General features: G+C 70.5%; 115 protein-coding genes, 1 tRNA gene and 3 pseudogenes (2 of these 119 cut by a window edge). 63 read left to right on the top strand and 56 right to left on the bottom strand.

Annotated elements, in window-relative coordinates; translation table 11 throughout:
* The 3 genes in view from FHR37_RS29720 to FHR37_RS29710 are tightly spaced (each overlapping or abutting the next) and all read left to right on the top strand, a layout consistent with a single transcriptional unit that may run on beyond the window.
* Window positions 1–62 carry the 3' portion of a 4Fe-4S dicluster domain-containing protein gene (locus FHR37_RS29720; protein WP_175542664.1) on the top strand. It extends 889 nt beyond the left edge of the window, so only the last 62 of its 951 coding nucleotides appear in the window; its start codon lies off the left edge, out of view; its stop codon occupies window positions 60–62.
* On the top strand, window positions 59–1,078 hold the full coding sequence (gene nrfD / locus FHR37_RS29715; RefSeq protein ID WP_092885986.1) for an NrfD/PsrC family molybdoenzyme membrane anchor subunit: 1,020 nt from the start codon (window positions 59–61) through the stop codon (window positions 1,076–1,078). Before FHR37_RS29720 ends, nrfD begins: the two co-directional genes overlap by 4 nt.
* Window positions 1,078–1,740, top strand: coding sequence for a nucleoside/nucleotide kinase family protein (locus tag FHR37_RS29710; RefSeq protein WP_092885984.1), 663 nt, complete (start codon window positions 1,078–1,080; stop codon window positions 1,738–1,740). The genes nrfD and FHR37_RS29710 overlap by 1 nt, the downstream gene beginning before the upstream one ends.
* Here the strand turns inward: FHR37_RS29710 and FHR37_RS29705 are convergent.
* The 3 genes from FHR37_RS29705 to FHR37_RS29695 all read right to left on the bottom strand — a co-directional run bounded on the left by FHR37_RS29705 (window position 1,735) and on the right by FHR37_RS29695 (window position 4,602).
* Entirely contained in the window at window positions 1,735–2,697 is a 963-nt protein-coding gene (locus FHR37_RS29705) for an MIP/aquaporin family protein (RefSeq protein ID WP_092885982.1), read from the bottom strand. The genes FHR37_RS29710 and FHR37_RS29705 overlap by 6 nt on opposite strands.
* Window positions 2,698–2,779: 82 nt before the next feature.
* On the bottom strand, window positions 2,780–3,913 hold the full coding sequence (locus tag FHR37_RS29700) for a cytochrome P450 (RefSeq protein ID WP_092885980.1): 1,134 nt from the start codon (window positions 3,911–3,913) through the stop codon (window positions 2,780–2,782).
* Entirely contained in the window at window positions 3,910–4,602 is a 693-nt protein-coding gene (locus FHR37_RS29695; RefSeq protein ID WP_092885978.1) for a class I SAM-dependent methyltransferase, read from the bottom strand. The genes FHR37_RS29700 and FHR37_RS29695 overlap by 4 nt, the downstream gene beginning before the upstream one ends.
* A 123-nt stretch (window positions 4,603–4,725) precedes the next feature.
* On the opposite strand from FHR37_RS29695, the gene FHR37_RS29690 reads away from it, so the two are divergent.
* The 6 genes from FHR37_RS29690 to FHR37_RS29665 all read left to right on the top strand — a co-directional run bounded on the left by FHR37_RS29690 (window position 4,726) and on the right by FHR37_RS29665 (window position 9,440).
* Window positions 4,726–6,324 carry a serine hydrolase domain-containing protein gene (locus tag FHR37_RS29690; RefSeq protein WP_092885976.1) on the top strand — a complete coding sequence of 533 codons (1,599 nt, stop codon included), beginning with the start codon at window positions 4,726–4,728 and terminating at the stop codon, window positions 6,322–6,324.
* Window positions 6,321–6,944 (top strand): GNAT family N-acetyltransferase, encoded by a 624-nt coding sequence (locus FHR37_RS29685; RefSeq protein ID WP_092885974.1) that lies wholly within the window; start codon window positions 6,321–6,323, stop codon window positions 6,942–6,944. The genes FHR37_RS29690 and FHR37_RS29685 overlap by 4 nt, the downstream gene beginning before the upstream one ends.
* Window position 6,945: 1 nt before the next feature.
* Window positions 6,946–7,839, top strand: a complete 894-nt coding sequence (gene sigJ, locus FHR37_RS29680; protein ID WP_237768958.1) for an RNA polymerase sigma factor SigJ — start codon at window positions 6,946–6,948, stop codon at window positions 7,837–7,839.
* The gene (locus FHR37_RS29675; RefSeq protein ID WP_092885970.1) at window positions 7,836–8,303 is read left to right on the top strand and encodes a carboxymuconolactone decarboxylase family protein; all 468 of its coding nucleotides are present in this window, start codon (window positions 7,836–7,838) and stop codon (window positions 8,301–8,303) included. Before sigJ ends, FHR37_RS29675 begins: the two co-directional genes overlap by 4 nt.
* A 147-nt stretch (window positions 8,304–8,450) precedes the next feature.
* Window positions 8,451–8,648 carry a hypothetical protein gene (locus tag FHR37_RS29670; RefSeq protein WP_092885968.1) on the top strand — a complete coding sequence of 66 codons (198 nt, stop codon included), beginning with the start codon at window positions 8,451–8,453 and terminating at the stop codon, window positions 8,646–8,648.
* Window positions 8,649–8,702: 54 nt separating this feature from the next.
* Window positions 8,703–9,440 carry a GntR family transcriptional regulator gene (locus tag FHR37_RS29665; protein WP_092885966.1) on the top strand — a complete coding sequence of 246 codons (738 nt, stop codon included), beginning with the start codon at window positions 8,703–8,705 and terminating at the stop codon, window positions 9,438–9,440.
* A 3-nt stretch (window positions 9,441–9,443) separates the two neighbouring features.
* On the opposite strand, the gene FHR37_RS29660 is transcribed toward FHR37_RS29665, so the two are convergent.
* The 3 genes from FHR37_RS29660 to FHR37_RS29650 form a co-directional block, all read right to left on the bottom strand.
* Complete coding sequence (locus tag FHR37_RS29660; protein WP_175542663.1) at window positions 9,444–10,436, bottom strand: N-acetylglucosamine kinase; 993 nt, start codon at window positions 10,434–10,436, stop codon at window positions 9,444–9,446.
* Window positions 10,437–10,455: 19 nt separating this feature from the next.
* Window positions 10,456–11,973 (bottom strand): DUF4127 family protein, encoded by a 1,518-nt coding sequence (locus tag FHR37_RS29655; RefSeq protein ID WP_092885962.1) that lies wholly within the window; start codon window positions 11,971–11,973, stop codon window positions 10,456–10,458.
* A gap of 119 nt (window positions 11,974–12,092) precedes the next feature.
* On the bottom strand, window positions 12,093–12,818 hold the full coding sequence (locus FHR37_RS29650) for an N-acetylmannosamine-6-phosphate 2-epimerase (protein ID WP_092886291.1): 726 nt from the start codon (window positions 12,816–12,818) through the stop codon (window positions 12,093–12,095).
* 452 nt (window positions 12,819–13,270) lie between these two features.
* Here FHR37_RS29650 and FHR37_RS29645 point away from each other — a divergent pair, with 452 nt between their 5' ends.
* Entirely contained in the window at window positions 13,271–14,302 is a 1,032-nt protein-coding gene (locus FHR37_RS29645; RefSeq protein WP_092885960.1) for a sigma-70 family RNA polymerase sigma factor, read from the top strand.
* Here FHR37_RS29645 and FHR37_RS33570 read toward each other — a convergent pair.
* Window positions 14,213–14,623: an STAS domain-containing protein gene (locus tag FHR37_RS33570; protein ID WP_378079810.1), complete on the bottom strand. Its 411-nt coding sequence runs from the start codon at window positions 14,621–14,623 to the stop codon at window positions 14,213–14,215. The genes FHR37_RS29645 and FHR37_RS33570 overlap by 90 nt on opposite strands.
* Window positions 14,624–14,861: 238 nt before the next feature.
* Between FHR37_RS33570 and FHR37_RS29635 the strand changes: the two genes are divergently transcribed.
* On the top strand, window positions 14,862–15,347 hold the full coding sequence (locus FHR37_RS29635; RefSeq protein WP_092885956.1) for a DoxX family protein: 486 nt from the start codon (window positions 14,862–14,864) through the stop codon (window positions 15,345–15,347).
* Here the strand turns inward: FHR37_RS29635 and FHR37_RS29630 are convergent.
* The 9 genes from FHR37_RS29630 to FHR37_RS29590 form a co-directional block, all read right to left on the bottom strand.
* A complete protein-coding gene (locus tag FHR37_RS29630) occupies window positions 15,283–16,290 on the bottom strand; it encodes a sigma-70 family RNA polymerase sigma factor (protein WP_092885954.1) in 1,008 nt (335 codons plus the stop codon). The two genes, FHR37_RS29635 and FHR37_RS29630, sit on opposite strands and share 65 nt — an antisense overlap.
* A gap of 67 nt (window positions 16,291–16,357) precedes the next feature.
* Window positions 16,358–16,606: an acyl carrier protein gene (locus FHR37_RS29625; RefSeq protein WP_092885952.1), complete on the bottom strand. Its 249-nt coding sequence runs from the start codon at window positions 16,604–16,606 to the stop codon at window positions 16,358–16,360.
* Window positions 16,603–18,204 (bottom strand): 2-oxo acid dehydrogenase subunit E2, encoded by a 1,602-nt coding sequence (locus FHR37_RS29620; protein ID WP_202818252.1) that lies wholly within the window; start codon window positions 18,202–18,204, stop codon window positions 16,603–16,605. Before FHR37_RS29620 ends, FHR37_RS29625 begins: the two co-directional genes overlap by 4 nt.
* Window positions 18,205–18,238: 34 nt before the next feature.
* Window positions 18,239–19,228, bottom strand: a complete 990-nt coding sequence (locus FHR37_RS29615) for an alpha-ketoacid dehydrogenase subunit beta (RefSeq protein ID WP_092885950.1) — start codon at window positions 19,226–19,228, stop codon at window positions 18,239–18,241.
* A 7-nt stretch (window positions 19,229–19,235) separates the two neighbouring features.
* Window positions 19,236–20,333, bottom strand: a complete 1,098-nt coding sequence (gene pdhA, locus FHR37_RS29610) for a pyruvate dehydrogenase (acetyl-transferring) E1 component subunit alpha (RefSeq protein ID WP_202818251.1) — start codon at window positions 20,331–20,333, stop codon at window positions 19,236–19,238.
* Window positions 20,330–22,162 carry an acetate--CoA ligase gene (gene acsA, locus FHR37_RS29605; protein WP_092885948.1) on the bottom strand — a complete coding sequence of 611 codons (1,833 nt, stop codon included), beginning with the start codon at window positions 22,160–22,162 and terminating at the stop codon, window positions 20,330–20,332. Before acsA ends, pdhA begins: the two co-directional genes overlap by 4 nt.
* Before the next feature lie 35 nt (window positions 22,163–22,197).
* Window positions 22,198–23,751 carry a bifunctional aminoglycoside phosphotransferase/ATP-binding protein gene (locus FHR37_RS32795; RefSeq protein WP_202818250.1) on the bottom strand — a complete coding sequence of 518 codons (1,554 nt, stop codon included), beginning with the start codon at window positions 23,749–23,751 and terminating at the stop codon, window positions 22,198–22,200.
* 8 nt (window positions 23,752–23,759) lie between these two features.
* Window positions 23,760–24,182, bottom strand: coding sequence for a CBS domain-containing protein (locus tag FHR37_RS29595; RefSeq protein WP_092885944.1), 423 nt, complete (start codon window positions 24,180–24,182; stop codon window positions 23,760–23,762).
* Window positions 24,183–24,240: 58 nt separating this feature from the next.
* Entirely contained in the window at window positions 24,241–25,014 is a 774-nt protein-coding gene (locus tag FHR37_RS29590) for a sigma 54 modulation/S30EA ribosomal C-terminal domain-containing protein (protein ID WP_092885942.1), read from the bottom strand.
* 278 nt (window positions 25,015–25,292) lie between these two features.
* Between FHR37_RS29590 and FHR37_RS29585 the strand changes: the two genes are divergently transcribed.
* Window positions 25,293–26,666, top strand: a complete 1,374-nt coding sequence (locus FHR37_RS29585) for a phosphoribosyltransferase family protein (protein ID WP_237768957.1) — start codon at window positions 25,293–25,295, stop codon at window positions 26,664–26,666.
* Window position 26,667: 1 nt separating this feature from the next.
* Here the strand turns inward: FHR37_RS29585 and FHR37_RS29580 are convergent, their stop codons facing one another.
* Together FHR37_RS29580 and FHR37_RS29575 are read right to left on the bottom strand one after the other, a co-directional pair.
* The gene (locus FHR37_RS29580) at window positions 26,668–27,987 is read right to left on the bottom strand and encodes a HAMP domain-containing sensor histidine kinase (protein ID WP_092885940.1); all 1,320 of its coding nucleotides are present in this window, start codon (window positions 27,985–27,987) and stop codon (window positions 26,668–26,670) included.
* Complete coding sequence (locus FHR37_RS29575; protein ID WP_092885938.1) at window positions 27,984–28,775, bottom strand: response regulator transcription factor; 792 nt, start codon at window positions 28,773–28,775, stop codon at window positions 27,984–27,986. The genes FHR37_RS29580 and FHR37_RS29575 overlap by 4 nt, the downstream gene beginning before the upstream one ends.
* 144 nt (window positions 28,776–28,919) lie before the next feature.
* On the opposite strand from FHR37_RS29575, the gene FHR37_RS29570 reads away from it, so the two are divergent.
* Window positions 28,920–29,789 carry a hypothetical protein gene (locus tag FHR37_RS29570; protein ID WP_092885936.1) on the top strand — a complete coding sequence of 290 codons (870 nt, stop codon included), beginning with the start codon at window positions 28,920–28,922 and terminating at the stop codon, window positions 29,787–29,789.
* A gap of 12 nt (window positions 29,790–29,801) precedes the next feature.
* Here FHR37_RS29570 and FHR37_RS29565 read toward each other — a convergent pair whose 3' ends face one another.
* Window positions 29,802–29,951 carry a hypothetical protein gene (locus FHR37_RS29565; RefSeq protein WP_175542661.1) on the bottom strand — a complete coding sequence of 50 codons (150 nt, stop codon included), beginning with the start codon at window positions 29,949–29,951 and terminating at the stop codon, window positions 29,802–29,804.
* A 99-nt stretch (window positions 29,952–30,050) separates the two neighbouring features.
* A complete protein-coding gene (locus FHR37_RS29560; RefSeq protein WP_092885934.1) occupies window positions 30,051–31,448 on the bottom strand; it encodes a ferredoxin reductase family protein in 1,398 nt (465 codons plus the stop codon).
* 845 nt (window positions 31,449–32,293) lie between these two features.
* Between FHR37_RS29560 and FHR37_RS31075 the strand changes: the two genes are divergently transcribed.
* On the top strand, window positions 32,294–34,261 hold the full coding sequence (locus FHR37_RS31075) for an HNH endonuclease signature motif containing protein (protein ID WP_202884577.1): 1,968 nt from the start codon (window positions 32,294–32,296) through the stop codon (window positions 34,259–34,261).
* A 37-nt stretch (window positions 34,262–34,298) separates the two neighbouring features.
* Here the strand turns inward: FHR37_RS31075 and FHR37_RS29540 are convergent, their stop codons facing one another.
* The 6 genes from FHR37_RS29540 to FHR37_RS29515 form a co-directional block, all read right to left on the bottom strand.
* Entirely contained in the window at window positions 34,299–35,096 is a 798-nt protein-coding gene (locus tag FHR37_RS29540) for a galactose-binding domain-containing protein (RefSeq protein WP_092883334.1), read from the bottom strand.
* 302 nt (window positions 35,097–35,398) lie between these two features.
* The gene (locus tag FHR37_RS29535) at window positions 35,399–37,087 is read right to left on the bottom strand and encodes an alkaline phosphatase D family protein (RefSeq protein ID WP_237768763.1); all 1,689 of its coding nucleotides are present in this window, start codon (window positions 37,085–37,087) and stop codon (window positions 35,399–35,401) included.
* 269 nt (window positions 37,088–37,356) lie between these two features.
* Window positions 37,357–38,340 (bottom strand): galactose-binding domain-containing protein, encoded by a 984-nt coding sequence (locus FHR37_RS29530; protein WP_092883335.1) that lies wholly within the window; start codon window positions 38,338–38,340, stop codon window positions 37,357–37,359.
* A 13-nt stretch (window positions 38,341–38,353) separates the two neighbouring features.
* The gene (locus tag FHR37_RS29525; RefSeq protein ID WP_092883336.1) at window positions 38,354–40,021 is read right to left on the bottom strand and encodes an alkaline phosphatase D family protein; all 1,668 of its coding nucleotides are present in this window, start codon (window positions 40,019–40,021) and stop codon (window positions 38,354–38,356) included.
* A 238-nt stretch (window positions 40,022–40,259) separates the two neighbouring features.
* Window positions 40,260–41,252 carry a nucleoside hydrolase gene (locus FHR37_RS29520; RefSeq protein WP_092883337.1) on the bottom strand — a complete coding sequence of 331 codons (993 nt, stop codon included), beginning with the start codon at window positions 41,250–41,252 and terminating at the stop codon, window positions 40,260–40,262.
* Between the two features lie 88 nt (window positions 41,253–41,340).
* Window positions 41,341–41,949, bottom strand: a complete 609-nt coding sequence (locus FHR37_RS29515; RefSeq protein ID WP_092883338.1) for a ParA family protein — start codon at window positions 41,947–41,949, stop codon at window positions 41,341–41,343.
* Window positions 41,950–42,113: 164 nt separating this feature from the next.
* Between FHR37_RS29515 and FHR37_RS29510 the strand changes: the two genes are divergently transcribed.
* From FHR37_RS29510 to FHR37_RS29500, 3 genes are all read left to right on the top strand, one after another.
* Window positions 42,114–43,790, top strand: coding sequence for an FAD-dependent oxidoreductase (locus FHR37_RS29510; RefSeq protein ID WP_237768764.1), 1,677 nt, complete (start codon window positions 42,114–42,116; stop codon window positions 43,788–43,790).
* A gap of 95 nt (window positions 43,791–43,885) precedes the next feature.
* Window positions 43,886–44,278, top strand: coding sequence for an MmcQ/YjbR family DNA-binding protein (locus tag FHR37_RS29505; RefSeq protein ID WP_092883340.1), 393 nt, complete (start codon window positions 43,886–43,888; stop codon window positions 44,276–44,278).
* 129 nt (window positions 44,279–44,407) lie between these two features.
* On the top strand, window positions 44,408–45,436 hold the full coding sequence (locus FHR37_RS29500; RefSeq protein WP_139238931.1) for a carboxymuconolactone decarboxylase family protein: 1,029 nt from the start codon (window positions 44,408–44,410) through the stop codon (window positions 45,434–45,436).
* Between the two features lie 102 nt (window positions 45,437–45,538).
* Here FHR37_RS29500 and FHR37_RS29495 read toward each other — a convergent pair whose 3' ends face one another.
* Together FHR37_RS29495 and FHR37_RS29490 are read right to left on the bottom strand one after the other, a co-directional pair.
* Window positions 45,539–46,777 (bottom strand): RNA polymerase sigma factor, encoded by a 1,239-nt coding sequence (locus FHR37_RS29495; protein WP_092883341.1) that lies wholly within the window; start codon window positions 46,775–46,777, stop codon window positions 45,539–45,541.
* A 35-nt stretch (window positions 46,778–46,812) separates the two neighbouring features.
* A complete protein-coding gene (locus tag FHR37_RS29490) occupies window positions 46,813–47,175 on the bottom strand; it encodes a YciI family protein (protein WP_237768765.1) in 363 nt (120 codons plus the stop codon).
* A gap of 149 nt (window positions 47,176–47,324) precedes the next feature.
* Here FHR37_RS29490 and FHR37_RS29485 point away from each other — a divergent pair, with 149 nt between their 5' ends.
* The 7 genes from FHR37_RS29485 (at window position 47,325) to FHR37_RS29455 (ending at window position 52,178) form a co-directional block, all read left to right on the top strand.
* Window positions 47,325–48,602: an apiosidase-like domain-containing protein gene (locus FHR37_RS29485; protein WP_092883342.1), complete on the top strand. Its 1,278-nt coding sequence runs from the start codon at window positions 47,325–47,327 to the stop codon at window positions 48,600–48,602.
* Window position 48,603: 1 nt separating this feature from the next.
* Entirely contained in the window at window positions 48,604–49,314 is a 711-nt protein-coding gene (locus tag FHR37_RS29480; protein ID WP_202818075.1) for a DUF402 domain-containing protein, read from the top strand.
* Between the two features lie 13 nt (window positions 49,315–49,327).
* Window positions 49,328–49,852, top strand: coding sequence for a GNAT family N-acetyltransferase (locus FHR37_RS29475; RefSeq protein ID WP_092883343.1), 525 nt, complete (start codon window positions 49,328–49,330; stop codon window positions 49,850–49,852).
* A 122-nt stretch (window positions 49,853–49,974) separates the two neighbouring features.
* On the top strand, window positions 49,975–50,385 hold the full coding sequence (locus FHR37_RS29470; RefSeq protein ID WP_092883344.1) for a PPOX class F420-dependent oxidoreductase: 411 nt from the start codon (window positions 49,975–49,977) through the stop codon (window positions 50,383–50,385).
* A gap of 174 nt (window positions 50,386–50,559) precedes the next feature.
* Window positions 50,560–50,901, top strand: coding sequence for an excalibur calcium-binding domain-containing protein (locus FHR37_RS29465; RefSeq protein WP_092883345.1), 342 nt, complete (start codon window positions 50,560–50,562; stop codon window positions 50,899–50,901).
* 181 nt (window positions 50,902–51,082) lie between these two features.
* Window positions 51,083–51,637 (top strand): class F sortase, encoded by a 555-nt coding sequence (locus FHR37_RS32790; protein WP_175542500.1) that lies wholly within the window; start codon window positions 51,083–51,085, stop codon window positions 51,635–51,637.
* A gap of 64 nt (window positions 51,638–51,701) precedes the next feature.
* The gene (locus tag FHR37_RS29455; protein WP_237768783.1) at window positions 51,702–52,178 is read left to right on the top strand and encodes an NUDIX hydrolase; all 477 of its coding nucleotides are present in this window, start codon (window positions 51,702–51,704) and stop codon (window positions 52,176–52,178) included.
* A 15-nt stretch (window positions 52,179–52,193) separates the two neighbouring features.
* On the opposite strand, the gene FHR37_RS29450 is transcribed toward FHR37_RS29455, so the two are convergent.
* Both FHR37_RS29450 and FHR37_RS29445 read right to left on the bottom strand, forming a co-directional pair.
* Window positions 52,194–53,003: a nucleotidyltransferase domain-containing protein gene (locus tag FHR37_RS29450; RefSeq protein ID WP_092883348.1), complete on the bottom strand. Its 810-nt coding sequence runs from the start codon at window positions 53,001–53,003 to the stop codon at window positions 52,194–52,196.
* A gap of 64 nt (window positions 53,004–53,067) precedes the next feature.
* Window positions 53,068–53,619 carry a dihydrofolate reductase family protein gene (locus FHR37_RS29445; RefSeq protein ID WP_092883349.1) on the bottom strand — a complete coding sequence of 184 codons (552 nt, stop codon included), beginning with the start codon at window positions 53,617–53,619 and terminating at the stop codon, window positions 53,068–53,070.
* A 237-nt stretch (window positions 53,620–53,856) separates the two neighbouring features.
* Between FHR37_RS29445 and FHR37_RS29440 the strand changes: the two genes are divergently transcribed.
* From FHR37_RS29440 to FHR37_RS29420, 5 genes are all read left to right on the top strand, one after another.
* Window positions 53,857–54,321 carry a GNAT family N-acetyltransferase gene (locus FHR37_RS29440; protein ID WP_202818076.1) on the top strand — a complete coding sequence of 155 codons (465 nt, stop codon included), beginning with the start codon at window positions 53,857–53,859 and terminating at the stop codon, window positions 54,319–54,321.
* An 82-nt stretch (window positions 54,322–54,403) separates the two neighbouring features.
* Window positions 54,404–54,622 (top strand): GNAT family N-acetyltransferase, encoded by a 219-nt coding sequence (locus tag FHR37_RS29435; protein WP_092883351.1) that lies wholly within the window; start codon window positions 54,404–54,406, stop codon window positions 54,620–54,622.
* Between the two features lie 51 nt (window positions 54,623–54,673).
* Entirely contained in the window at window positions 54,674–55,195 is a 522-nt protein-coding gene (locus tag FHR37_RS29430; RefSeq protein ID WP_092883352.1) for a GNAT family N-acetyltransferase, read from the top strand.
* An 87-nt stretch (window positions 55,196–55,282) separates the two neighbouring features.
* Window positions 55,283–56,086 carry an arsenate reductase/protein-tyrosine-phosphatase family protein gene (locus FHR37_RS29425; RefSeq protein WP_092883353.1) on the top strand — a complete coding sequence of 268 codons (804 nt, stop codon included), beginning with the start codon at window positions 55,283–55,285 and terminating at the stop codon, window positions 56,084–56,086.
* A 7-nt stretch (window positions 56,087–56,093) separates the two neighbouring features.
* Window positions 56,094–56,483 (top strand): VOC family protein, encoded by a 390-nt coding sequence (locus tag FHR37_RS29420; protein ID WP_092883354.1) that lies wholly within the window; start codon window positions 56,094–56,096, stop codon window positions 56,481–56,483.
* A 10-nt stretch (window positions 56,484–56,493) separates the two neighbouring features.
* Here FHR37_RS29420 and FHR37_RS29415 read toward each other — a convergent pair whose 3' ends face one another.
* Window positions 56,494–57,276: an HAD family hydrolase gene (locus FHR37_RS29415; protein ID WP_202884576.1), complete on the bottom strand. Its 783-nt coding sequence runs from the start codon at window positions 57,274–57,276 to the stop codon at window positions 56,494–56,496.
* A 35-nt stretch (window positions 57,277–57,311) separates the two neighbouring features.
* Window positions 57,312–57,485 (bottom strand): hypothetical protein, encoded by a 174-nt coding sequence (locus tag FHR37_RS29410; protein ID WP_175542501.1) that lies wholly within the window; start codon window positions 57,483–57,485, stop codon window positions 57,312–57,314.
* Between the two features lie 186 nt (window positions 57,486–57,671).
* On the opposite strand from FHR37_RS29410, the gene FHR37_RS29405 reads away from it, so the two are divergent.
* Window positions 57,672–58,526, top strand: a complete 855-nt coding sequence (locus FHR37_RS29405; protein WP_092883515.1) for a 5'-3' exonuclease — start codon at window positions 57,672–57,674, stop codon at window positions 58,524–58,526.
* Between the two features lie 29 nt (window positions 58,527–58,555).
* Here FHR37_RS29405 and FHR37_RS29400 read toward each other — a convergent pair whose 3' ends face one another.
* A complete protein-coding gene (locus FHR37_RS29400) occupies window positions 58,556–58,927 on the bottom strand; it encodes an iron chaperone (RefSeq protein ID WP_092883356.1) in 372 nt (123 codons plus the stop codon).
* Between the two features lie 91 nt (window positions 58,928–59,018).
* Between FHR37_RS29400 and FHR37_RS32195 the strand changes: the two genes are divergently transcribed.
* Complete coding sequence (locus tag FHR37_RS32195; RefSeq protein ID WP_237768766.1) at window positions 59,019–59,465, top strand: PPOX class F420-dependent oxidoreductase; 447 nt, start codon at window positions 59,019–59,021, stop codon at window positions 59,463–59,465.
* 21 nt (window positions 59,466–59,486) lie between these two features.
* Here FHR37_RS32195 and FHR37_RS29390 read toward each other — a convergent pair whose 3' ends face one another.
* Entirely contained in the window at window positions 59,487–60,530 is a 1,044-nt protein-coding gene (locus FHR37_RS29390) for an XRE family transcriptional regulator (RefSeq protein ID WP_202818079.1), read from the bottom strand.
* Window positions 60,527–60,886, bottom strand: coding sequence for a VOC family protein (locus tag FHR37_RS29385; protein WP_092883357.1), 360 nt, complete (start codon window positions 60,884–60,886; stop codon window positions 60,527–60,529). Before FHR37_RS29385 ends, FHR37_RS29390 begins: the two co-directional genes overlap by 4 nt.
* A gap of 267 nt (window positions 60,887–61,153) precedes the next feature.
* On the opposite strand from FHR37_RS29385, the gene FHR37_RS29380 reads away from it, so the two are divergent.
* Together FHR37_RS29380 and FHR37_RS29375 are read left to right on the top strand one after the other, a co-directional pair.
* Entirely contained in the window at window positions 61,154–62,242 is a 1,089-nt protein-coding gene (locus tag FHR37_RS29380) for a phosphotransferase enzyme family protein (RefSeq protein ID WP_092883358.1), read from the top strand.
* Window positions 62,239–62,766 carry a DinB family protein gene (locus tag FHR37_RS29375; RefSeq protein ID WP_092883359.1) on the top strand — a complete coding sequence of 176 codons (528 nt, stop codon included), beginning with the start codon at window positions 62,239–62,241 and terminating at the stop codon, window positions 62,764–62,766. Before FHR37_RS29380 ends, FHR37_RS29375 begins: the two co-directional genes overlap by 4 nt.
* Window positions 62,767–62,842: 76 nt before the next feature.
* Here FHR37_RS29375 and FHR37_RS29370 read toward each other — a convergent pair whose 3' ends face one another.
* Window positions 62,843–63,682 carry an alpha/beta fold hydrolase gene (locus tag FHR37_RS29370; RefSeq protein WP_092883360.1) on the bottom strand — a complete coding sequence of 280 codons (840 nt, stop codon included), beginning with the start codon at window positions 63,680–63,682 and terminating at the stop codon, window positions 62,843–62,845.
* Between the two features lie 40 nt (window positions 63,683–63,722).
* Window positions 63,723–64,718: an RNA polymerase subunit sigma-70 gene (locus FHR37_RS29365; RefSeq protein WP_092883361.1), complete on the bottom strand. Its 996-nt coding sequence runs from the start codon at window positions 64,716–64,718 to the stop codon at window positions 63,723–63,725.
* 132 nt (window positions 64,719–64,850) lie between these two features.
* On the opposite strand from FHR37_RS29365, the gene FHR37_RS29360 reads away from it, so the two are divergent.
* Window positions 64,851–65,987, top strand: a complete 1,137-nt coding sequence (locus FHR37_RS29360; RefSeq protein WP_237768767.1) for an endonuclease/exonuclease/phosphatase family protein — start codon at window positions 64,851–64,853, stop codon at window positions 65,985–65,987.
* A 22-nt stretch (window positions 65,988–66,009) separates the two neighbouring features.
* On the opposite strand, the gene FHR37_RS29355 is transcribed toward FHR37_RS29360, so the two are convergent.
* Window positions 66,010–66,810 carry a DUF899 family protein gene (locus tag FHR37_RS29355; protein ID WP_092883362.1) on the bottom strand — a complete coding sequence of 267 codons (801 nt, stop codon included), beginning with the start codon at window positions 66,808–66,810 and terminating at the stop codon, window positions 66,010–66,012.
* A 133-nt stretch (window positions 66,811–66,943) separates the two neighbouring features.
* Here FHR37_RS29355 and FHR37_RS29350 point away from each other — a divergent pair, with 133 nt between their 5' ends.
* Complete coding sequence (locus FHR37_RS29350) at window positions 66,944–67,276, top strand: YciI family protein (RefSeq protein ID WP_092883519.1); 333 nt, start codon at window positions 66,944–66,946, stop codon at window positions 67,274–67,276.
* Window positions 67,273–68,532 carry an RNA polymerase sigma factor gene (locus tag FHR37_RS29345; protein WP_092883363.1) on the top strand — a complete coding sequence of 420 codons (1,260 nt, stop codon included), beginning with the start codon at window positions 67,273–67,275 and terminating at the stop codon, window positions 68,530–68,532. Before FHR37_RS29350 ends, FHR37_RS29345 begins: the two co-directional genes overlap by 4 nt.
* Before the next feature lie 12 nt (window positions 68,533–68,544).
* Here the strand turns inward: FHR37_RS29345 and FHR37_RS29340 are convergent, their stop codons facing one another.
* Window positions 68,545–69,060: a putative immunity protein gene (locus tag FHR37_RS29340; protein WP_092883364.1), complete on the bottom strand. Its 516-nt coding sequence runs from the start codon at window positions 69,058–69,060 to the stop codon at window positions 68,545–68,547.
* Window positions 69,061–69,194: 134 nt separating this feature from the next.
* On the opposite strand from FHR37_RS29340, the gene FHR37_RS29335 reads away from it, so the two are divergent.
* The 4 genes from FHR37_RS29335 to FHR37_RS29320 all read left to right on the top strand — a co-directional run bounded on the left by FHR37_RS29335 (window position 69,195) and on the right by FHR37_RS29320 (window position 72,997).
* Window positions 69,195–70,070: an MEDS domain-containing protein gene (locus FHR37_RS29335; RefSeq protein WP_139238932.1), complete on the top strand. Its 876-nt coding sequence runs from the start codon at window positions 69,195–69,197 to the stop codon at window positions 70,068–70,070.
* The gene (locus FHR37_RS29330; RefSeq protein ID WP_092883366.1) at window positions 70,067–71,032 is read left to right on the top strand and encodes a sensor histidine kinase; all 966 of its coding nucleotides are present in this window, start codon (window positions 70,067–70,069) and stop codon (window positions 71,030–71,032) included. Before FHR37_RS29335 ends, FHR37_RS29330 begins: the two co-directional genes overlap by 4 nt.
* 89 nt (window positions 71,033–71,121) lie before the next feature.
* On the top strand, window positions 71,122–72,510 hold the full coding sequence (locus FHR37_RS29325) for a serine hydrolase (protein WP_092883367.1): 1,389 nt from the start codon (window positions 71,122–71,124) through the stop codon (window positions 72,508–72,510).
* A gap of 37 nt (window positions 72,511–72,547) precedes the next feature.
* Window positions 72,548–72,997 (top strand): VOC family protein, encoded by a 450-nt coding sequence (locus tag FHR37_RS29320; RefSeq protein WP_092883368.1) that lies wholly within the window; start codon window positions 72,548–72,550, stop codon window positions 72,995–72,997.
* 226 nt (window positions 72,998–73,223) lie between these two features.
* Here the strand turns inward: FHR37_RS29320 and FHR37_RS29315 are convergent, their stop codons facing one another.
* From FHR37_RS29315 to FHR37_RS29300, 4 genes are all read right to left on the bottom strand, one after another.
* Window positions 73,224–73,802, bottom strand: coding sequence for a dihydrofolate reductase family protein (locus tag FHR37_RS29315; RefSeq protein WP_092883369.1), 579 nt, complete (start codon window positions 73,800–73,802; stop codon window positions 73,224–73,226).
* A 131-nt stretch (window positions 73,803–73,933) separates the two neighbouring features.
* Window positions 73,934–75,130 carry an MFS transporter gene (locus FHR37_RS29310; protein ID WP_092883370.1) on the bottom strand — a complete coding sequence of 399 codons (1,197 nt, stop codon included), beginning with the start codon at window positions 75,128–75,130 and terminating at the stop codon, window positions 73,934–73,936.
* A gap of 192 nt (window positions 75,131–75,322) precedes the next feature.
* Window positions 75,323–75,889, bottom strand: a complete 567-nt coding sequence (locus FHR37_RS29305; RefSeq protein ID WP_092883371.1) for a hypothetical protein — start codon at window positions 75,887–75,889, stop codon at window positions 75,323–75,325.
* Between the two features lie 105 nt (window positions 75,890–75,994).
* Entirely contained in the window at window positions 75,995–76,546 is a 552-nt protein-coding gene (locus FHR37_RS29300; protein WP_139238933.1) for a hypothetical protein, read from the bottom strand.
* A 131-nt stretch (window positions 76,547–76,677) separates the two neighbouring features.
* Between FHR37_RS29300 and FHR37_RS29295 the strand changes: the two genes are divergently transcribed.
* Complete coding sequence (locus FHR37_RS29295; protein WP_092883373.1) at window positions 76,678–77,214, top strand: RBBP9/YdeN family alpha/beta hydrolase; 537 nt, start codon at window positions 76,678–76,680, stop codon at window positions 77,212–77,214.
* Window positions 77,215–77,828: 614 nt separating this feature from the next.
* On the top strand, window positions 77,829–78,305 hold the full coding sequence (locus FHR37_RS29290) for a response regulator (protein WP_092883374.1): 477 nt from the start codon (window positions 77,829–77,831) through the stop codon (window positions 78,303–78,305).
* A gap of 521 nt (window positions 78,306–78,826) precedes the next feature.
* Here the strand turns inward: FHR37_RS29290 and FHR37_RS29285 are convergent.
* Window positions 78,827–79,255 (bottom strand): YtxH domain-containing protein, encoded by a 429-nt coding sequence (locus FHR37_RS29285; RefSeq protein ID WP_139238934.1) that lies wholly within the window; start codon window positions 79,253–79,255, stop codon window positions 78,827–78,829.
* A 630-nt stretch (window positions 79,256–79,885) separates the two neighbouring features.
* Here FHR37_RS29285 and FHR37_RS29280 point away from each other — a divergent pair.
* Entirely contained in the window at window positions 79,886–80,725 is an 840-nt protein-coding gene (locus tag FHR37_RS29280) for an AI-2E family transporter (protein ID WP_092883376.1), read from the top strand.
* A gap of 18 nt (window positions 80,726–80,743) precedes the next feature.
* Here the strand turns inward: FHR37_RS29280 and FHR37_RS33565 are convergent, their stop codons facing one another.
* Complete coding sequence (locus tag FHR37_RS33565) at window positions 80,744–80,944, bottom strand: HAD family hydrolase (protein WP_378079809.1); 201 nt, start codon at window positions 80,942–80,944, stop codon at window positions 80,744–80,746.
* On the opposite strand from FHR37_RS33565, the gene FHR37_RS29270 reads away from it, so the two are divergent.
* From FHR37_RS29270 to FHR37_RS29260, 3 genes are all read left to right on the top strand, one after another.
* Entirely contained in the window at window positions 80,894–81,184 is a 291-nt protein-coding gene (locus FHR37_RS29270; protein ID WP_175542494.1) for a hypothetical protein, read from the top strand. The two genes, FHR37_RS33565 and FHR37_RS29270, sit on opposite strands and share 51 nt — an antisense overlap.
* 134 nt (window positions 81,185–81,318) lie before the next feature.
* Window positions 81,319–81,834 (top strand): helix-turn-helix domain-containing protein, encoded by a 516-nt coding sequence (locus FHR37_RS33560; protein WP_179771037.1) that lies wholly within the window; start codon window positions 81,319–81,321, stop codon window positions 81,832–81,834.
* Between the two features lie 102 nt (window positions 81,835–81,936).
* A complete protein-coding gene (locus FHR37_RS29260) occupies window positions 81,937–83,400 on the top strand; it encodes an IS110 family RNA-guided transposase (RefSeq protein ID WP_330831739.1) in 1,464 nt (487 codons plus the stop codon).
* Window positions 83,401–83,697: 297 nt separating this feature from the next.
* On the opposite strand, the gene FHR37_RS29255 is transcribed toward FHR37_RS29260, so the two are convergent.
* The gene (locus FHR37_RS29255) at window positions 83,698–84,240 is read right to left on the bottom strand and encodes a zinc-binding dehydrogenase (RefSeq protein ID WP_092886349.1); all 543 of its coding nucleotides are present in this window, start codon (window positions 84,238–84,240) and stop codon (window positions 83,698–83,700) included.
* A gap of 911 nt (window positions 84,241–85,151) precedes the next feature.
* Between FHR37_RS29255 and FHR37_RS29250 the strand changes: the two genes are divergently transcribed.
* The 4 genes and pseudogenes from FHR37_RS29250 to FHR37_RS29240 form a co-directional block, all read left to right on the top strand.
* Window positions 85,152–86,006 carry a hypothetical protein gene (locus FHR37_RS29250; protein ID WP_175542685.1) on the top strand — a complete coding sequence of 285 codons (855 nt, stop codon included), beginning with the start codon at window positions 85,152–85,154 and terminating at the stop codon, window positions 86,004–86,006.
* A gap of 83 nt (window positions 86,007–86,089) precedes the next feature.
* Window positions 86,090–86,881: a class F sortase gene (locus tag FHR37_RS29245; protein ID WP_139239098.1), complete on the top strand. Its 792-nt coding sequence runs from the start codon at window positions 86,090–86,092 to the stop codon at window positions 86,879–86,881.
* 526 nt (window positions 86,882–87,407) lie between these two features.
* Entirely contained in the window at window positions 87,408–87,665 is a 258-nt protein-coding gene (locus tag FHR37_RS33555; protein WP_378079808.1) for a replication initiator, read from the top strand.
* Window positions 87,599–88,078: pseudogene (locus FHR37_RS29240) on the top strand (replication initiator); the annotation flags it as partial. The gene FHR37_RS33555 and the pseudogene FHR37_RS29240, both read left to right, overlap by 67 nt.
* On the opposite strand, the gene FHR37_RS29235 reads toward FHR37_RS29240, so the two are convergent.
* Window positions 88,075–88,224, bottom strand: a complete 150-nt coding sequence (locus FHR37_RS29235; protein ID WP_175542687.1) for a hypothetical protein — start codon at window positions 88,222–88,224, stop codon at window positions 88,075–88,077. The pseudogene FHR37_RS29240 and the gene FHR37_RS29235 sit on opposite strands and share 4 nt — an antisense overlap.
* 62 nt (window positions 88,225–88,286) lie before the next feature.
* On the opposite strand from FHR37_RS29235, the pseudogene FHR37_RS33550 reads away from it, so the two are divergent.
* The 3 genes and pseudogenes from FHR37_RS33550 to FHR37_RS32780 all read left to right on the top strand — a co-directional run.
* Window positions 88,287–88,574: pseudogene (locus FHR37_RS33550) on the top strand (replication initiator); the annotation flags it as partial.
* Between the two features lie 103 nt (window positions 88,575–88,677).
* The gene (locus FHR37_RS32785) at window positions 88,678–88,944 is read left to right on the top strand and encodes a tyrosine-type recombinase/integrase (protein ID WP_175542688.1); all 267 of its coding nucleotides are present in this window, start codon (window positions 88,678–88,680) and stop codon (window positions 88,942–88,944) included.
* Between the two features lie 17 nt (window positions 88,945–88,961).
* Complete coding sequence (locus tag FHR37_RS32780; RefSeq protein WP_269086098.1) at window positions 88,962–89,264, top strand: tyrosine-type recombinase/integrase; 303 nt, start codon at window positions 88,962–88,964, stop codon at window positions 89,262–89,264.
* A gap of 13 nt (window positions 89,265–89,277) precedes the next feature.
* Here FHR37_RS32780 and FHR37_RS29220 read toward each other — a convergent pair.
* Window positions 89,278–89,353 (bottom strand) — tRNA-Arg (locus FHR37_RS29220).
* Between the two features lie 225 nt (window positions 89,354–89,578).
* Between FHR37_RS29220 and FHR37_RS29215 the strand changes: the two genes are divergently transcribed.
* Window positions 89,579–90,940: an FAD-dependent oxidoreductase gene (locus FHR37_RS29215; protein ID WP_202818273.1), complete on the top strand. Its 1,362-nt coding sequence runs from the start codon at window positions 89,579–89,581 to the stop codon at window positions 90,938–90,940.
* Here the strand turns inward: FHR37_RS29215 and FHR37_RS29210 are convergent.
* Window positions 90,883–91,683 carry a DUF1722 domain-containing protein gene (locus tag FHR37_RS29210; protein WP_139239099.1) on the bottom strand — a complete coding sequence of 267 codons (801 nt, stop codon included), beginning with the start codon at window positions 91,681–91,683 and terminating at the stop codon, window positions 90,883–90,885. The genes FHR37_RS29215 and FHR37_RS29210 overlap by 58 nt on opposite strands.
* 282 nt (window positions 91,684–91,965) lie before the next feature.
* Here FHR37_RS29210 and FHR37_RS29205 point away from each other — a divergent pair, with 282 nt between their 5' ends.
* From FHR37_RS29205 to FHR37_RS29190, 4 genes and pseudogenes are all read left to right on the top strand, one after another.
* Window positions 91,966–93,132, top strand: coding sequence for a polyprenyl synthetase family protein (locus tag FHR37_RS29205; protein WP_175542690.1), 1,167 nt, complete (start codon window positions 91,966–91,968; stop codon window positions 93,130–93,132).
* Window positions 93,117–94,700, top strand: coding sequence for an SDR family oxidoreductase (locus tag FHR37_RS29200; protein ID WP_237768976.1), 1,584 nt, complete (start codon window positions 93,117–93,119; stop codon window positions 94,698–94,700). The genes FHR37_RS29205 and FHR37_RS29200 overlap by 16 nt, the downstream gene beginning before the upstream one ends.
* Window positions 94,697–96,259, top strand: a complete 1,563-nt coding sequence (crtI, locus tag FHR37_RS29195; RefSeq protein ID WP_092886369.1) for a phytoene desaturase family protein — start codon at window positions 94,697–94,699, stop codon at window positions 96,257–96,259. The genes FHR37_RS29200 and crtI overlap by 4 nt, the downstream gene beginning before the upstream one ends.
* A gap of 128 nt (window positions 96,260–96,387) precedes the next feature.
* Window positions 96,388–97,065, top strand: a pseudogene (locus FHR37_RS29190) (phytoene/squalene synthase family protein); the annotation flags it as partial.
* A 28-nt stretch (window positions 97,066–97,093) separates the two neighbouring features.
* Here the strand turns inward: FHR37_RS29190 and FHR37_RS32185 are convergent.
* Window positions 97,094–97,489 carry a lycopene cyclase domain-containing protein gene (locus tag FHR37_RS32185; protein WP_092886371.1) on the bottom strand — a complete coding sequence of 132 codons (396 nt, stop codon included), beginning with the start codon at window positions 97,487–97,489 and terminating at the stop codon, window positions 97,094–97,096.
* Window positions 97,482–97,889 (bottom strand): lycopene cyclase domain-containing protein, encoded by a 408-nt coding sequence (locus tag FHR37_RS29180; RefSeq protein WP_237768977.1) that lies wholly within the window; start codon window positions 97,887–97,889, stop codon window positions 97,482–97,484. Before FHR37_RS29180 ends, FHR37_RS32185 begins: the two co-directional genes overlap by 8 nt.
* A 95-nt stretch (window positions 97,890–97,984) precedes the next feature.
* Here FHR37_RS29180 and FHR37_RS29175 point away from each other — a divergent pair, with 95 nt between their 5' ends.
* Genes FHR37_RS29175 through FHR37_RS29165 form a run of 3 tightly spaced genes read left to right on the top strand, consistent with a single transcriptional unit; the run spans window position 97,985 to window position 102,806 of the window.
* Window positions 97,985–98,884: a cobalamin-dependent protein gene (locus FHR37_RS29175; protein ID WP_092886373.1), complete on the top strand. Its 900-nt coding sequence runs from the start codon at window positions 97,985–97,987 to the stop codon at window positions 98,882–98,884.
* Window positions 98,881–100,284, top strand: coding sequence for a cryptochrome/photolyase family protein (locus tag FHR37_RS29170; protein WP_092886375.1), 1,404 nt, complete (start codon window positions 98,881–98,883; stop codon window positions 100,282–100,284). The genes FHR37_RS29175 and FHR37_RS29170 overlap by 4 nt, the downstream gene beginning before the upstream one ends.
* Window positions 100,281–102,806, top strand: coding sequence for an FAD-dependent oxidoreductase (locus tag FHR37_RS29165; RefSeq protein WP_092886377.1), 2,526 nt, complete (start codon window positions 100,281–100,283; stop codon window positions 102,804–102,806). The genes FHR37_RS29170 and FHR37_RS29165 overlap by 4 nt, the downstream gene beginning before the upstream one ends.
* Here the strand turns inward: FHR37_RS29165 and FHR37_RS29160 are convergent.
* The 5 genes from FHR37_RS29160 to FHR37_RS29140 all read right to left on the bottom strand — a co-directional run bounded on the left by FHR37_RS29160 (window position 102,793) and on the right by FHR37_RS29140 (window position 108,436).
* Window positions 102,793–102,936 carry a hypothetical protein gene (locus tag FHR37_RS29160; RefSeq protein ID WP_175542691.1) on the bottom strand — a complete coding sequence of 48 codons (144 nt, stop codon included), beginning with the start codon at window positions 102,934–102,936 and terminating at the stop codon, window positions 102,793–102,795. The two genes, FHR37_RS29165 and FHR37_RS29160, sit on opposite strands and share 14 nt — an antisense overlap.
* 238 nt (window positions 102,937–103,174) lie before the next feature.
* A complete protein-coding gene (locus tag FHR37_RS33370) occupies window positions 103,175–103,939 on the bottom strand; it encodes a phosphotransferase (RefSeq protein WP_092886379.1) in 765 nt (254 codons plus the stop codon).
* A gap of 272 nt (window positions 103,940–104,211) precedes the next feature.
* Window positions 104,212–105,225, bottom strand: a complete 1,014-nt coding sequence (locus FHR37_RS29150) for a DUF5914 domain-containing protein (protein WP_202818274.1) — start codon at window positions 105,223–105,225, stop codon at window positions 104,212–104,214.
* A gap of 92 nt (window positions 105,226–105,317) precedes the next feature.
* Window positions 105,318–106,352, bottom strand: a complete 1,035-nt coding sequence (locus FHR37_RS29145) for a TAXI family TRAP transporter solute-binding subunit (protein WP_092886381.1) — start codon at window positions 106,350–106,352, stop codon at window positions 105,318–105,320.
* Entirely contained in the window at window positions 106,349–108,436 is a 2,088-nt protein-coding gene (locus FHR37_RS29140; protein ID WP_237768978.1) for a TRAP transporter permease, read from the bottom strand. Before FHR37_RS29140 ends, FHR37_RS29145 begins: the two co-directional genes overlap by 4 nt.
* Window positions 108,437–108,494: 58 nt before the next feature.
* On the opposite strand from FHR37_RS29140, the gene FHR37_RS29135 reads away from it, so the two are divergent.
* Both FHR37_RS29135 and FHR37_RS29130 read left to right on the top strand, forming a co-directional pair.
* Window positions 108,495–110,201 (top strand): FAD-binding oxidoreductase, encoded by a 1,707-nt coding sequence (locus FHR37_RS29135; RefSeq protein ID WP_175542692.1) that lies wholly within the window; start codon window positions 108,495–108,497, stop codon window positions 110,199–110,201.
* A 200-nt stretch (window positions 110,202–110,401) separates the two neighbouring features.
* Window positions 110,402–111,240, top strand: the 5' portion of a protein-coding gene (locus FHR37_RS29130; protein WP_092886385.1) for a TIGR03621 family F420-dependent LLM class oxidoreductase. The gene runs 55 nt beyond the window's last position; only the first 839 of its 894 coding nucleotides appear in the window; the start codon lies at window positions 110,402–110,404; its stop codon lies off the right edge, out of view.

Raw genomic sequence — 111,240 nt, 5'->3', positions numbered from 1 at the left:
GCCTCGCGGCGGCCACCGTCGCGGTCGCGGTCGCGGCGTCGTTCCTCGGCAGGCGCCGATGAGCACCCGTGAGGAACTCCAGGTCCCGAAGGCGGACTTCCAGTCGTACTACGGACGGCCGATCCTCAAGGAGCCGACCTGGAAGGTGCCCGACGTACCCCTCTATCTGTTCCTCGGCGGCATGGCCGGCACGTCGGCGACGATGGCCGCGCTCGCCGACCTGACCGGGCGGGAGGGACTTGCCCGCACCGGCCGGTACGCCGCGGCGCTCGGCTCGACCGCCAGCGTGGTCGCACTGGTGCACGACCTGCACCGGCCGACCCGGTTCCTGAACATGCTGCGGGTGTTCAAGCCGACCTCGCCGCTGTCGGTGGGGTCGTGGATCCTGGCGCCGTTCTCCGGTGCGGCCGGCGCCGCGGCGGTGTCCACCCTGACCGGCGTGCTGCCGGCCTGGGGACGCGCGGCCGGCGTCGCCTCCGGCGTCCTCGGCCCGGCGCTGTCCACCTACACCGCGGTGCTGCTGGCCGACACCGCGATCCCGGCCTGGCACGAATACCACCGCGAGCTGCCGTTCGTGTTCGGCGGAAGCGCGCTGGCCAGCGGGGCCGGCGCCGCGCTGCTGGCGGCACCGCCGGCCGAGCTGGCGCCGGCCCGCCGGATGGCGGTGCTCGGCGCCGGGATCGAGCTCGCCGCCGCCACCCGGATCGAACGCGGCGACGGCATCGTCGGCGAGCCCTACCGCACCGGCCGCCCGCGCAGGCTGATGGCCGCCGGCCGGATCCTCACCGGTGTGGGTGCGGGGCTGGCGCTGGCCGGCCGCCGCAGCCGGCTGGTGTCGGACCGGAACGCCCGGCTGCTGTCCGCGGCGGCCGGCGCCTCGCTGCTCGCCGGCGGGTTGTGCACGCGGTTCGGCGTGTTCTACGCCGGCCGGGTGTCCGCCGCCGACCCGAAGTACGTCGTGGTCCCCCAACGCGAACGCGCCGAGGCCGCTGCCGCGGGGAAGGCCGGCGGCACTACCGGGCCCGGCTCCCCGCCGAGTCCTGGCTCCCCGCCGAGCCCCGGCTCTCCGCCGCGGTGATGCGGGTCCGCGCCGTCAGCCCCGACCTGCTGGTCACCGAACTCGCCGACACGATCGCGAACCTGCCCGACCCCGGCACCAGCACCAGCACCGGCGCCGACACCGACGGCTGGATCCGGGTGGCCGTCGACGGCGCGCCCGCGACCCACCCGGACCGGTGGGCCGACGCGCTGACCGAACCGCTGCGCGAACGCGGCCGGGCCGTGGTGCGGGTCCGGGCGGAGGACTACCTGCGCCCGGCGTCGCTGCGGCTGGAACGCGGCCGGGAGGACCCGGACGTGCTGTACGAGGACTGGCTGAACGACGCCGGCCTGATCCGCGAGGTGCTCGAACCCCTCGACCCCGGCGGCACCGGCCGGGTGCTGCCCGCGTTGTGGAACCCGCGCACCGACCGGGCGCACCGCGTCGGCTACGTGACCGTCCCGCCCGGCGGGGTGCTCGTGCTCAGCGGCTCGCTGCTGCTCGGGCGCTGGCTGCCGTTGGACTTCGTGGTGCACCTGGACCTGTCGCCGGCCGCGCTGGCCCGGCAGACCCCGGACGACCAGCGGTGGACGCTGCCGGCGTACGACCGGTACGCCGCGGAGGCCGAGCCGGCCCGGGTGGCACAGGTCGTGGTCCGGCTGGACAAGCCCGAACGCCCGGCCGTGGTGGAGGGTTCATGAACCCTCGTCGAGCCCACCTTCGGCCGCACCCTCACCGGCCCGCCCGGCCGGCGGCCCCTCGGCCTGTGCCCGCCGCGCCGCGAGCACGTCGCCGATGAAGTAGTCGTACACGAACACGCCGATCACGCCGCCGATGATCGGCCCGATGATGGGTATCCAGAAGTACCAGCTGAACGCCCCCGGTATCGAGCCCGGTAAGGCGACGTCACCCCAGCCGGCGATCCAGGCGAAGAAGCGCGGCCCGAAGTCGCGGGCGGGGTTGATGGCGTACCCCGCGTTCGCACCGAACGACAGCCCGATCGCGCCCACCACCAGGCCGGTGACCAGCGGGCCCATGTTGCCCGCGGGTGCCAGGTTGCGCTTGTCGATGACGGCCACGATCAGCAGCAGGAGCAGCGCGGTGCCCACGATCTGGTCGACCAGCGGCCCGACCCAGCTGCCGTGGAAGTACGGCGCGGGGAAGGTGGCGAAGGCCGAGAACGTCACCAGCGCCTTGCCCGAACCTCGCGGCGTGTGCTCCGCCGCGTCGGTGGCGTTGAGCGCGGAGTTGTAGACCGCGAAGATCACCGCGGCCCCGACGAACGCCCCGGCCACCTGCGCACCGATGTAGGGGCCGACCTTGTTCCACGGGAACTGCCGGCGCACGGCGAACGCCAGCGTCACCGCGGGGTTGATGTGCGCGCCGCTGATCCCGCCCGCGACGTACACCGCGAACATCACCGCGAACGCCCAGCCGAAGACGATCAGCAGCCAGTCACCCGCACCGACGAAGAACGTCGTGGACGTGGCCGTACGCCCCGATCCGGGCAGGCCGGCGACCGCCATCGCGACCGCGCCGTCACCGAACAGGATCAGGATGAAGGTGCCCAGGAACTCCGCGAGGATCTCTCCCCACGTACCGCCGACGCGTTTCAGCCCGTGTGGGCCCCGCCGCAACGCGGGGATCTCTTCGCTCACCCCTCGCCCCTTTCCCCGGTGGACCTCTCCCCCTGTCTTGCCTCACGCAGAGGTACTTAACCTCCCATTTGGGTCACCGGTGTCACCAGCGCACCGGAAGCTCGGCCCAGCCGCCGGTGAGCAGGTGGCTGCGCGGGCGCAACCGGTCCGGCGGGACGGCCAGCCGCAGGTCCGGGAACCGCGTGAACAGGGTCCCGAACAACGCGGTCAGCTCGATCCGGGCCAGCGGCGCGCCCACGCAGAACCGCGGTCCGTGGCCGAACGTCACGTGCGGGTTGTCGGTCCGCCGTACGTCGAAGTCCGCCGGCTCGGGGAACCGCACGGTGTCCTGGTTGGCGTCGCGCAGGTCCAGCACCACCAGGTCGCCGGCCGCGATGGTGACGTCGCCCACCTCGATGTCGGCGTTGGCGTACCTCGGCAGGCCGGCCGCGCCCTCCTGCTCCGCGCCGGGATTGGGCAGCCCGAACCGCAGGATCTCCTCCACCACCCGGGACACCGCCTCCGGACCGCGGTCCAGTTCGGCGATCTGCTCGGGGTGGGTGAGCAGCAGGACGACGCCGGAGTCGATCGCGGTCACCGTCGTCTCGTGGCCGGCGAACAGCAGCCCGGCGCCGAGCTGGGCCGCGCTGTCGGTGTCGTACGCCGGACGGCCGTCCACCTGCGCGGTCAACAGGTCGCTGAGGACGTCCTCGGCCGGCTCGGCGCGGCGGCGTTCGACCAGCTCGCGCATGTACGCGTGCAGGGCGGCCATCCCGGCGGCGGAGCGCTGCCCGTCGGTCATGTCGCCCACGTCGTCGGACCAGCGGCGGAAGTCCTCCCGGTCCTCGTACGGAACGCCGAGCAGCTCACAGATCACCAGCGCCGGAAGGGGAAACGAGATCGCGTCGTGGAAGTCGGCCGGCTGCGGGCGGGCGGCGAGGTCGTCGAGGAGCTCGGCCACCACGGCGTCCACCCGTGGGCGCAGCAACGCCAGCCGGCGGGCCGAGAACGACTTCGCCAGCAGCCGGCGCATCTGCCGGTGCTCGGCCACCTCGGTGGGCCGGGCCTCCTCGGGGCCGAGGACCTGCGCGTCGGAGAAGCGGGCCGCTCGGTCGGGCTCGGGGTGCGACCGGCCGAGGCGCGGGTCGGCGAGCAGCCGCTTCACGGTGTCGTAGCCGGTGACCAGCCAGGCCGGGTCGCCGGCGGGGCTGGTCACCTTCTTCACATCGGCAGTCATCGGGGTCCTCCGGTTCGGGTGGCGGTGCCGAGGATGTGCGGGCTGGAGGGCGAGGGCAGCGGCCCGTCGGGGAACCGGAACCGTTCCACCCGGTTCACGGCGAACCCGGCCGCCTCGATGCCGGCGAGGGTGTCGCGGGACAGGTGGCAGCCGCCGGCCAGCGCCGGCCACACCGTCGCGTCGAGAACACGTTGCAGTCCACGCAGGCCACGCAGGTCGCGGCCGTCGGCGCGGACGTGTTCGAGGAAGCGGAGCTGGCCGCCCGGCCGGATCACCCGGTGCAGCTCGGCCAGCGCCGCCCGCTGGTCGGGTACGGAGCAGAGCACCAGGCAGACCACCGCGGCGTCGAACGCCCCGTCCGCGCCGGGGACGTGCTCGGCGGTGCCGTCCACCAGCGCCACCGGCACCGGCGCGTGGGCGGCGTTGCGGACGGCGTACCGGAGCAGGCTCGGCTCCGGCTCGACCGCGAGCACCCCGGCGACGTCGGCGGGGTAGTGGGCGAAGTTCAGGCCGCTGCCGGACCCGATCTCCACCACCCGGCCGGTCAGCCCGGCGAGCAGTTGCCGGCGGCGGCCGGCCAGCCCGGCGCGGTCCATCGCCGGCGCGAGTCGCGCGTACACCCGGGCGAACAGCGGATGCCGGACCAGTCGCCCGGTCCGCCGCTGCCACCTCTTCGGTCGCGCCCCCATCGCTGTCCACTATGACGCAGCCACGCTCCGTCGTAACCCCCGCGAGCGATCACGACTCACCCCTGGGAGGGAACGTCCGGAAATATCGGGCTGGTGCTGGGACGCGGTGCATAGGATCCCCTCGTGATCCGGCGTACGGCAGGCACCCGCGCGGTGTTCGTGTTCGCGGCCCTCGCGATCCTCGCCGCGCTGCTCACCCTCGCCGCCCTGGCCGTCGTCGCCGGGGCCACGTCCCGCCCCGCGTCGGCCTCGCCGTCCGCGGCGCCCGCGGGCTCACCCGACTTCCCCGCGATCGACCGGTTCGTGCGCAACCAGCTCTCCGCGCAGGCCATTCCCGGTGCCGCGCTGGTCGTCACCCACGGACCGGACGTGGTGCACGTACGCGGCTTCGGCCACACCTCGGCCGGTACGCCGGTCACCCCGCGCACGCAGTTCCGGCTCGGGTCGGTGAGCAAGTCGTTCACCGCGACGGCCGTCCTGCAACTGGTGGACGCGGGCCGGATCCGGCTGGACGACCCGGTGCGCACGTACCTCCCGAAGTTCGCCGTCGACGACCCGCGCGGCGCCCGGATCACGGTGCGCCACCTCCTCAACCACACCAGCGGCCTGAGCGACCAGGGCTTCCCCGAGCAGACGCTGCCGGCGCCGCACGACCTGGCCGAACGGATCATCAGCCTGCGCACGGCCAAGCTGACCAGTGCGCCGGGGACCGAGTTCCACTACTTCAATCCCAACTACGACGTGGCGGCGCGCATCGTCGAGGTGGCGAGCGGGCAGCCGTTCGCGACCTACCTGCGCGAGCACGTGTTCACACCGCTGCGGATGAACGACACCCTGCTCGCGTACACGAAACTGATCCCGTCGAACGCACCGCGCCTGTACCGCGGCTACGCACTCGCCTTCACCCGCCCGGTCGTACGGCCGGAACCCGACGGCTTCCTCGGCGGCAACGGCGCGGTGGTGTCCACCGCCGCCGACCTCGGCCACTGGCTGGCGATGCAGAACTCCCGTGGCCGGTACGCCGGACGTCAGGTCGTCTCCGCGGCGAGCCTCGAGACCGAGCACACCCCGCCGACCGGGCCGACCGGGCCGGCTGGGCCGCCTGGGCCGACCGCACCGACCGGCCCGGGTGGCGCGGCCACGACGTACGCGATGGGCTGGACGGCCGAGCGGCCCGAGGGCGGACAGCCCCGGCTGACCCACAACGGCGTCCTGTCGACCTACTACGCCGAGCAGGCGCTGGTCCCCGGCACCGGCTACGGCGTGGCGCTGATGTTCAACACCTCCAACGGGCTCGTGCCCTACCACGCGATCACCGAGGGCGTGCTGGCCCAGCTCGAGGGGCGCGAGCCGGCGTCGGTGCAACCGCCTATGCGGCTGGTCGAGTACGCCCTGGCGGCGCTCACCGTGCTCACCCTGCTGGTCCGCTGCTGGGAGATCCTGCGCGCCGGGGCCTGGGCGCGGCGCCGCCGGACGCGCCCGCTGTGGCGGGTCGTTCCCGGCATGGTCTGGCTGGCCGTCCCGGCGGTGCTGCTGGCCGGGCTGCCCTGGCTGGTGGGCAGGTTCGCCGGCCGGGTGTTCACCCGGGAGATGCTGTTCTGGTCGATGGTGACGGTGCACCTGTGGCTCGGGGTGGCCGCGGTCACCGGCCTGGTCCTGATCACGATCCGCGTCGCGGCCCTTGTCCGTACGAAGTCCGCACCCACGCCGGAGGCACCATGAACGACGTCGCATGGCAGGCTGGCGCGGTGCAGCACGACCCCACTCGCCTCACCGTCCGCCCGGCGCGCGCGGAGGACGACGCCGCCCTGCTCGCCATCGACGGCGCGTCCTGGACCCCGACGTCCGGGTTCCCCTCGCTGCAGGGCGAGACCCGGACGTCGTTCTTCGACGACCGCAACACCCCCGACCTGCACCTGGTGGCGGTGTCGAACGGCTCGCTGGCCGGATACGTCCGGATCACCCCGATGGTCCCGTTTCCCGAAGGCGCACACGTGCTGGGGATCTACGGCTTCGCGGTCACCCCGGCCGCCCGTGGGCAGGGGGTCGGGTCCGCGCTCCTGCTCGCGGCGCAGGGCTACGCCCGCGGTCGCGGTGCGCGCAAGCTCAGTCTGCGGGTGTTCGGCACCAACACGACCGCGCGCCGGCTGTACGAACGGCACGGGTTCGTGGTCGAGGGCACCCTGCGCGCGGCGTTCCTGATCGACGGCGAGTACGTCGACGACGTGTGGATGTCGAAGTTCCTCGACCCCGAGGATGACCCCGGTGACGCCGATGGTCCCGGTGACCCCACCGGCACCGCGTCCGCTGTCACACCGGCGGAGGCCCGACCGTCCTCCTGACGTGGAGTACGACACCTCTGCTCGCGCATCCCGGACCGACGAGCTCGCGGCCGAGTTCACCGCCCTGCGACCGCGCCTGCTCGGCGTCGCGTACAGCCTGCTCGGCAGTCTGGACGAGGCCGAGGACGTGGTGCAGGACGCCTGGCTGCGGCTGACCCGTACCGACCCCGAGAAGGTCGACGCGATCCGGGACCTCACCGGCTGGCTCGTGGTCACCGTGTCCCGGCTGGGTGTGGACGCGCTGCGTTCGGCCCGCAGACGGCGCGAGGAGTACGTCGGGCCGTGGCTTCCGGAGCCGCTGGTGACCGGGGACCCGGCCGACCGGGTGACCCTGGACGAGTCGATGAGCCTGGCCATGCTGGTCGTCCTGGAGTCGCTGAGCCCGGCCGAACGCACGTCGTTCGTGCTGCACGACGTGTTCGGCTGTGAGTTCACCGAGGTGGCCCAGGCCGTCGGGCGTACGCCGGCCGCCTGCCGGCAACTCGCCGCCCGGGCCAGGAAGCACGTGGCGGCCCGCGCGCCGAGGTTCGAGGTGGACACGGAGGCACACCGCGACGTGGTGGCCGCGTTCGCCCGCGCCTGCGAGGGCATGGACCTGGCGGCCCTGGTCGAACTGCTCGACCCCGACGTCGTCCTGCGTACCGACGGCGGGGGCCGGGTGCTCGCGGCCCGGCGGCCGGTCGTCGGCGCCGAGAAGGTGGCCCGCTTCCTGGTCCGTACGGCACGCAGTCTCGGTCCGCCGCGGCAACGGCACGTGCTGGTCAACGGCCGGCCCGGGCTGCTGCGCTACCGCGCCGGGCGACTGGACAGCGTCGTCGGGCTGACGATCGCCGATGGCCGGATCACCGAACTCGACGTCGTCCGCAATCCCGAGAAGCTGAGGAGCATCCCATGAAGCGCCGCATCGACATCATGGAGCACGCCGGGGAAGGCGTCCGCGCCATGCGCCAGGTGGAGAGGTTCGTACGGGAGAGCGGGCTGCCGCCCGCCATCTTCGAGCTGGTCAAGATCCGGTCCAGCCAGATCAACGGCTGCGGCTTCTGCCTGGACATGCACATGCGCCAGGCGAAGGCGGCCGGCGAGACCGACGAACGGCTGTGGTCGGTGGGCGCCTGGCGGCACACGCCGTTCTTCTCCGACGCCGAACGCGCCGCGCTCGCCCTGACCGAGGAGGCCACCCGGCTCGCCGACCGCGGGGAGACGGTGCCCGACTCCGTGTGGGACGAGGCGACCCGCCACTTCGGCGAGCCCGAACTCGCCGGGCTGATCTTCGCGATCTCCCACAGCAACGCCTGGAACCGGATCATGGCGATCACCCGGACCCCACCGGGGGGACTGCGCACCGCCACCGCGAGCTGACCACCGGCAACCGCCGATCCGCGGCTCCGAAACCTCCCGTTCCGGCCTTCGGCCGGCTGTTCAGCGGTAGTGCCCGCGGCGTGGGATCATCGACCACTCGTCGGCACCGCGGGCCCCCTGCCCGCCCCGGGAACAGGAGCTCACCACATGAGGATCGTCGGGGTCATCGTGGCCATCTGGCTGCTCATCGGCGTCGTCGCCGTCGCCCAGCGGGGCTACTTCAGCGGCTCGGAGCAGAACTGCGCCAAGGCCGGCACCATCGCGTTGACCGTGGTCGCCGGGCCACTCAACTACGTGGGCGCCAACCCCAAGGTGAAGTGCGAGCTGCCGCAGCCTTCCTCCTAGGCCGCCCCTAAGGTTTCCCTGCAGGCGAACCAACGCGGCAGGGAGGCGATCGGCGTGGCGGATGCTGAGCGTACTGAGCCCGGCGGCGGCACGGTCGCCAAGTACGCCACGGTCCGCGCACATCTGCTCGACCTGATCCGCGACCGGCTCGAGCCGCACGAGCGGCTGCCCACCGAGCGCCAACTGTGCGCCGACCTCGGCGTGAGCCGGTTGACCGTACGCCGGGCCGTCGAGCAACTCGTCGGCGAGGGCGTCGTCTACCGCATCCAGGGTTCGGGCACCTACGTCGCCGAACCCTCCATCCGCAAGCGCGAGTTGCTGTCCTCGTTCAGCGACGACATGCGCACCCGGGGCCTCGCGCCCGGGGCGAAGCTGTTGCGCGCCGAGCAGGTCGTCGCCGGCGCCCGGGAGGGCTGGCGGCTCGGCGTCAGCCCGGGCGAGCCGCTCGTCCACCTGGTCCGGCTCCGGCTGGCCAACGCGGTGCCGATGTGCCTGGAGGACGTCTGGCTGGTGGCCGGTCTCGTGCCGGACCTGCTGGACTCGCCGGTGGAGGGTTCGCTGTACGAGACGCTGCTCGCCCGCTACCGGATCACCCTCGACCGGGCCGAGCAGGAGGTACGCGCCACCGTCGTCGACCGCGAGCAGGCCGCGTTGCTGGAGGTGCCCGCGCTCACCCCCGCGCTGCTGGTGGAGCGGGTGACCTACGACGTACGCGGGCGTGCGGTCGAGCTGGCCCGGTCGCTGTACCGCGGCGACCGGTACAGCCTGGAACAGACCCTTCGCCGCCAGTAGTACCTACCCGTGGGTGCGGCCGTGGCCGTTGCCGGTGGCGAGCAGGACGGCGCCGTCCAGGCCGTCTCCGACGGGATCGACCACGCGAGTCTGCGGGATCTCGGCCGCGACCCGCCGGCGCCACGGGTCCCGCACCAGGTCGGCCACCCCCATCAGCCCGCCCGCCCACGACACCGCCACCGTGCCCGGCTCAGCCGCCGGCTGCTGGTCAGCGGTCAGCTCCAGGTAGCGGCTCACCGCGGCGCGGGTCGTACCCACCAACGCGGCCACACCGTCGCGCCAGATCCCCACCGCCACCGGGTCACCGGCCCGGGCCGCCTCGGCCACCTGCCGGCTGAACCCCGCCACGTCGGCCACCGTCGCGCCGGTCCCGTAGAGCCGGCGCGGCAGCCCGTCCAGGGGCCCGAACCGGTCCACCGCGGCGGCGGCGAGCGCGGTCCGCGGCCCCCGTCCGTCGTACGCCGCGAGTGCGGCCCGCAGTCCATGCCGGCCGACCGCGAACCCGCCGCCCTCGTCCCCGAGCAGATGACCCCAGCCGTCGACCCGCGCGGTCACCCCCGCACCCGCACCCGCACCCGCACCCGCACCCGAGCCGTCACGATCGCCGGTCCTCGCCAGCGCCACCACGCCGGTACCCGCGACCACGACCACGCCGGGCGCCCCGCCCAGCGCGCCGAGGTGCGCGGTCACCGCGTCGTGGGCAATGCGTACCTCCACCTGCCCCGCTCCCAGCAGGTCCGCCACTCCGGCCTCGATCCGGCGTACCTCCTCGGGCCGGTGGTCACCGGTCAGGCCCATGCCGACCCGGTCGACCGGCTCGCGCCCGGCCGCGGGCAGCCGGTCCCAGGCCTGCTTCACCAGCGCGAGTACGGTCGCCGCCGGGTCACCCGCGTCGTAGTCGAACCCGCCGGCCGTCGCCGTCGCCGTACTCCCGTCCGGCCCGACCACCCGCAGCCGCAGGCCGGTCTGCCCGCCGTCGACCGCCGCGATCCTCACGCCACCCACCTTCGCGTCCTCACGTGCGCGGCACCAGGTCGAAGTCGATCTCGAACGTCCGCCCCCACGGCAGCCGCGGCGACGTGACCAGCCACCGGCGCGCGTCGGCCCCGCCCAGCTGCTCGGCCACCTCCGGCAGCCGCTTCGCGCAGCGCTCCAGGTAGCTCTCGACGTCGGCCTGGTCGGCGAAGGGCACGGACATGTGGTCACCGTACGGCTGTTCCTGCGCCAGCTCGCCGCGGACAACCGCCTGGTACGCGTAGTCCTCCACGATCCGGTGCCACCGCAGCCGGCTCTGCGCGATCTCGTCGACGCCGCCACGACGGTGCCCGACGACGTGCGCGACCAGCGCGGCCACCACCGAGCCGACCGTGTTGCCCGCGGTGTTCCAGCCGCCGTACGCCGTGATCCGGTCCAGCACGCCGCGTTCGGCGAGCGCACGGACCAGGGCGGGATCGGCCCCGTTGACGTACCGCACGTCGGCCACGCCGACACTGCTGCCCGCCTCGACCAGTTCGGCCACCCGATCCACGACCGCGTCCACGACCGCCTGGTCGGTGGCCTCGCCGCGGCGGGTCTGATCGCCGCGACGCGGATCCGGCGCGTGCACCACGATCACCGCGTCCGCGTCATCATGCTCTCCCCCGAAAGGCACGACCTCGGCACCGGCGGCGGCGATCTGCCGGGCGACCCCCGCGGCGATCGGGACGTTCTCGTACGGCGCGATCCGGTCCGCACCGCCCTCCTCGCGGAACTCGACCGCGATCCGCACCTCCTCCTCTACCTGCTCACCGTCGGCCAGGGCGCGGGCCACGAGCACCGACCCCACCTCGTCCGCGCCCGGATACATCAGCACCCGGGTGCCCAGCCCGGTCGCCGACACCCAGTGCCGCAGCCAGACCTGCTCCAGCGAACCCGCCGCCCGCGGCGCGGTGTCGTCGGCGGTCACCAGCAGCGTGTCCAGCGTTCCCCGCCCGGCCAGGCCGAGGGTGAACAGGTCGACGGTGTGGTTGCGCAGCCGCCGCAACCAGAAGTCGGCCTGTACGTCGGCCGGCACCGCCGCGGTCAGCCGCTCACGTTCGTGCGGCTCGCCGAGGAACTCCCGGTGCAGCGCACCACCCAGGTCGTGCAGTTCGACACCGTGCCGGGACCAGTACTCCGGTTCCTCCGCCGGGCTGTACGAACGCGACGCGCGCATCACCGTCGTCACCGCGGTGATCGGCAGCCGGGGATGACGGGGCCGGATGCGCTCCAGCACCGCCAGCCGCTCCACCACCGCCGAAGCCGCGTCCTGGGTCGTCCGCGAACCGATCAGCCCGCCGTACCCCAGCGTGTCCAGCGACACCACGAGCGCGTCGACCTCACCGGCCACCTCCGCCAGCCAGCCGGCCAGCTCGTCGGCGCGTCCGGGCGTCCGCATCCGCGGCAGCAGCTCCGCCGGCGGGGTGAGCACCTCCGCGCCCGCGATCGCCGCGATGTGCGCGGGCAAGGTCGCGTTGACGGGTCGCTCGTCCAGGGGCAACAACGCGATGCGCATGGGAATCCCTTCCAGGGTTCAGGAAATCAAGCTTCTCCGACCGACCGCGGGGCGCACCGGCCACGGAGCACGGAGCACGGAGCACGGAGCACGGAGCACACCCTTCACGAGCACACCCCTCACACGCCGCGGGGCGCACCGGCCGCGTACCGGCGGGTCAGCGAGATCGGGTCGGTGATCGCCGTACCCACCACCACCGTCCACGCGCCCGCCTCGAAGGCCGCCCGGACCTGCTCGGGCCGGTCCACCCGCCCCTCCAGGACAGCGCGCACCCCGTGCCGGGCGAGGTCGGCCACCAGGGCGAGGTCGGGGCCGACCCGGGAAGCCGAGGCACGGGTGTAGCCGGACAGGGTGGTACCCACCAGGTCCGCTCCGGCCGCCCACGCCGCCAGGCCCTCCTCCAGGGTGGCGACGTCGGCCATCACCGGGCGGCCGAGTTGCTCGCGAACGGCCCGGATCAGGCCGGCCGCCTCGTCGGCGCTCGCGCGGTTGTCGGGTACCGCCTCCAGCGCGATGATGTCGGCGCCCGCCTCGGCGAGCGCGGCGCAGTCGGCCAGCGCCGGGGTGATGAACGGACGGTGCGCACCCACGTCGACCTTGCGGATGCCGATGACGGGCAGCTTGATCCGTGCCCGCACCGCGCGCACGTCCGCAGCCGACTCGACGCGTACGCCGACCGCGCCGCCTGCCTCCGCGCATGCCGCGAGCCGTGCGATGACATCCGGGTCGGCCAGCGGATGGCCGGCACCTGCCTGACAGGACACCACCAGTCCGCCCTCGAGCGCCCGCACCGCCGGGCTCACCGCTGCACTTATCTCGGGGGTCACCTCGGGGCCGGTCGCCATCCGCACTCCGTCCACTCGTCGTCCACGCCCGGACGAAAAGGCCAAGACAAAGGACAGTACCAATGCCTGATCGGCCGACCAGGTGGGCAGCGCAATCACGCGCCAATTGATCCGGACCTTTATGCAGCTCTCCGAACCTCCCGGGTGGACTGGGTCCCCATGGACCGGGGTCACCGGCGCGGCGCATGCGATGTCCCCCTCCCCGCGGCGCCGATCCCCGCGGCCCCGATCCCCGCGGCCCCGATCTCTGCTGACCGCGCGTCACTTCGTCGCCGGGATCGCGACCGGCGACCTCAGGTAGTGCGCTTTGTCGGACCCGGCCGTTACGATGCCCAGACGTTCGTGTCCGGGGCCTGGATCCGGTGTCGGCGCGGATCGAGGCTGCTGCTCAATGCTGCTCACCACTGCTCGACGCGGCCGGGGATCGACGCTGATCGACAGGAGTACATCCGATGACCGAAGCCGCGACCGGCGTGACAGCGACTGGCGTGACAGCGACCGCCGTCCGCGAGGTGCCACGCAACGCCGCCGAACTCGAGGCGAGCCTCGAACGGCATCGGACCGAGCTGACCGGCTACTGCTACCGCATGCTCGGCTCGGGGTTCGAGGCCGAGGACGCCGTGCAGGAGACGCTGGTCCGGGCGTGGCGGGCCTTCGACCGCTTCGAGGGGCGGGCCGCGTTCCGCTCCTGGCTCTACCGCATCGCCACCAACGTCTGCCTCGACCTGCTGAACGGCCGCAACCGCCGGGCCCGGCCGATGGATCTCCAGGCCGCCTCCACCGCGTCCGCACCACTCCCGGGCGCGCTGCCGGAGGTGACCTGGCTGGAGCCGATCCCCGACGGCCGGGTGGTGGCCGAGGACGCCGACCCCGCCGAGGTGGCCGCCCGCCGGGAGACCGTACGCCTCGCGTTCGTGTCCGCGTTGCAGCACCTTCCTCCCCGCCAGCGGGCCGTGCTGATCCTGCGTGAGGTGCTGGAATGGCACGCCAACGAGGTCGCCGAACTCCTCGGCACCACGGTCGCGTCGGTCAACAGCGCCCTCCAGCGCGCCCGCGCCACACTGGCGTCCGCCAACGTCACCGAGTCCGACGTGTACGCGCCGCTGAACGACGAGCAGCGCGACCTGCTCAAGCGGTACGTCGACGCGTTCGAGCGCTACGACCTGGAGTCCCTCACCTCGTTGCTGCGCGAGGACGCCACGCTGTCGATGCCGCCGTTCGACCTGTGGCTGCGGGGACACGCGGAGATCCAGGCGTGGATGGTCGGCACCGGCAGCGGCTGCCGCGGGTCGCGGCTCCTGCCGACCGTCGCCAACGGCTCGCCCGCCTTCGGTCAGTACCGCCCGGCCGCCGACGGTGGCTACGAGCCGTGGGCCCTGCAGGTCATCGAGATCTCAGGGGGCCGGATCGTCGGGCTGAACAACTTCCTCGACACCGACCGGTGGTTCCCGTTGTTCGGGCTGCCGCCGCGACTCGACCCCTGAAGCACCTTCGATCCCTGAACCACCGTCGGCTGGCTCCATCCGCATGCCTGCCGGCAACGACGGCACCACGTCGGCCAGTCCGACCAGCGCGATCAGCCGGCGTAATCCGCACGGGGCATGCCGCAGCCACAGGCGGCGGCCGAGCCGGCCCGCGGTCAGCTGCAACCGGGCCAACGCCTCCACCGCGACCGCATCCGACTCGGTGAGCCCGGCCACGTCGCAGATGACGCTCCGGCCGGGTCGTTCGCCCAGCAGTGCCGCGAACCGCGCGCACAGATCCGGGATCTCCGACCGCTCGATCGGTCCCTCCAGGAAGACCACCACCGCCCCACCCGCAGCAGCGTCCGGCGAAGACCGTTCGTCATCGTCGGTTCGCCCTCGTGTTCCCCACCCGTCGTCCACGATCTCTTCGACCCGCCGACCGTCCGCAACTCATCGGTCACCCAGCTTGGATCACACCGATGAGTTCCGTGGATCGCCGTCGTCAAAGCTCACGAAGACCCAGGAGCGGCCGGAGCTACCGGCACCACGGGCGCAGACGGCGGAGCCGGAGGAAGCCATGAGCACGACAGCGAACGCCCCCACCCCCTCGGCGGAGCGAGCCGGTCACCGACCGGGCCGCCGGATGAACGTCACGCTGTGGGTGGTGCAGGCGCTCACCGCCGCCTTCTTCCTGGCGAGTGGGGTACCGAAGCTCATCGCCCACCCCTCCGCGACGGTCATCTTCGACAAGATCGGCTTCGGCGACTGGTTCATATACCTCACCGGCAGCCTCGAGCTCGCCGGTGCGATCGCGCTCCTCGTCCCGTTACTTGCCGGCCTGGCCGCCCTCGCGTACATCGGCCTGATGGTGGGCGCGTTCATCACCCAGGTCACCGTCATGGACGGCAAGAACGCCGCCACCCCGGTGATCGTCGCGGTGGTCGTCGGCTTCATCGCCTGGGGGCGCCGCGGCAGCACCGGGGAACTCTTCCGCCGTGTCAGTCCCGGCGCAGCGGGAGGCCGGCGAACGGGAACATCTTCTCCGTATCCAGGAACGCGTTGATCGCCGTCACCGCACCGTCGGCGACCTCGATCACCTGCAGAGCGAACGCGACGTAACCACCGGCCGGGTCCCGTCGGTACTGACCGAACGCCGGTGAGCCGTTCACCGCGACCGGGACCAGCAGGGAACCCGCGCACCCGATCCCGGGACCGCTCATCCAGGTGGTGATCTCCGCCGGACCGTGCACCCACAGGGCGTACGGCGGCATGGACAGGGTGGCGTCCTCGTGCAGCAGGGCCACCAGAGCGTCCATGTCGTAGCGTTCGAACGCGTCGACGTAACGCGCCAGCAGCTTCTTCTGGCCCTCGTCGTCCATGCGTACCGGCTCGGCGGAGGTCACGTCGATCGCCTCCAGCGTCGCCCGAGCACGCTGCAGGGCGCTGTTGACCGACGCCACGGTGGTGTCGAGGAGTTCGGCGACCTCGGCGGCCCGCCAGCGCAGCACCTCCCGCAGGATCAGCACGGCGCGCTGGCGAGGCGGCAGATGCTGCAGCGCGGCCACGAACGCCAGCCGGATCGACTCGCGCGCCAGGGCCACCTCGGCCGGGTCGCCCGACGCCGGCACCACCTGCCCGTCAACCACGGGTTGCACCCACACGGCGTCCGGGAGCGGCTCACCGAGAGCGAAGTTGTCCGCCGTCTGCGCCGGCCCGAGATCCATCGGCCGGGCTCGGCGCTTTCGCCCCTCGAGCGCGTCGAGGCACACGTTGGTGGCGATGCGGTAGAGCCACGAGCGCAGCGAGGCCCGCCCGTCGTACCGGTCGTGGTAACGCCAGGCCCGCAGCATGGTGTCCTGCACGGCGTCCTCGGCCTCGAACGCCGAGCCGAGCATGCGGTAGCAGTAGCCGGTCAGCTCGACCCGGTGCCGGTCGAGCACACCGCCCAGCTCCCCCTGCTGGTCGCGCGCCACCCGCTGATCACCTGTAGCCACGGAACTGGTCATGTCACGTCCTCGCCGATACCTTCGTCGTGGTCGGTGGGAACACCGTAGGCGGGCCCACCGACATGCGTCACCGGTCGCCGCCGTCCGCGAGAAACCGCACACACTCGGTCATGGTGGCGAGACGCGGATAGTCGTCCTCCTCGATCCGGCGGCCGGCGCCTTCGCTGAGCTGAACCACGAAGTTCTCGAAGTCCAGCGAGTCGAGTTCCACCGTCTCCCGTAGGGGCGCGTCCGGGTCGAGTTTGCCCACATCCACCTCCGGCGCCGTCTGCCGCAGCGCCGCCAGCACCACACCCCGCGCTTCCTCCGGCGTCATCCCACGACCCCCCGTTCCCCCGGCACTTCGGGGCGTGCGACCAGGCGGGCGATCTCGGCCAGGAACCGCCCACCGATGCTCCCGTCGCTGGCCCGGTGGTCCGCCGAAAGCGTGGCGGTCACCGTGGGCCGGACCCCGAGCATTCCCCCTTCCGCCCAGGGACGTTCGACGACCCGCCCGAACCCGACCAGTGCCACCTGGGGCGGGTAGATGACGCCGTACACGCTGTCCACACCGAGGTCCCCAAGGTTGGTGACCGTGAGCGTGCCGGCGGCGAGTTCCGCGCCGCGCAGACGGCCCGAGCGTGCCCTGCCCACGAGGTCGCGCAGGCGGGCCATCAGCGTTTCGAGCGGTACTCCGGCCACGTCGAGCAGAGCGGGGGTTATGAGCCCACCGCCGCGGACCGAGACAGCGACACCGAGGTTCACCTCCGGCGCGGGCTCGAACCGGTCGTTCCGCCAGAAGCCGTTCATCTCGGGTACGCGATCGGCGGCCAGCGCCGTCGCCTTCAACAGCACGGCCGCGGGAACGATCCGCTCCTCGACCGGCAACTCCAGGTTGCGGCCGCGAAGCCAGCCGAGCGCCTCGGCCAGGTCGATGGTCGTACTGAGGTAGTAGTGCGGGATCTCCCGCTTCGAACGCGCCATCAACCTGGCGGTCGTCGCCCGCATCGCGGCGATCCGGTCGCGGGCCCCGGCCTGCAGGTCTCGGGCGCCGGCAGGCCGCCGCGGTGCGGGGAGGGCGGGCGCCTCGACGGGGCGCTCACGCATCGGCTCGAGGACCGCCTCGCGGATTGCCTCGCTGGGCGGCGCTTCCACTTCGCGCGCGTGTGCGGTCCGCACGTCCACCGCCCGGATCGCCCCGCCCGGCCCCGTTCCATGGATCGTGGCTGGGGCGACGCCTAGTTCGGCGGCCAGCCGGGCCGCGTACGGGGATATCCGGATCCCGCGCGCCCGCTCACCAGGTCGCGGTACGGGTTCGGGGCGCGGCGATACCGGCTCCAGTGGCACCGGCTCCAGTGGCACCGGCTCCAGTGGCACCGGCACCTGTGGCACCGGCACCTGTGGCACCCGCTCCTGTTGCACCGGCTCCGGTGGCGCCGGCTCGCGGCGTCGCGACACCTCGGCGCCGGCGGCCCGCTGTACATCCGCCCGAGTGATGGCGCCGCCCCTGCCCGTACCGGTCACCTGCGCGAGGTCGACACCCAGCTCCTGGGCGAGCCGACGCACCAACGGACCGGTAGGCGCTCCGCGGGGCGCCTTACCGGTACGGCCCCGCTCCCGCCGAGCAGGTCTGCCACCTCCTTCGCCGGCCCGCTCGCGGAGCTCCGCCGGCAGCGGTCGCAGCGTCGCCAACGGCGTACCCACCGGGACAGACCGGCCCGTTGGAACCAGGATCTCCTCGACCACGCCCGAGTGCAGACACTCCGCGTCGATGTCGGCCTTCGCGGTGTCGATGACCGCGACGACGTCCCCCTTGTGCACCGTGTCGCCGGGGCCGACGAGCCACTCCGTCACCGTGCCGCTTTCCATGTCCGCCCCGAGCACCGGCATCGTGAACGACGTCGTGCCGACTCCACTACCGGCGCCGGTGCCCACGCCGCCGGCTCCATCGCGGACGCCGCACCCGCCACTACCGGCCATCGCCGACCGTCCTCCGCGCCGCCGCCGCGATCGCCACCGGCCCCGGCAGGGCTGCCTCCTCGAGGTGCCGGGCGTACGGCAGCGGAACCTCCGCCGTGCACACCCGTTCGATCGGGGCGTCGAGGTCGTAGAAGGCCTGCTCGACGACCCGGGTGCTGATCTCCGCCGACACGCTGCCTGAGCGCCACCCCTCGTCGACGACGACCAGGCGGTGCGTATGCCGGACGGAGTCCAGGATCATGGCGTCGTCGAGTGGGCGGAGAGTACGCAGGTCGATCACCTCGGCGTCCACACCGTCGCGGGCCAGGTCCTCCGCCGCCTCCAGGCAACGCGGCAGCATTCCGCCGTACGTCGCCACGGTCACGTCCCGGCCGGGCCGGCGGACCAGCGCTCGGTCGATGTCGACCGGGCCGGCGTTCTCGTCGATCTGTGCCGCGGCGTTGTAGAGCGAGCCGTGCTCGAACACCAGCACCGGATCCGGATCGCACAGCGCGGTCCACAGCATGCCGCGCGCGTCCTCCACGGTCGCGGGAGTGAGGATCCGCAACCCCGGAATGTGCGCGTACCAGCCTTCCAGGCTGTGCGAATGCTGCGCCGCGAGCTGACGTCCCGCCCCGGTGGTCATCCGGATCACCACCGGGACGTTGAACTGTCCACCCGACATGTGCAGCAGCGTCGCCGCGTTGTTCACGATCTGGTCGAGCGCGAGCAAGCTGAAGTTGACGGTCATGATCTCCACGATCGGTCGCATGCCATTCATCGCAGCGCCGATGCCCGCTCCGACGAACGCACCCTCCGACAGCGGCGCGTCCCGGATCCGTTCGGGTCCGAACTCCTCCAGCAACCCCAGGCTGACCGCGAAACAGCCGCCGTACCGGCCGACGTCCTCGCCCATCAGGAACACCCGGTCGTCACGCCGCAGCGCGTCGCGGATCGCGGCCCGCATCGCCTCGCGGTAGGTGAGTTTCACCAGTCCCATGGTCGCCTCAGCTCTGCGCCGGTTCGGATTCCGGGGCCCGCCGCTGTCCCGATTCCGACGGCTGTCCCGATTCCGACGGCCGTACGGATTCCGGTACGGGCCGCTGCTCCGGGTCCGGAGTGGACCGCCGCTCGGAGTGGACGAACCTGGTCAGGTTCTCGACCGGTTCCAGCGGTGCCGACCCTGCCACCGCCACCGCCCGGTCGACCTCCTGGTCGACCTCGCGTTCGAGCGCCTCGAGATCACCCGCGGCGAGGTCGCCGGTCGCCCGCATCCGGTCGGCGAGCGCCTCGATCGGGTCACGTTCCTTCCACCGCTTGATCTCACCCTTGTCGCGGTACAGGTCCGGGTCGTACATCGAGTGCGCGCGGTACCTGTAGGTACGCAGCTCCAGGAAGCAGGGCCCGCCGCCGGCTCGGACCACCTCGACGGCGCGCGCGGCGGCGTCGCGTACGGCGAACACGTCCATGCCGTCCACCGGCCACGCCGGCATGCCGTACGAACTGGCACGCAGGGCCAGGTCGGTGTTGGAGTGCGAACGCGCGAGTGCGGTTCCCATGGCGTACAGGTTGTTCTCGCAGGCGAACAGCACAGGCAGCCGCCACAGCGTCGCGAGGTTTGCGCACTCGTGGAACACTCCCTCCGCGAACGCGCCGTCGCCGAAGAAGCACGCCGTCACCTGCCGGCGGCCCCGCATCGCGTCCGCGAGCGCGAGACCGACCGCGACGGGCAGGCCGCCACCCACGATGGCGTTGCCGCCGTAGAACCTGCGTTCGCCGTCGAACAGGTGCATCGAGCCGCCCCGGCCGCCGCTGCAGCCGGTCCGCCGGCCGAACATCTCGGCCATCACCGCGTCCATCGGAACACCGCGCACCAGAGCGTGGCCGTGCTCGCGGTATGTCGACACCACGGCGTCCTCCGGGCGCAGCATCGGGATCACGCCGGCCGCGACCGCCTCCTCGCCGACGTACAGGTGGAGGAAGCCACGGATGTCGCCGGTGGTGTACAACTCGAAACAGCGGTCCTCGAACCGCCGGACCCGCACCATGTCGCGCAGTAGCACCCGGCGCTCCTCGCTGTTCAACCCGCTCTTCGCTTCGATCACAGTCGCTCCAACGTCGAGGTGTCGCCCTCGGGCAGGCCCAGCTCGCGGGCACGCAGCAGGCGCCGCATGACCTTTCCGCTACGGGTGTGCGGGAGGCTCGCCGCGAACTCCACCTCGCGGGGAGCGACGGCACCGAGCTTCCGCCGGCCGTACGCCAACAGGTCCAGCCGCAGGTCGTCGTCCACCTGCACTCCCGGACGAGGCGTCACGAACGCCTTGACGATCTCGCCCGCGACCGGGTCGGGTCTGCCGATCACACCGACCTCGGCGACGGCGGGGTGGCCGAGCAGGACACTCTCCACCTCGAACGGCCCGACCAGGTGACCGGCCGACTTGATCACGTCGTCCGCCCGGCCCACGAACCAGTAGTAGCCGTCGGCGTCCCGCCGGGCGAGGTCGCCGCTGAGGTACCACCCGCCGGCAAAGCAGGCCGCGTAGCGCGCGTCGTCGTGGACGTACCCGCGAAACATCGAGGGCCAGCCCGGCCGTAGTGCGATCTCTCCGACGACGTCGATTTCGGTGACCTCGCCGACCTCACCGTCCACGACCCTCGCCCGGCCGTCCTCTCCCCGAACGAGCAAGGTCGCGTTGACACCGGGAATCGGCCGTCCCATGGATCCGGGGCGCACCGCCAGGTTCGCGAAGTTGCCGATCATGATGGCGCCGGTCTCGGTCTGCCACCAGTTGTCGTGTACGGGCTGACCGAACGCCTCCTCACCCCACCGGACGACCTCCGGGTTGAGCGGTTCGCCCACACTTGCCACGAACCGCAGCGCGGACAGGTCGTGGGCGCGGGCGCGTTCGGCGCCGTACCGCATCAACATCCGCAACGCGGTGGGCGCGGTGTACCAGACGGTCACGCGTTCGTTCTCCAGCAGGGAGTACCACCCGCGCAGGTCGAACTCGGCCTCGTCCACGACCATCGTCACGCCGTGGGTGAGGGGTGCGACGATGCCGTACGAGGTGCCGGTCACCCAGCCCGGGTCGGCCGTACACCAGTAGACGTCGTTCTCGTGCAGGTCCAGGGCGAACACCGCGGTGGCGTGGTGGGCCACCACCGCCTCGTGAACGTGTACGGCACCCTTCGGGCGACCCGTCGTACCGCTGGTGAAGTGCAGGAGCGCGACGTCCTCGGGGTCGGTCGGCGGGATCTCGAAGTCGTCGGGTTCGTCGAGGAGTGCCGTCCGCAGGTCGATCCGTCCGGGACCACCCGCGCCGGCGTCGCCCGCGCCGCTCCCGGAAGTGTCGACCGCGGCGCCCACCAGCAGTACGTACTCCAGGTGGGGCATCTCGCCGACGACCGGCGCCACCTTGCGCTCGTACAACCGCGGCGTGGTGACCAGTACTCGCGCCTCCCCGATTCGCATCCGCTCCCGCACCGGCTCCGGTCCGAACGCCGAGAACAGCGGCGCGAACACACTGGTGTTCTTCCACGTGCCGAGCGCGGCTACATAAAGCTCGGGAACCCTGCCCAGCAAGGAGAAGACGCGGTCACCCCGTCCCACTCCGACTCGGCAGAGCAGGTTCGCGAACCGGTTGCTGCCGGTCGCCAGGTCGGCGTAGGTGTGGTCGGTGACGTTCCCGTGCAGGTCCCGGCACCGCATGGCGACCTTTCCGGCCAGCGGTCCCTCGGCGTGCAGATCGACCGCCTCGTACGCAATGTTGAGGCCCCGACCGCCAGGAAGCCCGGACATCCGGTCCCGGGCGACCTGCCAGGAGAAGCCCCGGCGGAGCCGGTCGTAGTCGTCCGCGCGGGAACGAGGCGCGGGCACAGGCGGCACAGTGGGCACCCGAACGGTTCCGGCCGCACGTTCCGCCTTCGAGGTCATCGACCTCCCCCTTCCGCCTTCCGGCCCTGAGCAGGTCACCGGCCAACCCCCGTCCCTGACCGAGCACCGCCCCGGCCAGCACCTCGAGCACCATCCCGGGCAGCACCCCGGACGGCGGTCCAGACGGCCTCCACCGCGTCCTCGGGGCGGCCGGCGCAGTCGATCTCCACGGCCTCCTGCCACGGCGCGTACGTACGTTCCATCCGCCGCGCCACCTCCACCGTCGCCTCGGACAGGTCGCCCACCCGCTCACGGATCCGCCGCTCACCGACGTCCGCCGGGGCCACACACCGGACCTCCGTCAGCGTGCTGGACGTGTCCCGGGCGAGCCGTCTCGCCGCGTCGCGTTCGGCGGCGTCGTTCCAGGTGGCGTCGAGAACGACCGAATCGCCACGAGCGAGGAGCCGACGTGCGCGAGTGAGCAGTTCCCGGTACGCGGCGTGCGCCCGCGCCGGCGTGTACCGGCCACGTTGGTACCCCGACTCCCCACGTGGAGCGTCCGCCTCCCCACGGGGAGCGGGCAGCCGCGGCCCCCGTTGCTCGCGGCGGATCTGGTCGGTACGCAGCACGACCGCGCCGAGCCGGTCCGCGAGCGCACCGGCCACGGTCGACTTGCCGGTACCCGGCAGCCCGCCCACCAGCACCAGCCGTACCTCCCCCGCCCGCAGGTGGTCCAGCGTCAGGGCGGCCAACTGCCGTGCCGTCGCCCGGGCCGGCGCCATCCCCTGCGCGTAGCGCAGGCAGGCCACCTTCGCCCGGACGAACGCCCGGTACGCCACGTAGTGGTGGACCAGGGACGCCACCGGCAGCCCGCCGGTGAACTCGCCGTACCAGCCGAGGAAGCTCTCGGCCAGGTCGGGCGCGCCCAGGCGTTCCAGGTCCATCGCCAGGAACGCGGCGTCGTCGACCCCGTCCACGTACCTCAGCGCGTCGTCGAACTCCAGGCAGTCCAGCACCCGCGGCCCGTCCGGCAGGCAGAAGACGTCGTCGGCCAGCAGGTCGCCGTGCCCGTCGACGACGAGCCCCGCACGTGCCCGCGCGTCCAGCAGGGCACCCCGCCCGCCGACGTACCGCTCCACGAGCCGGCCGATCTCGCCCACCGTCCCCGGATCCAGGACCTCGCCCACGAACGGTTCGGTCCCGGCCAGGTTGTCGCGCCACCGGCGCAGCAGCGCGGCGGGCCGGCCGCCGGCCGCCACCTTCGCGTCGTGCGGAGCGCGGGCGTGGAAGGCGGCCAGCAGCCGGGCGAGTTCCCGCAGGTCGTGGCGTACGTCCACACCGGCCTCGACCAGCGTCGACAGCCGGCGCGCGGACGGCATCCGGCGCATGACGAGCACCCAGTCCCGGGTGTTGCCCGCGTCGTCGACGAGGTGGTGAACGCCGAGGTAGACGTCCGGAGCGAGCCGCCGGTTGAGCTCCATCTCCCGGCGGCACGCCTCCTCCCGGGCTCGCACCGTGGTGAAGTCGAGGAATCCGAGGTCGACCGCCTTCTTCACCTTGTACGCCCGGTCGCCGACGAACACCACCACCGCGGAATGGCTCTCGGCCAGCGCAGCGGAGGAGAAGTCGGCCGTACCTTCTCCGCCCAAGGTTTCGCTCAGGTCTTCGCGGCCGAGACGACCTCGACGAAGTGACTCACCTGGTCTTCGCTCAGATGGCGGCCGAGGTCCACCTCACTGATCATGCCGACCAGCCGGTGGTCCTCGATCACCGGCAACCGGCGGATGTGGTGTTCCTCCATCAGCCGGAGGACGTTCTCGATGTCGTCGTCGGCGCTCACCGTGAACGTCGATCCCTGCGCCAGCTCGCCCGCCGTCATCACCGCGGGGTCACCGCCGGCGGCCACGCACTTCACCACGATGTCCCGGTCGGTGATGATTCCGTGCAGCCGGTCGTCGTCGCCGCAGATCGGCAGTGCGCCGATGTTCAGCTGGCGCATCCGGCGGGCGGCATTCTGCAGGTTCTCGTGTTCGCCGACACACTCCACTCCGGCGTGCATGATCTCCCGTGCGGTCGTCATCTCGAACCTCCTTGTTCGTAACGGCTTCTCCGTCATTCCGCTGCGGCGTTCCGCTCCGTCACTCCGCGCTGATCAGGCCGTAGTGGCCGTCGTAACGCCAGTACATGACCCGTCCCCGCCCACTCGCCGGGTCCAGGTAGAAGACGAACGGTTCACCGCCCGCGTCCAGCCGTTCCCGCGCGGCCGCCTCGCTCAGGGTCGGCGGCTCCATGTCCCGTGGCCCCAGGTCCACCCCGCCCTGCATCCCGCTCCGGACGATCACGGCGTCCTGTCCGGTCTCCCGGTCCGTGTACAGATAGAAGTCGTGGTCGAGGACGTCCATCTCGTACGCCGCCTCCTCCGCCGTCAGCGGCACCAGCGCGAACGTCTTACGGCGTACGACGGTCCGTTCCTCGACCTGGCGCGGGAAGTGCGACTCCGGGCGGCGGGGCTGGTCACCGTGCCGCCACTCGTGCTCGGCCGCCTCGCCGGTCCAACGGTGGCGGGTACGTTCCCGGTCCCGCAGGCGTACCAGCCGGCGACGCAACCGGTCCTTCATCAGGTCGGCAGCCTCGAATGCGTCGTGTCCGCTGACCACCGCCCGTACGGGTACGCCGTCGACGTCCAGGCCCACCTCGACCCGAACCGGCTGGTCCTGGGCAGGGTTCTGGGAGACGACAACCACGACATGCGCGTACAAGGCACGTGCACGGGTGGCCTCCAGGACACTCTCGACCTTGCGGACGGCGTACGCGGCGGCCTCCTCGGGCACCTCGCCCCGGACGGTCAGCTCGACCGGCGTACGCTCCACGGCTCCCGGTGCCGCCGTCGACCTGTGTGCTGATCTGGCCATCGGTCCCCCTCGGCTCGCGTCCGATCCGACCTGCCCCCGGCCTGCCCCCGTCTTCGGGCCCTCACCAGCACGCTCGCCGGTCCGCACGTCACAGGCCAGGGACGAAGGTCACCCAGGATCAACCGCGACCGCTTGTCAGCGGCTCGCCGACGGACTTTCGCCACTGTGATTTCCCGCCGTACGGGCATTGGATCGAATTCGATCCCCGATCATGACCCGCACCGCGGGGCGGTTTGACCCGCTGACTCAGAGGTCGTCCCCCGAGGTTGAGGAGGCTGATGATGCTCTTCCGTAACCGGCAGGAAGCCGGCCGACGGCTCGCCGAACGGCTGATGCCCCACAAAGGACCCGACGTGGTGGTTCTCGGGCTCCCCCGGGGCGGCGTACCGGTCGCGTTCGAGGTCGCGCGGGCACTCGATGCGCCGCTCGACGTCCTCGTCGTCCGCAAGCTCGGTGTGCCGTTCCAGCCGGAGCTCGCGATGGGCGCGATCGGGGAGGGCGGCGTGCGGTTCGTGGACGAGTCGCTGGTACGGACGGCCGGCGTTCGACCGGAGGAGGTCGAGGCCGTCGAGAAGCGCGAACGCGCCGAACTCACCCGACGAGCGCGAGCTTTCCGCGGCGACCGTCCGCCCACGCCGCTGGCAGGTCGTACGGTCATCGTCGTCGACGACGGGATCGCCACCGGCTCGACCGCCTGGGTCGCGTGCCAGGTGGCCCGCCAGCACGGTGCGGCCCGCACGATCCTGGCCGTACCGGTGGCCTCGCCCCGCGCGGTCGAACATCTCGCGAAGGTCGCCGACGAGGTGATCTGCCTGGACACCCCGGAGTCGTTCTTCGCCATCGGGGAGTTTTACGCCGACTTCCGGCAGACGCCCGACAGCGAAGTCATCGCACTGCTGCACGAGGCACAGGACGCGTCCGACGCGGCTCACGCGGCTCACGCGGCAAAGTCAGGCGCAAGGTCAGGCGCGAAGTCGGGGACACGCCGCGACGAGGACCCGCCGGTCGTGGACGAGGAGGTCACCATCCCGGCGGGTACGCAGCGCCTCGCCGGTCATCTCACGCTGCCGGAGAACGCCACCGGGCTCGTCGTGTTCGCCCACGGCAGCGGCAGCAGCCGGCACAGTCCGCGTAACCGGTACGTCGCGTCCGCCCTGAACGACGCCGGCCTCGGCACCCTGTTGTTCGACCTGCTTTCTTCCGCGGAAGAAAGCGATCGCGTCAACGTCTTCGACATTCCCCTGCTGGCCACCCGGCTGGTGGAGGTCACCGGCTGGCTGCGCGAACAGCCCGCGACCCGCGACCTGCCGATCGGCTACTTCGGTGCCAGCACCGGCGCGGCGGCAGCCCTGTCCGCGGCCGCCGAACCCGAGACAGACATCGCCGCGGTGGTCTCCCGTGGTGGCCGACCTGACCTGGCCGCGTCCGACCTCGAACTCGTTCAGGCACCGACACTGCTGATCGTGGGCGGCCACGACCCGATCGTCGTCGACCTCAACCTCGATGCGGCCCGGTGGCTGCGCTGCGAGAAGTCCGTACACGTCGTACCCGGCGCCACGCATCTGTTCGAGGAACCCGGCACCCTCGAGGCCGTAGCGGCCGAGGCCACCCGCTGGTTCACGAGCCACCTGCGAGCCAAGGCGTCCCGCTGACTCAGGCGGGCGGGAGTTCCAGCACCACCCGCGCACCGCCGGCCGGTGACCGCCCGACCAGCAGCCGCCCGCCGGCCTCCTCGGCGTCGCGGCGGACGACGTGGAGGCCCAGCCCGGTGGAGCCGACCCCACTGCGCCCGCGCCGGGTCATGGCCAGGTCGGCGATTCCGCTGCCGGCGTCCTCGACGGCGACGACGAACGGGCCGCCGCGCCGCCTGGTCACCGACAACACGAACGCGGACCCGTCCGGGGTGTGGGCGAACACGTTGTCGATCAGGGCGTCCAGGGAGGCGCCGAGCCGGGCCGCCTCCAGCCGGACGACGCACGGGAAGTTCGGCAGGTCGACCCGCAGCGGACGGTGCTGGTCCTCGGCCAGCACCGACCAGAACCGTGCCCGGTCGGCCACCACACGGACGGCATCGCATCGGCCCTGTTCGGCTCGGCGAGCAGGTTGCCCGCCCGCCGGCCCGTTCGCCGGGCCACCCAGGTGCCCACCGGGCTGCCGGGCGGCCCGGATCAGGGCGTCGACCGACGCTTCGAGTTCGGCGATGTGCCGGCCCATCTGCCGGCGTTCCTCGGGGTCGGAGAGACCTTCGGCGTCCAGTCGCAGCGCGGTGATGGGCGTACGCAACCGGTGGGACAGGTCGGCGACGAACTCCCGTTCACTCGCCAGCAGCTCGTTGATCCGGTCGCCGAGCCGGTTCAGCACCCGGCCGACCGACGCGACCTCGGGTGGGCCGTCAGGTACGACATGGGCGGCGAGGTCGCCCTCGCCGAGCCGGTTCGCGACGCTGGCGAGGTCACGTACCGAACGCGCCATCCGGGTGGCGATGCGTTCGGCCGCGAAGATGGCCATCGCCAGCAGCACGGCACCCACCGCGGCCAGGGTGAACAGCGCGGGCCGCCAACCCTCCCGGAGAAGCTCGGTGGGCACCAGCGTCCGCACGACCGCGACGCCCTTCGGCCCACCGACCGGTATGAGCACCTCCCGCCCGGCGGGCACGTCCGCGGTGAACGCCCGCCCGCGGGCCGCCAGTTCCACGCTCGCCGAACGCTTCGCCGGTACGCCGATACTGGTGCCGTCGGGCAGGAAGACCGTGGTCTGCCGCTGGGTGGACGCGTTCACCGAACGTACGACCGCGGTGAGCCGGTCCCCGCTGGCGACCGCCGCCACCACGGCAACTCCCTGCGCCTCCTGGTGGGCGAGGCCGATCGCGTGTTCCTCGGCCATCGACCGCACCAGCATCGCCAGCGGCCCGAGCAGCGCGACGATGACGATCGAGGTGATCGCGGCGCCGTACAGGACCAGCAGGCGTCTCATCCCTGAGGCTCCAACGGCACCTCGGGTTCCAACGGCATCTCGGGTTCCGACGGCACCTCAGGTTCCGACGGCACCTCAGGTTCCGACGGCACCTCAGGTTGCAACGGCACCTCGGGCGGGACCAGCTTGACTCCCACGCCGCGCACGCTGTGGAGGTACCGCGGTGCGTCGGCACTCTCGCCGAGCTTGCGCCGCAGCCACGACAGGTGCACGTCGATGGTCTTGTCCGCCCCTCCGTACGGCTGCCGCCACACCTGGGTGAGCAGCTCCTGGCGGGACACCACCTCCCCCGCACGCCCCGCCAGGTGGTGGAGCAGATCGAACTCCTTGCGGCTCAGGTCGAGTTCCCGGCCGTCGAGAACGGCGGTACGCCTGGCCGGGTCGATGACGAGACCTCCCACCTCGACCGGCCCGGCCGTACCGCTCACCTCCGCCCGGCGCAGAACCGCCCGCACCCGAGCGTCGAGGTGGTCCGCGCCGAACGGCTTGGTCACGTAGTCGTCGGCGCCCGCGTCCAGCAGGCGCACGATCTCGGCCTCGTCGTCACGCGCGGTGATGATGATCGTGGGCACCTGCTTCACGGCGCGGATCATCGGCAGCAGGGTGGTCCCGTCGAGGTCGGGGAGCCCGAGGTCGAGGAGCAGAACGTCCGGTGACTCCTCCAGCACCGCCTGCAACCCGTCCATCGCGTTCGCGGCCGTCCGGACTGTGTGGCCACGCTCGCGCAGCGCCCGCACCAGTGAGGTGCGGATGCCGGCGTCGTCCTCCACCAGGAGCAGGTACGACACGGGCAGGACGGTAACCCGTCGGAGGGCCGCCGGGGAGAGCGGTAGGCGGTTCGGGCCCGATCCAGCCGCCCCGGGAGCGTGTCTTGAGCCGCTCTTAACCCAGGCTTATCGAACCGGGCCCTTCGACGGCGCGAGGATGCGGGGATGGGTGCCCGACGACGTGCCGGCTCCGCGCCCTCGGCCGGCAAGGCCGTCGTGCTCGGGGCCGCCTGGTGTGGAGCGACGGCGATCGCCATGACGATCACCTGGCAGGGTGTCTGCTTCGTCGGCGCGAAGGTCGGCGACGGCAGCATGCCGGTCCTGTCACCGCACGCGATCGACCAGGCACTGCGGACGACCAGTCCGTCCCGCAGCCTCGAACGAGGCCCGACTCCCGGCCGTCCCGAGGGGATCATCGGCGCCCCGGCGGCGGCCCCCGGCCCGGCCGGTCCTGATCGGCGTCACCCCTCCGCCATCCCGGGCCACCGGCTGGCCGGGGCCGACGGCACGGCTGGTGAACCCGGCCGCCCGAACCCCGCCGACCCGGCGAACCCCGCAAGCCCCGCCGATCCCGCGAATTCTGCGAACCGGGCCGATCCGGGCGGTTCCGGTCCGGTCCCCGCCGACCCCACCTCCCGAGCCGGTCGTACGAGCAAGGACGGAACGGCGCCGGGTCCCGCCGGCGCTCCGGCACCCCGGCCCGCGCCCTCCTCGCCACCAGAGGTCACCGAGACGTGGCAGCTGCGGGGCGGCCAGGTCAGCGCGAGCTGCCGGGGTACGACCATCGAACTTCTCTACGCAACGCCCACCGACGGCTGGTCGATGCAGATCGGCCAGAGCGGGCCGACCCGGATCAACGTGCAGTTCCGCTCCCCGTCGGGTGAATCCGAACTCGATGCCCGATGCGTGAGCGGCCGGCCGTCCGCGCAGGTCGAGGACGGTTCGCCCCACACCGAGACCAGCGAGTCGGGCGAACGCGGCACTTCCGACTCCGTCGCCCCCTCGGGTAGCGACGACAGCACCCGCCACCACTGAGTCGCTACGACCTCAGGTCCACAGCCAGCAGCGCATCTCGGCCATGCCCACCATGGCGGCGATCGTCGGCGTACCGGTCAGGAGATAGAAGCGCCACGCGTTGCGGCGGACGTTGCGGCGCACCTTGCGGCCAACTCGGCGCGGGACGTTTCGGCTGGACAAGAGTCGGATCCCTTCGGACAACGGTCAGGCTCAGGTCAATTCAGGAGTCAGGTCAGTTCAGGAGTCAGATCAGGCAGGTCAGGTCAGGTCGCGTACGGCTCAGACCATGTCGAACATCTCGGTGTGCACTCGGTGCGCGGGTACCTCCAGGTCGTACAGCGCGTCGAGCACCGCGGACAACATCGGCGGCGGTCCGCACAGGAAGTAATCCGTACGGGTGCGCAGCCGGCCGCGGGGCAGGTAGTTGTCGAGCAGGTACTTGTCGATGTAGCCCTCCTCACCCCACCACCCCTCCGGTGGGTCGCCGACGACCTCGATGACCACGAGGTCGAGCCTGCGTTGCAGGTCGGCGAGTTCGGCGCGGTGCAGGAAGTCCTCGACGGACCGCGCTCCCACGAGCAACAGGTGGGGGCGGCGATCGCGGCGTTCGGCGAGCGTACGCAGGATGCTCAGCATCGGCGTGATGCCGACGCCACCGGCCACGAGAACGAATCCGGCGGAGCGGAGTCCGTCCGTGGTGAAACGCCCGTGCGGCCCGTCCAGGTAGACCCGGCGGCCCGGCCGGAGCCCGGACAGCAGCTCGGTGAAGTCGCCGAGCGCCTTGATCGTGAACTCCTTGCGCGCGGGCTCGGTCGCCGCGGAGGCGATCGTGAACGGGTGCTCCTCGAACGTGAACGGCGAGCCGCCGAACTTCAGCCAGGCGAACTGCCCCGGCCGGAACTTCACCCCGACGTGGCCACGCGCACGCAGCACCAGCGTGACCGAGCTCGACGACTCGGGGCGCACCTCTTCCACCACGTACGGACGGCGGAGCATCCGCAGCGGTCGCCAGGCCCAGCGGTACACGGCGAGCAGCACCATCAGTGCCGTCAGGCCGGCGAACCACCAACGGGTGAGCGTCCGGTCGACCAGGATGTGCAGCCACAGGACATGCAGCGCCGTACCCACCATGGCGACCGTGGCCAGCACGACGTGCACGATGCGCCACCCCTCGTACCTCGGGTTACGCCGGCGCCTGGTGATCGCCAGGACCACCAGCGCGCCGATCGCCACCGTTGCCGCACTCGCGGCCCACACTCGCGGCGGGGCGCTGCGAAGGTCGAGGATCCGCAGCCCCTTCGGGTTGGCGGCCACCACCAGAACGACGTGAACGGCGACGAAGAGTACGGCCAGGATGGCCACCGCCCGGTGGGCCCGGAGCACCGTCTCGATTCCCAGTTGCGCGGTCAGGAACTTGATCCGCGAGGGCAGCACCATCGCCGCCACCATCAGGGAAAGCGCGACCAGGCCGCCCGCCACCGCCAGCTCCGCCGTCATGCTGTCCGGCCCGAGCCGTCCCACACCCACGCACAGCGCGAGCGGGGTGATCACGAGGGCGAGCAGGAGAAGGGTCCATCGCCGCGCATGGACACGGTCGGTGGTGCGGTACCCACCTTCGGCCAGCCGGGGCGCCGCACGATGGTGGGGCGTGGGCGTGACCCGCAGATAGGCGGACATCAGTGGTGCGACCTCCGAAGGGGCTGGTCGATCAGGGGCGACCCGAGAGGATCAAGGACGTCGCCTATGCCAGCAGGACCACTCGCTCGGCACGCTAAGCCTTCGTTAAGGCGCCCCTATCATCACTTCGAAGTACGGCCTGCCGGCCCGGTCCGCACCTCCAAGTGCGCCCACGGGTCCGGACCGTCACCGAAGCGTCGCCTGCTGCTCCGATCCCTCCCGAACGGGAGACTGGACGCGGCCGGATTCTTCCGCGGAAGAATCCGAGCCCGGTCTCCTCCGAATCCGGCCTCCTCCGGAACCGATCTCTTCCGGAACCGATCTCCTCCGGATCCGAGTCCGGTCCCAGAAAGGCGCCGGCCCTGTTTCTCAGCGGCCACCTTCCCGCCCGCAGTCGGCACTCGCCCGCAGTCGGCACTCGCCCGCAGTCGGCACTCGCCCGCAGTGGCCGCTCTCGACACGGGCAGTCGCGGATTCTTCCGCGGAAGAATCCGCGAGCGCCGGTCCCCGCCGCCTCTCGACGGTGGTGCCGACGACGGACGAGGCTCGCCGAACCGAGCCGATTCGGCGAACCAACCGACTTGTCGGTGGCCAGGTCTACCATCGAACACATGAGCGATTGCAACGCCTCCACCTCGACCTTCACCCCTGTGCCGACGGACGCGCCCGCGGCGACCCCCACGCCTGTGGCCCGGATCCCTCGTCCCACACCACCTGACCCCGCGCACACCGGAGGACAGTCCCCACCTGCTCCGCCCACTCCACCTGCTCCACCGCCCTCTACCTGCGTGCCACCCGATGCGGACGCCACAGATGCGCCCGCCTCGGGAGTGCCCGCCTCAGGAGTGCCCGCCGCAGGAGTTGCCGAGGACAGCACGCCCGGCCCCGGCACGCGTACGACCGGCACAGGTACGCCCAGGTCGCTGGAGGGTCTGGAGGCCGAGATCTGCGACCTCGCTTCCAGGATCGCCATCGCCACGCACGAGTGGCTGCGGCTGATCGTCGCCTTCGACCGCCGCGAGGGCTGGCGCACCTCCGGGTGCAGGTCCACGGCACAGTGGCTGTCCTGGCGTTGCGGGACGAGTCTGTCCGCCGCGTACGAACACCTCCGGGTCGGACGCGCCCTGGAAAACCTCCCGAAGGTCGCCGCGGAGTTCGCCGCCGGCCGGTTGTCGTACTCCAAGGTGCGCGCGCTCACAAGGATCGCCGACGCCGACCAACGTTCGTCCCCTCCAGACCGAGGTTCGACCGGCGACAAGACCGCGGACAACACCGCGGACAACACCGGCACGAAAGCGCAGTCGTCCAACCAAGCACGCGAACGGACCGACGACGAGACCGCCGACCAGGACCAAGGCCAGGGCCAGGGCCAGGGCCAAGGCCGGGATCGAGTCGACGCTCGTCCGGGTGATGACGCCCATGGTCGCGCACAGAAGGCCGAGCCCGAGGTGGACGAGGAGCCCGGCACCGACCCCAACGCCGACACCGAAGCTGACGCTGAGGACGAGTTGCTGAACCTCGCCTGGAGCGCCACCGCTTCCCAACTCGACCGGATCGCTCGCGGCTGTTCGGCGGCACGCTCCCAGGAGCAGAACCACCGGCGAGCGATGCGGCGCGGGATCAGGTGGTTCTACGACGAGGACGGCTCACTGGTCATCCGCGGAAGGCTGGCCCCGGACGAAGGCGCGACCGTCGTCGCGGCGCTCGAAGCCGCACTCGACACACTGCTGGCCGGAAAGTCCGCACCTTCGCCGGCACCCAACCCACCGGCCTCACCCGCTCCAGGCAACCCGACTGTTCCACCCGCCTCACCCACCACACCTGGCCCAACCGCCTCAACCACCACGCCTGGCCCAACCGTCGGCACCACCGGCACCACCGGCTCGACCGACACCATGGGCACCCCCAGCTCCACGAAGCCCGGCGACACCGCCGATCCGTCTGAGGACGGCCGCCAGTCCGCCCCGGATGACACCGGCCCGGATTCTTCCGCGGAAGAATCCGACCACCCACCACACCAGACTCCGCCGAACACCGCACCACCACGCGACACACCACGCGCTGTCCCCCACCGCCACCGCGCCGCACTGGCCGCAGACGCACTCGTCCTGATGGCCGAAACCCTGCTGACCCACACCCCAGCATTCCTCAACTCCGCCGACAAATACCGCGTCATCATCCACCTACATCCCACAACGGTGCGCTCAGCCGCCCACCAGGCAGCAACTCTCGACGACGGCGTTCCACTCGCCCCCGACACCGCGGACCGCCTCGCCTGCGAATCGACCGTGACCGCCGTCCACCTCGGCCCCGACGGCCAGATCCGAGGCCTGAGCGACCCCACCAGATACCCCCGCGCCGCAACCGCCCGAGCAGTCAGAATCCGCGCACACCACACCTGCCAAGCACCCGGATGCACCACCAGACACGGACTCCAGATCCACCACGCACGCCACTGGTCCCACGGCGGCCCCACCACCCTGGCCAACCTCGTCCTCATCTGCCGCTACCACCACTGGCTCGCCCACGAAGGCGGCCACACCTTCACCGCCCGCCCCGGCGGACACTTCAGCTTCCACCGGCCCGACGGCACCGAGATCCCCGCAACACCCCCACTGCCAGGCCTCACCGACACACCCACCCGCGAAGCCACCACCAACAACAACCTCGCCCGAGCCGTACTCGACCACTGGGCCAACCTCCACCCCACACTCGGCGAAGACGTGCTCACCCCGCCCTGGTGGTCCGGCGACCCCCTCGACCTCCACTACGCCGTCAGCGTCATCCTCGACGCCCAAGCCACACTGAACTGACGCGGACAACAACCTCGTCGCGGGGTACCCGCACCGATCACTCGTAGACCCCGAGCTCGACGATGCGGGAGTACGTCGAGTCGTTCGATGCGATGACGAAGATGCGCACTGCGGTCGTGGACACCGGATCGAACGTCGAGTTGACCACGCCGGCGGTGTTTCCGCGCACGCTGGCGACCGTACGCCAGTCACCGCTGCCACCGTTGGCGCCGGCGTCCCACACCTGCACGTCCCAGTCCCGCAGTCCGTACCGCGCAGCCGTATAACGGGTGGAGTTCAGCGTGTTCATCTCCACCCGGCTCACCTGGTGCGCCTGGGCGAACGTCACCGCCAGCCAGTCCGGGAAGACCCGGGAGGTGCCGTCGTTCCAGCCGGTGGCGGTCTGCCAGTCGTCGGAGTTGCTGTTGCCGTCGATCGCACCGCAGGCCTTGAAGTTCGCGTGGGACGACGAGGCACTCACCGACGCCGCCAGTGCGAGGTTGGCCCCGGGACCGCTCGGTGGAGCCTTCACCACCACCGGCACGGAGATCTGGGGACCGCGGCCGGTCCGGCCCGCCTTGATGGTGACCTTCGCGTCGGAGTCGGCACTGCCCAACGGCGCGGACACCTGGACAGGCGTGTGCAGCGTGTATCCCGCCGGAAGGTAGCTGGAGATGACGTCGGGCGTCGTGCGGACCGGCGCGTCGGCGGTGAGCAGGACGTCCGCGTACGTCGGCTGCGAGGAGTCGTTGCGTACGGCGACGTCGACCATCCGTGCTCCACAGGGTGCGGCCAGCACGTTCAGCGTCTGCGGCGTCGCTGTCAAGGTGAGGTTGTCACCGGCCTGTGTGGACACAGAGGTCGAAGCGGATACAGGCGTCGGTGCGGATGCAGACGCCGGTGCGGATGCAGACGCCGGTGAGGTCATCGCCGCCGCTACCGTCATCACCGCGACGGCCGCGGTCGCGACGACGGCCGCGGGGTGGCGGGGACGCCACCGCCGAACGCCGGGTAGCGCCGCCACCGACCGCACCCCGGATCGCTGCCCCTCGGTCACGTCGACCACCCCTCTCTGCTTGTCCGGCCGGCTGTCCGGCTACTTGTCCGGCCGGTTGTCCGGCTGCTTGTCCGGCCAGTTGTCGGGCCAACTCGTCCGGGCTACTTGTCCGGTGGGTACTGCAGCGGCTCCGGCGGCTGGATGTTCTCCGAGTAGGCAACGCCCAGCGTCGGGTTGTCGGCGACCGGCTGCAGGCCCGGGTGCCCGTCCTCGGTCACGAAGCTCGCCCGGGTCTGCACGGGCGCGCCGGGCTGCCGGATGTAGGGCACCACCCGGTAGTCCGAGCGCAGTTCCTGCTGGTTCAGGTCGAACCGCACATACCCGCGCAGGGCGCTGTAGAACTTCACGTGCTGATTGGCCAGGAAGGGCTCGGCGAACTCGTCGCGGTCCGCGCCGTCCATGCCGGAGCTGATCGACGTACCCACGAACTCCGTCGCCACCGTGGCCGAGGCCGGGTCGTCGAAGTTCGTCTTCACCTCCGCGGCCATGCTGCGGTGGAAGTCACCGGACAGGACCACGGGATTGGTGACGTGCCGTTCGGTCAGCCCGTCGACCACCCGGTCCCGCTGGGGCTTGTAGCCGTCCCACAGGTCCATGCTGAACTGCCCGCCGGGATCGGTGGTGAAGTCCAGTTGCGACATCATGATCTGCTGCGCGATCACGTTCCACCGCGCGCGGGAGGCGCCGAGGCCGTCCAGCAGCCACCGTTCCTGTTCGGCGCCGAGCAGCGTCCGCGACGGGTCGAGCCGTCCGGGGCAGTCGGTCCTCAGGCCGTCGCCGCAGGCCTGGTCGGAGCGGTACTGCCGGGTGTCGAGCACGCTGAACTCCGCCAGCTGCCCGTACGTGAACCGCCGGTACAACTCGGCGTCCGGCCCGACCGGCTCCTGCGGCAACCGCAACGGCATGTGCTCCCAGTACGCCCGGTAGGCGTTCGCCCGGCGTACCAGAAAGTCGGCCGGCGGCATGCTCGGGTGGTACTCGTCCGCGTAGTTGTTGACCACCTCGTGGTCGTCCCAGGTCGCGATCCAGGGGAACGCTGCGTGCGCGGCCTGCAGGTCGGGGTCCAGCTTGTAGAGCGCGTACCGGTCCCGGTAGTCGCTGAGCAGCGTGGTGATCCGGTTGAACTTCTCCGGCAGCACCGGATAGCCGGGGCGCCCGCCGTTGGTCTGGATGCTGTACTCGTAGATGTAGTCGCCCAGGTGGAAGACGACGTCGAGATCCTCCTCGGCGAGATGCTTGTACGCGGTGTAGTAGCCGTCGAACCACGCCGCACACGAGACCGCGGCGAACCGAAGCCGGTCGAGGTTCGCGGTCGGGGCCGGCGCCGTGCGAGTCCTGCCGACCGGGGAGATCTGCGGGCCGGTGCGGAAGCGGTAGAAGTACGCCCGGTCAGGCTGCAGCCCGCCCACGTCGACATGCACCGAGTGGACGTACTCGGGCTGGGCGATGGCCGTGCCCTCCCGGACGATCTTCCGGAACGCCTCGTCCTCGGCCACCTGCCAGTCCACCGCGTACCTCGTCGGCCGCATGCCGCCGAAGGAGTCCATCGGATCCGGGGCCAGCCGGGTCCAGATCACCACCGCGTTCGGCAGTGGGTCACCGGAGGCGACGCCCAGGGTGAACGGGTCGGTGCGAAACGACGGCGCCGCGCTCGCGTGCGTCGCCGTACGGTCGACCATGGCGAACGCCAGGCCGAACGCGCCGATCCCACTCAGCCGGACGAACTCGCGGCGGTTCCAGAGCGAGCGTTCCTCGCGTTCCCAGAGACGTCGTAGATTAACCAATGCCAACCCCCCGCGATGACCAAGAAAAGACCAACCAAGACCAACTACGACCAACAGAGAAAGCCGCGAGCCACCGGCAGTTCACCGGCAGGGAATTCACCGAGCCGGGACCATCATCCGATCGTCGTGGAAAGCGCTGTACCCATCGCCGGACAATAGAAAACGAACATCGAGCGACGAGTACAGCTCGAAAGGTATAGAAGGCGTCGGGCCGCAACCAGTTCCGCCGTCCTGCTCCGGCCAGCGCGGGCTCGGCCGCGCCACCCGGAGCCTGCCTACGCATAGATCTCGACTTCGATGATGCGGGAGTACTTGTGGTCGTTCGAGTCGCGGACGGCTATGCGGATCGCCGTCGTCCTGACCTGGGTGAACCGCGAGGTGACCACGCCCGCGGTGTTGCCGCGCACGCTGGCCACCGTTCGCCACGTGGTGCCCGAAGGCACCTGGACGTCCCAGTCGCGCAGGCCGTACCGCGACGCCGGGTAGCGGGTGGAGTTCAGCGTACGTACGACCACGCGGCTCACCAGGTACGACTGGCTGAACGTGGCGTTGAACCAGTCCGGGAAGACTCCGGACGTAGCGTCGTTCCAGCCGGTGGCGACCTGCCAGTCGTCGGAGTTCGTGTTGCCGTCGAGCGCACCACATGGCGTGAAGCCGGAATGGGTGGAGGACGCGCTCGCACGTGCCCGCGGGGCGATGTTCGCTCCCGCACCAGTCGGCGGAGTCGTGAGCGTGACCGGCACGGTCACGGTGGGGCCGGTGCCGGCGGTCCGGCCGGACCGGACCACGACGGAGAGGTTCCCGGCCGCCGACCCCAGCGGCGCGCCCACCCGGACCGGCGCGTGCAGCGTGTATCCCGCCGGCAGATAACTGGAGACCACGTTGGGTACGACGGTCAGCGGTGCCGCGGGGAGGAACAGCACGTCGGCGTACACATCCACGCTCGCGGAGTTGTGGATGCCGACGTCGAGCGTCTTCCCGCCACACGGAGAGGCCATCACCCGTAGAGACGTCGGCCGCACTGTCAACGTCACGTTGTCAACGGTCGCGCCCGCCGGACCGGTGATGTCTGTGCTGATGATGCCCGTACTGGCGGCGTCCGTACTGGCGATGTCCGTACTGGCGGCGTCCGTACTGGCGGCGTCCGTACTGGCGATGTCCGTACTGATGATGTCCGCGCCGGAGACGCCCGCGCCGGTGGTGTCCGTGCTGATGACGTCCGCGCCGGCATTCTCGGCGGACTGGCTTCCTGCACCCATGATGGCTCCCCCGTCACGAGGTTGCTGGTGTTGCTGGTGTTGCTGGTGTTGCTGGCGGTGCTGGCGGTGCTGGCGGTGCTGAGCGAGGCTCGCCGCCCGGCCGGAACCGGAGCGGGCCCGGCGGGAGGACGTCCTCCGAGTAGGGCACTCCCACCGGCGGGTTGTTCGCGACCTGGTGCAGGCCGGGGTGGCCGTCCTCGGTGACGAAGGTCGCCCTCGTCTGCACGGGCGCGCCCTGGCTCCGTACGTACGGCACGATCCGGAAGTCGGTCGTCAACTGCGCAGCCGTCAGGGTGCATCTGAGATAGCCGCGCTGGGAGTTGTAGAACTTCACGTGCCGGTTGGCGGCGAGGAACGGCGCCGCGTACTGGTCGCGATCGGCGCCGTCCATGCCGGAGCTGATCGACGTTCCGACGTACTCCGTCGCCACCGTGGCGGAGGCGGAGTCGTTGAAGTTGGCCTTGACCTCCGCCGCCATGTTGCGGTGGATGTCACCGGAGAAGATCAACGGGTTGGACACGTGCCGGCTGGTGAAGGCGGCGATGATGCGGTCGCGTGCCGGCTTGTAGCCGTCCCACAGGTCCATGCTGAACTGCTGGCCCGCGTCGGTGCTGAAGTCCAGTTGGGAGAACATGACCTGCTGGGCGAGTACGTTCCAGCGTGCCTGCGAGGCGCTGAGCCCGTTGAAGAGCCAGGACTCCTGCTGTGAGCCGAGCATCGTCCGCGCGGGGTCCAGGCGCTCGGCACAGTTGGTCTTCAGGCCGTCGCCGCAGGCCTGGTCGGAGCGGTACTGCCGGGTGTCGAGCACGTTGAACTCCGCCAGCCTGCCGAACGTGAACCGACGGTAGAGCTGCAGGTTCGGCCCGACCGGTTGCAGAAGCCGGACCGGCATGTGTTCCCAGTAGGCGCGGTAAGCGTTTGCCCTGCGTACGCGGAAATCCGCCGGTGGGGCGATGGGGTGGTTCAGGTTCGCGTAGTTGTTGATCACCTCGTGGTCGTCCCAGGTGACGATCCACGGGAACGCCGCGTGCGCTGCCTGCAGGTCGGGGTCCAGTTTGTACAGCGCGAACCAGTCCCGGCAGTCGCTGAGGAAGGTGCGGACCCGGTCGTACTTCTCCGGCAGCGCCGGATAGCCGGGCCGGCCGCCGTTGGTCTTCACGCTGTACTCGTAGACATAGTCGCCCAGGCAGAAGACGACATCCAGGTCTTCCTCGGCCAGGTGCCGGTAGGCCGTGTAGTAGCCGTCGAACCACGCCGCGTCCGACACCTTCCCGAACCGCAGTCGGCTCGGGTTCGCCGCCGGGTCGGGTGCGGTCTTGGTACGCCCGACCGGAGAGAGCGTCGTGCCCGTACGGAAGCGGTAGAAGTACTGGCGGCCGGGCAGGAGTCCGCGCACGTCCACGTGCACCGCGTGGACGTACTCCGGCCGGGCGGTCGCGGTGCCCGAGCGGACGATGGTGGTGAAGGAGGCGTCCTCGGCGACCTGCCAGTCCACCGGGACGTCCGTCGCCGGCATTCCGCCGAAGGAGTCCAGCGGGTTCTGGGCCAGCCGGGTCCAGATCACCACGCCGTCCGGTATCGGGTCACCGGATGCGACGCCGAGAGTGAACGGCGCGGCGGCCAGTACGTCCTGCTGAGGTGCGTCTCGCTGGGGTGTGTCTCGACTGCTCGGATTCGGCACGTCGTCCCTCCGGGTTCGTCGAGTCGCCGACGCGTCCAGACGTCAACGTGGGAAGGCGAATGACGGCACGCTTCCGCGACTGGAGTGGCGACGACCGCTTGCGTTACCGCGCCGGACGAAGGGACACGACGCGACCCTTTGACGACACTCCGAACGCGACCCGCTGGCAATCACCGGGGGCGAGTTGTTATCGACCCGAAACAGTCCGCGGCAGTCCGCGGCAGAAGATGGATCGCTGTCAGGCTTGGTGGTCTGTCCGGCCGTCCACCTGCGGGATCTGGCTGTCTGCCCGGCCGTCTGCTCGCGGGGACCGAAGGTCGGTCCGGGCGAACTGGCGGAGCTTGGCGAAGAAGTCCTCGAAGAGGAAGCGGGAGTCGATCGTCTCGTAGACCCGGATCGGGCGGTGGGTCCGGTCCAGGTCGTAGCTGCCGTCGGCGCGGAACGTCGGCGCGGGGCGCTCGACGATGCGGCCGCAGTTCTCGTTCAGCAGAACGCCGATCGCCGGGGAGTCGCCCAGGGAGCGGTACTCCATCGGGCCGCGTGCGTGGGCGGCGTTCCACTCGACGAGCTGGCGTACGAGGTATTCGCCGAGCTCGCCGCACGGGGCCACCTTCTCATCCAGTTCGGCGTAGCTCACCGCGGTCATGACGTACGTCGACCGCGGGATCTGCCACACCGGAAGGTCGGACGCGAAGACGACGTTGGCGGCCACGATGTCGTTGGCCAGGTTGAACTCCGGCCGGCCCGCGGCGACCGGCTCCGGCCCGTAGGAAGGGCCGCCGATCCAGACCACGGTGACGTCGCGTTCGGCGATCCGCGGCTCGGCCAGCAGCGCGGCGGCCATGTTGGTCAGCGGCCCGAAGAACGCCACGTACAGCGGCCCCTCGTCCTCGCGCATCGCCTCCTCGACGATCAGGTCCGCGCCGGGCGAGAGGATCGGCGTCAGCTCGTCGGGCAGTGCGTAGGGTGCGCCGTTCTCGACCCTGACCTTGCCGGTCAGGCCCATCAGGTCGAGCAGCAGTTCGATCTCCTCGCGGCTGTCCAGCATGCTGCGTTCGCTGCGCCCGGGACGCATGCCGAAGTGCGCGGCGACGATGCCGCGCACGTCGAGGCTGGGCGAGAGGAGCCCGTGCACGATCGCGAACTGGTCGTCTGCCTCGTTCTTCGCGTCGGTGTCGATGATGACCCGGCGCTGGGACGGGAGGGTACGCGTGTGCACGGGAAGCGGCATGCAGGCGAGCCTAGGCGCGGCTCCGGACATCCCTCCAGGGCAGCGACCGGCTCCGGCTACCGGCGACCGGAGCGACGGGCGGTTTCGGCTACCGGCGACCGGAGGAACGGGCGGCGGACTGGGCGCGGCGCCAGACCTCGCGGTAGGCCTCCAGACCGTCGGGGCACAGCGGGCCGTCGGGACCGGCGGTGATGGCGACCCGCTCGGGCACCGTCCCCCAGACCGTGATGTCGGACTCCGCCCACGACCCGAGCGCCTCCTGGTAGCTGCGGGTGTAGGTGCGCGCCGAACAGACCACCAGGCCGGTGGGGGTGCCGGGGGGCACGACCTCGAGCACCGCCTCCACCCGGGACGTCTCGATGCCGCCCACCCGGGTCGGGATCACCACGACGTGCGCCTTCCCGAGCGCCTTGTTGAGCAGGCGCTCGTGGGCCGGGGGCGTGTCGACCACCACGACGTCGTCGGCGCCGGAGCGGTCCAGGGCCCTGCCGAGCAGGCGCTCGGTGGGCGCCTCCACGACGGAGACCTTCAGCAGCCGCTCGTCGGCGGCGTACTCGATCCACTCGGCCGCGCTGGCCTGGGGGTCGGCGTCCACGAGGGTGACCGAACGCCGGCCGGAGGCCGCGAGCGCGGCGAGGTAGACGGACGTGGTCGTCTTGCCGACCCCGCCCTTCAGTGCGGCTGATACCACGATCACCTGACCGACGCTACCCCGCCGAGGGCCCGCGACACGAGACCCGCGCCCAAGGACGTGTCTCGAAGTGGCCGCCGATCCGGCGCCGCCCGCCCGGGACCGGCCGGTAGCGTCGGCGATCGGGCCGACGGGTTGCCGGGCGACGGGAGCGAGGGACGATGCGGGAGATGCGGACCGAGGTGCTGGTGGTGGGCGGCGGCCTGGGTGGGGTCGCGGCCGCGCTGACCGCGCTGCGGCTGGGCCGGCGGGTGGTTCTCACCGAGGAGAGTGGCTGGCTGGGCGGGCAGCTGACCAGCCAGGCGGTGCCGCCGGACGAGCACCCGTGGATCGAGAGCCGGTACGCCTCACCCAGCTATCGCGACCTGCGTCGGCGGATCCGCGACTTCTACCGCCGCAACCTGCCGTTGACGAAGGACGCGGCCGACGACCCGTTGCTCAACCCGGGCAAGGGGTCGGTGAGTCCCCTGTGCGCCGAACCCGCGGCGGCCGTCACCGCGATCCACGAGGTGCTGGCGCCGTACCTCACCGCCGGTCGGCTGACCGTCCTGCCGCACCACGCGCCGGTGACGGTGCACGGGCGCGGCGACTCGGTCGAGGCAGTGACCCTGCGTGGCCGCGAGGGCGGCGAGAGCGGGCATGGTAGCGAGGGCGGCGAGGTGACGGTGACCGCCGCGTACGTCGTGGACGCCACCGAGCTCGGTGACCTGCTCGCGCTCGGCGACGTCGAGCACGTCGTGGGGGCGGAGGGGCAGGACCAGACCGGTGAGCCGCACGCGCCGGCCGCCGCGAACCCGCTCGACCAGCAGGCGATCACCTGGTGCTTCGCCGTCGAGCACCGGCCCGGCGAGGACCACACCGTGGATCCGCCGGCGAGCTACGAGCACTGGCGTACGCACGTCGCGCCGTTCTGGCCGGGCCCGCAGCTGTCCTGGACCGACGTCGCGCCGGAGACGCTCGAACCCCGCCACCGCCCGATCTTCGTCGGCGACTCCGACGCCGACCGTTCCCGCGACTTCTGGCACTACCGCCGGATCGTTGCCCGTACGAACTACCGCCGGGACTTCGGGCAGGACTTCGGGCGGGGCTCCGGTCGGGCGCTGGTGGAGTCCGACGTGACACTGGTGAACTGGCCGCAGAACGACTACTGGGAGACGCCGCTGCTCGGCGTCACCGAGGCCGAGCGGGAACGCGCCCTGCGGGAGAGCCGGGAGCTGTCCCTGTCGTTGCTGCACTGGATGCAGACGAGTGCACCGCGCGAGGACGGCGGCGAGGGGTACCCGGGGCTGCGGCTGCGCCCGGACATCACGGGTACGGCCGACGGGCTGGCGATGCGGCCCTACGTCCGGGAGTCCCGCCGGATCCGGGCGGAGTTCACCGTCACCGAACTGCACGTCGGGGTGGAGGCCGCCGGACCGGACGGGCCGGTGCAGTTCGACGACTCCGTGGGGCTCGGCAACTACCGGATCGACCTGCACCCGAGCGCCGCCGGGCGGACGTACGTCGACATCGACTCCTACCCGTTCCAGATCCCGCTCGGCGCCCTCGTCCCGGTCCGGGTGGACAACCTGCTGCCCGCGAACAAGAACATCGGCTCCACCCACATCACCAACGGCTGTTACCGCCTGCATCCGGTGGAGTGGGCGATCGGCGAGGCGGTCGGCGCCCTGGCGGCGTACTGCCTGGACGGCGGCCGGGCGCCCCGCGAGGTGTCCGCGGATCCCGTGCGGCGAGGCGACTACCAGCGCCTGCTCACCGACGGCCTCGGCATCGAGCTGGCCTGGCCGCGGGAGATCCGCACGCTGTCCACCAGCCGGCGCCCGGCGTACCCCCAGCTGGTCGAGTGACGCCGACAGCTGGGATGCCCACAGCGAGGGATGCCTACAGTGAGGTCCGTGGACCACACGCTCGTACGGCGTGAGTGAAGGGACCGGTGGCAGGCATGGCCGACCAGGACGACGTACGCCGGATCGCGCTGGCGCTGCCGGAGACCACCGAGGGTGAAGATCACTTCGGGTTCTCCGTACGGAACAAGGGCAAGGAGCGCGGCTTCGCGTGGACGTGGATGGAGCGGGTCCACCCCAAGAAGGCCCGGGTGCCGCAGCCGGAAGTACTGGCGGTACGGGTGGCGAACGAGGGTGAGAAGCAGGATCTGCTCGCCTCCGACAGCGAGAAGTTCTTCACCGAGCCGCACTACAACGGGTACCCGGCCGTGCTCGTCCGGCTGGCGAACGTACCGGTCGACGAGCTCGCGGAACTGCTGACCGACGCGTGGCGCTGCCAGGCTCCGCGTCAACTGGTGAAGGAGTTCGACGCAGCCCGCGGCCAGGGCTGACCCGAGGACGGAGCCTGCGCCCTTTCACCCGATCGGGGTGAGGCGCAGTGCCCGTTGCGATGTCTTGTGGGGTCTGTGGGGGCGGCGGACATCATTTGTGGCCGCCCGGTCTGTCAGGAAGGAAACGCCATGACGGCACAGACACCTGAAGGAACCTTGGGAGCCTTTTCGCACGGGGAACACCCGATCTTCGCGCAACTGGCACAGATGAACGTCGACACGTTGCCCAACTCCGAACTCGACCCGCGGACTTACCACATCGTCCGACTTGCCGCACTGATCGCGATGGACGCCGCACCCGCGTCGTACCTCGCCAACCTCGCGGTCGCCCGGGAAGCGGGCCTGACGGTGCAGGACGCGCAGGGCGTCTGCGTCGCCATCGCACCGATCGTCGGCAGCTCGCGCGTGGTCGACGCCGCGGGCAACGTGTTGCGTGCGTTCGGACTGGCGGAGCTGGCTGCGGAGTACGTCGAAGAGGACGTCACCGGTGAAGGAACCGGAGGTGGAACGGCAAGAGGTGCAGCAGGAGGCGCGGCGGCAGGTGCGGCCGCGGGCGGAGCGGTGGGCGCGGGTGCCGCCACCGCGATTCCGGATCAGCGCCGTGAGGAAGAAGGACGGTTCGAGGAGGGCCGCGCCGAAGAGGGCCGGCTCGGCGGGGACCAGATCGGTGAGGAGAAGATCGAGGAAGGCCGCCTGGAGGAGAGCAGGATCGAACAGGGCGGTCCGGGCAGCACGGGCGGTACGGGCAGCACGGAAGGACGCGGACCGGCTGGTTACGCGGAGACCACGACCGAGGAGCGGTTCGCCGAGGGCTCCGGCGCGGGTGGTGGTGCCGCGATGTACGAAGAGTCCACCGAGGAACGCTTCGTCGGCGCTCCCGAGGGCGAACGGGGTGCGTCGGGCGTCACCGGCGCCCGCGAGGCCGCTGAAGGCCGCGTCGGGGAAGGCCGTGTCGAGGAAGGCCGCGAGAGCACCGAGGGCGTTCGGGATACCGCACAGGGAGCCGGGGAGAAGCAGGGCTTCGGCGAACAGGCCCAGGGCGCCAAGGAACAGGCACAGGGCGCCAAGGAGAAGTTGACAGAAGAGGGCGAGAAGGAGGAGACCATCGAGGAGAAGGTGCGCGGGAAGGTCAGCGGCTGGATGAAGCGCGACCAGTAGACCGCGCAGCAGTTCCGTCCGACCGCCTGTAACTCCTGCAGACCCGACCGGCAGGCCCGTCGACCCCGACCACCTGCCGGCGGTCCACCACCGGGCACCGCGTCAAGGCCCGCTTGACGCGGTGCCCGCCGCGAGTGCGCGGCGCTGTTCGAGGAAGGTACGTTCGGCGTGGTTCCCGCTGCGTGCGATGGCCGCGTCGTACGCGCGTACCGCCTCCTCGTCCCGGCCCAGCCGGCCCAGCAGGTCGGCCCGGATGGCGTGGAACAGGTAGTAGCCGGCCAGGTCCAGGTCGTCGACCAGCGCGAGCGCCGACTCGGCACCCTCCACCTCCGCGACGGCTACCGCACGGTTGAGCGCGGCAACCGGGTTCGGGCCGAGAGCCAGCAACTGGTCGTACAACGCGACGATCTGCGCCCAGTCCGTCGCGGCGGCGGTGGGTGCGTCGCTGTGCACGGCGTTGATCGCCGCCTGGATCTGGTACGGCCCCGGCTGCCCACGCCGCAGACACCGCCGTACGAGCAACTGGCCCTCGGCGACCAGCGACCGGTCCCACAGCGCGCGGTCCTGGTCGGCCAGCCGGACCAGGCCGCCGTCCGCACTGGTCCGCGCCGGCAGGCGCGAGTCGACCAGCAACATCAACGCCAGCAGGCCGAGCGCCTCCGGTTCGTCCGGCATGAGTTCGGCGAGTACGCGGCCCAGCCGGATCGCCTCCGCGCACAGGTCCGCCCGGACGAGGTGCTCGCCACCGCTCGCGGCGTACCCCTCGTTGAAGATCAGGTAGATGACCGCCAGCACGGCCCGCACCCGGTCCGGGAGGTCGGCCTCGTTCGGCACGCGGTACGGGATCCGGGCGTCGCGGATCTTGCCCTTCGCGCGCACCAGCCGCTGCGCCATCGTGGGTTCGGGCACCAGGAACGCGCGGGCGATCTCGGCGGTGGTGAGCCCGCCCAGCAACCGCAGGGTGAGCGCCACCCGCGCGGCCGGGGCGAGTGCGGGATGGCAACAGGTGAAGAGGAGACGCAGCCGGTCGTCGCGCACTGCACCCTCCTCCAGGGGTTCGCCGGCCGCGTGCAGCAGGGCGGCCTGGGCGTGCCGGTCCGCGCGGGACGCCTCCCGCCGGAGCCGGTCGATCGCGCGGTTGCGCGCGGTGGTGATGATCCAGCCCGCCGGGCTGGGTGGAAGCCCGGCGTCCGGCCAGCGTTCGACCGCCGCGGCGAACGCGTCCTGGACCGACTCCTCGGCGAGTTCGATGTCGCCGAGGACGCGCACCAGCACCGCGACCGCGCGGCCGTACTCCGCGCGGAACACGCGGTCGATGTCCGCGGTGGTGATCGCCGGCATGACGCTGGGGCTGTCCCGTGGATGAACCCGGTCGACTACAGGTGGTCGCCGGGGTCGCCCTGGAACGGGCGTACCTCGACCGGTAGCCGGGTCGCCTTCGCCGCCTTGCGGCCCCACTCCAGGGCCTCGTCCAGGTCCTCCGCGGCGATGATCGACAGGCCGCCGACGTGTTCCTTGCCCTCGACGTACGGGCCGTCGGTGGTGAGCAGTTCGCCGTCGTCGTAGCGGACGACGGTGGCCGTGGTCGGCTCGTGCAGCCCGCCGGCGAAGACCCAGGCGCCCGCCGCGCGGAGTTCGTCGTTGAACCGCGCGACGTCGGCCATGATCGGCTCGATGATCTCCGGTGCGGGCGGCCCGCCGTCGGGCTGCTGGATGCTGAGCAGGTAGTGCTTCGTCACGGTGTCCTCCCGGGCTCTGGCCGGTCTCGCCGGCTCGCCGTCAGTCTCGGCGCTGGTCACCCTCCACACGAACGCGACCCGCCCGGATCGACACCCGGTCCCGGACGATCTCGCCGAGGTTGTCCGAGCTGACTGGTACGTTCCCCCACATGTCGCGGCTGACCGTGGACCCGTCGGGCACTCACCTGCGTCTCGGCGAGGCGTTCTTCCCCCTGATCATGGACACGGCGTGGAGCAGCTTCGCCGACCCGAGCGAGGAGGAGTGGCGCACCTACCTCGCCGCTCGCCGCCGGCAGGGCTTCACCTGCGTGGCCGTGTCGGTGCTGCCGATCCTGCACGACCGGGACGAGCGCGCGGGTTCGCGGGAGCCGTTCGCCCTCGACGGCGACGGGCACCCCGACTTCGAGCGGCCCGACGAGGACTACTTCGCCCAGGCGCGGGAGTTCACCCGGATCGCGCACGAGGAGTACGGCCTTCGGCTGCTGCTCGTCGTGCTGTGGAACAACTACGTCCCGGGCACCTGGGCCGCGGCCCGCACGCCGTACGCCGTGATGCCCGACAAGCACAGGCGCGCGTACGTCGAACGCGTGGCGCGCACGTTCGGCGACCTGGAGCCGGTCCTGGTCGTCGGCGGCGACGACAACTACCGCGTCCCGGAGGCGAACGCCGCCTACCTCGAGGCGGCCGGCCACCTGCGCGCCGCCGCGCCGCACTGCCTGCTCACCACGCACTCGGCTCCCCATGCCGACCTGCCGGACGACCTCGCCGACTCGCTGGACTTCTTCTGCCACCAGTCCGGTCACGACGTACGCAACGTCGACCTGACGTGGCAGCAGGCCGCTCCCTACCTCGCGCGTAGGCCGCGCAAGCCGCTGCTCGCGGCCGAGCCGGCGTACGAACAACACGGCCGGGTCGGCGGCCACGGCCGGTGGAGTCGCGACGACGTACGCCGGGCGAGCTGGACGAGCGTGCTGGCGGGCGCGACCGCGGGGATCGGTTACGGCGCGCACGGCATGTGGATGTGGCACTCGCCGAGCGCGCGGTTCACCTCCGGCGGCGCCTCGCTGGAGCCCTACCCGTGGCAGACCGCGCTCGGATTCCCCGGTGCGCTGGACATCTCGCTGATGGCCCGGCTGTTCGCCGACCATCGGCTGTACCGGCTCGCGTCCGCGCAGGACCTGCTCGGCGGCTCGGATGAGAACTCCCGGTTGGGCGCGAGCCCCGACCGGGACCTGCTCGTGCTCTACCTGCCGTACAGCCAGGACGCGGAGGTGCGGTTCGACCTGCGCGGCCATCGCCTCACCGGCTGGGACCTCACCGAACGCGCACCGCTCACCGTCGACCCGGTCTTCGAGGACGGCGGGACGCGACTGCGGCAACTACCGAGCCTGTCCGACCAACTCGTCGTCGCCGAACGGACCGCCTGACATGGCCGTCTCGTTCCGGCCCGGTCAGGTCGTCGTCCGGCGGTGCCTGCATCCCGACGGCCGGCTGGCGACCGTGCAGTGCGCACGGGTCGTCGCCGACGACGAGCGCGGGCTGGCGATCTGGATCGGCGCGGGCTCGACCCTCATGCGCCGGGTCGACGTGGACGGCGAACCCACCAGGCACCTGCCGTACGCCGAGGAACTCGCGATGCCCACCATGCTCGCGCCAACGCGGCACCAACGCTTCGGCACGCTCGTCCTCACCCCGGCCGGCGCCGGGCACTCGGTGGCGTGGGCGTTCGACACACCCGGTGAACTCCTCGGGTGGTACGTCAACCTCGAGTCCCCGGTGCTGCGGTGGAACGGCGGCATCGACGTGTTCGACTTCGCCCTGGACGTGCTCGTCCAACCCGATCGCCGATGGGAGTGGAAGGACGAGAAGGAGTTCGCCGACCAGACCGGCCATCCGCTGTTCTGGACCGCGACGGAGGCGGCGGTGATCCGGGCACGGGCCGAGTCGGTCACGCGGACGATCGAGCGAGGCGACTTCCCGTTCGACGGCACGTGGTGCGACTACCTTCCCGACGCGGGCTGGGGCCCGACACCGCTGCCGACCTGGTGGGACCTGCCCACCCTGGCACCGCCGCGCGTCGACGTGACCGCAGCCGGCCTGGGACAGGAGTCGGAGGCGACCCGGGGGCAGCCGGGATAGGTACGGTAGCCGGATGCCCGAGACCTCGATTTGGTTCCAGCCCGCCACGCCGGACGTCGCCGAGGCGGTGCTCGACGCGCTCGTACGCAGCCGTGAGCACATGGCGCCCTGGGATCCGGACCGTCCCGCCGACTTCTTGACCGTCCAGGCGCAGGCGGAGCGTCTCGCCAGCCCGCACGTACGTCGCTGGCACCTGGTCGACGGTGACTTGATCGCCGGTGAGTTCACGTTGTCGACGATCGAACTCGGCGGGTTCCGCAGCGCGCGTCTCGGCTACTGGATCGACGTCGGCCACACCCGGCGCGGGCTCGCGACCCGTGGGGTGGAGCTGGTCTGTCAGGCCGCCCGGGACGAGGTGGGCCTGCACCGTGTCGAGGCATCCACCGTCGTAGCGAACGTCGCGTCCCAGGGGGTGTTGCGCAAGTGCGGGTTCGAGCAGTACGGCACCGCGCCCCGCTACCTGTACGTCGCCGGGCAGTGGCAGGACTGCCACCTCTTCCAGCGCATCCTGCACGACGGCCCGCCGCCGCTGCCCTGAACCCGGAATGTGCGCGGCCGGGACCGGGTTGCCGATGGCGTACGTACTCGTTCGATCTCGTTCGATCTCGTTCGATGGGACCGCCCGCTTCCACGACAACCGCGTCCGGTGAGGAGCCCACCATGACGGCCGTTCTGCCCGAGGACCTGAAGATGCTCGTCGACGAGGAGAAGGTGTTCGCGACCGTCGCGACGCTGCTCGCCGACGGCCAGCCACACCTCACGATCGTGTGGCTGAAGCGCGAAGGTGACGAGCTGGTCTTCTCCACCACCGAGAGCCGCATCCAGGGCAGGAACCTCGCCCGCGATCCGCGGATCAGCGTGCTGATCAGCCCGCCCGGCAAGCCCTACACGTACGCGGAGATCCGTGGCCGGGTGACCATCGTGCCCGACCCGGAGAGTCAGCTGCCCGACGAGCTCTCGCTGAAGTACCTGGGTGGCAAGTACGGCGAGCGGAACCCCGACTCGGTGCGGGAAACCGACCGGATCATCGTCCGGGTCACCCCGGAGAAGCTCACCCACTGGCCGAAGTAGGCGTAAGGGTCGCAGCCTTCGTCAGCGTCGCATCGGTTCCTTCCAGCTTTCACAAAGAAACTTCCAAGGCTTCGCAACCTCCCTGGTGGCTCACGGCTTCTGGTCACTGGGCCCGGACGAGAGCCGGTCCCGGCGTCTGCAAGGACGCCATGAAGCACCTATGGGGGGACCACCTTGTACAAGAAGATTGCGGCCGTTCTGGCCACCTTCGTTCTGGCAACGCTCGGAGTTGTCGGTATCGCCACCGCGGATACCGACAAGTACGACTGCGAGGACTTCAGCACGCAGCAAGAAGCGCAGACAGTCCTGGAGCAGGACCGGTCCGACCCGTACGGTCTCGACCGGGACAACGACGGGATCGCCTGCGAGACGCTGCCGTCCGGCGGCTCGAACAGTGGGCACAGCAGCAAGGACAACGGGAACGACAACAGCCGTGACAACTCCGATGACGCCGACGACAACGGCGGCATCCGGATGCCGTCGCTGATCCACACCGGCGGCGGCGCGACCGCCTGACATACCGATCGAGGCCAGGCGGGCGTGGGCGATCCTCACGCCCGCCTGGCCTCGTTGCAGTCTCGTCAACCCAGCCTTGTCAGGTCATCAGGTCCCGGAAAGTCGAACTCACATGCGCCGGTTCGTAGGATCCCTTCTTGTTGCGCTGCTTGCCTCGGTGCTCCTTGCGGGCTGTGGAGTTGTGGCCGCACCCGCCGACTCGTCCGGCGTGGCGAAGCACGCCGCATCCCGGCAGCTCGCTCCGGCCGCCAAGCCCGTCGACGCCTCCACGTCAGCTCCGAATCCCACCCGAGGTCACGTCGCCGATCCGGCGGTGCTCACCATCCCCGCCATCGACGTGGATGCCAGCATGGTCGGCGTCGGACTCCTACCGAACGGTGAGATGCAGACTCCGGCGTACGACTCCAACCTGGCCGGCTGGTACGTCGAAGGACCGCGGCCCGGCCAGCCCGGACCGGCGGTGATCGTGGCCCACGTCGACTCCAAGACCGGCCCGGACGTCTTCTACAGGCTTCGCGAACTCCGTCCCGGCGACCGGATCACCGTGACCGACTCGGCCGACGCACGTCACACGTTCACCGTCGAACGACTCGAACGCGCTGACAGGGACGGCCTGCCGTACGGCCGGATCTGGACCGGGGGCAAGCAACCCGTCCTCCGGCTGATCACCTGCGCCGGCCCCTACGACCGCGCCAACGGCGGCTACCAGCAGAACCTCATCGTCTACGCACACTGACCTTGAGGCCACAGTTCCATTCGCCGCCAGTGAGCGCGGGTGGAAGGATGTGCCCGTGAAGGACATGCCTGCGCTGCCGGTGAAGAACGCCGACGGGTCCGCGCTGTTGGGTTTCGAGCGGTTGATCGAGACGGACCTCGGCGGCCTGGACGCGTCCGTACCGTTGACGGCCTCGCTGGTCGTGCTCTGGCACGACGGCAGGTGCCTGATGGTGTTCAACCGGTTCCGGCAGTTGTGGGAGTTGCCGGGCGGCATGATCGATCCGGGTGAGACGCCTCGCGAGGCGGCCGTTCGCGAACTCGTGGAGGAGAGTGCGCAGCATCCGGACACGCTCGACCTCGCGGGCGTGGCGCGGGTGACCTGCGCACCGGAAGACCGGCTGGAGTTCCTGGCCATCTATCGGGGCCGGGTGGACTCGCCGCTTCCGTTCGTACCGAACGCCGAGATGTCCGGCGCGACCTGGTGGGACCCGGCTGAGAACCTCACCGACCTGACGCCCATCGACGCCGCCCTCGCCCACCTGTGTCCCGGCGCGCGGTGACACCGGGGCGACGACTCACACTTCGTTCGCCGCGACGACGGCGGCGAGGAAGTCCCGGGTGTCGCGAAGCCGGTGCCGTAGGTCCGCGTACGCCGACGGCCCGTCGTCGTCGGACCTGATCCGCAGCGCCTCGGTGAGGATCGGGCGCCATCGCGGCCCGAACGCCTCGACCTCCACTGCCCATCGACCGGCACCGCCCTTGGAATGCAGCCTTCCGGTGACCAGCAACGCGTGCAGGCGTACGGAGCCGAGCACGCACCACTCCACGAACCACGGGTCGACCGCCCGGTCCGGTGCGGTCTCGGTGAGGCGGTCCAGGTCGCCGACCCACCTCTTCCAGTACGTCCGCAGGTTGGTGCGGGTGTTGGCGAGCAGCGTCGCCTCGTCCGTCCACACGTCGAGCTTCCCGATCGCGGGCCCGCGTACCGCCACGCCGTACTCGTGCAACTCGTGCCACGTCACCAGGGACACCATGCGGTGCCCACTGGGCTCGAACGTGGCTTCGTGGCAGGCCGGAACGTCCGGGCACAGGTCGGGATCGGCCGCGAGGTCCGCGGACAGCAGGTACGCCCCGTCGAAGTACGGCCGCGGGTGGAGCCGGTCCAACTCCTTGTGGACGGAGGCGAGCGCGGCGACCTCCGCATCGGCGGGGCGGTGCGGGGTCAGTGCCACGAAGTCGATGTCGCTGTGACCGGGGCAGAAATCACCCAACGCCGTGGACCCGTGCAGGTAGAGTCCGTCGACAAGACCTGGAACGGCCGCGTCGACCAGTCGGAGATAGGTGTCCGTGACCTCGTGCACCTGCGCAGGCAGCGACGACGACATACCGGCGCACCCTATCCGCCGGTATTCGAGCCGTTGCCGACCTCGTGAACGGGCAACGAACCGGTCAGCTCGATCGCGGGTGTGTCGTGAAGACGTGTGCGACTGCTCCCCCGCTGAAAACAGTGGTGCTGTCGGGTTCGATGGCGAGCGGTGCGCGGAAGATCCGCTCGCCCGCGCCCAGGACCACCGGGTGGACGACAAGGCGGTACTCGTCGATCAGGCCGGTCTCGACCAGCGACCGCGCGAACCGTGCCCCACCGTGGGCGAGCAGGTATCCCCCGGAGCGTTCCTGCTTGAGCCGCGTGATGGCTTCGCCCAGATCCCCGGTGGAGATCGTCGTCTCGTCCCAGTCGGCGGACGTGAGCGTGGACGAGAACACGACCTTCGGGATCTCGTTCATCGGTTTCGCGAACGGCCCGGAGTCGTTGGGCCAGTGGCCGGCCATCACCGCGTACGTGGAGGCACCCATCAGGTGCACGCCGGCGTTGCTCACGGTCTCGACAAGCCAGTCAACGGCGTCCTCGGAACCTCCCGCCGCGATCCAGTCCGAGCTGCCGTCATCGGATGCCACGTAGCCGTCGAGCGACACAGACATCTTCAGGACCAGTGCGGCCATCAGCTGCTTCCTTCCAGGATGGGTGACACGAGCTGTTCGTGTCGATGGCACAGACCCGGACGCGGCCAGAAACTCATCGCGGTACGGATATCGGGTTCCGGGAAGGTGCGGGACGTTGCTTGCAGGGTGCCCGCATGGTACCGATTGCGGGAGGCCGTCAAGGCGTCCCTGACAGAGCAGGCAGGCAGGCAGGAAATGCCCGGAGAGCTTCCAGGAGAGTACGAGGTCCGACCGCCCGTGCCCGACGACGCCGACGAACTCGGAGAGGTGCACGTTCGGGTGTGGCGCGAGGCGTATCAAAGCCTGGTGTCGCAGGAGTATCTCGACCAGCTGGATCCCCGGCGGTCGGCCGAGCGGTGGAGAGTCCTGCTGAGCGAGGCTCCTGACGGCCGGCAGGTACGGCTGCTCGGGCTGTACGAGCAGGAGATCGTCGGGTTCGTGATGGTCGGGCCGCCACGAGACGACGACCCGCCGACGCCGCGGGAACTCCAGGTCATCAACGTCCTCCCCGCCCATCACGGCACCGGCCTGGCCGACCGGATGCTGGCCGACGCCCTGGGCGACTCCCCGGCCTACCTGTGGGTGATGGAGGGCAACGAGCGCGCGCTCGCGTTCTACCGCCGGTACGGGTTCGCGGCGGACGGCGTGACGACCCGGCACGAGTCCACCGGGACGACCCTGCTCCGGATGGTCCGGCGATGAACGAGACGCACGGAACGCACGGAACGCACGGGAGTACGGCGGTGAAGGTGCGGCGGTTCCGTCCGACGGATGCGCCGGCCGTGTGGGCGTCGGCCGGGCGCTGATGACCGCGTTGGAGCGGCGCGCCGCCGAGTTGGGCAAGCGGGAGTTGCACCTGGACACCGCCGACCAACCGGACTCGATGGCCTTCTATCTGAGCCTCGGCTACCGGGAGGTCGGCCGGAAGCCCTCGCCCTACGGCGAGTGGACCACCGTCTACTACGTGAAGACTCTCGAGCCCGCACCGCCAGGTCGCGCGTAGCCGACCAGTCGTACGGAAAGCGATTGCGCCTGCTCTGTCGAGGTTGTCAGGATGCGGGTCGTGATCCACGTACGGCGCTACCAGGCATCCGACCGTCCACAGATTCGTACGCTGCACGACCGGGTCTGGCCGCCGTGGCACAAGGGTCCGGAGCCGCCCGGCTGGTTCACCGATCTGGAACGCATCGAGGAGTGTTACCTCGCGTTCTGGGTCGCCGTCGAGGAGCGCGACGGATCCGAGGTGCTGGTCGGCATGGTGGGAGCAGACCTTCCCGGCGCCGACGTGCCACCGCACCTGGTCGAGGGGCGCGCGAAGCTGGCCCACCTCAGCCGCATGCGGATCGCGCCGGAGTGCCGGCGGCAGGGCGTGGGGGCTCGGCTCTGCGGCACGTTGGTCGACTGGGCCGCCGCCAACGAACTGGAAGCCGTCGTCACCAACACGCCGTCGAACAACCCTCCGGCGCGGTCCCTGTATCGCAAGGTCGGCTTCACCGAGGTCGGAACGACGGTCGTGGGACCTGCGGAGCTGATGTGGTTCGATCTGCCGTTCCAGGGCGGCGTACGCACGCTCTGAGCCGACCGGGGCTCCGGAATTCCGTCCGTCGCAAAGGCTTGGTCCTCACCATATACATCGAACTGGATTGATGTATATGGTGAGCGCGTGACTGTTGCCCAGAGGCGTGCGGACGTCTCCCCGCCGGCCTTCCTCCAACTGGCGGGGAACCCCGTGCGCTGGCGGCTGCTCACCGAGCTGGCGCGAAGTGATCTACGAGTCGGGGAGCTCGTCGCCGCGATCGACCAACCCCAGAACACGGTCTCGTACCATCTCGGACGTCTGCGCTCCGCCGGACTCGTCTCGATGCGGCGCAGCTCCGCCGACCAGCGCGACAGCTACTACCACACGGACCTCGTAAGGTGCGGCGAGTTGCTCGCCTCGACGGGGACGGCCCTTCATCCCGGGCTGATCGCCAACGTCAAGCCGGCCTTGACGGGGCACCAGCGACGCCACCGCAAGGCCCGGAAGGCCCGGGTGCTGTTCCTCTGCACGGGGAACAGCGCGCGTTCCCAGATGGCCGAGGCCCTGCTCGCACAGGCGGCCGGTGAGCACGCCGGGGTCGCCAGCGCGGGCAGCCATCCCAAGGCCATTCACCCCGATGCCGTACGCGCCATGCGGGCGTACGGCATCGATCTTTCCGGCCGGCGGAGCAAGCACCTCGACGAGTTCGCCGGGCAACGGTTCCACCACGTCATCACGTTGTGCGACAAGCTTCGTGAGATCTGCCCGGAGTTCCCCGGGGGCCCCGAGACCAGCCACTGGAGCATCGCCGATCCCGCCTCCGAGGGTGGTTATCCCGCCTTCCGGCGCGTCGCGGCCGACCTTCACACCCGTATCGCGTTCCTTGTCAGCCACCTGGGCATCCCAACGACACCGACAACGACACCGACAACGCCACCGAAGGAGTGATCCTTTCATGACCGAGACCGCCGACAACCTCGTCAGCGTCCGCTACATCGTCGACGACGTGCAGGCCGCCATCGACTTCTACACCACCCACCTTGGGTTCACGGTGAACACCGCGCACGTGCCCGCCTTCGCCGACGTGACCCGCGGCCCCCTGCGACTGCTGCTGTCCGGAGCGCAGAGCTCCGGCGCCCGCGCCACTCCGCCGGATGCCAAGGAACCCGGCCGCAACCGGATTCATCTCATCGTCGGCGACCTGGACGCCGAGATCGAGCGACTACGCGCGGCCGGGTTGACCTTCCGCAGCGACCTGGTGTCCGGCCCTGGTGGGCGGCAGATCCTCCTGGCGGACCCCTCCGGCAACCTCGTCGAGTTGTTCGCCCCCGCCGCCCGCAGCTGACCGGACGGCTTCAGCCGCGATCGACTGCTGGGAGCCGCAGCAACGCCGGGAGCTCTGCCAGTGAGGTGATCACCTGGATGTCGTACTCGCTCGCGACGTCCGCGCTCGCGCCCGTACGGTCCAGCCAGTACGCACGCAGGCCGGCATCACGCGCTCCCACCGCGTCCACGGCGTACTTGTCGCCCACGTAGGCGACCTCGTGAGGCGGCAGATCGAGCAGCGCGCAACCGGCCCGGAAGATGCTCGGGTGAGGTTTCGCCGCGCCGTGCGACTCCGAGCAGACGATCGCGTCGCCGAAGTACGTCAGCAGGCCGATGTGTTCCAGCTTGTGCAGTTGGTGCTCGCGTGAGGAGTTCGAGATCACGCCGAGGCGGTAGTCGGCCGCGAGGAGTTCCAGCAGCGGTGCGGCGTCCGGGAACGCTGCCCAGCTCGCGTTCCGATGGGACACGTAGCCCGCGAACCACGCGGCCGCCTCCGAGTCGGAGATCCCGCCGTCCGGCAGCCGCCCTAGGTGGGCGAGAAACCGCCTGGTCCGGGAGAGCTGCTGATCGGTGAAGGTCTGTTCACCCGCCAGGAAGCGCTCGTGTTCCTCGTCCACGAACCGCCGCCAGACGGCCACGAGTTCCTCGTGCTCGGCGCCGTGATCCAGGAGGCCGAGGGCGGCCAGATGCGCGAGCAGGCCGGACCTCTCCGAGGACGAGTAGTCGAAGAGGGTGTCGTCGATGTCGAACAGGACACCGCGGACGGGCGCCGGTTCGGCGGGCATGGGGGACGTCGGCTGGTCGCTGGGCATTGCGGCAGGCGCCCCTCACGTGTGGCGAGTCGAGATCAGCCCCATCCTGACATGTCGGCGTGGTCGGGGGGCGTGGAGTTCTCGTTGCCCTTGCTGCCGCCCAGGACCCGCGACTTCTTCGCGCGCTGAATGACTTCCTGGCCCTTGAACCGGTAGGTCACTCCGAGGAGCACCACCAAGGCGATGACGACCAACACGATCCATCCCATGGGCGCGAGTGTGCGGATCGTTTCGTACGCCGGCAATGGCTGCGCCGGATCGGTGACCCGATCGTGTCCGTCCGTACGCGTCGATCAGTCCGTCTATGCTGTCCCGCGAGACAGACCCTCGGCATCCGTACGCCGACCCGCCGTGCGCTCAGCGGCCAACCGAGCGCGACGCTGGTGGGTGCCCGGATGTCAGCCGCTCCGCTTCTCCTCGTCGACGGCCACAACCTGCTGTGGCGGGCATGGTTCGGTTTTCCCGCACGGATCCGCAGTCGTGACAAGACCCGGGACGTCACCGGAGTCTTCGGCTTCTTCGCCCTGCTGAGGGTGGCGATCCGCGAACTGCCCGCGCCGCCTGAGGTCGTGGTCGTCTTCGACGGCGAGAACGCCTGGGACGAACGCACGCTGGTCGACCCCTCCTACAAGGCACACCGGCCGACCGACAACGTGGCGATGGCGCCGATCCGGGCTCTCGCGGACGTCGTACGCGGGCTTGACGCGTTGGGCGTACGGCACATCTGCGTCGACACCGCCGAGGCGGACGACATCATCGCCAGTATGGTCCGCCAGTGCCGGAGCCACGCGCCGGAGCGGGACGTCTGGATCATGTCCGCCGACCGCGACTTCCACCAGCTGCTGGACGAACGGACCCGAATCCTCAACACCCTCCGGCGGCCGGGACAGCGCGTCGTCGACGCCCTCGACATCGAGGCCCGCTTCGGCGTCACCCCCGCACAGTGGTGCGACCGGACCAGCCTGGTGGGCGATCCGTCCGACGGGATCCGGGGCGTTCGCGGCGTCGGCCCGATCACCGCCGCCCGCCTGCTCGCCGGCGGTCTGACGGTCGAGGAGCTGCCGGGCTCGGGCCGGCTCGCCGGCCGGGTGGGCGAACGGGTCCGCGACTCGCTGGCCGACGTCGTGCGGTGGAAGGAGCTGATCCGGATGCGGGCAGACCACCCGGTGCCGGCCGGGCTGGTCGTTCGTTCACCGACTGCGGAACTGCCTGCTGCGCCGAGGGTTCTGGACCTGCTCGACCTGTGGTGAGCCGGAGGATGCGGTCCTTCCGTGGCCGGTCACATCCACTGCACCCCGTCGACTTCGTGTTCACGTACGCGGAAATCGATCATCCGGCGCAGCAGGTCACTCGGAACGGGCTCGCCGTACGGGAGTTTGACCGAACCCTTCCCCGTGTCGAACCCTTCGAGGTCCGCGTCGAACGCCTCCCGCGTGCTGGGCGTGAAGACGACGTTCGCGTGCTTGGTGTACCCGTTGACGATGAAGAGGATCGTCCCGGACGGGTGGACCCAGGCCGGCGACCCCCACTTGATCGCCTCGTCCGCCTCGGGAACCGCTTCACCGGCCAGAACGCACAACTCCCGGAGCAGTTCGCGCCCCTGCCCGGTGAAGCCTGCGACGTACTCGTCGATCGTTTGCGGTCTGCCCATTGCGGCAGTCTGGCACGCCGCACCGACTACGAAGAGCCGACAGGGCGCATGGACCCTGGTCAGCCCGTCGAATCTGGGTACGGTGAACGACGTGAGCACGAGAACTGAACCAGTACGCGAACTACCGGACGAGCTACGCGAGCTCATCGAGTCCGGGCCGATGGCCCACCTGAGCACCATCAACCCCGACGGAAGCCCGCAGGTCTCCGTCATCTGGATCGGCCTGGACGGCGACGAGATCGTCAGCGGTCACATGAGGCGTGGGGCGAAGCTGCGCAACGTCGAACGCGACCCGCGCGTCGTGTTGTCGTTCGACGCACCGAGGAAACCTGGTGTCTTCCTCAATCCGTACGCCGTCCTGCGTGCACGGGCCACCGTCGAGCCGACCGAAGAGGCGTGGGACCTGCTGAACCGCCTCGCCAAGGTCTACATGGCTCCCGAGGCGGAGTTTCCCGCGCCCAGGGCACCCGGCTACATCCTGCGCTATGCCGTCGGCCGTATCGGCGGCGTCGGCCCGTGGGCGTCGGCCTCACACTGAGGTGGGGTACGCCTGGCACGCCTATACGGCGCGAAGGTGTGACCCGGAAGGACGGAAGAGGCAGTCACCCGGGTTCGCGTAGCCCGCCAGTCTCGCGATCTCAACATCCGAAAGGCCCTTGGCTGTAAGGGCCTCGCCGATGTGCTTCTGGAGTTGGGGATGCTCCGCCGGCAGACTCGAACTGCCCGGCTCCTGCGTCTTCCAACCGCGGGCGTTGAGTGCCTTGAGGATGGAAGCGCGCTGGGCTGCGGAGACCTGGCCCATCCGGTAGGCGCGTTCCAGGAGCGCCTGCATCGAGACGCCCCACTCCCGTTTGAGATCGACCAGCGTACCGAGTTCGAGGTGGCGTACCTCCGGTCGGATCTCACCCTCGGGCATGAGGAATTCAGCGGCGAACGCGTTGGCCTGGGCTTCCATCTCCTCGTGCGGATCGTCGGTGTGCAAGGCAAGGTGTCCGAGTTCGTGGGCGAGGGTGAGCCGCTTGCGATCGGTGGGTGCGGACTGGTTGACGAGGATCACGGGATGATCACTCACCCACTGCGAGGCGCCGTCAATGCGCTGCGTACCGAAGTCCTTCTCAACCACCAGGCACCCGGCTGATTCCAGCCAGCGGGTCAGGTTCGTCACCGGCCCCATCGGCAGCCGCCACTGGGCGCACACCATGCGGGCGGCATCCTCCGGGCGGGTGTACTCCGGATCGAACGTCGGCAACCGGTGTTCGGCGTCGATCGACACATCCTCGAAGAGAAACGAGGCGTGCACCCGAGTCAGGTTGAGGAGTGCCTCGACTCTGCGCCACTGCGACGTCTTCGTCGACTTCTGCCGGCGCATGTGTGCCTCGACCCCGAGCGCACCCCGGAACCGGTCACCGTGCCGCAGAAGTTCCTCGGTCACCCCCAAAGCTCCGGCAAGAGCGGCCACCGTGGCGGCATCGGGCTGGCGCTCCCCCGCCTCGTAACGGTTGATCGCCACCTGACTGACGTTCACCATCTCGCCCAGCTGCGCCTGGGTCAGCGAACGCGCCCTACGCGCAATGGCCAGCAAATCACCCACCGAGGCGTTCACTCGTCCGTGTGGCTGTTGACGTTGATCACGTTGCCGTCGGGTGCGCGGACGAAGAACCGCCGGATACCCCAGGGCTCGGTGGTGAGCGGATAGACGATCTCGTAGCCACGCCGTTGCGCGTCTTCGTACGCCGCCTCGATGTCGTCGCCGACCGCGGCCGAGATCACCGAGTCGATCGGGGCGGTGGCGTCACGGGTGACGAGCTGGACGACGGCCTCGCCGTCCGGTGACTGGAAGTTGGCGACCCAGCCCAGGTTGAACGCCTCGACGCTCAGCCCGAGGTAGTCGGTGTAGAAGTCGCGGGCCTTGCCGATGTCCGGGACCGACAGGTTGGCCCTGATGCCGGTGACCTGCATGAGAGGCTCCTTTCTCAGCAGCGGTACGCCGAGGTCATTCTGTTCCGTACCGGCCCGCCGATCCAGCGCAGCACGCGCAACAATCCGGGAGGGCGACCGCGACCCCGTGCGGCCGCGGGCCGTAATGCTCCGCGAAGCCGTCGACGGGCTGCGAGGAAGCGGCCCGCGGTAGGGGTCTCCGTCCTTGAGGCGCCGTGAAATCCGCTCGCCAGGCGGTGAACTTGCCCGTAGCCTCGGCGCGACCGGCTGAGCAGAGGATGGGATCAGGTGGACGGCGCTGTCGATGTCGACGTGGCAGTCGAACGCGGGGAGCGGGCGACCCCGACCGGTGAGCTGCTGCGCGCGGTCTGGATGGCGTACGACCTGGATGGCCAACCCCCGCTGGGCGATGTGTCCGGCACACCGGAAGAACTCGGCATCCGTGACCTCGGTGGCAGTTCGAACCTCAACCTGCTTGCCGGACGCGCCGGGCGCCCCGTGGTGGTTCGCGTGTACCTGCCCTGGGTCGACTCGGTCAGACTGACCGACCTCCAACGGATCCGCGGCCTGCTGCGGGAGGCGGGCGTCCCCACCCCACGCCTACTTCCCACCGCGAACGGTCGGCCCTGGACGTCGCTCGGAGGACGTCTGGTCGAGGTCGAGGAGTACGTCGAACACGACGCGGAGATGGACACCTGGACGCACCTGAACGCCGGCATGCCGACGCTCGGCCGGATCCACTCCGTCCTGGATGGTGTCGACGCCGCGCCCGTGACGCGGTACCCCGGGTTCGCGAACGCGGTCGAGGCCGCTGACGCTCGTGCGGTGGCGGCCCGTGGGATTGCGCGCATCCGTTCGTGGGACGACATCAGTGCCGACGTGGCGCGCATGTGCGAGGAGGCGGAAGAGATCGCCGAGTTCGTCGTGACCGCCGAAGCCGCTGCCCCACCGACGCATCGGCAGTTGGTGCACGGTGACTTCTGGGACAACAACGTGCTGTTCCGTTCGGGGCGGGTGGCCGCCGTGCTGGACCTCGACTTCCTCGGCCACCGACCACGTGTCGACGATCTCGCGCTGACGCTCTTCTTCACGGACCAGACGATCCTGCCGGTCGAGGTCGATCAGATCCCCTTGCTACGTGGGCTTGTCGACCACTACGACCGCGGACTCGACCATCCGCTGACGCCAGAGGAACGAGCGGCCGTCCCGGCAGCGCTCGCACGCCAGCAGCTGTGGGGATTCGGGCACGTGAGCAAGCTCGACGAGAAGCGGGCGAAGAGTCTCGTGGACGTCATGGTCGGCGAGGTCCGTCGTACGCTACGGATCGCGCGTGACCTGCCCGGCTGGCGTGCCGCCCTTGCAAGGAGGACCTCGTGAACGATACGGAGACCGGTCTCGGGACCTGGACCACGCCCGAGCGACCCGAGCCGCCGATCAACCCGGCCGACGAGCGTGCCGCGCTCGACGACCGCCTGGAGTTCCAGCGCACCACGTTGCTGCTGAAGTGTGGTGGGCTCACACCGGAACAGCTCGCCCTGCGGTCGGTGCCGCCGTCGTCCCTTTCGCTGCTCGGCCTTGTTCGGCACCTGTCCGGCGTGGAGGCGTGGTTCCATGCGTACGACGGCCGGCCGGATCACCAGTTCTTCTGGAACTACGTGCCGGGTGCGTCCGACGGCTTCGGGGACATCGACGTCGCACGTGCCCACGACGACCTGGCCAGCTACCAGGCGAGTGTCGCCCGGTCGCGCGCGGCCGTAGCAGGGCTCGGTCTCGACGAGGCCAGCCCCGGCGAGGACTACAAGCTGCGGTGGATCTACCTGCACATGATCGAGGAGTACGCGCGCCACAACGGCCACGCGGACCTGCTCCGCGAACGCATCGACGGCGCCACGGGCGAATAGCCGTTCACTGCGGGCAGGCAAGGTGCCATTGACGCGATGTTGTCGACCAACCACGGGTAGCCGGGCGGGTCCAGAATCACCAGAGTGAAGGGTTGGCTGGTGGTACGTCATCCAGGAACGCGGTGACCATCGGTTCGAGCACCTGCACAGTTCCCGAGATCGAGACGTGAGAGGTCGCGGGAAGAATGACGAGTCTGGCCCGGGGAAGCTCAGTGATCATCCCCGTCGCCGCCGCTTCCTCGTCACAGCCACCGCGCAGCTTGAACATCTCCACGGCATGCTCGGGACGCACCCCGTCCGCGTCGCCGATGATGACCATCGTCTGGGCCCGGATCGACCGCAGTTGCTCGTCGGTGATGTGCTGGTCCTCGAAGTTCAGCACTCTCATCTTCTCCACCCAGGCGTCGAACGCAGGCGGATCGGGCGTGTGCTGACGGAAGGCCTCACCGACGGGCGTGTCCTTGAACAGGTCAGCGGTGAGGCCCTCGATCACGTGCAGAGCCGACGGGTACCAGCCGTCCTGGCGGTAGGTGGCGGACAGCGTGACGAGCTTGCCGACCAGCCGCGGGTGACGCAGGGCGAGCTGCAACGCGACTCCCCCTCCCTGTGAGTACCCCATCACGTCGGCACGCTCGATCTCCAACGCCTGCAGCAAGGCCGAGGCGTCGTCGCCGAACTGTTCGTACGACATCGCACGCGGCGTGTCCGGCGTACGGCCGTGTCCTTGCTGGTCGAAGACGATGACCGGACGCCTGGTCGCGAACGCGGCGACCCACTGCCTCATCGTGTCGGTGGCCATGAAGGCCCCGGGTATCAGCAGCAACGGCACCGTGTCCGAGGCGGCAGGCTCACCGTGCACTTCGTAGTACAGCTGAAGGCCGTTGATCGGAAGCTGTCCACTGCGCGAGGGCTGCATGCCGGAAGAGTAGCCAGCCAGGCGAAGACTTCGCGCTGGATCACTCCGTGCCGTCGGCCGGCAGGCGCTCGGGCAGCCCGAGGCGCGGGAACTGGTCGGCGTGGAACGTGATGATCTCGGCGATCTTCCCGTCGGCGATACGCAGGACGTCGATCGTCAGCGGCAGGTAGGCGCCCTCCTTCTCCTGCCAGAGGTAGAAGGCGATGGCGGCCTGCCGGTTCACCGACGTGGGGACGGCGCGCAGGCCGCGGAGGTCCGGGAAGCCGCTCTCGGTCCAGTCCGCCACCACCGCGTCGCGGCCGACGAGCAGGCCCGGCGTGGGCGGCATCGAGGTGCGGACGTCGTCGCGCAACATGGCCGCGATCGCATCGATGTCCGTGGCCACGCTGGCGTCGGTGAAGCGGCGTACCAGGTCGCGGGTCCCGGCGTCGGCGCCGCCGGACCAGTCCTGACGCTCGGCGGGCAGGTGTTCCCGCATGCCCGCGCGGGCCCGCTGGAGCGCGCTGTTCACGGAGTTGACCGAATCCCCGAGGGCCTCCGCGACGTCCTTCGCCGGCCAGCCGAGGACGTCCCGCAGGACCAGCACGGCCCGCGGGCGCGGCGCGAGGTGCTGGACCGCGACCACGTACGCCAGCTCGATCGTCTCCCACGCGACGGCGACGGTCTCCGGCTCGTCCGCGTCGCCCGCGGTCGGCTCGTCGAGCAACCGGTCCGGGTAGGGCTGCAGCCACAGCACCTCCCCGCCGGTCGCGGGCTCCGGGCGGACCTTGGCGAGCAGGTCCAGGCAGGCGTTGGTGGCGATCCGGTACAGCCAGGCCCGGAAGGTCGACCGTCCCTCGAAGGTCTCTCGCCGCCGCCAGGCGCGGAGGAACGTCTCCTGCACGGCGTCCTCGGCGTCCTCGAACGACCCGAGCATCCGGTAGCAGTGCACGTGCAGCTCCCGCCGGTGTCGCTCCGCCAGCCCCGAGAAGGCCGGCTCGTCCATCTCGCCCACATCGCCCACGCCCTGCACCTCCAGCCGCGCGTCCGCACCCATCACGCCATCCTTCCCTCTCGCCTGGTCCCGTCGTAGGTGTGACGGGCGCGGGCGGGACAACTCATCACCGGGCGGAACCCACTACGCTGACGGTCTGCGTCGCTACCCATCCGGACCCCCTGGGAGATTCCGTTGCGCTGGTTCGTACGCCTCTCTCGTCGGCTCGCGGTGCTGATGGCCGTCGCCACGTTGCCCTCCGCCGTCGTCGCGTCCGCCGCACTCGCCCAGCCGGCCCAGTCGGCAAAGCCGGCTCAGTCGGCAAAACCGCGCGAGTCCGTCGGTGCACCGACCACGCTGAAGATCCTCACGTTCAACATCTGGCTGGAGGGCACCGCCGTCCCCGACGGCCTCGACCACGTGGTCGAGACGATCCGGATGTCCGACGCCAACGTGATCCTGCTGTCGGAGGCCGGCGCGGCGGCGAACCCGATCGCGAAGGCGCTGTCGACGCCCGGCAAGCCCTACTACGCGGCCTCCTCCGACGACGCCGGCATCGTCTCGGCCTTCCCGATCATCGACCAGGCCGATTTTCCGTACGCCAAGAAGGCCGTCCTCGACGTCCACGGCCGGGAGGTGACGACGTACGCGGCACACCTGTACTACCGCAACTACGCGACCTACCTCCCCCGCGGCTACGGCGGCGGCGTCGACGAGCCCAGCGAGTTCGCGAAGTACGACTGGAACAAGCTGCCCGGCGGTCCCGTCCTCGACGTGGACAAGGTCCTCAAGGTCAACGCGGACTCCGGCCGGCCCGACGTCATCGGCACGATCGTCGCGGACGCGGCCGGAGAGCGCGCGAAGCGGCGGGCGGTGTTCCTCGGCGGCGACTTCAACGAGCCGTCGGTGTACGACTGGACCGCGGCGACGGGTTCGCTGTTCGACCACCATGGACTCACGATCCCGTGGCAGACGACCGCTCTTCTCCGGGACGCGGGGTACGTCGATGCTTACCGCAGCGAATATCCCAACCCGGTCACGCATCCCGGTTTCACCTGGCCGTCGGACAACCCCGACAAGGCTGTCGGCGACCTGACCTGGGCGCCCGAGGCCGACGAGCGCGACCGGATCGACTTCGTCTTCCACCGGCCCGAGCCCGGGGTGCGGCTGGTCGGTGCGGGCATCGTCGGGCCGCGGTCGACGATCGTCCGCAGCGAGCGCGTCGTCGAGGACACCGACGACCACTTCCTGCCGATCCCCGAGCACTGGCCGAGCGACCACAAGGCGGTGCTCGCGACCTACCGACTGGCCGGGCCTCCCGCGCGCCGCTGAGGACGTCGAGCCGGACGTCCCGTCAGTGGCAGCAGGAGTCTCCGGCAGCGGCGCCGTCGTTGCCACTCTCTCCGAGGTCGTCGGAGCGGCCGGCCTGAATGCGGGGCCACTGCGCGATCGGCCGTCCGTTCGTACGGAACGGGTCGGCGCCCTTCGCCCAGCGCGGGTCCGGCCAGCCGTCCGGCGTGTCCTGCCACCCCTCCCGCCGGCCGTGGACGGTGAGGTCCAGCAGGCCGTACGTGTTGTCCATCGCCTCCAGGCCACGGCCGGTCGTCCAGTAGGTCTCGAAGACCCGGGACCCTTGCCGCAGGTAGCAGACCATCGGGGCGGGCGAGCGGGGCCGGTCACCGAGCAGGACGTCGAGCGAGTCGCGGGCGGAGTACCACGGCACGCCCCAGCCCATGAAGTCGCGGTACCGCACGCTCACGTCGTACGGACCCTGGCACAGCGTGGCGTAGGTGACGTCGCGCGAGTGCAGGTACGCCAGTTCGCGGACCTGGCCGTTGAAGAACGTGCACCCCTCACACTGGCCGGCGGCGGAGTGGCCGTGGTGCCACATGTGGAAGTACGCGATCAGCTGCTCGCGCCCCTCGAACACCTCCAGCAGGCTGACCGGGCCCTGCTCCCCGACCACCGTGATCGTCGGGTCGACCTCCACCATCGGCAGCCGTCGGCGGTCCGCCGCGAGCGCGTCCCCTTCGTGGGTATGTGCCTTCTCTCGGACCAGCAGGGCTTCCCGTTCGGCCTGGTACGTGGCCCGGTCGACGACGCGCGGCCGGGCGCTTTCGGTGGTTTCGGGAGTTTCCTTCGGGGTGGTGGTCATGATCTCTCCTCCGTCGGCTGTGGACCTACCCACCGACGAACGGCACCCGCCGCGATTCGACATGGCGGCGCAACAATTTCCGAGCCGGGTCCAGGACAGGCCCTATTGTCGGGCTCTGAGGGAGGTGACAGCCGTGAAGTACGCGTTGATGATCTGGCACGGCGAGGAGCACTCGGAGCCCCCGGAGGAGATCGACACCTGGCCGGACCACAAGGCCTGGATGGACGATCTCGTCGCCCGCGGCGTCTTCAGGGGTGGTGCCCGGCTGCGGCCGACGGCCACCACGAAGGTGCGCGTCCGTGACGGCGAGACGCTGGTGTCCGACGGCCCGTACGCCGAGACCAAGGACCTGATCGGCGGGTTCCTCGTGGTCGAGTGCGCGCACCTGGACGAGGCGATCGAGATCGCGGCCGGGCACCCGTTCGCGGCGTTCGGCACGGTCGAGGTCCGGCCGGTCTGGGAATGAGCCGGGACCCGGGCAGGGACCGGATCAGGGAGCCGAACGAAGTGCCGGGCGACGACGTCGAGGCGGCCGTCTCCTCGGCGTTCACCACCGAATGGGGCCAGGTCGTCGCCACCCTGATCCGTCTCACCGGCGACTGGGACCTCGCCGAGGACAGCGCCGCGGACGCGTTCGCCGCCGCGCTGGAACGCTGGCGACGCGACGGCATCCCGCGCAGCCCCGGCGCCTGGCTCACCACCACCGCACGCAACCGCGCGACCGACCGGATCCGCCGGGAGGCCACCGGCAACGCCAAGTTGCGCGAGCTCGCGCTGCTCACCCGCGACGGCGAGGACGCGGCCGAGCCGGACGAGGTACGCGACGACCGGCTTCGGCTGATCTTCACCTGCTGCCATCCCGCGCTGCCGTTCGAGGGGCGGATCGCGCTCACCCTGCGGACCCTCACGGGCCTCACCACGGCGGAGATCGCCCGCGCCTTCCTCGTACCCGAGCCGACGATGTACCAGCGGCTGACCCGGGCCAAGAAGAAGATCCGCGAGGCCGGCATCCCCTACCGCGTCCCGCCTGCTCAGCTGCTGCCGGAGCGGCTCTCGTCCGTTCTCGGCGTTCTCTACCTGCTGTTCAACGAGGGGTACGCCGCGACGGCCGGCGCCGACCTGATCCGGGCGAACCTCAGCGCCGAGGCGATCCGGCTGGCCCGGCTGCTGGTACGGCTGCTGCCCGACCCGGAGGCGCGGAGCCTGCTGGCGCTGATGTTGCTGCACGACGCCCGGCGCGCGACCCGGGTCGGCGCCGACGGCGAGCTGGTCACGCTGGACCGGCAGGACCGTACCCGCTGGGACCACGCCAGGATCGCCGAGGGCGTACGGCTGCTGCCCGCCGAGCCCGGGCCGTACCAACTGCAGGCGGCGATCGCGGCCTGTCATGCCGTTGCCGAAAGCGTCGAGACCACCGACTGGGCACGGATCGCGGCGCTCTACGACGAACTGCTCGCCCACACACCGTCGCCGGTCGTCCGGCTCAACCGCGCGGTGGCCGTGGCGATGGCCGACGGACCGGCCGCGGGCCTCGCGCTGGTGGACGAGCTGACCGCCTCAGGGGAGCTCGCCGACTATCACCTGCTGCCCGCGACGCGCGCCGACCTGTTGCGGCGTACGGGCGACGTCGACCGCGCCGCCGAGGCCTACCGCGAGGCGATCGCACTCGCCTCCACCGACACCGAGCGCGACTACCTGCAAGCGCGGCTTGACGAGCTCTGAGAACGGCGTACGTCAGCAGTCGAACACCGACCAGCAGATGTCGTTGCGCAACCGCTGGTCGTCGAGCACTAGCGCGCGGATCGCCTCCGGTAGCTGGTCGCGCTGCCATCGGCACTCGCGTCGCCCCGCGGCCTCGCCCTCGCCTTCGGGTGCGGCGGCCCGCACGGCCTTGATCGCGTAGGCGGCGGCGCCGAGTTCGTGCGCGGCCACGTGCGCGACGACCCCGGCCTGTCCCGCGGCATAGGCGGCATGCCGGGCAGCGCCTCGCAGGTCTCTGGCAGCACCCATCGCATGGCCGCCGGCCGCACGGGCCTGCATCATCTTCACCTCACCACGTACCCAGGCACGTGCATGCTCGATAGCCTGGCGCGGTCGTGGGTCCTCCGGGCGTACCGATTCGAAGAGATCGAGGACGTGCTCCGCGCACGACGCCGCCCACAGAGCGAGGAGCTGGTGGTCGGGGTCGGTGAGGGTTCCACCACGGCGGATCGTCACGAATCGGTGGTCCCGAACCTTCGGGAGGATCATGGCCGTTCACTCCTCTCGTACGGCTTCAGGACGGTGAATCCTCGCATACTCCTTATTTTGCGACCGATGCTCACCGAACGAGAGCTTCTTGGTTTCGGTTGCGCGGCGTAGTGTTGGCCGCTGAGGAAACCGCCGTGACGGATGTCGCCCAGCAAACGGTCGGCCAGATGCGGGCCGGCGACCACTACTGCCTCAGCTTCGACGCCGACGCTGAGCAGCGCGACGTAGTCACTTCCTATGTCCGCAACGGGCTTGCACACCACGAGCAGGTCACCTATTTCGCCGCCTCGGACCCTGTGACGGTGTTGGACTTCCTCCGCGACAGCGGAGTCGAGCCGGACCGGTTCGCGGCCAGCGGCCAGCTCCGGGTGATGGCTCCGCAGGAAGCATTCCTCGCAACCAGGCCATTCGATCCCGACGCGATGGTCGAGCAGTTGAGGCAGACGGCCGACAAGGCATTCGCCGCCGGTTACCAGGGTCTGCGGGTCACCGGAGAACCCAGTGTCCTTCGTGGCCGGCCGGGCGCGGACAGATGGCCCGAGTACGAACACAAGGCCGCGGACGACTTCACCGACCGGCCGGTGCTGGCCCTGTGTCAGTACGACCGCCGCGTCTTCACCCCAGCCGAGATCGCCGAGGTCGAGTCCTTGCACACCCACACTGTGGTCCCGAACCCTCTCTACCAGGACGGGCGGCTGTCGATCTTCCGGATGTTCCGGCCACCGGGCTTCCGCATGGTCGGCGAACTGGACATCGCGCAGGTGACGGCCTGGCTCAGCTGGATCCATCGGGCGGCGTCAGGCACCGAGGACGACGTCCTCTTGAACCTCGCCGAGTTGCGGTTCATCGACGTCGCGGGGGCCCGCATGCTGGCGCTGCTGTCGGATCAGCTCACCCAGCACGGCAGACGTCTCGTACTGCAGGAGTTGCAACCCGCCCAGTGCATCGTGTTCCACCTGGCGGGCTGGGACGAACTGCCCAACCTCGTCCTGGCGGAGACACCCTCATGAGCGCCGAGGTGCTGGACGGCTTCACCGGCTACTTCCACGAGGCCGGTTTCTACGCGTCCGACGCGGAGTTCCGCGCGCTGATCATGCCGTTCGTCGAGGAGGGCATCGCCGCTGGCGAGCCGGTCGTCATCTGCTACGACGAGCGCAAGTCCGACTTGCTCCGGTCCTGGCTCGACGATCCGTCCACGGTCACGTTCATCAAGGGCGGGAGCATGTACGCCACACCCGCCCGGGCCATCTCGGCCTGGCAGCGACTTTTCGAACGTCACGTCGCGGCCGGGGCACGACGGGTCCGGCTCGCCGGAGACGTGCCGCACGCGGGCAACGGCGGTCGCTTCGAGGGATGGGACCGCTACGAGTCCGCCCTCAACACCGTGTGGGACGAGTGTCCCGTGGACAGCCTCTGCCTGTACGACGCGGCGACGATTCCCGGACCGGTGCGCGACGTCGTGGAGCGGACACATCCGCGGATCCTCACCGCCGACAACACGCACACCACGAACAGCCGCTACGAAGGGCGCACCGGGAAGGCGCGCGTTCCCGTGTCCGCCGACCCGCTCGAGGCCACGACGCCCGACGTCGAACTCGTCAACCCCTCCGCGGCCGAGGCCCGGCACGCACTGGAGCGCTCCGGCCGCGGCGTGGTCGGCGACCACACCCTCGGCGACCTGCTGTTCGGCATCTCCGAGGCCGTCACCAACGCACGCCTGCACGGCGTACCGCCCACGATCGTCCGCATCTGGGCGACCGGCGACCGGCTGGTGGCCGACATACAGGATGGAGGCCACGGACCGGCCGACCCGCTCGCCGGGCTCGTGCCCCGGTCGAGTGCGACGTTCGGCACCGGCCTCGGCCTGTGGGTCGCCCACCTGCTCGACATCGACGCGGCCCTCATCTACACAGCGGACGGCTTCTCGGTCCGGCTGCGTGCCGGACGGGACCCCGCACCGGTCGGCCGGTAGACAAGCCGCTGGGGCCGGGGTTCGGCGCCGGCCGAGGGACCAGAATTTCGTCCTTACGTGGAGTCCGCATCCTGCCGTAGGGTCTCGGCATGCACGATCAGCCGACTGTCCTGCGACCCGACGACGTGGCGGAAGCCGCCCGGGAGCTCGGCGTTCCCGGCGTGGCGGTGGGTGTCGATCACGGCGGGAAGCGCGAGACCGTCACCTACGGCGTCACCAGCATCGAGTACGGCCGGCCGGTCGACGAGGCGACGTTGTTCCAGATCGGCTCGACGGCCAAGACGTTCACCGCCACGGCGATCATGGTCCTGGTCGACCAGGGGCGGATCGACCTCGACCAGCCGGTGCGCCGCTATCTTCCCGAGCTGCGGTTGCTGGACGGCGACGCTGCCGAGACGCTGACCGTCGGCCAGTTGCTCAACCACACCGCGGGCTGGGACGGCGGCGACGTCTGGACCGACACCGGCGAGGGTGACGACGCGCTGGAACGCTCCGTCGCACTGCTCGCGGACCTGCCGCAGCAGTTCGCCCCGGGGACCGCCGCGTCGTACAACAACGCGGCCTTCGTGCTCGCCGGCCGCGTGGTGGAGAAGGTGACCGGCGAGACCTTCGAACGGGCACTGGCCCGGCTGGTCCTCGACCCGCTCGGGATGCGCCAGACGCTCACGTCGCTGAACGAGATCATGACGCGGCCGTACGCGGCCGGCCATCGCGCGGCGAGTACGACCGACTCGGCGGGGTCGGCCGACGGCGTGCTGTCGATGAGCCGGCCGTGGAGCGACCCGCGCGGCTATCTCCCGGCCGGGGCCCGGCTCGCCTCCAGCCTCGGCGACCAGCTCACCTGGGCACGATTCCAGTTGGGCGACGGCCGTTCGCCGGACGGCACCCGGGTGCTGTCGGAGCAACGGTTGCGGGCGATGCACACGCCGACGACGAGCCACGAGCTGTGGCCGGGCGTCCGGGTCGGGATCGCGTGGCTGCTCCGCGAGATCGACGGCGTACGGCTGATCGAGCACCACGGCGACGTGTCAGGCCAGCACTCGACGGTCACCGTCGTGCCCGAGCACGACTTCGCGATCGTCGTACTCACGAACGCCACCCCGTCCGGCCGTGAGCTGGCGGAACGGATCGTGCGCGAGGCCCTGGAGTCCCGGCTCGGGCTGGTCGAGCGTCCACCCGAGCCGCTCTCGCTCAGCCCCGACGATCTGGCTCCGTACGCCGGTGACTACCGCACCGAAGGCCTCGATCTGCGGGTCGTTGTCGACGGAACGGGCCTGCTCATCCACGGCACGCTGACCGACGACGGAGTCGCGGAGACGCTGGAGTTCCCGTCGAGGCTGCTGCCCGGTGAACGGTTCCTGGTCGTCGGTGGCCCGTTCGCAGGCCTGCAAGGCGAGTTCGTCCGCGAGGCGGACGCCGTCGTCGCGGTCAAGCACGTCGGCCGGCTGGTGCCGCGGGCCGCGGAGCCCTCGGCCTGACCTGGTTTCATCGACAGCGAAGGAAGATTGACCCGCCATGGCGTACGACCTCCACATCGTCTTCGACTCCCACGACGTCGACAAGGTGTCGCGGTTCTGGCTGACCGCGCTCGACGGCTACAACTACCCCGGCAGCCCGCCGGACCAGCCGGCCGGTAGCCCGCCGGAGGGCTTCGCCACTTGGGATGCCTGGGCCGACGCCCACGGCGTGCCCGAGGACCAGCGCTACGCCGTGCGGACGATCATCGACACTGAAGGCAACCGTCCCGACATCTTCTTCATCGCCGTACCCGAAGACAAGGTTGTCAAGAACCGCTTGCACCTGGACATCAAGGCTTCCAAGGGGCTGCCGGCCGATCAGGTACGCGCACGCCAGGACGCCGAAGCGGAGCGACTCGTCGCGGCCGGCGCGAAAGTGGTCACGCGCCCGATCGAGGGGGCCATCGTCATGCAGGACGTCGAAGGAAACGAGTTCTGCATCACGTGAACCTCCCCCGCTCAGCCGCGGCTGACCATGTTCGTGGTGGTCGAGTTCGTGAGCTGGGAAGACTTTTGGGTGTCATAGGCCCATAAGTCTTCCCAGCTCGTCGAAAGGCGCGAGGGCAACGACAGCTTGACGCAGCGCGACCCGGCGTGGTGGGCGGGCTACCGCAGCAACCTGGAGTTGACGGCGAAGCAAGCGTCGCGCCTCGCGTGAAGGGGTCGTCGGCGACTCAACCGTGCAGGGTGGGCCGGTAGACGAGTTCGTGCGTACGGCCGTCGAGAACCCTGCTCTCCAACAGCTCCAGGTCGAAGTCGGCCGCCCCCTCGAAGATGGCGTCCGATCCGGTCTGCCCGGTGATCACGGGGAAGAGCGTCACCTGAACCCGGTCGACCAGGCCGGCGGCCATCAGTGCCCGGTTCATCGACAGACTGCCGTGCGAGCGCAACGGTACGTCGGACTCCTCCTTGAGCCGCGCGACGACATCGACGGCGTCGCCCTTCACCAGAGTCGCGTCCGGCCAGTCCAGCGGGCCGTCCAGGGTGGTCGACATCACCGTGGCCGGAAGGTTCCTCATCCTGGTCACCCACGGGTCGCGGACGTCGGAGTCCTCCGTACTCGACGCCAGGAGCTGCGCGAACGCCCTGTATGTGTTGGCCCCGAAGACCATCCGCTGCTCCCCGCTGTACGCGGCGAGGCGGTGGTCGAGCAGCTCAGGTCCCTGCTTGCCCCAGTAGCCGGACCAGTTGGCGGTGGCGGTGCCGAAGCCGTCCAGACTAGTGAAGACGTCGAACGTGTACGTGGCAGTCATGTCGATCTCCTCCAGTGCGGTTGGCCTACTGGGTGCAGACCGGACTCGACGGTGAAACTCATCGCGCCGGGACGAGTTCGGCCTGTTGAAGATCGACGAGCCAAGGAGTGGCGACAGCGGCCGGCAACTCGTCAGGAAGTAGCCGTGCCCGTGCTCGGAAAGCCTTTGCGGCCGACGAGGACCATGACCGCCGCCAGCAGGATCGGGATCGAGCCGGCCCAGGCCAGCGTGCGAATGCCGTACGCGCTGAGGAGGAGGCCGCCGAACGCGGCGCCACCGGCGATCCCGACGTTGGCGCTCGCGTTCAGCCAGGCGCCGGAGATCTCCGGGGACGTGGCGTCGCTTCGGATCGCGGCACTCTGGAACAGCGAGGGCGCCGGCCCGAAGGCCGCGTTCCAGACGACACCGAAGACGACCACGAGCAGCAGCGACGGGAAGCCCGCGCTGACCGCGATCATCCCGGCTCCGCTGACGAGCAGGACGACCAGGGCGGTCCGGCGTGGCCGGTGGTCGAGTGAGTGCGCGGCTCGCCAGATCCCCAGGAGCCCGAATCCTCCGAAGAGGAAGAGGATCGGTGCGATCCAGCTTGGGGTCGCACCGGACCGGAGCAGGAGTACGGCCACATAGGTGTAGACGGCGTACTGCCCGAAGTAGGCAAGGGCGTTCGCCGCCAGGACAGGAACGGCGTCCCACCGACGTCCCGTGCGGACCGGTGTGGCGGCCACGTCTGTGGTGTCCGCCGCCGGCAGCGTGAACGCCATCAGGATCAGTACGGCGATCATCAGCACGACGAGTGCGCCGAACCCGGCCCGCCAGCCCACCGCGTTGCCGAGCGCGGTCGCCAGCGGCGCGCCCAGGATCAGCCCGGCCGCCACCCCGGACGACACCAGCGCGAGGGCCCTGCCTGTCTGCGACGCCGGGACCAGGCGTGACGCGTAGCCGATGCAGACCGAGAAGAAGATCGCGTGCGTCAGGCCGCCGAGAGCACGGCCCGCGGCCAGCAGCCCGGCGTTCGGTGCGAGGGCGCAGATCAGGCTGCTCACCGCGTACGAGCCGATCGTCGACAGCAGGAGGACCTTGCCGGGGATGCGCCGCGTGGCGAGCGTGAGGGGTACGGACAGCAGCATCACCATGACGGCGTACAGGCTGACCAGTAGCCCGGTCACCGAGGCGGTCAGCCCCAGTTGGCGGCTGATCGCCGGGAGCAGTCCGACCGGCAACATCTCCGTCGTCACCGCGCCGAACACCGCCAGGGCCAGCACCACCAGCCCGAGCCGGGCCGGGCCCAGGCCCGTCGTGCCGCGACTCGCCGTCGCCGTGTCAACCATGAACTCTCCTCGCCGAGCGTGAATCGCCGGCACACAGACTGATCAGGTCGCGGCCGTGCCAAGCGAGACCAGGGCGCCGACGGACGGCCGGTGATCAAGCCTCGAACGCGCGTACCCCGGAAATCCGCAGCGTATGCTTCCCGGTTGGGCCCATCGGCTCCGGGGCGGTGACAGTCGGCTCGGCCGGTCGACTCAGCTCTCGGGGAACTCCAGATGCCTGAGCGCGTCGGACGGATGGCAGAGCGCTATCTCGCGGACGCCCCCGGCGGAGTCGCTGAGGCGAAGCTTGTAGACGTGGTGCCGTCCGAGTGCCGACCACCTCAGCGGGATCTCCTCGATGCCGGAGTTCTGTCCTTCCTGGCAACGCGGCTTGGTGACTGTCACCCAGAGCACGACCCACTCACCGGGTTTGATCGTGACGGGGAAATCCCGTACGTCGCTCGCATGACCGCCGAACAGGCCGCCGTTTCCCGCAGGCGGCACCCAGCCCACAGCCGTGATCCCGTACGGGTGGTCGGACGCCAGGCCGTCGACGCGAACGGGGAACCTGCCATCGTTCCCCACGTCGTAGGCGATCCGGCCCTGCTGACCGGCCGCGGCGTCCACGATGTAGCGGGTGGGCGCCACCCCATCGGTCAACGCCTTGACCGAACGCGTCTCCGGAGCCGAGAAGCTCCCCGTGGACAGCGGCGAGTACAAGGAGGAGTACGCCACCCACACCGCGACGACGGCCGCCACGACCAGAACGGCCCAGCGCACAGCCCGGGTTGTACGCCTTCGTGGTCTGTTCCGGCGCACTGCAGGCTCTGACGTCACAGCCGCTCCCGGGAAGGCCCTCGAATGGTGTCCCGAAGATAGCGACCTTCACGGGCGTCCGGGCGGCGAATCGATCGACGAGCCGACGTCAGCCGTACGAAAATTCTGTGGACTCTCGACTCGCCAGTACCCTCGCCGAGTCACCCGCATGACGACCGCCGTCACCCATCCGACGGCGAGAACGACCGACACGACCAGGAAGAGACCCGTCACAAACCAGTTTCTTGAACCTTCCTCGGGGAAGACGACCGGAAAAGGTCGACCTCCCGTGTAGGTCGCCCGGACTCGATCGCCCACGGCGAAGCCCCGCGGTGGCTCATCCAGGTAGGCGTCCTCGATGCGGACGGAACCATCGTCGGAGCGAAACAGTCCGGCCGCTCCGCAGACACCTTCCCCGCACACCCGTTCCGACACCGTCAACGTGCCGTGGTTGCCACCGCCCTGCGCGGCCTCCCACTCGGGCCCCATGTCCAGGACCCCGGTGACGAGACCGACAACGGCGAAGAGGGGGGCGAAGACCCAACCGAACAGAGCCACGGCCACCGCATCGACCCGCGCGGCCCCGTACTTGCGACGCCCTCGCTCCGACGCTCCCGCCACGTCTTCGATTGTCGGGTCGAACCCCTGGATGTGGAAGCCTGCTGATCTGTCGAGATCTGGCGTTCGGCTCCGACGTCTCGTTCGAAGCCCGCGACAGTGCGGCCGCCTCACCCTGACGAAAGGAACCACCCGTGAACCGAACGGCCATCATCTTCCACGGCACCGGCGCGAACCCCGAGGTTGTGTGGCTCCCGTGGTTGCGCGACCGGCTGGCAGGCCGCGGTTACGCCGTCGAGAGCCCTCACTATCCCGACCTCAACGTCGAGCCCATCGACAGCTTCCTGCCGAAGGTGCTCGCCAACCACACCTTCGACGAGCACACCGTGCTCGTCGGTCATTCCGGCGGCGCCGCCCTGCTCCTGGCGATCCTGGAGCACATCGACGTTCCCGTGGCCCAGGCCATCCTCGTCGCCGGGTACTCCACCCAGCCGAACACCAGCGACGAACCCGTCCTGCAGGCCGAGTACGACTGGGCCGCCATCAAGTCCCACGTCCGCGACCTGTACTTCATCAACTCCCGCAGTGATCCGTACGGCTGCGACGAGCGGCAGGGACGGGCCATGTTCGAACGACTCGGTGGCACCCAGATCATCCGCGACGACGGGCACTTCGGCGACTACGACCAGCCGTATCCCACGTTCGAGCTCCTGGACAAGCTGATCGACTGAGCCCACGACGACCGCGTTGCCAGCATGTCGGCTTTGAGCCAGGTGTTCAGGTCGTGGTCCGACGACATGGCAATGGTGTCTCGCCGTCGACGAGCCTCTGGCCGCGGAGCAACTTGCTCGAGTGGTCGAATCCATCCCGCGAACCCCCTCGATCGCTCAGGAGTAGTGCAGGCCCCGACCTAGTGTCGCGAGTCGTTGATGCGTGTGCAGTAGCGTGCGAGCCGTCGCCACCCGGGGGCTCAAGATCTCTGAGGAGCCGCCGCGCCGATGCAAGGGCGCTGAACGCGTGCCGACAGGTGCGGTTTTTGGGTCAGTCCCGTCATGCAACGTCGGCACCAACAGCACGCAAATGGTTGTGCTGACGAAGGCGGCAGAGAATGATGGCCCAAGTAGGACCCAGCCCTAGTCCCTATCATCTCGGCAATCGAAATGTACGACGCTAAAATCGTCGAAGTATTAGATAAGGCCGAATGCGAAAAGTGTCATGGCAAGTGCTTGATTGGACGTGTTGTGCTCGTAGACCTCCTTGCATGTCGTCGGCGACGCGTGGTCAGACTGATAGGCGGGGGCAGTTGGTTACTGCCGGATACTCCCGCCACGGTTAGGCTGGACTCATGAGCGGCTCCCTCAAGCTGTTCGAGGTCCCGGAGCAAAGGTCTCCTCCGGCGGCCGGTGGCCGTGTGGTGATAGCCGATGACGATCTCGTGGTACGCGAGGGAATCGCGACCGTGCTCCTCCGGTCCGGGTTCGATATCGTCGGGCTTGCCGCCGATGCCGAGCAGCTGATCGCCGAGGTGCGCGAGTCCGTGCCCGATCTGGTCATCGTCGACATTCGGATGCCGCCCAGCAACACTACAGAAGGACTAGCGGCGGCCCACACCATCCGTACGGAATTTCCTCATATCGCCATTCTGGTCTTGTCGGCGTACGTCGAAATCGAGCATGCCCGCGACCTTCTGGCGGAAGGGCGCGGAATCGGATACCTGCTGAAAAACCGCGTCACCGGCCTATCAGAATTCCTCGAAGCACTGGATCGGATATGTCAGGACGGCACAGTTATCGATCCGGTCTTGGGGCTCAGTTCAGAATGAGTGACGACCGCGGCGATTCCGGCGACTGTTCCGGTAGCGCCGTAGGGGGACCTTTGCGAGGTCACGCGCCGACCTCCTCCGCCGTTGGCACCTGCCCAGAGCCAAGCCGAGGAGCGTGCCAGCCTGCTTGGCCACAGCGTCGCCTGAAAGGTTGGCATGGTCGGCGGAGCCGATCACGAAGTGACGCCGAAGGCGCCATTTGAAGCTCGGACGCCGTCATTCTGTCCGCCCGGCGAGCCCGAGGACGGCGCCTCGGCGCCGCCCGCAAGGGCGTGGCCGGGTGGTGCGTCGCGTCAGCGGCGCTTGATCCAAGAAAGCCGGAATCGGTGAAATGGCCCGGTCCAGCGGCTAGATCGCGGGAATACCGACGGCCTGTGCATGCCTCGACGGAGACCAAGTTCCGACGTTAAAGGCCTCCGTCGAGACATGCGCCGCCCGCACATCATCCTTCCTCTGAAACGACTCTCAGTTCTGAACGGCGCAGACGAACCGGTCAGGCGGATCTTCTCGCCAGGAGATGGTCAGCGCCGGCCGCCCACGAGTTCGTTTGCTTTCTCGCGTCTGAGAACAGCTTCGAGTGCGGCGCACTCTGCCTCGTCGATGGCTGCTCTGGCGAGGTCAATGGCGAAGGAGGCGTCATCTTCTGCCGTGTCGGCCTTGTCGGCTGCCCTGTCGGCATCAAACTCCTCACGTTTCGACTCCATCTTGGAACGGATTTGCTGGACCTGGCTGTCCCATTGCTGCTGAACGTCTCGCCACCACGCGGAGGCTCCGGCCTTGGCCTGGCCAGCGCGTTCCTTGAGTTCGTTGTTGCGTTGCTGTGCTCCGGCCCGCGCCTTGGCGACCTGCTCTTCCAGTTTGGTGTGCTTGTCGGTCTGCGCGGCATGGAAAGCGTCTTCTGCTTCCTTGGCTTTGGCTGACATAGCGGCTAGCTGTTCCGAAAGTGTCATCTGGTTCTCCTCAACTCCAGCGAGGCTGAGGTGCCAGGCAGGCTGAGCTACCTCCCGTCCTATGGACCTTGTGCGCCGTTCGACCCGTAGAAGTGCCCGTCGAAGTCGAAGTGCCCGCACTCGCCGGACTCCTTCGAACATACGAAACCACAGACATCAGTTACAGGGACCAACGTCACCGAAGCGGACCGACCCGATGACCTGACATGACGAGTCCTCGGGTGAACACACGCTAAGGTCCGAACGAGCGATGAGTTCGAGCCCGCCAGTCCGCAGGTCCAACCGACGTTTGGCTCGTTTGTCCGATCCTCATCGTGGAAAGTTCGACCACGAGGTTGGCTGGAGGAGCCCAGCCGCGCCGCTCGGGGCGGGGTATGGCTGCCCACATGACGGCAGGCCCAGGGAGGGCTTATGTCGGACAAGGCGGTCACGCGATCGGGGATGTCGCGACCGATCACGCTCCTGGTGGGACTAGCGGCCACGTTCCTTGTCATCTCGGGTCTGCGAGACACCGCCAACCTCGTTGGGCCGACTTTCCTGGCCTTGGTGCTCACCATCGCCGTGCATCCCCTGCACGGCTAGGCTAAGCGTCACCGACTACCTGGCTGGGTCGGAACAGTCGGTGGCCTAATCGCCATCTACCTTTTCCTGCTCACCCTCACGGTCTCCTTCGGCATCGCGATGGCACGTTTCGCTACGCTGCTGCCCACTTACCGGGTGCAGATGAGCCGACTGCTCGATCGCGGCCTGGCCTGGCTCTCGGACCTGGGGGTAACCCAGCGCCAGCTCGAGAAAATGGCCGGCACACTCGACATCAACAAGCTGGCCACGGTGGCCGGAAGCGTGGCCGGCGGTCTGCTCGGCGTACTGACCAGTCTCGGCTTCATCCTGGCCCTGTTGCTGTTCATGGTCTCCGACGCCGCCGGCCTCGCGCACAAGCTCTCCGCCGTGCCCGCCGAGCGACGTCGGTTGGTCCGTGCGCTGAGCACCTTCGCGTCCGGAACCCGAAGGTACCTCCTGGTTTCCACAGTCTTCGGACTTGCCGTAGGCGTTGTCGACGTCCTCGCCTTGCTCGTGATCGGCGTACCAGCTGCCGTGCTGTGGGGCCTACTGTCATTCATTACCAACTACATCCCGAACGTCGGCTTCGTCCTCGGCCTGATACCACCGGCAATCCTCGGGCTGCTCCAAGGCGGCCCCAAGATGATGATCGCCGTCATCGTGGCGTACAGCGCCGCAAACGTCCTCATCCAAAGCGTCATTCAGCCGAAGGTCGTGGGCAACGTCATAGACATGTCAGCCACCCTCACCATGCTGTCCTTGGTCTTCTGGGCCGCAACGCTCGGCGCCATCGGTGCACTGATGGCCGTCCCACTGTCCCTTCTGGTCAAGGCACTGCTCGTCGACGCCGACCCGGGCTCGGCCTGGCTACAGCCCCTTCTGTCCGCTCAGAAGAGGTCAGCGAAATGAAGCCGGCTGGTCAAAGGGCTAGGGCGCAGCCCCGCCTGGTGGCTGGATGGTCCGGATGGCTATCGCCATGTCTTCCATGCTGTCGACAAGGGCGTCGGGTTCCGCGGCGAGGAGGTTGGGGGTCCGGTCGGGTGACTTGGCGTAGCCGACGCTGTGGACTCCTGTCGCGTGGGCGACTTCGATGTCGGTGAGTGCGTCCCCGATGAGGACGCACTCCATGCCGGGCGCTGCGACGATCTCCAGCGCCTGTTGCTGGGGCATGCGGATCCGTCGATCACGCTTCGGGTCTACGCGCACGTGATCCGCCAGCACGCGGTCGGCGTTGCGGAGGTGTTCGCCCGCCAGGTCGAGGAGGAGGACCAGGCGCCCGACGAGGCCGACCAGCTGCCCCGTCGCGACGACCTCTTGTTGGCAGAAGCGTTAGCAAGCCGGCCGCCAGATGGGAACGGTTGTCAATGACGAAGGGCCCCTGCTCGGACGTAGTGCCTGGTCAAGGGCCTTCTGGGTAGTGCGCGCTCGGAGGTGTTGTGTTTCAGGACATCGGAATGGCGTGTCTCAAGACATGCGAATAGGCGGCCGGTGAGTGTCGGTCGATGTCGAAGGCGCGTCTTGTGGTCACCGCTGTCGTTGTCGAGGGCCGTAGTCAAAGCGCGGTGGCGCGGGATTACGGGGTGTCCCAAAGCTGGGTGAGCCGGCTGGTGGCCCGCTACCGGGCGGAGGGGCAGGCGGCGTTCGAGCCGCGATCACGGCGGCCGAAGACCTCACCAACCGCGGCGCCGCCGGGCACGGTGGAGTTGATCGTGCGGCCGCGTTCCTCCTACATCCGGTTCGCAGCGGACCTGCCGAACGAGTGCTGGCAGACCACTCCCGCTACGCGCTCTCGGTCACCGCCCACCGCCCGGTCACCGGCCCCGCCGTGCTCGCCAGCTCCCGGCAAGCCGTTGCCACACACCAGATCCCGGCGTCCACCCTCACCGACATTCAAGCTGGGTGAAGCTCGAAGGTCCCCGGATTGTCCGGCCGGCGGTGTGAGGATCGACGGGTCCGGCACCTGCTCACCGTCGTTGCTTCACCGATCGGAGCGCGCCTCGCGACTCCTTGCCTGTTGATCACGTTGGTGAGCGGGGCCTCTGCCGGAGAAAGGGCCGCCCTGTTAGGAACCCGGCGACCGTCGAGAACGCCCGCGGCGGATCCCTGTTAGCGAATGTCCGGTGCGGTCGTTCTCGGTCGGCAGCAGGCAGTCGGTGTCGCACTGCTGTCGTCATGAGAAGGAGCTGGAAGTGCCGCTTCGCCTAGGCATCGACGTCGCGTGTCGGGCTGCGCATCAGGTCAGCCTTGCCGATGAGCAAGGCCGATTGATCTGGTCAGGCCGACGTTTCCGCACCACCCCACCCGACCTGGACCAGCTGTGGTCGAGCCTGCCCGACGACGCCGACCCGGGCGAGGTGCTGGTGGTGATGGAGCCCACCCGTAACGCCTGGGTCCCGCTGGCCGCCTGGTTCCGGCGCAAAGGCGCCCGGGTCGTGCTCGTGCCGCCGGAGCGGTCGGCGGACCTGCGCAACTACTACGCCAAACACACCAAGAGCGATCGGCTGGACTCCCAGCTGCTGGCCAGACTACCGATGCTGCACCCGGACGGGCTGCACCTCGAACAGGGCCTCGGACCCGGCGATGCGCTCAAGCGTGCAGCGAAGCTGCACTCCACACTGGTCCATCGCCGCACCCAGAGCCTGGCCCGGTTGGACACGCTACTGGAGCTGCTCGGCCCGGCATGGCACTCCGCGATCGGCGCCGACCTGGGCAACCGCACCGTGTTGAAGTTCCTCGCCGCCGGATACGCCGACCCCCACGTCGTCAAGCGTCTCGGCCGCGTCCGGCTGGCTCGGTTCTGTCACCGGCACTCCCGCGGCGCCTGGGGTGAACCACACGCCGACGCACTGCTGGCCGCCGCCAGGGAAACCCTCGAGCTGTGGTCCGACGGTGAACTGGACTACCCCGACCTGGCCGAGGACATCGCGATCGAAGCCCGCCTCGCACTGCAGCTGAGCGAGGAGCTCAAGGACCTCGACGAGCGGGCCACGCTGGTGCTCAAGGCCGCCGACCCGAACGGCATCCTGACCTCCGCCCCGGGCGTTGCCACCATCACCGCAGCCGCGATCCTCGGCCGCCTCGGCGACCCGAACCGCTTCGACTCACTCGCGGGCGCCCGTGCGTTCACCGGCTTGGTGCCGATCCTCGACTCCTCCGGACTCACCGGACGCCACGGCGGCCCCACCAAGCGCGGCGACGCCGTTCTGCGCCAAGCCCTCTTCATGGCCGCCAGCCAAGCCCGCCGGATCGACCCCACCCTGGCCGCGAAATACCACCGGCTCATGGTCAACGCCGGCAAGCACCACAACTCTGCGCTCTGCCACATCGCCACGACCCTGCTCACCCGGATCATCGCCTGCTGGCGCGCCGGGCAGCCCTACCAACTGCGCGACGTCGACGGCAGCGCAGTCACTATCGACCAAGCCCGAACGATCATCGCCGAGCGTTACGCGATCCCCAAGGACCTGCGGGCCAGGCGCCGAACCACCACGAACGCAGGAACGGACCGGCGAAGTAAGGAGTCGCCACGCGCTCCGTCAACCGGCCCGTCCACCACCCACGCTACGACACCCGGAGCAGCCTGAACGAGCTTGACATCCCTTAGGAACTCAACGGCATGGTCTTCACCACCCGACTGTCCGGCGGCAAGGGCCGCAACGGGCTGGAAACCGAACTACGCAAGCTCGGCGTGACCCAGAAGAACTCCCGCCCCAACCACCCCACCACCTGCGGGAAGGTCGAACGGTTCCAACAGACGATGCAGCGGTCCCGTCCCCATACCGTTTGGGAACGGAAACGGCTACGCACTACGAGGCAGCCCAGAGCCGTCTGCGGTCTGGGGTATGTGCCGTGCGAGAGGCGGCTGGTCGCGCTGTGCTTGCTCAGGGGATGAGCACGATCTTTCTCCCACCGGTCCGTCCGGCTTCGGCGCGGGTGAGAGCGGTCGGCCCCTCGCGTAGCGGGAGAGGTTCTGGCGTCAGGTGCAATGTTCCTTCGCTGAGCTGCTTCGCCAGCTCGGCGAGCTGCGTGGCATCGGGTTGGACGGTCAGGTCCGGGGTTGTGATGGCGCGTTCGGGTGCGGGTGCGTCGAAGGTCAGGGAGCACAGCCGCCCGCCGTCGCGCACCAGGGGCATGGCGGCCGCCGCCGTGCCGGTTGCGGCGGTCAGCGCCCCGTCGAACCGCCCGTGTACCTGGTCCGGCCAATCTTGGTCATGGTAGTCGACGACCTGTGCTGCTCCGAGGCCGCGCAGTCGATCGGTGGCAGCGGCGGATGCGGTTGCGGTCACCTCGATGCCCATGGCTGCGGCGAGTTGAATGGCCAGCGAGCCGGTGTTGCCGGCCCCGTTGGTGATCAGGAGTCGCTGACGTCGCCTGAGCTCCAGCGTTGCCAGGGCCTGCCACGCTGCCTGCCGGTAACCGCCCACCGTGGGCCCCCGGCCTTCGGGTCCCGGGCCAAGCGAGGTGGCTAAAGCCGCCGGCCCGGCACCCAGCCATACGCACTGTCTCCCGCGGGGCGGGAGTTGATGAGGGTCGCCAGTGTTCTGGCGGCCCTCTTGTCGCGCCCAGCCGCGCCGGCCGACCGGGCGCCGAAGGCGCGGAGGGAGGGCCGGCGCCGTTCGGGCGGGGTGCGGCGGCCTTGGGCCGCCCTTGACACCGGTCGTGTTCGGTCATCCTGATCGGCGGCGTTCCGTGGGACGTTGTGGACTTGGTTCGGCTGCTGCCGGAGGACCAGGTGACCCGAGTACGACAACGACGATCACGACGTCCAATGGGTCCAGGGCTTTCCGGCGTCGCGGGTTGCCCTTTGGACCGGCCTGATCGGCTCCGGCCTGCCGCCTTCTGGGTGGGTCCTCATTCTGGAGGGTGGCTGGCGTCGCGGATGCGATCGGAACTTGTGAGGTTTGAAGGTGGCGCCGTCACGTCACTTCCTTTATTGGTGGACAGCATCCGCTCGGCAGCCGCCCCGTGCCCGGGGTCAGTTTCTCCCGTTCCTGCCCCGGCGCTTGTGGCCTGCGTCGTGCTCGCCGTGCGGCGCAGGCCACCCGCCCAACCGGCGCGATTGTCTGGTCCAGAGCTTGGCGCTATCGCCGTGAAGTCGCGCTAATAAATCTCAAAAGCCAAGTCAGTTGCTATTAGTCCATCCGACCCGGGTACCCCCTTCGATGCATCAAGGCGACGAAATCGATCGGATTAACAGCTACAGAAATCCGATTCATTCTGTCGCGCAGATGCAGTCCGCATTATCTGTCTGACAGGAATGGGGGGATGCCGGATGAATGCGCATTCGTCCGATACCCGTCCTCTGCTCCAGAGGATGAGAATTGGTCGCCGCTTAATGGCGATCCTTAGTTCGACCTTCGTGGTCGGTGGCCTTCTCGGCTTGATGACGGCCCCGCAGGCCGCCGCCAGCGTGAAGCCCACCGTCAACCGCGAAGCCGCCATCAACCACGGCGCCGTCGTCAAGACCTGGGATTTCGTTTGCGTCAAGGTCAAGGACGCCAAGAAGCACAACAAGAAGTGCAAGCAGGGCCCTCCCGGCCCTCCTGGACCTCCAGGAGAACAGGGACCTCCAGGAGAACAGGGACCGCCCGGGCCCGCTGGGCCTGGACTCTGCATCGACTCGTCGCAGCAGAACAACGAAAAGTTCCTGGTCTACGTGCCTGGAGTCGACAACCAGCTGTGGATCTGGAAGGAAAACCGCGGCGCCGGCACCGTGAACCCCTGGGTGCTGTTCACCACGACGCCAGGGACTACGACTCCGCTTCCCATCCCGACCACCGTCGTCTGCGCGACGATCACTGCACACGGTAACAACGTCGCGATCACGATCGTGACCAAGGACACCACCGGTGGGCAGCACGTCTGGCAGACCGACTGCACCGTCAACCCCGACAACGCCAACAACCCGTTCAACCCGAACACCCGCTGCGCGGCGTTCAAGGAACTCACGCCGCTACCTTCCACCGCCACCGCGACTGGAAGCGATGAAGACAGCGGACCGGGCACCAACGCTCCGCCTCCGCCTGTCGACGCCCCGAACGGGCCGAACACCGGTGACGGCGCGAGCATGAGCAATGGTCCTGGCACCGCGACCGCCGCCGGCGGCGCTCTGCTGGGACTGGCAATCACTGGTGGAGGTGTCCTCGCGCTGCGGCGCCGGCGCCTCAACAGTGAGAGCACAGCGGCCTGAACATAGGCCTGGATGCTGTGAGACACCTTCAGTGGTTGGCCCTCCGCCCGCGGCATGCGGCGCGGAGGGCCGCCGCAACCCTGATGTTCCTGCTCGTGGCGGTGAGCGGGATCGGGCTGATTGTTTCTGACCAACTCGGCCGAGCGGCACCACCGCCGACGCCGGTGGCGACAACTCCACCAACGGAGCCCGCTGGGACGACGGGCCCGGCTGCGACGACACCTCCACGAAAGCAGCCTGCGAAGGCGCTTCCACCGCCGCAGCTGAACATCGCGGACAGGTCCTGGCTGGACAGGCTCGCATCACCGGCGCCCCGTCCAACTTCCACGCCCGTTCCGACACAGTTGCCGACGGCCAATGCACGGCCAGTCCGAGTCGACATTGGGGCGATCGATGTCGCCGCACCTCTTATCGCGGTCGGGAACGCCAAAGACGGCACCATCGGCGTACCGCCCGAGAAGAAGCCCTATCTCGCCGCGTGGTACAAGTACAGCGCCGCCCCTGGTGAACTCGGCCGTACCGTCATCGTGGGTCATCTGGACTCTAGGTTCAGCAGGCGGTACACCGCTGTCTTCTACCGCCTCGGTGCCTTGAAGCGGGGCCAGAAGGTAACGGTGAGGCGCGCCGACGGAGTAGTCGTCGAGTACGTCGTCGACGGCGCATCACTTCAGTCGAAGGCGAACTTTCCCGTCGGCCAGATCTACGGGAAGAGCAAGCGTCCCGAACTCCGGCTCATCACCTGCGGCGGCACGTACGACAAAGCGACTGGCTGGTCAGGCAACGTCGTTGTCTACGCCCACATGATCTCCTGGCACCATGCGACCAGCGCGGAGCGCAAGAAGCCGATGCATCTCGACACCCCGCCACGATGGTGAACCGTGAACCGCAGGCGTCGCACCTTTCTGGACCTGAGTTCTGCGCAAGGCCGCAACCCGGATCGACCATTTCCCCATCTGTCCTCTGGTTGCGACCTTGCGCAGGTCCAGGTGCCCACCCCATGTGGGGCAAGGGAAAGAACGCGATACCTCTATAGCGCCCACCGGTTCTCGTCGTACTGACGGTGCGCTCGCGCCTGAGGCCAGACGTCTGGCGCCGCGCACATCGGGCGCCCCTTCTTGGCTGCCTTGTCGTCGGCTTCGGTCCAGTTACCGTCGGGGAGGCCGACCCATAGGCGGCGTCCTTGGCCGTGGGCGGCGAGCATGCGGGGGTGGAGTCGTCCTCGTTCCATGGCATGCAACACCAGATCTACGTGTCTTCGACGCGCGCCGCGGGGACGGGTTGAGGTGTTCGGCGCCGATGCCAGCGGAGAGGACTTCGGCAATTCAGACATCTCGAAGCCATCGGCACGGCATGAGATGCGGACGACCCGTATCTGTCCGGAAGGAGCGGTCGATTGCTTAACTGCGTCCCTGTCTGGTCCGCACCACGAACGTCAACACCAGAACGGGTGAGGTCACCGAGACGAAGACGGTGACCGAGGACATGCCCGACGGGGTGATCTACAAGGCCTGCGGGAACCGTCGGGCATCGGTGTGTCCTTCGTGTGCGGAGATGTATCGGGCTGATGCCTACCAAACAAGAAGAGTGGCAAGCCCGAATCCTGCCGTGCTCGTCGTGCCCCTGAGCCCTGCCCGCACGGCGTCGACGTGCGCTGCATGACCCGGCACCGCGGTGGGGACGAGCAACTCGGCCGACCTCTGTGCCCGGACTGCTACGACTACGACCACCACGCCGTGTGGAACACCTTCGCCGGTGAACTGTGGCGCTACACCACGATGAAAGCCAACCGCGAACTACGGAAGTGGGCCCGCCGCCACGGCCACGCCGAACGGGTCGAGAACCCCGACACGGGCAAGGTCGAGCGCAGGGTGCCGGTGCGGATCAGCTTCGGGAAGGCCGCGGAGTTCCAGCGCCGCGGCCTGGTCCACTTCCATATCCTCGCCCGCTTCGACGGTATCCCCCCCTCGACCCGGACCTGGTGGTGCCACCACCGGAGTGGGCGAATGTGTTCCTCCTGTCCTGGATCCTCGAACAGGCCGTCGCCGAAACGACGTACCGCACGCCGAACCTAGTGGTCCACGACCATGACGGGCACACGCTCGTAGACCAGCCCAACGGATGGCTGCTGCAGTGGGGATCGCAGGTCGATGTCCGGCCGGTCCGGCTGCGCGGTGAGGACAAGCTGTCCGGTGAGCGGGTCGTCGACGAGCTCGACCACACTGACGCCTCTGAGCAGACCGACAAGCACGGGCGCCGGCGGCTCCTGTCCGGCCCCGCTGTGCCGGCTATCTGCCGAAGTACGCCACGAAGGCGACCGAGGCGGCTGGGCACACCTCCCGCAAGATCACCGACGAGACGGTCGACTTCTACGCCAACGACACCCACCCCGGCCGGCTCATCCAAGGCTGCTGGCGGCTCAGCCAGCAAGGCAGCCAACGAGCCGAGGAGTGGCGCGAAGACAAGTACTACGCGCTCCGGCGCCGACGGACATCCGGCAGACCGTGTACGTGTTCTCGGCGGTGTGCCAGTACGCGGTGCGGACCGGTCGGGCCCGGGCGAACCCGGTAGCGGTCTGAAGCTGCCCAGGCCGATGCCTGCGCGGGAACGGATGTTCCTGGGCCATCCGGAGGTTGGTCGTCTCGCCGGCGCAGCTGGTAGATACGGGACCCTCGTGCGGACGCTCGCCTACACCGGGCTTCGCTGGGGTGAGCTGATCGCGCTTCGGGTCCGGGACGTCGACCTGGCTCGCCGGCGACTCGACGTGCGGCGGGCATTCGCTGACCTGGCCGGGAAGCTCGTCGAGGGCACTCCGAAGAGTCACCAGAGTCGAACGGTCCCGCTTCCGCCGTCGCTGTGCGAGAAGCTCGTCGTCGTCCTGGACGGCCGTGACCGGGATGCCCTCGTCTTCACCTCACCCAAGGGTGGCCGCTGCGGTTGACGAACTTCCGGCGTTCGGTGTGGCACCCGGCCGTCGCAGCAGCCGGGCTGGACGGACTGACAATCCACGGCATGCGGCACACGGCGGCGTCGCTCTATATCTCGGTAGGCACTCCGCCCAAGGTCGTCCAGCACATCCTCGGGCACGCCTCGATCACGATCACGATGGATCTGTACGGCCACCTGTACGCCGACGAGATGGACACCTGGGCTGCGCGGTTGGACGACACCGCTCGGCAGTTCGACGTGTGGCCAGAACGTGGCCAAAACGGGGCTTCTGAGGGTGTCGACTCGGACGAGTCCGGAGGTGCAGGCCTGTGACCTGCGGTTTTGCTGGCGCGCTCGGAGGGATTCGAACCCCCAACCTTCTGATCCGTAGTCAGATGCTCTATCCGTTGAGCTACGAGCGCCGGAACGGTTCGAAAGTCTACAGGTACCCCTGCGGTACCGCCGAACCAGTTACCCCTCAGCGTACCGAGTGCCCGTTCCGGCCCGCTTCGGGTGGATCTTTCGCGGGGCGAATCCGCAGGTCAGAGGCATTACGGACGTGCTGCGGCCGAGCACCGGCTGGCTAGCGTGAAAGAGGGGAGTACTCAACAACCTGGTTTCAGTGCTAAAACTGAGGTCCTACACCGATGGACCTCCCAGCCCCCGAGCCATCGGTGCACACGGAGGAGGACGCGACGATGGCCAACGGCTCGGCAGCCGACCCGGCTCGTACAACCGCGTCCACCACCGATCGTGCCCCCGCCCGCCGCCGGCAACCGTCGGTCACCTGCGTAGTTGTCGGCGGCGGGCCGGGGGGCATGATCGCGGCCTACCTCCTCGCCCGCGCCGGGGTCCAGGTGACCCTGCTGGAGGCGCACGCCGACTTCGACCGCAACTTCCGCGGCGACTCCCTCCACCCCGCCACCCTCGAGCTCCTGGACAGCCTCGGCCTGGCCGACGAGCTCCTCCGTCTCGATCACTACCGCGCCCGGTACTTCCGCTTCCACACCCCGACCGCGACGCTCACGACCACCGACTACGGCAAGCTGCGCACCCGCTTCCCGTACGTCGCCCTGATGCCGCAGGACCGCTTCCTCGACTTCATGGCGGCCAAGGCGGCGGAGCTGCCGACGTTCACGCTGCGGAAGCAGGCCAAGGTCACCGGCCTGCTGGAGGACGAGAACGGCGTCGTCCAGGGCGTGCGCTACCGCGGACCTGACGGCGAACACGAGCTTCCGGCCGGGCTGGTGATCGGCGCCGACGGCCGGTTCTCCCGGTTGCGGCGGATTGCCGACATGCCGGCGGAGTCGTTCGGCGCCGGGGCGGACGTGCTGTGGTTCGAGCTCCCCCGCCGGCCGAAGACCGACCCGCCGGACGCGGACGTCTCGCTGTACTTCGGCGTCGGAGGGTACGTCGGGGTGCTCGGCCGCACCGACACCTGGCAGGTCGGCTACACGATCCCCAAGGGCACGTACGCACAGGCGCGCGAGGCCGGCGTCGTACCCATCCAGGACTTCGTCCGCCGCTGGGTCCCGTGGCTGGCCGACCGGGCACACCTGCTCGCCGACTGGTCGCAACTGACGCTGCTGTCGGTCGACATCGCCCGGGTGGAGCGCTGGCACCGTCCGGGGCTGCTGCTGATCGGCGACGCCGCGCACGTGATCTCACCGGTCGGCGGCAACGGCATCCTGATGGCCATCCAGGACGCGGTGACGGTGGCGAACGAACTGGCCCGCCCACTGCGTCAACACGGCCTTGCCACCGAGGCGGAACTCGCACGTGTGCAGGAGATTCGCGAGCCCGCCATCATCTCCGTCCAGCGCCAGCAGATCCGCACCGAACGCCGGTCGGCGGAAACCCTGCGCGCGGACAAGGCGTTCCGTCCACCACTGCCGCTGCGGCTGATCACCGAGGTCCCGTTGGTGCGCTGGCTGAGCGCCCGATCCAACGCCTACGGTCCGCGGACGCCCCGCCTGGACGAGTCCGTGCTGACCACGGAGGCGTCGTGAAGGTGCGGCCCGAGCCCGGCCGGGCAGGGATGGAAGTACGTTTGCCGGCGTACGGCGTCCGACCCGATCGACCGGACCTGCCTGGTCAACAGGTCGAGCGGAACCGTGAGCGGAACCTCGCCGTGCCGGTACGCCGCGATCCGGTCGACGATCTCGCTCCGGCACCTGTCGTCGATGCCGGCCAGTTCCCCGACCGCGAGCATCATCGCCTCGGCCTGCCGGTCCGGGCACACCGGCAACGCCAGCGCCTCACTGAACAGCCGGCCGTAGGCCTCGCGTACGTCGACCGCCCGCGACCAGGGCCGTACGTGGTCGACCAGCCGGTCCAGCGCGCGGCAGCGCTCGGGGTCGTGGGCGAACAACTGCAGCCGGTGCCAACCATGGAAGGCCGGCAGCGCCGTGAGCGCGGGGTCGGCGGCGAGGTGCCGTCGGAGCCGTTCGTAGGCGAAGACGCGTTCCAGGAAGTGCGTACACCGCGCGTCGTCACACAGCCGGACGTCGGTCTCCACCGGCAGCCACGACAGGTGTTCGGTCAGCGTGTCCACGATCACGTCGGGGGTGTAGCAGTGGATGGACTGGTTGGCGTCGCACGTGCGCCGGCCGCACTGGGGCGGCTCCCCCGCCACGATGTAACCGGCCAGCCCGGCCTGCAGCAGGCGCTGCGTCCGCGCGTCGCCGTAGGACCGCAGCGCCTCGGTGTCGGTCGGCGGGCAGACCCGCACGAACTCGACGTATCCGCGCATGCGGTCCGTGCACGGATGTTCCCGAGGAACGCACATGCCGTCGCCGTCGCCGTCACCGTGCCGCTCACCGGTGGGAGGCCCGTCCAGAAGGCACCCCGCGACTCCGAGCTTCGGCGGACCCGGCGCCGAACCAGATCCCATCGCTGTTCAACCCCGTCAACAGACCCGTCGGATCGACTTCTTTTAGTACTGGAAACCTACTCCGCGGCCAGGGAGAACCCAATGGCTCTCGCCCGACCCGACCACACCCGAATCCCCTACGAACAAGGCCAATTCGGTGCAGTGGACGATCTGCCCGATGCACACACCGCCGATGCACACACCGACGCATATCCGGACGACCTGGCCGACAGTTCGGTCGCCGAACTGGCCGAGGAGTTTCCCGACCGGCTGACCGAGGAGTTCGACCGTGCGGTGGACACCTACCTTCGGGACCTGTTGGCCGCGGAGGCCGAGCCCTGGACCGAGGGCCTCGCCACCCGGTTGACCGACCGGGCCGGCGACCGGGTGAGCGAACTCCTCGCCGACCTGCGGGGCCGTCTGGCCGGCGGCAAACGACTGCGTCCCGCCTTCTGTGGCTGGGGTTTCGTGGGAGTGGACGGTACGCCGCCCGACGACACAGCCGTCCGCGCCGCGGCCGCCCTGGAGCTGCTGCACACCTTCGCGCTCGTCCACGACGACGTGATGGACGGCTCGTCGTCGCGCCGTGGCATACCTGCTCTGCACACTTCGCTGCAGGCCCGGCACACCGGGCTCGGCTGGCGTGGCGACCCGCGGCGCTTCGGGGAGGGACTGGCGGTGCTGGTCGGCGACCTCGCGTTCACCCTCGCCCACCGAATCGCCGCCGGCCTGCCCGATTCGGCCGCGCGGACCTGGCACCAGATGTGTACCGAACTCGTGATCGGGCAGCACCTGGACATGCTGGGCAGTGCCACCGGCGAGCGCGACGCCGACTACGCCACATCCGTCGCGACCCTGAAGTCCGGTCGCTACACAGTTGTCCGCCCGCTACAGCTGGGAGCAGGCCTGGCGGGCGGATCGAGGTCGCTCGCAGCGGCGTACGCCGAGTACGGAAATCCGCTCGGTGTCGCGTTCCAGCTGCGGGACGACCTGCTCGGCGCGTTCGGCGACAGCGCCGCCACCGGAAAGCCGGTCGGTGAGGATCTGCGGGAGGGCCGGCCGACCCTGCTGCTGGCGGTAGCCGCCGAACGCGCCGGGCCCGCCGAACGCCGGTTGCTGGACCGGGTCGGCGACCCCGGCCTCGGTGACGACGAGGTGGCCGAGCTGACCGCCGTACTCCGCCGCACCGACGCCGACGTCGAGGTCGAGCAACAGGTCAAGCTGGCCGTCGACCGCGCCCTGCTCGCGCTGGAGCGGGCGCCGGTCCACCCGAGGGCGGTGCCCGCGTTGCGCGCGCTCGCCGAGGAGGCCGCGTGGCGGCAGCGATGAACGACGCGCGGGGGAACGACGCACCGGTCCTGGTCACCGGCGTCACCGGGTACGTCGGCGGCCGGCTGGTCCCCGAACTCCTCGAACGCGGCCACCGCGTCCGGGTGCTCACCCGTTCGGTCGACCGGATCCGCGAACGCACCTGGTTCGCCGACGTCGAGGCCGTGGAAGGCGACGCCGGCGACCCCGACGTGCTCGCGCGGGCGCTGGACGGCGTGTCCGTGGCGTACTACCTGATCCACGCGATGGGTACGTCGGCGAAGTTCGAGGAACGCGACCGCGGCACCGCCACCGAGTTCGCCCGGGCGGCCGAGCGGGCCGGGGTGAGCCGGATCGTCTACCTCGGCGGCATCACCCCCCTGGACGAGAACGGCCGGCCGGTGACGGACCTGTCGCCGCACCTGCGTTCGCGGGAGGAGGTCGGGCGCATCTTCCTGGACTCCTCGGTCCCGGCCGCGGTACTGCAGGCGGCGGTGATCATCGGCTCGGGCTCGGTGTCGTTCGAGATGCTGCGCTACCTCACCGAACGGCTGCCGGCGATGGTGGCGCCGTCGTGGGTGCGCACCCGGATCCAGCCGATCGCGATCCGGGACGTGCTGTGGTACCTCGCCGAGGCGCCGCGCCTCGCGCCGGACGTCAACCGTACGTTCGACATCGGCGGCACCGACGTCCTCACGTACGAGCAGATGATGAAGCGGTTCGCCGCCGTCGCCGGGCTGCACCGGCGGGTGATCGTGCCGGTGCCGGTCCTCACGCCGAGGCTGTCCAGCCACTGGGTGGGGCTGGTGACGCCGGTGCCGAGCGGGATCGCCAAGCCGCTGGTGGAGTCGCTGCGCTATGAGGTGGTGTGCCGGGAGAACGACATCGCCGACCACCTCGGCGGACCGCCCAACCGGCTCGGGTTCGACGACGCCGTCTCCCTTGCCCTGAAGCGGATCCGGGAGGCCGACGTGACCACCCGGTGGTCCTCGGCGTCGGTGCCGGGCGCGCCCAGCGACCCGCTGCCGACCGACCCGGACTGGGCCGGCGGCAGCCTGTACGTCGACGAGCGCCGGCGCCGGGTGCACGCCTCACGGGACGCGCTGTGGTCGGTGATCGAGGGGATCGGCGGCGAGCGCGGGTGGTACTCGGTGAACGCGCCCTGGCGGGTACGCGGACTGATGGACCGCGCCGTCGGCGGTGTCGGGCTGCGGCGCGGACGGCGCGACCCGAACAGGCTGCAGGTCGGCGACGCGCTGGACTGGTGGCGGGTGGAGGCCCGCGAACCCGGCCGGCTGCTGCGGCTGCGCGCGGAGATGCGGCTGCCCGGCCTTGCCTGGCTGGAGTTCCACCTCGAAGACGCCGACGGTGACGAGGTGACCCTGGTGCAGCGGGCGGTGTTCCACCCGCGCGGGCTGGCGGGTCAGGCGTACTGGTGGAGCATCATGCCCTTCCACGGGGTGGTCTTCGGGACAATGATCGCCAACATCGCCGAGGCCGCCGAACGCGGTCGGTCACGGCCGCTGCGAACGCACGAGCGGTGGCGCCGTGAGGTGGCCGCACGGCGAGACGAAGGAGACCACCGATGAGCGCGACCGGCCCCGGCACCGGCACCGGCCCCAGTTCCGGCACCGGCCTGAGCGGCACCCGTCCCAGACGCCGGGTGGTCATCGTCGGCGCCGGGCTCGGCGGGCTGTCCGCCGCCTGCCACCTCGCCGGCGCGGGCCACCAGGTCACCGTCGTCGAACAGGGCTCGCGACCGGGTGGCCGGGCCGGGCGGATCGAGTCCGGCGGCTTCACCTTCGACACCGGGCCGACCGTGCTCACCATGCCGGACCTGCTGGAGGCGACGTTCGCCGCGGCCGGCACCTCGATGGCCGACCTGCTGACGCTGCGCCCGCTGGACCCGTCGTACCGCGCGAACTTCGCCGACGGCTCGACGATCGCGCTCCGGCACGGCCGGGAGGCGATGGCGGCGGAGATCCGGGAGAAGTGCGGGCCGGCCGAGGAGGCCGGCTTCGTGCGCATGTGCAACTGGCTGGAATCCCTGTACCAGTTGGAGATGCCGGCCTTCATCGACCGCAACTACGACCACTTCTGGGACCTCGCACGGCCGCTGGGCCCAGCACTCGGCCTGTTCCGGCTGGGCGCGCTGCGGCGGCTGGAGAGCGCGATCCGGCGGTACTTCACCGACGAGCGGCTGGTGCGGCTGTTCAGCTTCCAGGCGATGTACGCCGGGCTCGCACCCCAGCAGGCCCTCGCGGTGTTCGCGGTGATCACCTACATGGACTCCGTACGCGGGGTGTACTTCCCCGAGGGCGGCATCGGCGCGGTGCCGGCGGCGATGGCGACGGCCGCGCAGAAGGCCGGCGCCACCTTCGTCCACGGCGCCCGGGTCGTCCGCGTGCTGCACGAGGGCGACGTGCCCGGGTCGGCGGGCGGCGGTCGCGCCGCCCAGGTGCGGGGCGTACTCCTCGCCGACGGCACCGAGATCCCCGCCGACGCGGTGGTCGTCAACGCCGACCTGCCCACGGCCTACCGCACGCTGCTGCCCGAACTCACCGCGCCGGTGGCCGCGCGCAAGGGCCGCTACTCCCCGTCGGCGTTCGTGTGGCACGTCGGGGTGCGCGGCCTCCCGCCGCCCGAGGCGACCCACCACAACATCCACTTCGGCAAGGAGTGGTCGTCGTCGTTCCGCACCCTGCTGCGCGAGGGCAAACGGATGCCGGACCCGTCGGTGCTGGTCACCGTGCCCACGCTGACCGACCCGGGGCTGGCGCCGGACGGTTCCTCGGTGCTGTACGTCCTGGAGCCGGTGCCGAACCTGTCCGGCAAGGTCGACTGGACGGTCGAACGCGGCGCCACCCGCGACCGGCTGGCCGGGCTGGTCGAGGGGTGGGGCTACCCGAGCGACGTCGTGGTCGAGGAGACCGTCGACCCGACCGACTGGGCCTACCAGGGCATGGCGCGGGGTACGCCGTTCGCCCTGGCGCACACGTTCTTCCAGTCCGGGCCGTTCCGCCCGCCCAACGTCGACCGCCGGATGCGCGGCCTGGTCTTCGTCGGCAGCGGAACCGTCCCAGGGGTTGGCGTTCCGATGGTGCTCGTCTCCGGACGGCTGGCCGCCGAACGCGTGGAGGAACTGTGAGCGGGAGCGGGGGCTCAGGGGGATCCGCCGAGGACACCAGACAGGGCAAGGACGGGTTGACACCGGAACTCCGACGGTCGTACGACCTGTGCCGCACGATCGCCCGCGCGCACGGCAAGACGTACTCGATGGCGGCCCGGCTGCTGGACGCCGAGCAACGCCGGCACGTGCACGCGGTGTACGCGTTCTGCCGGGTCGCCGACGACATCGTGGACGAGGCCGGCGAGCGTGACCTGGCCCAGACCCGGGCGGAGCTCGCGGAGTTCGGCGCGAGGTTCGAGGCCGACCTCGCCGCCGGGCACTCCGGCCATCCGGTGCTCGCCGCCGTGGTGCACTCGGCACTCACGCTGCACATCGACCCGGAGTGCTTCACGCGGTTCATGCGGTCGATGTCGATGGACCTGGACACCGCGAAGTACGACACCTGGGCCGACCTGATGGACTACATGGACGGGTCGGCCGCGGTGATCGGGGAGATGATGCTGCCGGTGCTGCGGCCTCGTGTCAATGCGGCCTTGCGCCCGGCGCGTGACCTCGGGGTGGCGTTCCAGCTCACCAACTTCCTGCGCGACGTCGGCGAGGACCTCGACCGCGGCCGGGTCTACCTGCCACAGGAGGACCTGTGGCGGTTCGGCGCCGACCCGCAGGCCCGCACGGTCACACCGGAGTGGCGGGCGCTGATGCGGTTCGAGATCGCCCGCAACCGCGAGATCTACGCCGCCGCCGACGCCGGAATCCCCATGCTGGCAGGGCGTTCGGCGCGTTGTGTGCACACCGCGCGGGTGCTCTACAGCCAGATCCTGGACCGCGTCGAGGCCGCCGACTACGACGTGTTCACCGCTCGCGCCCGGGTGCCCGGCCGGCGGAAGCTGGCGGTGGCGGTGCGGTCGATGCTCGGCCGCGCGCCCGGCCGTGGTCCTGGTCGCGCTCCCGGGAGCCCAGCCGATCCCACAACAGCAACGTGAGCGTCATGAGGCTGAAGCCGAACGCGAAGTCCTCCACCGGGATGTCCCACGGCGCCCGGATGCCGCTGGCGTGGCTCTCGGCGTACAACACGATCGGCGCGCTCAGCTTGGTGAGCCAGCCGTCCACCGGGATCTGGAAGCCGAACACGATCACGGCGGTGATCCAGAACGCCGGGCGGCGGAACATCCCGGTACGCAGCCAGGCCAGCTCCAGCACCATGACGAGGACCACGGACACGACCGCGGCCAGGGTGTACTCAGGCATGCTCGGCCCCCTGCGGTTCGCCGACCGGAGCGGCTCGCCGCGCGCGGCGGCGGTCGGCGAGGTAGCCGAGCATGGTGGTCACCGACTCGTACGTCAGCAGTGCGCAGATCGGGATCACCAGGAAGAACGCGAACTCCTCCACCGGGATCCGCAGCGGCAGCAGCCAGCCGGTGGTGTAGCGGTCGCTGAAGTGCCAGTGGCCGCGGGCGACCGCCACCGCGTCCCAGGCGAGGAACACCACCAGCACCGGGACGAGCGTGCGCACCAGCCGGCTCGGGCGGCGGTAGACCCGGGCACGGAACACGAACTCCAGCGGCAGGGTCAACACCAGGCACGCCGCCATCAGCAGGAGGTACTGGAACCTGTCGATCTGCGGACTCCTCAGCACTCGGTGCGGCACGGCGGCATCCCTGGAGTCTGTCCCGCGACAGACCCCCGGCGCCGGGTCCGGCCGGGCGTACGCGCGGACAGACCACCTGCGAGGGTAGTAACGAGATGAACGGCACCCAGGGTTCCGGGGGCCACGACCGCGAAGACGATCCCGCCGATCCGGCGGAATCCGCGCGTTCGGGACACCCGCTCGACCTCGCCGAGGTGGCTCGGCGGCTGGACGTGCACTACATGACGGCCTACCGCTACGTCCGCCTCGGCCGGCTGCCCGCTGCCCATCGCGGCGGCCGCTGGTGGGTGGATCCGGCCGATCTGGACCGGTTCGCCGCGCAGCGTACCGCCACACCGCCCGCCCGGCGGGGCGACTGGCATCCGGAGGCCTACCGCTCCCGGCTCGGCGAACGCATGGTCGAGGGCGACGAGGCGGGCGCCTGGGCGGTGGTGGAGTCCGCGCTGGTGTCCGGCGTCTCGCCGAAGGACGTGATCCTCGGCGTGCTCGCCCCCTCGATGCGGACCCTCGGCGAGGGCTGGCAGGAGGGCCGGTTCACGATCGCCGAGGAGCACCGCGCCAGCACCGTCGCCCTGCGGCTGGTCGGCCGGCTCGGGCCGCTGTTCGCCCGCCGGGGACGCCCACGCGGCACCGTCGTCCTGGCCTCGGTGACCGGCGACCCGCACAGCCTGCCCACCGCGATGGTCGCCGACGTGCTGCGCGGCGAGGGGTACGCGCTGGTCGACCTCGGCGCCGACACGCCCGTCCGGTCGGTGGTCGAGGCGGTCGGAAAGACGCCGCGGATCCTCGCGCTCGGGCTGAGCGCCGGCGCCGACCAGCACCTGGACGCCGTACGCCGCACCGTCCGCGCCGTCCGCGCGGAGCGACCCGACCTGCCGATCTACGTCGGCGGACCGGCGGTGGTCTCCGCCGGGCAGGCCACCGACCTCGGCGCCAGCGGCTGGGCCGCCGACGCCGGCGGGTTCGCCGACCTACTGGAAGGACTGACTTCTTGAGCGACGCCGAAGCCCCGGCCACCGGAACCACCACGGCGGGGGGAGCCGGAGGCCACACGACGGTGGTGTTGTTCACCCGGGACCTGCGGGTGCGCGACCACCCGGCGCTGGCCGCCGCCTGCCGGTGGTCCGCACGGGTGGTGCCGCTGTTCGTGGTGGACGACCGGATCGTCCGGGGTCCGTACGCCTCGCCCAACCGGGGCGCGTTCCTGGGCGAGGCGCTGGCCGACCTGCGGGACAGCCTGCGCGACCGCGGCGGGGACCTCGTGATCCGGTCCGGCGACGCGGTGACGGAGACGCTGGCGGTGGCGAGGCAGGTCGGTGCCGACCGGGTGGCAGTCAGTGCCGACGTCACGGCGTACGCCCAGGCCAGGCAGGACCGGCTGGCCCGGGAGTGTGAGCGTGAGGGGCTGGACCTGGCGTTGTTCCCGGGCGTCACCGTGGTCCCGCCGGGTGAGCTCCGGCCCGCGTCGGGTGCGTCGTACCAGGTGTTCACGCCGTACTGGCGGGCCTGGGACGCAGCCACCTGGCGTACTCCCGACCGCGCGCCCACCCGGGTGGAGCTTCCGGACGGGATCGCGCCCGGCGACCTGCCCGGCCGCGCCGACCTGGTGTTTGGCGACACCTCCCCGCGGCTGCCGAAGGGCGGGGAGAGCGCCGGCCGGGCCGTGCTGGACGCCTACCTGCGCAGGCTGCCCGGCGACGGCGGCGAGCTCGACCGGGACGACCTGCCCGGTGACCAGACCACCCGGCTCAGCCCGTACTTCCACTTCGGTTGCCTGTCGCCGCTCGGGGTGGCCAACCGGCTGCGCGGCAAGGCCGACGACGTCGTACGCCAACTCTGCTGGCGGGACTTCTACCACCAGGTGACCGCCGCGTTCCCCCGCATCTCCACCGACGACCTGCGCAACCGGGGCCGGGAGTGGACCGCCGACACCGAGGACGCGGTGGAGGCGTGGCGCACCGGGCACACCGGCGTACCGCTCGTGGACGCCGGGATGCGGCAACTGCTGGCCGAGGGCTGGATGCACAACCGCGCCCGGATGCTGGTGGCGTCGTTCCTCACCAAGCAACTCGGGGTCGACTGGCGGATCGGCGCCGCGCACTTCATGCGCTGGCTGGTCGACGGCGACGTCGCCAACAACTTCGGCAACTGGCAGTGGGTCGCCGGCACCGGCAACGACACCAGGCCCAACCGGGTGCTCAGCCCGATCCGGCAGGGTGAGCGGTTCGACGCCGACGGGGAGTACGTCCGCCGGTACGTCCCCGAGCTGGCCGGGATCGAGGGCGGCGCGGCGCACCAGCCGTGGCAGCTGCCCGAGGACGTACGCCGTAATCTGGACTACCCGCCACCGTTGATCGACCCCGTGCCCCGGCGCGGACCGAAGGGACCCACGTGACCGACCGGCTGTTGCGCCCGACCCAGGTGGTGGCGGGCTTCGACGACGCGGCCGACACCTACGACCTTCTGGTCGGATCCAATCCCGGCTACCACACCCATCTGCGCAGGTCGGCCCGCCGGCTCGTGCCGCTGTCCGGCGACGGGTCCGGGCTGCGGCTGCTCGACCTCGGCTGCGGCACCGGCGCCTCCACCGCCGCCCTGCTGCGGGTCGCGCCGCGCGCCCGGGTCGTCGCCGTCGACGGGTCGGCCGGGATGCTGGCCCAGGCGCGCCGCAAGCCCTGGCCGGCCGGGGTGACGTTCGTGCACGCCGACGCCGGCGACCTGACCGCCGGGCTGGCCGCGGTCGGTGAACACGAGCCGTTCGACGGGGCGCTGGCCGCCTACCTGCTGCGCAACCTCGACGATCCCGACGCCCTGCTGCGGGAGGTGTTCGGCCTGCTGCGCCCGGGCGGCACGCTCGCCGTGCACGAGTACTCCGTCGCCGGCTCGCCGCTCAGCAGCGCCGTCTGGCGGGCGGTGAGCACGTCGATCATCGTGCCGATGGGCCGGGCGGTGTCCGGTCACCCCGCGTTGTACGAACACCTGCGGCACAGCGTGCTGCACTTCGACAGCGTGGGCGAGCTGTCCGCGCGGCTGCGGTCGGCGGGCTACACCCGGGTGCGGGTGGCCCCGATGTCGGGCTGGCAGCGCGGGATCGTGCACACGTTCCTCGCCAGCCGTCCGGCCACCGCGGGCGCCAACGGCCAGGTCAACGGTCAGGTCAACGGCCGGGTGGTGAACAGCCACGCGAGAGGCCAGGCGAACGGGAAGGTCGACGGACACGTGAACGCGCACGCGGGGAAGGTCCTGGACAGGCTGGGCAATGGATCCGAGGGCCGGCATGCCGACCGGACGGCCGACGGTGCAGCTGGCGGAACTGCTGACGGGAACGGCTCGCCGCGGCCGCCGGGACGGGACCGCCGGGCGACGCTGCTCCCCTCCCCCACGGTGCGCCCGGTGCCGCGACCGCCGGAGGCTCCCCGGGTCGCCGTCGTCGGCGGCGGCATCGCCGGGGTGAGCGCCGCGGTCGCGCTGGCCGAACGCGGCGTCCGGGTCGTCCTGTTCGAACGCGAGCCGCACCTCGGCGGCCGGCTGGCCGGCTGGTCCACCCGGCTGAACGACGGCAGCGAGGTCACCATGACCCGCGGCTTCCACGCGTTCTTCCGGCAGTACTACAACCTGCGTGCGCTGATCGAGCGGGTCGACCCCGGACTCGGTTCGCTCGTCCCGCTGCGCGACTACCCGCTGCTGCACGCCGACGGTGTGCGCGACACGTTCACCCGGGTGCCGCGTACGCCGCCGTTGAACGCCGCCGTCTTCGCCGCGACCAGCCCGACGTTCGCCGCCCGCGACTTCCTCCGGCTCAAGCCCCGGGCCGCGCTGCCGATGGTGGACGTGTCGGTGCCCGACGTCTACCACCGGCTGGACGACGTGGACGCGCTCACGTTCCTCAACCGCATCGGGTTCCCGGCGGCCGCCCGCGACCTGGCGTTCTCGGTGTTCTCCCGGAGCTTCTTCGCCGACCCGCGGGACCTGTCCGCGGCCGAACTGGTGGCGATGTTCCACCTGTACTTCCTCGGCTCCAGCGAGGGTCTGCTGTTCGACGTGCCGTCCTCGCCGTTCCCGCAGGCGTTGTGGAACCCGCTCGCTTCCTACCTGTACGACCGCGGCGCGCAAGTGGAGCTTGACACCCCGGTCCGGTCGGTCGAGCCGAGTGCCGTCGGCGGTGGCGGCCGTACGCACCTCGTGCACACCGACAAGGCGATCTACGACGTGGACGGTGTCGTGCTGGCCGCGGACGTACCCGGGCTGCGGTCGCTGGTCACCGGGTCCGCTGCACTCGGCACACCCGAGTGGCGGGACCAGCTGGCCGGGTTGCCGAGCGCGCCCGCGTTCCTGGTGTCCCGGCTGTGGCTGTCCACGCCGGTGCGGGCGGACCGGCCGGCGTTCGCGGGTACGGCGGGATACGGCCCGCTGGACAACGTGAGTGTGCTGGACCGGTACGAGGACGAGGCCCGGGCCTGGGCTGGGCGCACCGGCGGGTCGGTGGTCGAACTGCACGCGTACGCCGTGCCCGACGGCACCGACCTGGACAAGCTGCGCCACGAGGTGCTCGAGCAACTGCACCGGGTGTTCCCGGAGACCGCCGACGCGACCGTGGTGGACGAACGCCACGAGTTCCGCGCGGACTGCCCGCTCTTCCCGCCCGGCGGGTTCGACCGGCGGCCCACGGTCACCACCCCGGATCCGGGCGTCGTGGTCGCCGGCGACCTGGTGCGCGTGGACGCGCCGGTGGCGTTGATGGAACGCGCCGCCACCAGCGGCCTGCTCGCGGCCAACCACCTGCTCGCCCGGTGGGGCCGCCCGACGCACCAGGTGTGGAGCGTCCCGAACGCCGGCCGGTGGCGGGCGCTGCGGGCGTTGTCCCACCGGTACGCACCCGCTGGTTCGGGGGCCGGCTCGGACGTCAGGTCAGGCTGAGGCGGACGACCGCTCCGGTCTCCAGCGCCACCCACACCGCGCCCGCGGCGTCCACTGCCAGGCCGTGCGGCTCCCTGCCGTACGGGCCGGCATCGGGACCGGCTATCTCGAACGCGGTGGCGGACTGCATGCGAGAGATTCTTCCGCGGAAGAATTCCGCTCCTCAACTCGAAATGCTTTCCACGGGCCTGTTCGGCCCCGATCAGACTCGAGCCGCTCGGCTCGGGCGGGGAACGTGAAAGCCCGCGGTGGTCAGGGCAACCCGCAGCTATCACACTTGGGTGCCAGACCCGCCGGATTGGCCGCAGCGTGGAAACTCGCGGTGGTCAGAGCCACCCGCGGTTTCCGCACTCCGATCAAAGCCGGCACTAGCGCGGGAAGGTCGCGAGTTCGGCGACCGCCTGGTCGAGGTCGTCGGGGATGCCCTGGCCGAGCAGGCGTACGAACGCCTCGTCACCTGAGGCGGCGAGCTCGCGGATGCTGTCGGCCTGCGACCTGACCCGCGCCCCGACCACGTCCAGGAACTCTCCGGTGGTCGCCTGCCAGCCGTAGGTACGAAGGAACCGTTCCAGCCGGCGTGGCCTGGCCGCGAAGTCGGTGAACCCCTCGGCCGCGACGACGCTGCGGGTGTGCAGGGGAACCCAGCTGAAAGCGGCGAGGGCCAGGTCCCACTCAGGAGTGGCCGGCCCGGCGAAGTCCCAGTCGAAGAACCCGGTGAGCCTGCCCCGGTGCCAGGCCGCGTTGTAGGTGGCGGCGTCGTTGTGGGCGATGATCAGGCCCGGTGACCACGAGCCGCCCCCGCGCCAGACGGCACCGGACGGAGGTACGAAGTCGGCGACCGCCCGGTGGTAGGCGCACATCCAGCGGGCGACCTGCTCGAGGGTGTCGTCAGCGAAGACCCAGGCAGGTCGCGGCCTGCGCGTTCCGACCGTCTCGCCGTCGAGGAACGTGAGCACCTCGCGTCCCTGCTCGTCGTACCCCAAAGGCCGCGGGGCACCCGGAAACCCCTTGCCCGCAAGGTGTTCGAGCAGCGCGTGCACTGCCGGCGTCCAGGGCCCCGCCGCGCGGCGGACCGTGTCTCCTACTCGCACCGCACCGCCGACGTTGCCGCCCTCGAGCCGCTGCTCAGTCACGCAGACATGCTGGCACGTCCACTCAACCCTCTTCCGCGGCTCGGCTCGGACGGGGAGCGTGAAAGCTCGCGGTGGTCAGGGCCACCTGCAGCTTTCACACTCCGGCGACCGGTCGGTCGAGTGGGCCGCAGCGTGAAACTCCGCGGTGGTCAGGGCCACCCGCGGTTTTCACGCTCCACTAGCCCGGGGCGGCGGGCTCGATCGGATCGACCGGCGACGAGATTCTTCCGCGGAAGAATTCCCGGGGCCCGGTCGGTGAGGTTGGCACGGCCTCAGCCGGGGAAACGGCCGGTGCTGCGCAACTCGTACCGGCGTTCGGCGTAGGCGAGGTCGTCCTTCCACAACCGGCGGGCGGCGACGCGCATCAGCGGGCGCACCGCCGGCGCGACCCGCCGCGCCACCGCGAACCCGGGCCGTCCGGAGTAGGCGATCGTCGCCTCGATGACCGCGGTCAGCGGCCGGCCCCGGTCGTCCACGCCGAGCGGGGTGGCGTGGGTCTCCACCACGCTGGTCGCGCCCTCGCCGTCGAGGATGTGCATGACGACGGTGCGCGGCTCGGGGCAGCTGAACGCCACCCGCACCGGCACACCGACCCGGCCGGCGACTCGGAAGGTCACCTCCACCACGAGGTTGTCGTCCTCGGGCGAAGGATCACGCGGGGCGTCCAGCACCTTCAGGTGGGCGAAGGAGTACGGGTGGAACCACGCGCCGTGCCACGGGTCGAGCCGGTTGGCCACGACGTCGGCGGGTTCGCACCGGCCGACCACGGTGGCCACCGCGTCGATGCTCACCGGGACGTCCGGCCGCTCGGGCAGCACCGGCGCGGGCAGCGGCTCCTCCCCGCCCGGGCCGTCCAGCCGGACCCAGCACAGCACACCGTCGTCGTGGACGGGATAGGGATCCCAGCCCGGAAAACCCTGCGCGCCGAGGCCGAGTCCGTGCCAGCGGCAGATCAGCTTGCCCCCGTCAACTGCGGCTTGACACAGCGGTGCGCCGAGGTGCGGGCAGGCACCGGGGCCGACGTGCGGCGCGCCGTCGGGCGTACGCCAGGCGACCAGCTCGATCCCGGCGACCGTACGCCCGAACGGCCGGTCGGCCCGGATCTCCGCGCTGCTCGCCAGCACGAACCAGTTGCCGGACGGCCTGGCCTCGGCACGCTTGAGGGCGGCCTCGATCAGTCCGGGGCGCGCGCCTTCCCACGTGGGCGTCTGCTCCGCCCACCGGGTCGCCGCCATCCGCCGCAAGGGGATCTTGCTCGCGACCCGCTCGGTCAACCGCCCGGCCATCTGCCCACCTCGCCCGCCTCGCGTGTGTTACCGCTCCCACGCTAACCGCTCGCAGGCTCAGGGGCTGGTCTGCCCTACTTCGCGCCGGTCCCCTACTTCGCACCGAGATCACTCAGGGCCTTGTCGGCGCCGGAGTTCAGCGGGATGGGGTCGGTCTTGCGCGCGGTGTCCAGGGAGATGTCGTTCGCCGCCGGGTTGACCTTCGCCAACTCCGCCTTGCGGTCGAACACCAGCTTGACCAGCTTGCCGGCGAGCTCGGGGTCGAAGCCCTTCTTCACCACCAGCACGTTGGGTACGACGATGGTGGGCACGTCGGCGGGCTGGTCGTACGTCGCCTTCGCCAGTGTGCCGGGCTCGTAGATCTCGCCGTACTCCTCCCGCAGCTTCGGCAGCTCCGCGGACAGGTCGAGGAACTTCACCTTGCCGCGCAGGGACGTGGTGAGGTCGGTGATGCCGCCGGTGGGCAGGCCGCCGGACCAGAACATCCCGTCCACCGTGCCGTCCTTCATGCCGTCCTGGGTCTCCGGGAGGCCGAGCCGCTGCGCCTTGACGTCCTTTGCCGGGTCGAGTCCGGCGGCCCTGAGCAGCCGCTGGGCGATCACCTCGGTGCCGGAGTTCGGCGAACCGGTGGAGATGCGCTTGCCCTTCATGTCGGCGATCGAGTCGATGCCGGAGCCGGTGCGTACCAGCACGTGGGTGTAGTTGGGGTAGAGCCGGGTCAGGGCCTCGATCGGCTGCTTGGACTTGAACGCGCCCTTGCCCTCCACCGCGTCGTCGGCGGTGTCGGCGAGGGAGAACGCGACGTCGTAGGTGCCGGCCACGATGCCCTGGATGTTCTGCACCGACGCGCCGGTCTCACTGGCGGTGGCCTTGTAGCCGTCGAGGTCCTGGCCGATCAGCCGGGCCAGGCCGCCGCCGAGCTGGTAGTAGACGCCGGTGGTGTTCCCGGTGGCGATGGTGAGCCGGCCGCCGGAGCTCTTGCCGCCACCACCACTGCCGCCGCCCGCGTCGTCGCTGCCGGAGTCGTTGCGTTTGCCGCCGCAGCCGGCCAGCGCGAGCACGCCCGCGAGCAACGCCACCGCGATCCGCAGCGGCAGCCGGGTGGACCGGTGAGTGAACCTGGTCATGTGGTGCTCCCTTGCGTGTCCGGCACCGGCGCGCCAGGCCTGCCACGCAGGCGGCGCCGGAGCAGATGGAGGACGACGGCGACGCCGATCAGAGCGCCGCCGATCCCGGCGGTGAGCGGTTCCAGGTAGAGAAGCAGGAGTGCGGCAATAAAGGCAAGGACCCTTTCCGGCGCGTTGGCCGGCCCGACGATCCAGCCGCCGGTGGCCGCGGCGAGTGCGGCGACGGCGAGCACCGACACCGCGGTGGCCGCGAGGATGCCGAGGATCGGCCCCTGTGCCAGCAGGGCGGAGCCGTTGTCGGTGAGCACGAACGCGAACGGCACCAGGAACGCCGGCAGCGCGTACCGCCAGGTGGCCCACATCGTCCGGATCGGATTGCCGCCGGTGATCGCGGCCGCGGCGACGGCGGCCAGGGCGGTCGGCGGGCTGACCTCGGACAGCACGGCGTAGTAGAAGACGAACATGTACGCCTCGGGCCGGCTCACGCCGAGCTCCACCAGCGCCGGGGTGATGATGACCGACGCGATGATGAACGACGCGGTGACGGGTACGGCGAGACCGAGGACCGCCACCGCGACCGCCGCGAACACCGCGGTCAGCACCAGCACCAGCGTCGGGTGGTCGCCGACGACCTGGGCCGCGTCGATGATGATCCCGGCCAGGTTGAGGCCCAGGCCGGTGAGGGTCACGACCGCGACGATGATGCCGGCCGCAGCGCACACCGCCGCCACCGGAAGGACGCTGCGGGTGCCCGCGGCCAGCGCCTCCAGCAGCCGGCGCGGGCCCATCCGGTGCGCGGGGTCGAGGAACGAGAACAGGAACTGCAGGATCGTGGCGTACACGACCGCACGGAACGGCGGGATGTCGGCCGCCATGAACGCCACGATCAGGAACAGCGACGCGAAGTGGTAGCCGAAGCGCAGCAACAGCTTGCGCGCCGACCCGGCCGGGATGTCCACTGCGCGGGCGCCGTGCCGGCGGGCGTCGATCTCGATCGCCAGAATGATGCCGACGTAGTAGAGCAGTGTCGGGATGATCGCGTACACCAGCACGGTGAGATAGCTGGTGCGCAGGAGTTCGGCGATGATGAACGCCGCCGCGCCCAGGGTCGGCGGCGACAGGATCGCCCCGATGCCGGCCGCCGCCAGCACCCCACCGCCCTGTTCGCGACCGTAGCCCGCGCGGCGCAGGATCGGCCACGACACCGAGCCCAGGCTGACCGCGGTCGCCGTACCCGAGCCGGAGACGGTGCCGAGCAGGAAGCCCGCGAGGGTGACCGTACGACCCGGCGCGTTCGGTGACTGCCGGCCCTTCCGGCCCTGGAACGCCGCGAACGACAGGTCGATGAAGAACTTCCCCGCGCCCGACATGTCCAGGACCGCGCCGTAGATCGTGAACAGCACGATGTAGGTCGCGGCCACGTTGAGCGGGGTGCCGAAGTACCCGCTGGTCCCCATGTAGAGCTGCGGCACGATCTCGTCGATGTTGAAGCCCACGTGCGCCAGCGACCAGTCGGCGGGGAGGTAGCCGCCGTAGTAGGCGTACCCGAAGAACGCCAGGCAGATCGCCGGCAGCCACCATCCGGTCGTACGCCGGCACGCCTCCAGCACCAGCAGCGTGAGCAGCAGCCCGGCCACCAGGTCCAGGGTAGTGGGCACCTGGCGGCGTTCGAGGAAGCCGTCGAAGTCCACCAGCGGGTAGAGCGTGACCGCCAGGGAGAGGGCGGCCAGCGCCCAGTCGAGGATTCCCGGGTTGTCGGACAGCTCGGCGCTGTCGGCACTGTCGGCGCCATCGGCGCTGTCGGGGTCGCTCGAGCTCGCCGGCGGCTTCGGCCTCGGCCGGTACGACACGAACGTCAGCGGCAGGATCGCGGCGAGGAAGAGGACGAGGTAGTACTGCGTACCCCTGGCCAGCGGGAAGAACACGACGTACAGCACGAACACGCTGACCACCGCGCACGCCACGGTGACCACCAGCGCGACCCGGCCGGACAGCCGGCGGGCGGGGCGTTCCTCGTCGTGCTCGGCGATGATGCGCTCGACGTCCGGCCGCTCCTCCGCCGGCCTCTCCGGCTTCTCCGACACGGTGGAGGATCTGGTCGACGCTGGGTGATCACCCTCTGACATATGTCACGCTCTCCCCATGGACGAGCTTGCGCACGCAGGACTCGGCCCCCGGCCGTTCGCCCGGTGGGCGGACCCCGAGGACGCGGCGGTGCCGTCGAGCAAGGTCCCAGTGTGGCTGGTACGTCGCCTCGGTGGGCTGACCCCGAGCCCGGCGGTGCCGGTGTCGGACATACCGGTGCCACCGAGTGCGCTGCCGTCCGCCGCCACGGACGCGCTGCGGTCCGCGGTCGGCGCGGCGCACGTCGGCACGGACGCGCCGGCCCGGCTGGCGCACGCGGGCGGGCAGTCCTACCTCGATCTGCTCCGCCGCCGCACCGGCGTCGAGGTCGCCATGCCGGACGCGGTCGTGTCGCCGGGCAGCCACGCCGAGGTGGCTGCCGTGCTGTCGGCCGCGGGCGAGCACGGGTTCTCTGTCGTGCCGTACGGCGGCGGCACCAGCGTGGTCGGCGGGGTCGAGCCGGTCCGGGGCACCGCACCGGACGGGGAGCCGCGGCGCGCGGTGGTGACGCTGGACCTGTCCCGGATGGACGCGCTGGTCGGCGTGGACGAGGTCTCGCGTACGGCGACCTTCCAGCCCGGCGTCACCGGCCCGCGCGCGGAGGCGCTGCTCGCGCCGTACGGCCTCACCCTCGGCCACGTTCCGCAGAGCTTCGCCCGGGCCACGATCGGCGGCTACGTCGCGACCCGCTCCGCCGGCCAGGCCTCCACCGGGTACGGCCGGCTGGACGACCTGGTGGTCGCGCTGCGGCTGGCCACCCCGGTCGGCGAGGCGCGGGCGGGCACCGGCACGCCGAACGCCGCCGGCCCGGACCTGCGGGCGCTGTTCGTCGGGTCGGAGGGCGCGTTCGGCGTGGTCACCGAGGCCACCCTGCGGGTGCGGCCGGCGCCGGCCGAGCACAGGTACGAACTGTGGGTGTTCCCGTCGTTCGAGCGCGGGCTGGCGGCGGTGCGGGCGTTCGCGCAGGACTGCCCCCGGCCGCCTGATGTCGTACGCCTGTCCGACGAGGAGGAGACCCGGACCACCCTCGCCACGCAGGGGGCGGCGGGCCGGGCGCTGTCGATCTACGTCCGGACCCGGGCGGGCCGCACCCCGGCGGTCTGCGTACTGGGCTGGGAGGGCGCGGCCGGCACGACCTCCGACGCGCGGTCGGCGGCCCTTCCCGTGCTGCGGGCGCACGACGCCATCCGGGTCGGCACCCGGGCCGGGCAGGCCTGGCGGCGGCACCGGTTCGCCGGCCCGCACCAGCGGGACGTCCTGCTGGACGCGGGCGCGCTGGCGGAGACGGTGGAGACCGCCACCGACTGGGTGAACCTGCCCCATCTGTACGACGCGGTGCGTACGGCACTCATCACCAGCCTCGAAGGGTGCGGCACCCCTCCGATGGTGTTCGCGCACGTGTCGCACATCTATCCCACCGGCGCGTCGCTCTACTTCACCGCCCTCGCCCGCCGGTTGGCCGACCCGGCCGCCGCGGTCGCGCAGTGGGCGGACGCCAAGGCGGCCGCGAGCGAGGCGATCCGTGCCGCCGGCGGCACGATCACCCACCACCACGCGGTCGGCCGCACGCACCTGCCCTACCTCGAGGGCGAGATCGGCCCGGTCGGCGCCCGCGCGCTGGCGGCGGTGAAGGCCGCGCTGGACCCGGCCGGGATCCTCAACCCCGGCGTGCTGGTCGAGCCACCGAGCGGCGCCGGTGGCGACGGCGTACGCCCCCGGGAGTAGATCCGCCGCCCGCCCGCACGCCGTCCGCCGTACCCGAGATCGCCCCGGTGAGCGGACGCCACGCACCTGGTTCCCCCGGCAGGCTGGGACACGGGCTGGGACACACCCGCCCGCACCGGGCACTCCGCCCGGCGGCACCGCGCACCCGCGCACCGCGCACCGCGCACCTGCGCACCCGCGCACCGCGAGAAGGAGTCGTCATGACCGACCGACCGTTCCGCTTCGGCGTCGTCGCCGGGCTCGCCCCCACCGGAGCCGCCTGGACGGAGACCGCCCGCCGCGCCGAGAACCTCGGCTACGACACCCTGCTGGTGCCGGACACGCTGTGGACCCTCTCCCCGTGGGTCGCGCTGAGCGCCGCCGCGGCCGCCACCTCCACGCTGCGCCTCGGCACGTTCGTCCTCAACGCTCCCCTGCGCACGCCCGCGGCGGTCGCGCACGAGGCGATGAGCCTGGACCTGGCGAGCGACGGCCGGTTCGAGCTCGGCCTCGGTGCCGGTCGGCCCGGAGCCGAGGCCGAGGCGGCCCGCCTGGGGCTGCCGTGGGGCACCCCGGGTCAGCGGGTGGACCAGCTCGCGGAGACGATCCGGACGGTGAAGGAGACGCTGGCCAAGAGCACCGCCGACGCCACGGCCGGGCAGGCGCGCGGGCCGGTGCTGCGGGCGGTGCAGCAGCCCGGACCGCCGATCATGGTGGCGGGTGCGGGGCGGCGGCTGCTCACGCTCGCCGCCCGCGAGGCCGACATCGTGGCGCTCGGGGTGGCGCCGACCGGCACGGAGTACGACCTCGCCACCAAGGTGGGCGAGCTCCGCGACGTCGCCGGCGACCGGTTCGACAGGCTGGAGATCGCCTACAACCTCGCGGCGGTGGCTCCGGCACCTTCGGACCTGCCCGGCTGGCTGGCCGGACAGCTCGGCGGGGACCCGGCCGAACTCGCGCGCGGTGGCTCGGCCGCAATCCTCACCGGTTCGCCCACGGAGATCGCCGACGCGCTCCGGCGGCGCCGGGACGCGCTCGGGATCTCCTACATCAACGTGAA

Source organism: Actinopolymorpha cephalotaxi (genome assembly GCF_013408535.1).
Classification (GTDB): domain Bacteria; phylum Actinomycetota; class Actinomycetes; order Propionibacteriales; family Actinopolymorphaceae; genus Actinopolymorpha; species Actinopolymorpha cephalotaxi.
The sequence above is the reverse complement of the archived record's forward strand: the minus strand, read 5'-3'. Positions and strand labels throughout refer to the sequence as shown.

Excerpts from the sequence above, each read along its gene's own strand:
- FHR37_RS29415 (WP_202884576.1), bottom strand. The coding sequence starts at position 57,276 with ATGCCCAGCGACCAGCCGACGTCCCCCATGCCCGCCGAACCGGCGCCC.
- FHR37_RS29385 (WP_092883357.1), bottom strand. The coding sequence starts at position 60,886 with ATGCAGGTCACCGGCATCAGGGCCAACCTGTCGGTCCCGGACATCGGC.
- FHR37_RS29455 (WP_237768783.1), top strand. The coding sequence starts at position 51,702 with ATGCCTGCGCTGCCGGTGAAGAACGCCGACGGGTCCGCGCTGTTGGGT.
- FHR37_RS29685 (WP_092885974.1), top strand. The coding sequence starts at position 6,321 with ATGAACGACGTCGCATGGCAGGCTGGCGCGGTGCAGCACGACCCCACT.
- FHR37_RS29365 (WP_092883361.1), bottom strand. The coding sequence starts at position 64,718 with ATGGGTGCGGACGCGCGGCTGGAGGTGCAGGGCGTGGGCGATGTGGGC.
- FHR37_RS29310 (WP_092883370.1), bottom strand. The coding sequence starts at position 75,130 with ATGGTTGACACGGCGACGGCGAGTCGCGGCACGACGGGCCTGGGCCCG.
- FHR37_RS29245 (WP_139239098.1), top strand. The coding sequence starts at position 86,090 with ATGTTCCTGCTCGTGGCGGTGAGCGGGATCGGGCTGATTGTTTCTGAC.
- FHR37_RS29320 (WP_092883368.1), top strand. The coding sequence starts at position 72,548 with ATGGCGTACGACCTCCACATCGTCTTCGACTCCCACGACGTCGACAAG.
- FHR37_RS29615 (WP_092885950.1), bottom strand. The coding sequence starts at position 19,228 with ATGGGACTGGTGAAACTCACCTACCGCGAGGCGATGCGGGCCGCGATC.
- FHR37_RS33565 (WP_378079809.1), bottom strand. The coding sequence starts at position 80,944 with ATGGAGTGCGTCCTCATCGGGGACGCACTCACCGACATCGAAGTCGCC.
- FHR37_RS29505 (WP_092883340.1), top strand. The coding sequence starts at position 43,886 with ATGGCCGACCAGGACGACGTACGCCGGATCGCGCTGGCGCTGCCGGAG.
- FHR37_RS29675 (WP_092885970.1), top strand. The coding sequence starts at position 7,836 with ATGAAGCGCCGCATCGACATCATGGAGCACGCCGGGGAAGGCGTCCGC.
- FHR37_RS29345 (WP_092883363.1), top strand. The coding sequence starts at position 67,273 with ATGAGCCGGGACCCGGGCAGGGACCGGATCAGGGAGCCGAACGAAGTG.
- FHR37_RS29175 (WP_092886373.1), top strand. The coding sequence starts at position 97,985 with ATGAACGGCACCCAGGGTTCCGGGGGCCACGACCGCGAAGACGATCCC.
- FHR37_RS29630 (WP_092885954.1), bottom strand. The coding sequence starts at position 16,290 with ATGACCAGTTCCGTGGCTACAGGTGATCAGCGGGTGGCGCGCGACCAG.
- nrfD (WP_092885986.1), top strand. The coding sequence starts at position 59 with ATGAGCACCCGTGAGGAACTCCAGGTCCCGAAGGCGGACTTCCAGTCG.
- FHR37_RS29405 (WP_092883515.1), top strand. The coding sequence starts at position 57,672 with ATGTCAGCCGCTCCGCTTCTCCTCGTCGACGGCCACAACCTGCTGTGG.
- FHR37_RS29135 (WP_175542692.1), top strand. The coding sequence starts at position 108,495 with ATGGACGAGCTTGCGCACGCAGGACTCGGCCCCCGGCCGTTCGCCCGG.
- FHR37_RS29325 (WP_092883367.1), top strand. The coding sequence starts at position 71,122 with ATGCACGATCAGCCGACTGTCCTGCGACCCGACGACGTGGCGGAAGCC.
- FHR37_RS29410 (WP_175542501.1), bottom strand. The coding sequence starts at position 57,485 with ATGGGATGGATCGTGTTGGTCGTCATCGCCTTGGTGGTGCTCCTCGGA.
- FHR37_RS29450 (WP_092883348.1), bottom strand. The coding sequence starts at position 53,003 with ATGTCGTCGTCGCTGCCTGCGCAGGTGCACGAGGTCACGGACACCTAT.
- FHR37_RS29290 (WP_092883374.1), top strand. The coding sequence starts at position 77,829 with ATGAGCGGCTCCCTCAAGCTGTTCGAGGTCCCGGAGCAAAGGTCTCCT.
- FHR37_RS29475 (WP_092883343.1), top strand. The coding sequence starts at position 49,328 with ATGCCCGAGACCTCGATTTGGTTCCAGCCCGCCACGCCGGACGTCGCC.
- FHR37_RS29510 (WP_237768764.1), top strand. The coding sequence starts at position 42,114 with ATGCGGACCGAGGTGCTGGTGGTGGGCGGCGGCCTGGGTGGGGTCGCG.
- FHR37_RS29495 (WP_092883341.1), bottom strand. The coding sequence starts at position 46,777 with ATGCCGGCGATCACCACCGCGGACATCGACCGCGTGTTCCGCGCGGAG.
- FHR37_RS29400 (WP_092883356.1), bottom strand. The coding sequence starts at position 58,927 with ATGGGCAGACCGCAAACGATCGACGAGTACGTCGCAGGCTTCACCGGG.
- FHR37_RS29710 (WP_092885984.1), top strand. The coding sequence starts at position 1,078 with ATGCGGGTCCGCGCCGTCAGCCCCGACCTGCTGGTCACCGAACTCGCC.
- FHR37_RS29700 (WP_092885980.1), bottom strand. The coding sequence starts at position 3,913 with ATGACTGCCGATGTGAAGAAGGTGACCAGCCCCGCCGGCGACCCGGCC.
- FHR37_RS29570 (WP_092885936.1), top strand. The coding sequence starts at position 28,920 with ATGGGTGCCCGACGACGTGCCGGCTCCGCGCCCTCGGCCGGCAAGGCC.
- FHR37_RS29560 (WP_092885934.1), bottom strand. The coding sequence starts at position 31,448 with ATGTCCGCCTATCTGCGGGTCACGCCCACGCCCCACCATCGTGCGGCG.
- FHR37_RS29500 (WP_139238931.1), top strand. The coding sequence starts at position 44,408 with ATGACGGCACAGACACCTGAAGGAACCTTGGGAGCCTTTTCGCACGGG.
- FHR37_RS29160 (WP_175542691.1), bottom strand. The coding sequence starts at position 102,936 with ATGCAGTCCGCCACCGCGTTCGAGATAGCCGGTCCCGATGCCGGCCCG.
- FHR37_RS29355 (WP_092883362.1), bottom strand. The coding sequence starts at position 66,810 with ATGACCACCACCCCGAAGGAAACTCCCGAAACCACCGAAAGCGCCCGG.
- FHR37_RS29420 (WP_092883354.1), top strand. The coding sequence starts at position 56,094 with ATGACCGAGACCGCCGACAACCTCGTCAGCGTCCGCTACATCGTCGAC.
- FHR37_RS29330 (WP_092883366.1), top strand. The coding sequence starts at position 70,067 with ATGAGCGCCGAGGTGCTGGACGGCTTCACCGGCTACTTCCACGAGGCC.
- FHR37_RS29625 (WP_092885952.1), bottom strand. The coding sequence starts at position 16,606 with ATGACGCCGGAGGAAGCGCGGGGTGTGGTGCTGGCGGCGCTGCGGCAG.
- FHR37_RS29670 (WP_092885968.1), top strand. The coding sequence starts at position 8,451 with ATGAGGATCGTCGGGGTCATCGTGGCCATCTGGCTGCTCATCGGCGTC.
- FHR37_RS29635 (WP_092885956.1), top strand. The coding sequence starts at position 14,862 with ATGAGCACGACAGCGAACGCCCCCACCCCCTCGGCGGAGCGAGCCGGT.
- FHR37_RS29580 (WP_092885940.1), bottom strand. The coding sequence starts at position 27,987 with ATGAGACGCCTGCTGGTCCTGTACGGCGCCGCGATCACCTCGATCGTC.
- acsA (WP_092885948.1), bottom strand. The coding sequence starts at position 22,162 with ATGACCTCGAAGGCGGAACGTGCGGCCGGAACCGTTCGGGTGCCCACT.
- FHR37_RS29215 (WP_202818273.1), top strand. The coding sequence starts at position 89,579 with ATGGACCTCCCAGCCCCCGAGCCATCGGTGCACACGGAGGAGGACGCG.
- FHR37_RS29645 (WP_092885960.1), top strand. The coding sequence starts at position 13,271 with ATGACCGAAGCCGCGACCGGCGTGACAGCGACTGGCGTGACAGCGACC.
- FHR37_RS29530 (WP_092883335.1), bottom strand. The coding sequence starts at position 38,340 with ATGGGTGCAGGAAGCCAGTCCGCCGAGAATGCCGGCGCGGACGTCATC.
- FHR37_RS29145 (WP_092886381.1), bottom strand. The coding sequence starts at position 106,352 with ATGACCAGGTTCACTCACCGGTCCACCCGGCTGCCGCTGCGGATCGCG.
- FHR37_RS29315 (WP_092883369.1), bottom strand. The coding sequence starts at position 73,802 with ATGACTGCCACGTACACGTTCGACGTCTTCACTAGTCTGGACGGCTTC.
- FHR37_RS29480 (WP_202818075.1), top strand. The coding sequence starts at position 48,604 with ATGGCCGTCTCGTTCCGGCCCGGTCAGGTCGTCGTCCGGCGGTGCCTG.
- FHR37_RS33560 (WP_179771037.1), top strand. The coding sequence starts at position 81,319 with ATGTCGAAGGCGCGTCTTGTGGTCACCGCTGTCGTTGTCGAGGGCCGT.
- FHR37_RS29340 (WP_092883364.1), bottom strand. The coding sequence starts at position 69,060 with ATGATCCTCCCGAAGGTTCGGGACCACCGATTCGTGACGATCCGCCGT.
- FHR37_RS29210 (WP_139239099.1), bottom strand. The coding sequence starts at position 91,683 with ATGCGCGGATACGTCGAGTTCGTGCGGGTCTGCCCGCCGACCGACACC.
- FHR37_RS29650 (WP_092886291.1), bottom strand. The coding sequence starts at position 12,818 with ATGGCGACCGGCCCCGAGGTGACCCCCGAGATAAGTGCAGCGGTGAGC.
- FHR37_RS29520 (WP_092883337.1), bottom strand. The coding sequence starts at position 41,252 with ATGCCGCTTCCCGTGCACACGCGTACCCTCCCGTCCCAGCGCCGGGTC.
- FHR37_RS29470 (WP_092883344.1), top strand. The coding sequence starts at position 49,975 with ATGACGGCCGTTCTGCCCGAGGACCTGAAGATGCTCGTCGACGAGGAG.
- FHR37_RS29150 (WP_202818274.1), bottom strand. The coding sequence starts at position 105,225 with ATGGCCGGGCGGTTGACCGAGCGGGTCGCGAGCAAGATCCCCTTGCGG.
- FHR37_RS29595 (WP_092885944.1), bottom strand. The coding sequence starts at position 24,182 with ATGACGACCGCACGGGAGATCATGCACGCCGGAGTGGAGTGTGTCGGC.
- FHR37_RS29370 (WP_092883360.1), bottom strand. The coding sequence starts at position 63,682 with ATGCAGCCCTCGCGCAGTGGACAGCTTCCGATCAACGGCCTTCAGCTG.
- FHR37_RS29585 (WP_237768957.1), top strand. The coding sequence starts at position 25,293 with ATGATGCTCTTCCGTAACCGGCAGGAAGCCGGCCGACGGCTCGCCGAA.
- FHR37_RS29655 (WP_092885962.1), bottom strand. The coding sequence starts at position 11,973 with ATGCGCATCGCGTTGTTGCCCCTGGACGAGCGACCCGTCAACGCGACC.
- FHR37_RS29430 (WP_092883352.1), top strand. The coding sequence starts at position 54,674 with ATGCGGGTCGTGATCCACGTACGGCGCTACCAGGCATCCGACCGTCCA.
- FHR37_RS29250 (WP_175542685.1), top strand. The coding sequence starts at position 85,152 with ATGGCGATCCTTAGTTCGACCTTCGTGGTCGGTGGCCTTCTCGGCTTG.
- FHR37_RS29445 (WP_092883349.1), bottom strand. The coding sequence starts at position 53,619 with ATGGCCGCACTGGTCCTGAAGATGTCTGTGTCGCTCGACGGCTACGTG.
- FHR37_RS32185 (WP_092886371.1), bottom strand. The coding sequence starts at position 97,489 with ATGCCTGAGTACACCCTGGCCGCGGTCGTGTCCGTGGTCCTCGTCATG.
- FHR37_RS29485 (WP_092883342.1), top strand. The coding sequence starts at position 47,325 with ATGTCGCGGCTGACCGTGGACCCGTCGGGCACTCACCTGCGTCTCGGC.
- FHR37_RS29285 (WP_139238934.1), bottom strand. The coding sequence starts at position 79,255 with ATGACACTTTCGGAACAGCTAGCCGCTATGTCAGCCAAAGCCAAGGAA.
- crtI (WP_092886369.1), top strand. The coding sequence starts at position 94,697 with ATGAGCGCGACCGGCCCCGGCACCGGCACCGGCCCCAGTTCCGGCACC.
- FHR37_RS29590 (WP_092885942.1), bottom strand. The coding sequence starts at position 25,014 with ATGGCCAGATCAGCACACAGGTCGACGGCGGCACCGGGAGCCGTGGAG.
- FHR37_RS29695 (WP_092885978.1), bottom strand. The coding sequence starts at position 4,602 with ATGGGGGCGCGACCGAAGAGGTGGCAGCGGCGGACCGGGCGACTGGTC.